Below are 110684 nucleotides of genomic sequence, written 5' to 3'. Positions count from 1 at the left end.
CGGGTCACCACGCCGTGGCTGTACGTCCCGATCGCGGTCGGCACGTGGGTCGCCGTGCACGCGGCGGGCGTCCACGCCACCATCGCGGGCGTCGCGCTGGCGCTGCTGACCCGCGTGCGCAAGGACCCCTACGAGCAGCACGCGCCCGCACTGCGCCTGGAGCACCGCCTCCAGCCGTGGTCGGCCGGGGTCGCGGTCCCGGTGTTCGCCCTGTTCGCGGCCGGTGTGCCGGTGAGCGGCGACGCCCTCGGCGCGCTGTTCCGGGACAAGATCGCGCTCGGCATCATCCTCGGGCTCGTGGTGGGCAAGGTGGTCGGCATCGTCGGCGCGTCCGCGCTCGCCGTGCTGTTCCGGGCGGCGGTGTGGCCGAGGGGCGCGGGACCGCGCGACATCGTCGCGGTCGCCATGCTCGGCGGGGTCGGCTTCACGGTCAGCCTGCTCATCTCCGACCTCGCGCTGGACGGCCCGGCCGCCGAGCAGGCCAAAGCCGCCGTGCTGCTGGCGTCGCTGGCGGCGTCGCTGCTCGCGGCCGTGCTGCTGGTGCGGCGCAGCCGGGTGCACCGACGCGCCGACGATGACGCCTGATCCGCCGGTCGAGGGGCCCCGCGATCTCGTCCGTGGCACGATGAGCGGCGTGACCAGCGCTCGGGAGAACACCAACGGCAGCGCACTGCCCCCAGTCCCGTCGATCCCGTTGACCGCGGAGAGCGCGGCCGGGATCGCGCAGGAGACGTCCATCGGCGGCTTGGTCCGCGATGCCACCTCGCACCTGTCCACCCTGGTCAGGGCCGAGGTCGAGCTCGCCAAGTCGGAGATCACCGGCGAGGTGAAGAAGGGGCTCAAGGGCAGCGTCTACTTCATCGTCGCGCTGACGATCCTGCTGTTCAGCTCGTTCTTCTTCTTCTTCTTCGCCGCCGAGCTGCTGGCGGAGTGGCTGCCGCGCTGGGCGTCGTTCCTGATCGTGTTCGGCGTGATGCTGCTGGGCGTGGGCGCGTTCGCGTTCCTCGGCTACCGCAAGCTGAAGAAGCTGCGCGCGCCCACCCGGACCATCGAGTCGGCCAAGGACACCGTCGCGGCGCTCACCCACCGCGGCGACGAGTCCTGAGCAGCGCCGTGCGGTTGCCGCCGGACCCGTCGACGGTCCGGGTCCCCGGGCCCTGGGCGCACCGGGACGTGTCCGCGAACGGCATCCGGCTGCACGTCGCCGAACTGGGTGACGGCCCGCTCGTGCTGATGCTGCACGGGTTCCCGGAGTTCTGGTGGTCGTGGCGGCACCAGCTCCCGGCGCTGGCCGAGGCCGGCTACCGGGCGGTGGCGGTCGACCTGCGCGGCTACGGCGACTCGGACAAGCCACCGCGCGGCTACGACGGCTTCACGCTCGCCGGCGACGTCGCGGGCCTGGTCAAGGCGCTCGGCGCGGCCAAGGCGCACCTCGTCGGCCACGCGTGGGGCGGCCTGCTCGCGTGGACGGTCGCCGCCATGCACCCCCGGCTGGTCCACTCGGTCACCGCGATCGCCGCACCGCACCCGCTGGCGCTGCGCCGCGCGATCCGCCGCCACCCGCGCCGGCAGGGCCGGGCGAGCGCGCACGTCTTCCGCTACCAGGTCCCGCTGCACCCCGAGCGCAAGCTGACCCGGGACGGCGGCGCGGAGGTCGCCCGGCTGCTCTCCGCGTGGGCGGGTCCCAAGTGGACGGTGTCGCCGGAGTACGACGAGGTGGTCCGGCGCAACAGCGAGGCCCTGCGGGTGCCCGGCGCGGCGCACTGCGCGCTGGAGTACTACCGGTGGGCGGTGCGCTCGCAACTGCGGGGCGACGGCCGCCGGTTCGCCGAGGCCGTGGACCGCAGGCTGTCCATGCCCGTGCTCCAGGTGCACGGCGCGGACGACCCGGTGATGCTGGCGACCACCGCCGCCGACTCGGGCCAGTGGGTGGGCCCGAACTCCCGCTTCCAGAGCCTGCCCGAGGTGGGGCACTTCCCGCACCAGGAAGCGCCCAACACCACGAGCAGGCTGATCACCGAGTTCCTGCGCGGGGCCGCAGCACCGCGCTGAACAGCACGAACGTCGCCAGGAACGGCCTGGTGCCGAGGTCGTGCAGCCACCGCTCGGCCTCCGCCCGCGCGAGCCCGCCCCCGCGCACGGCCCGCTGCGCGGTGCGCCGCAGCCCCAGGATCTCGTCGGCGTCCCGGAAGTCCCGGATCACCGGCGCGGTCACCCGCAGGTCCACCTCGAAGCCGGCCTGGCCGGCCAGCCGCGCCACCCGGCGGCCCACCGTCGCGCCCGGCACCACGTGGTCGCACAGGAACTCCCGCACGGCCCGGTTCACCCGCACGTCGCCCGGGTCGACCGTGATCGTGTCCCAGTCCGGCTGCGCCACCACGGCGATCCCGTCCGGCCGCAGCACCCGGTGCAGCTCGACCAGCACCGCCTCCGGCGACGCCACCTGGTGCAGCACCCGGTCCAGCCGGGCCCGGTCGACCGTCGAGTCGGCCAGCGGCAGCGCGGCGGCGTCGCCCAGGTGCACGTCGACCGCCGGGTACTCCCCGGTGCGCTCGCGCGCCGCCGCCACCATCCCCGGGTCGGCGTCGACGCCGATCACCCACTCCGCGCCGGTCGCGGCGAGGTCGACCAGGTCCGTGCCCGGACCGCAGCCGACGTCCAGCACGGTGTGCCGCCGCCACACGTCCAGCTCGCCCAGCAGCCGCTGCTTGTAGGCCCGCGCGGTGTCGTGCCGCGCCACCGCGTCCAAGTACCCGATCGCGTCCACCCCGCCAGCCAAGCAGCGGGTTGTGGAGATCCGGTGATCAGGAGGCGCAGGTTTGCGTGGAAGCGCGCCGGACCTGCGCGGGCGCTTCGGCGACCTCCTTGGCCACCTCCTGCGCGGTGAGCACGAACCCGGTCTCCTGGTCGTCCACGGCCGCGCCGAACACCACGCCCATCACCCGCCCCTGCGTGTCGACCAGCGGGCCGCCGGAGTTGCCGCTGCGGACCTTCGCGCGGACCGTGTACACGTCCCGCGTGACGGTCGCCGCGTCGTAGATGTCCGGGCCGCGCAGCATCGGGATGCGCTCGCGGACCCGCGCCTCGGACGCCGTGTACGGCCCGTCCAGCGGGTAGCCCAGGACGATCCCGTCCTCGCCCTGCTCGATCTCGTCGGTGCGGAACACCAGCGGCTCGGCCTCCAGGTCCGGCACGGCCAGGATCGCCACGTCGGTCTGCGGGTCGTAGTGCACGACGGTCGCGTCGAACTGGCCGCGCCCGACCTCCACGGTGACCTCGCTGGTGCCGGCCACGACGTGCGCGTTGGTCATCACCCGCTCCGGCGAGATGACGAAGCCGGTGCCCTCCAACGCCCGCGAGCACGACGGCGCGCGCCCGCGCACTTTGAGCACGCTGGGCCGCAGCTTCTGCACGACCGGGTTGGCCAAGAGCGCCGGGTCGGGCGGGCCGACCTCCTTGAGCGGCGTCCGGTTGAACGGGTCCATCGCCGCCGGGAAGCCCGACACGTCGAACAGGTTCTGCAGGTCCTCGGACAGCGTCCGCGCGGCCTGCGGCATGGTGCCGTCCACCGTGGAGAGGATCACCGACTGGTTGAGCGCCTTGGCCAGCGACGGCAGGCCGGCGACCATGGTCAGCGGCAGCGCGATCATCCACGCCACGACGAACACCACCGCGCCCTGCACGATCGCGCCCAGCGCGTTGTCCGCGCCGCGCAGCGGGGTGGAGTTGACCTTGGGCTTGATGGTCCGGCCGACGTACACGCCCAGCGTCTCGCCCAGCGCGACCAGCAGCACCACGATCCCGACCGCGAAGACGACCTTGGTGACGACGTTCTCGAACTGGGCGACCACCAGCGGCGCGAGCTGCGTGCCGAGGACCAGGCCGATCAGCACCCCGACGAACGCGGGCAGCGCGACGACCATGCCCTGCCGGGCGCCCGAGACCGCGGCGAAGGCGGCCAGCGCCAGGACAAGCAGGTCAACCCAGTTCACGCAGCCCAACCTCCGTCACGTAGCGCGCAACGCTAGCTCAAGGTCGCGCACGTCGGTCCTGTCCCACGGTCGTTCCCAGCCGCCCAGGGCGAGCAAACCGTCGACCAGCCCGGCGGTGAACCCCCACACCAACATGCCAGGCGCGGAGAACGCGGGGCCGGTGTAGCCGGACGAGTGGGCGACGCGGAACCGGTTCGCCGGGTCGGCGAGGTGCGCGACCGGCACCCTGGCCACGGCGGCGGTCTCGTTGAAGTCGACCGGCGCGACCGGCGACGGCTCGTCCCAGTGCGCGAGCACCGGGGTCACCACGAAGTCCGACACCGGCACGTACAGCTCCGGGAGCCGGGCGACCGGGCGCACGCCGGAGCGCAGCACGCCGGTCTCCTCGAACGCCTCGCGCAGCGCCGTGTCCACCGGGCCGTCGTCGGTCGGGTCGGCCGCGCCGCCGGGGAAGGCCACCTGGCCGGGGTGCGAGCCGAGGGTGTCCGCGCGGCGCAGCAGCAGCACGTCCGGGCCGTCCGGGCCCTCGCCGAACAGCATGAGCACGGCCGCCGCGCGCGCCGCGCCGCCCGGCGGCGGCGACAGCCGGGAGAACGCGCGGGCGTCCACCTCGGCCGTGGCCTTGACCAGCCCGCTCATCCACTCGGGGACGTCGTCCGGGCTCACCAGGGCGCTCACCCGACCACCTCGCGCACCTGCTCGACGCTGGTCAGCACCGGGTACTTGGTGACCTCGGCGAGCACGCCGTCCGCGCCCACCACGTAGGTCACCGGCATACCGGGGCGGGGGCGCACGGCCGCGCGGACCGCGTCCGGCTCGCTGAACACGGCGGGCAGGCGCACGCCGAGCTTGGCCAGCAGCTCCAGGCCGTCCCCCTCCTTGCTCTCCACCAGCACGGTCAGCACCGGTACCGCGCCCGGCTCCCGCGCGTAGGCGTCGAGCACCTTCAGCTCCCCCTGGCAGGGACCGCACCAGGTCGCCCAGAAGTTCACCACCGCGCGCCCCGGCAGGGCGGTGGCCACGTCGATCGCGGAGCCGTCGCCCAGGCACGTGGCGGTCACGCCGCGCAGCACCCCGGGCCCGTCCCCGCCCCGGGGGCAGGGGTCCAGCGCGGCCCGCTCGCGCAGGTGCGCCAGGTCCTGGACCGGTCGGCCGGACGCGGCCGGGCGGCCGTCGGGCGGGGCGGCGTCGGGCGGTGCGGCGTCGGGCGTGCGCGGCCACAGGGCCACCACCCCGGCCACCGCGAGCACCAGGGCGACGGCGGCCCACCGGGCAGTGCGGCTCACGCCAGCCTCTCCCCCGCCCGGACCCGTTCGGCGAGCGCGATCAGGTGCGGTGCCTCCTCGCCCTTGACCAGCTTCTCGGCCTTGGCCGGGTCGACCTGCCCGGTGCCGTAGGAGGGGCACAGCGGGGCCAGCAGGCACGCGCCGCAGGCGGGCGTGCGGGCGTGGCAGACGCGCCGGCCGTGGAAGATCGTCCGGTGCGAGAGCAGCGTCCAGTCCTTGCGCTCGACCAGCGCGCCGACGGCGTGCTCGACCTTGACCGGGTCCTCCTCCTGCGTCCAGCCCCAGCGGCGGACCAGCCGGCCGAAGTGCGTGTCGACGGTGATCCCCGGCACGCCGAACGCGTCGCCGAGGACCACGTTCGCGGTCTTGCGGCCGACGCCGGGCAGCGTGACCAGCTCGGCCAGCGTGCCGGGCACCTCGCCGCCGAACCGCTCCACCAGCGCGGAGCCCAGGCCGATCAACGAGGTGGCCTTGTTGCGGTAGAAGCCGGTGGAGCGGATCAGCTCCTCCAGCTCGGTGCGGTCGGCCGAGGCGTAGTCGGCGGCCTTCCGGTAGCGCCGGAACAGCGCCGGGGTGACCATGTTCACCCGGACGTCCGTGGTCTGCGCGGAGAGGACCACGGCGACCAGCAGTTCCAACGGGGTCGTGAAGTCGAGTTCGCAGTGCGCGTCGGGGTACCCGAGGTGCAGGACGCGGACCATCCGGCGAGCGCGCCGGGTGAGGCCCAGCGGGGTCTCCGGCTTCTTGACCGTGCTGCGAGCCATGGTTGAAGGCTACTGCCACCGACCGACACGCCCGGTCGGACCAGCGGGTCGCGGCGACCCGCGACCCCGGCGCAACCGGCGGGCGAGGTGCGCGTCCACTCATACAAGACGAGCTCGATGCGGAACAGAGACCCCCTCGGATGCGCGTCGACAAGGGATGCGCAAGGATCGGAGCCATCATGACTGCCTGGTTCGTCATCGCCGTTCCGATCGTGATCATGTTCTTCGCGCTCTTCATGGAGCGCGTTGAAGCTCGTCTGCGCCACGTCGCCGTCCAGGAGGACGAGGTCGAGGAGTTCCTGGAGTCGGCACGCCCCGACGAGGTCAGGGCCCTCTACGGGCACGGCATCGGCCGCGCGCTGGAGCTGTTCCGGCTGCGCAGGCTGGGCGGTCGTGCCAGGAACCTGCGTCAGCGGCGCACCCGCCGCTAGCGGGGCAAGAACCGGCGAGGCCCGCGGGGTCACCCCCGGTGGGCCTTTTCGGGCTGTCCGGGGGCTGTGCGGCGGCGTGCCGAAAGGCGATCCACCCCACAGCGCTTAGACTGCACTCAGTGATCGACGGCAGGCGCTGATCCGCCAGAAGGCGGAACGCGCTCGACCAGCCGTCGCGTCTCGACAGGAGGGACGAGGTGGACGAGACCCTGGCCCGCGCGGGCATTTTCCAGGGGGTTGAACCGGCTGCAGCGGAGGCACTGGCGCAGACGCTGGAGTCCGTTGAATTCCCGCGTGGCCACGTGATCTTCGCGGAAGGCGAGCCGGGCGACCGGCTCTACATCATCCAGTCCGGGAAGGTGAAGATCGGCCGCAAGTCGCCGGACGGTCGGGAGAACCTGTTGGGGATCTTCGGGCCCTCCGACATGTTCGGCGAGCTGTCGATCTTCGACCCCGGTCCGCGCACGTCCACCGCCACCACCGTGACCGAGGTGCGCGCGGTGAGCATGGACCGACCGGCGCTGCGGCAGTGGATCACCAACCGGCCGGAGATCGCCGAGCAGCTCCTGCGGGCGCTGGCCCGGAGGCTGCGCCGGACGAACTCGATGCTGGCCGACCTGATCTTCACCGACGTGCCCGGTCGCGTCGCCAAGGCGCTGTTGCAGCTCGCGCAGCGCTTCGGCAGCCAGGAGGCCGGCCTGCTGCGGGTCACCCACGACCTGACGCAGGAGGAGATCGCCCAGTTCGTCGGCGCGTCGCGGGAAACGGTGAACAAGGCCCTGGCCGACTTCGCCCACCGGGGCTGGCTGCGACTGGAGGGCAAGAGCGTGCTGATCCTCGACCCGGAGCGACTGGCCCGACGGGCCCGCTAGGGCGAGGTCCGACAGCTCATACGACGACAAGACCGGGCGCCGCCCCCGACGCGGCGCACCGGTCTTGTCGTGTTGCGCGGCCCATCCCCCGACAGACCGCGCTCCTCCACACCTCCGACGCCGCAGGCCCCGACCCTCTGGCGCCGGAAGGAGGTCTGGTTACCACCGATGACCTCGGGGTAAACCGGCCGGCGGTGGTACGCCAACGATCGCACGGCACCCACCACCGAACTCAAGCCCGTTCACCCTCAAGGACACCCTGAACAGCGCTTTCGTTGCGTGGTTTCACCCGGTCATCCCACAGTTGTAACCGAATTGCAACACACGGTCGTGGTGACCGACCTAACCGGGAAAACACTGGTACGGTCGTACCAATTGCGGCATCCTGGTACGCATGTCCCAGTCTGCCCGCCTCGCCGACTACCGCACCGCCCTGACCACCCCCGGGATGCGCGGCCCGGTCATCGCGTCGCTGCTCGCCCGGCTGCCCATCGCCATGGTCGGCCTCTCCATGCTGCTCTACGTCAAGCTGGAGACGGGCTCGTTCGCCGCGGCGGGCCTGGTCTCGGCGGCGTCGCTGATCGGCGTGGCGGTCGGCTCGATCGTCCAGGGCCGGCTGATGGACCGGTTCGGCCCGACCCGGCCGCTGCTCGGCGCGGTGACGCTGTTCGTCGTGTTCGTGACGCTCGCCGTGATCGCCGTGGAGACCCGGGCCCCGCTCGGGCTGCTGGTGCCGGTGGCGTTCGCGGTCGGGTTCAACGAGCCGATGGTCGGCTCCGCCTCCCGTGCCCTGTGGGCGCACATGGTGCCCGCCGGCTCGGTCCGGCTCGCCGGGTACGCCTACGAGGCGATCAGCATGGAGGTGTTCTTCATCCTCGGCCCCGGCCTGGCCGGGCTGCTGGTCACGGCTCCTTGGGCGGGCACCGGCGTGGTGATCGGCGCGGGTTCGATGGTGGTCGGCGCGCTCTGGTTCGCGCTCAACCCCACGGTCCGGGCCGTGCAGCCGGACAAGACCGCCCGCAGCCTGCTGGGCGCGCTCGCCTCCCCCGGGATGCGCACGGTGGCGCTGGCCGCGCTCGGCTTCGGCGTGACCATCGGGTTCATCGAGGTCGCCGTCCCGGCGGCGGCCGAGGAGGCGGGCCACTTCGGGCTGGGCGGCCTGCTGCTGAGCCTGTGGTCGGTCAGCTCGGTGCTGTTCGGCGTCCTCTACGCGATGAAGCCGTTCCCCAAGGCGATGCACCTGCGGCTGCCGGTGCTGCTCGGCGGGTTCGCGCTGCTGTCGCTGCTGCTGGCCGTCCCGACCACGCTGATCGGCCTGGGCCTGGCCCTGCTCGTGGTCGGCACCCTGATCACGCCGCAGGCCACCACCCACTCCGCCGCCATCGAGCAGGTCGCCCCGGCGGGCACCGCCACCGAGGCGTTCGGCTGGGTGGTCACGGCGGTCACCGTGGGGCTGGCGGTCGGCCAGTTCCTCAGCGGCCAACTGGTCGAGGCGAGCGGCACGGGTGCCGCGTTCCTGGCCGCCGCTGCGGCCGGGCTGGCGATCGCCGCGCTGGTCTGGGCGTTCCGGGGCACGGTCGCCGCAGGTGTGCCGGCCCGCCAGGACGAGATGGACCTCGCCTCGCGCTGACCCCCTGCGGGCTTTCGGCGGCGGCCTCCGGGATACCGGGGGCCGCCGCCGCGCTTTCCGCCCCGACCTGCGGTGATCACGTGATTGTCGGTGCCCGTCGCTAGCGTGCGCCCATGGACCTGACCGCGACCACCGCAGACCTCGCCGCCGCCGCGACCGAGGTCGCCCGCCTCCTGCCGACCAGGGTGCTCGACCCCGTGCTGGCCGGGCTCGTGCTGCGCGCCGGCCCCGACGGGGTGGAGCTGGTCGGCAGCGACCGGGAGCACGCGGTCCGGCTCTCCCGACCGGCCACCACCCACACCGACGGGGCGGCCCTGGTGCCGGCCCGGCCGCTGGCCGACACCCTGCGCGGCCTGGAGGACGAGCAAGTCCGGTTGGTCGTCGAGGGGTCCAGGCTGGCCGTGCGCACCAGCGCCGCCCGGTTCGCCCTGCCGCTGCTCGACCTCGCCTCGCACCCCGGCGTGCCGGCGCTGCCCCCGGCGGCCGGGCGGCTGCCGTCCGCCGTGCTGGCCTCGGTGCTGGCCCCGGTGGCCGGCGCGACCTCGAAGGACGACGCGCTGCCGATCTTCACCGGGGTCCGGATGCTCGCGGTCGGCGACCGCCTGGAGCTGATCGCCACGGACCGTTACCGGATGGCGTTCGCCACCATCCCCTGGACGGCTGAAGGTTCCCTGAACGTCCTCGCTCCGGCCGCTCTAATGGCTGACGTCTCGCGTCTTCCGCAGCACACTGTCGTGACCATTCACGCGGACGAGGACCGCATCGCCCTTTCGTGGCCGGGCGGCAGCGTCAGCACCACCCTCCTGGCCGCACCGTTCCCCGACGACCGAGCCCGCAAACTGCTGGAGGCGATCATCGACAGCACTGTGGTGGTGGAGGCGGACGCCCTGGCGGGGGCGGTCCGCCGGGCGACTCCGTACTCAGGCCCGCACGGCTCCGTGACGTTGCAGGTCGAGGACAGCGAGCTGAGGGTGCGCGGCAGCGACCCGCAGACCGGCGAGTCCGAGGAGTCGGTCAAGGCCACCATCGAAGGCAACCGCGTCACGAAGACGTTCCAGGCCAGGTACCTGGCCGACGCCCTCCGGGCGTTCAGCGGCAGGCGGGTGGAGCTCCGCATCCAGGACGGCCTGCGCTCGACCGTGCTCACCTCGCAACCAGGAGAGGACGGTGTCGAGCTGAAGTACCTGGTGGTCCCCCTGCGCACGGTCGCCTGACCCGGCACCTCCGCAGCCGACCAGGCCCGGGAACGCACCGCACGGCCCACTCCGCAGGGCCCGCACGCTCCCACCCCGGTCACGCCCCGCGCCACGGGACCACCCGCAACCGGACCGCGCGCAGGACCGACCCGGCACCGGGCCGGTCCTGCGCGGGTCGCTCCACGCCGGGCAGAGTCGGCACTGGGCGGGGTCGGCACCGCGCAGGCCCGACGACAGCCCGCCCGGTGGCGGGTCGGCGCTGGGCGGGTCCGGTGGCGGGTTCGCTCGCCGGCCGGTCAGGCGGGGTCGGTGCTCGTGCCCGCGTCGGTGCTCGCGCCCGCGTCGGCCAGGTACTCCAGCTGCGCCCGCACGGACCACTCGGCGGCCGGCCACAGCGAGCGGTCGACGTCCGCGTAGACCAGTTCCACCACCTGGCGGGCCGTGGGCGAGCCGCCGAGTTCCGCGACGGCCGCGCGCACCTGCGCGAGCCGCTGCTCGCGGTGGGCCAGGTACTGCCGCGCGACCGGGACGATGTCCGCGATCTCCGGCCCGTGGCCGGGCAGACCGGTCGTGCCCGGCGGCAGGTCGGCGAGCAGCGCGAGCGAGGCCAGGTAGTCCCGGAGGCTGCCGTCGAGCACGGTGGTCCCCCGGCCCAGCACGGTGTCACCGGTCAGCACCGCGTCCTCCACCAGGAAGCACAGCGAGTCGTCGGTGTGCCCCGGCGTGGCCAGCACCCGGATCTCCAGCCCGCCCGCCCCGATCACCTCACCGCCGACCAGCCGCCCCCCGCGTGCACCCGCCGGCCCGGCGGTCGAGAGCTGCGGGTCCAGGGCGCGGACCGGCGCACCCACCAGCGCGCCGAACTCGGCCGCGCCTTCCGAGTGGTCGTGGTGGCCGTGGGTGAGCAGCACGACGTCCACCGGCCCGAGCGCGGCGACCCGCTCCAGGTGGCCCCGGTCCAGCGGCCCGGGGTCGACCACCGCGCACGACGCCGACCCCGGCGCGCGCAGCAGCCAGGTGTTCGTGCCCTCCAACGTCATCACCGACGGGTTCTCCGCGAGCACGACCGACGCGAACGGCGTCACCTCGCGCAACCGCCCGTACTCCGGGCTCCCGGGACGATCCGGGCTCACGGGACGATCACCCGGACCGCGTCCCCGTCCCGCACCAGCTTGGGCACGATCTTCTCCACCGCGCGCGGCGCGCTCAGCACGTCCGACACCCCCGCGTACTCGGCCAGCTCCGTCAACGTCACCCACGTCGGCGGCATGAGCATCCGCCGTCCCCCCTGCCAGTCCGCCAGCGCGGCCCTCGGCGTCTGCCAGACCGCGTCCGCCGCCTCGGTGGTCCACCCGTCGGCCCGCTGGCCCTGCGGCAGCACGGCCACGAAGAACCGCGTGTCGTAGCGCCGGGGCTCCTCGACGGGCGTGACCCAGTTCGTCCACGGTCGCAGCAGGTCCGCCCGCAGCACCAGCCCCTCGGCCTGGAGGAACCCGGCGAAGGACAGCTCCCGCGCCACCAGCGCCCGGCGGGCGTCGCGGTACCGCGCGGTGTCCGCCACGACCGAGTCGCCGGACGCCCCGGCGAGCAGCACGCCGGACTCCTCGAACGTCTCCCGCACCGCCGCGCAGACCAGCGCGCGGGCCAGCTCGGCGGTCACCGCGAACCGGGTCGCCCACCACTCCGGCGGCGGCCCGCTCCACGCGACCGACGCGTCCCCGTCGCGCGGGTCGACCCCGCCGCCGGGGAAGACCGTCATCCCGCCCGCGAACGCCATGCCCCGGACCCGGCGCTGGAGGAACACCTCCAAGCCGGCCTCGCCGTCGCGCAGCAGCATGACGGTGGCGGCGTCCCGGGGGGTCACCGGGACCGCCGGGACGACGTCGGGCACCATGCCGGGCGGCAGAACCAGTTCCTCGGGAAGCTCGCGCACGGTCCCGAGCCTACGACGAGGATCGTTGCCCGTGGACACCACGACCAAGGGGTGCCTGGCCAAGGTGCTGCTGTTCGTCCTGGGCGCGGTGCTCGGGACCGGGATGACGGTCGTGCTGGCCGTGGTGGCGCTCCTGCCGTCCACCGAGACCGTCGGCGCGGACCAGGGCACGCCGGGCGTGTGGGTGAAGAAGCGGGAGAGCCTGCTGGGCAGCCCCGACTACGAGGTGTGGCTGGGGCGCAGCGAGGACCGGGGGCACGTGGTGGAGGTCCCCGGCGGTTGGGGCCACACCCCGGAGGTGGTGCGCGGCGAGGCCGGTGTGGAACTCCGGTTCGACAACGGCGGGCGGATCTTCGTCCCCGCTTCGGCGTACTCCGGCGGCCGGTGACGGTGTGGCGGACGTGACAGCATGGGCGGCGTGGACGAGCAGCTGCGCGTAGGACTTGTCGGGGCCGGACCGTGGGCGCACCGGGTGCACGCGCCCGGCCTGGCCGACCACCCCGGCACGAGGCTGACCTCGGTGTGGGCCCGCCGTCCCGGGGCCGCTTCGGAACTGGCCGAGACCTACGGCGCGGAGGTCGCCGGCTCACCCGACGAGCTGCTGTCCGCTGTGGACGCCGTCGCGTTCGCCGTGCCGCCGGCCGTCCAGGCCGAGATCGCCACCGAGGCGGCCGGGCGGGGCAAGCACGTCATCCTGGAGAAGCCGATCGCGTCCACCGTGGACGAGGCGGAGCGGTTGGCGGACACCGTGTCGGGAGCCGGCGTGGCGTCGCTGGTGGTGCTGACCCGGCGGTTCGCCCCGGAGACCGAGGAGCAGCTGTCCCAGTTGCGCGCGGCGGGCGGGTGGGCCGGCGGGAACGCGCGGTGGCTGACCGGCGCGCTGTTGGAGGGCCCGTACTCGAACTCGCCGTGGCGGCACGAGCGCGGACCGCTGGACGACATCGGCCCGCACGCGTTCGACCTGCTCGACGCCGCCCTGGGCACGATCACCGACGTCATCGCCGCGCACCGGTCCGACGCCGGCCTGTGGCAGTTCGTGTTCGCGCACGAGGGCGGCGCGACCAGCAGTGCCACGCTGACCATGACCGTGCCGCTCAACCCCGCCATCGCCGAGGTGAGCGTCTTCGGGGACCACGGGTACCGGGTGCTCGCGGATCGCGGCACGACGGCGCAGCAGTGCTACACGAACCTGCTGGACGACTTCGTGGCGATGGTCCACAGCGGCACGACGACCCACCGGTGCGACGTGCGCCGGGGTCTGCACCTCCAACGGGTCATCGACCAGGCGAGGCGGAAGGCCGAGGCGTAGTGGACTCCCCGGCACTGGCCTACCACGTGGACCCGTTGACGCTGAAGGAGATCCCCGCTGACGAAGCCGCGTTGCAGCGCGTCCTCGCCGATCCCCGCCCCCGGACCCACCGCGCGTGGACCGAACGCGGCCTGGCCGCGCGCCTGCTGGGGCGGTTGGACGTGGCGGAGCAGGCGCTGCTCACGGCCCTGACCCTGGAACCCGGCCCGGCGGCGCACCTGCGGCTGGCGCACGTGTGGCAGTGGCAGGGGAGGTACGCGGAGGCCGACGCCGAGTACGCCCGGTGGTTCGACGGCCCGGTGGCGGACTTCGCGCACCAGCACGCCGGCAAGTCCCGCTACGACCAGGGCGACTGGCGCGGGGCCCAGGAGCACTTCCGGCAGGCCCTGGACGCGCGCGAGGACGAGGACCTGAGGGCGTCCAGCGCGCTGGCCCTGGACGCCGCTGACGCCTGCGCGACGGCGGCCGAGGTCGCCGGGGAGCTGCACCGCCTGGCGGTCCCGGATCGCGGTCCCGCGCTGCCGGCGGTCGACGGCGCCGTGGACGAGCTGCTGTCGAGGGCGAAGTCCGGTACCACGGCGACGGACGGGCTGGTCGGGTTGCTGCGGGCCCTGCGCGACCACAGGGCCGAAGCCCACGACGCCGCCCGGAAGGCGGAGGGCCTGACGGCCCAGGACTCGGCGACGGACGCGATGCCGTCCGACGACCCGGTCCGCCGCCGGGTCGTCACCGCGACCGACCGCGCCGCTTCCGTCCCCTACCGCGCGCTGCGACCCGAGGACCGGGCCACCCTCCTCGACGCCCTCAGAGGGCTCGAACCGGCAGATCTTTCAGGTAAGCTCCCTGAAAGTTAGCCGGTCGAGAACACCCCGCCGCTCCCGGGTCGGGGACGGCGGGGTGCGGGGTGTCAGCCGGGGAACTTGCCGTTGTTCGGCTTGCGCACGCCGTTGACGTACTCGGGGCCGGCGGGCCAGGACTGCTGCTCGCGCTGGGCCAGCTCCTCGTGGAGCTGCTGGAGCAGCGCCCGCTCCCGGTCGCTGAGCTTCGCGTCCACGGTCGGCGGCAACTGCACCGCCGCCGGGGCCTGCCCCTCGGCCAGCGCCGCCTGCAACGCAGCCAGGTCGTCCGGGCCCAGCTCGGTCGTCACCTCGGCCCGCGACAGCGGCGGCTCCTCGGTGCGCGGCTCGCCGTTGCGCGGGCGCGGGTAGTCCGCGTGGACGTCGTGCGAATCCGGGCGTGCGCCGTTAACCGGCTCCGACTCGACGTGCGAACCGTTCGCCTGCTCGACGTGGACACCGTTCATCGGCTCGACGTGCGAACCGTTCATCGGCTCGACGTGGACACCGTTCGCCGGCATGACGCGCGGGTCGGCCGGCGCGTCGACGTCGACCAGCGCAGGGCCGGCGAAGTCGGGACCGGTGGTCCGGTCGGCCTCGACCTGCGGGTCCTCCCGCACCGGCTCCGGGCCGTCGACCGGCTCGTCGGCCGGGGCGTGCGCCTGCTCGTGGTCGCCCGCCGCGTCCCGCACCGGCAGCCGCTTCACGGGCTTGGGCGGGAACGGCTGGGAACCCTCGAACGGGTCAACGCGGGCACGTCGGGGCGTGGAGCCGGCTTCGGGTTCCGAGGGCACCGGTTCCGGCTCGACCACCGGTGCCTCATCCCGGACCTCGCCGTCGAACCAGGTCGCGGAGTCCGCCGGTGGCGCGGGCGGCGTCGCGGTCTGGAAGAACACCTCGCGGGCCGTCGTCGTGGCCGCCGCGTGGTACTCGCCCAGCGGCACCCCGACGGTCAACACCTCGACCACCGCCCGGATGCCGGCCTGGCGCAGCACCGTGTCCACCCGGTACGCCGTCGCCGGCGCGAACCCCGAGGGGCCGATGTCCACGAGCACCACGCGCTGCGGCAGGGGGCCGGGTGTCGCCCCCGCCGGGCTGGACCGCCAGGTCGCGCGCACCGAGCGCACGTCCGGCAGCACCGACGCGGTCTTGCCGATCACCTCGGCCAGCCCGTCCGCCGGATCGGACTCGACGGTGAAGCGGTGCCGGGCCTGCGGAACCTGCTCGACCGCGAACAACCGGTCCGCCAGGCCGGGGTCCGACCGGACCTCGCCGAGCAGCCACCCGATCTCGCGCCGTTCGTCCACCGACACCGGGATGCGCCCGGCCAGCAGCACGCCCACCGCCAGCTCGACCGCGCGGTCCAGCTCGGCGACGGCCAGCAGCTCCCGGGCCTGGGTCAGCGCGTCGTCGTCAACGCGTCCGGCCAGCGCCAACAGGAGGTCGTGTAAACGGACGGGCAGTCCCACTCCGTCGTTCGTCACGCCTGCTCTCCTTCCGGCCCGCGCGGCAGCGACGAGCTCTACACGGGCACCAGGTGCCCGTCGGCCTCGGCGCCGGCGCAAACCAGCTCCGAAGCCGCCAACGCCGCCCGGTGGTAGGGCGGCAGGTCGTGCCCGGTGGGCAGGACCTCGACGCAGGGGTCGTGCTCACCGAGCGCCCGCAGCACCCGCTGGAGTTCGCCTGCCAGCCGGGCGTGCTCGGTCGTGGCCGCGACCAGGATGAGCCTCCTGGTCATGCCCCCGCCCCGCCGCCACGTGGACCGGACTTCGCCGACCCCGAGGCGACCGCGCAGGGTCGCGCCGAGCACCACGGTCGCGGAATCTCCCATCAGCACCCGTTCGGGTGATTCCGGGGTGAATGTGTAACCGGGATCGGGCTCCTCGTCCAGTCCCTTGACCGAACTGATGGCGGAAAGATCCGCCCCGTGCGGCACCAAGGCGTCCGCGAGCAGGCGCTGCTCGTGGTCGGTCAGCCCGATCCGGTCGTGCAGCAGGGTCCGGGGCAGCGCCCGCGCGAGCACCGCCACGGCGTCCGTGGCCGCCCAATCGCGGAAACGCCACAGCACGTCGTCCGGCAGCCGGCCGGCCAGCCGCAGCAGCAGCTCGTGCAGGGTGTCGGACATCTCACTCCCCGATTTCGACGATCAGGTCCACCTCGACCGGCGCACCCAGCGGCAGCTCGGCCACGCCGACCGCCGCGCGCGCGTGCTTGCCCGCGTCGCCGAAGACCTCGCCCAGCAGCTCGGAGGCCCCGTTGACGACGGCCGGCTGCCCGGTGAACCCCTCGGCGGAGGCCACGTACCCGGTCAGCTTCACGACCCGGACCACCGAGTCGAGCCCGACCAGGGCGTCGATCGCGGCCAGCGCGTTGAGCGCGCACGTCCGGGCGTGGTCCTTGGCCTCCTCGGGGCTGACGTCCGCGCCGACCTTGCCGGTGGCGGCCAGCGTCCCGGCCACGAACGGGAGCTGGCCGGAGGTGTACACCAGCGACCCGGAGCGGACGGCGGGCACGTACGCCGCGACGGGCGCCGCGACCTCGGGCAGGCGCACGCCCAGCTCCGCCAGGCGGGACGTCCAGCTCATGCCTTCGGCCGCTTCAGGTAGGCCACGTGCTGCTCACCGCTCGGGTTGGGCAGGACGGTCACGAGCTCCCAGCCGTCATCGCCCCACTGGTCCAGGATCGCCTTGGTGGCGTGGATCAGCAGCGGGACGGTGGCGTACTCCCACTTGGTCATGGGGCGCAGCCTAGCCGCACCCCGGGCGGGGGCACCCGCCGATCTGCCCGCGGGGCCGCGCGGCGGTCGGGGCGCCCCCGCGAGGACGCCCCGCCACCGCTCACCGCGCCGACTTGACCTCGGCCAGGAAGGCCCGGAAGGCCCGCGCCCGGAAGATCAACGTCCCGCCGTCGCGGTTCTTCGTGTCCCGCACACCGGTCACCGCGTCCGTCACGGCCAGCTCGACGCACTGCGCCGCTGACGCGCTCCTGCGGCTCTTGCGCCAGCTCTGCTCGATCATCGGTCTCCTAGTGAGTCGCGTACCGCTTTGATGAACTCGACGGACTCCGCCGGCGACAGGGCTGCCGCAGCGGCGTCCCGCCAGATGCCGTCCAGCGGTTCCACCTCTTCCTGCTCCTCCAGCATCGCAAGACCCGAGATCTCTTCGGTATAGGCCGCGCAGGGCGCGTCCTCCTCCTGGAAGTCCAGCAGGAGGAGCAACGCGGTCGGCTGCGGCCCGTACGCGCCGAGGTCGAACGGCAGCACCTGGACGGTGACGTTCGGACGCGCCGCCGACTCGACCAGGAAGTCCATCTGCTCCCGCATGACCTCGGCACCGCCGACCACCCGGCGCAGCGCGGCCTCGTCGACCAGCGCGTGGAACTCGAACGGCTCCTCGCGGTCGAGCAGGTGCCGACGGGTCGCCCGCTCGGCCGCCGCCGTCCGGTCCCAGTCCTCGCCGATGACCAGGCGGTGCGAGGCGCGCGCGATGGCCTCCGCGTAGGCCGGGGTCTGGAGCATCCCCGGCACGTGCGTGACGTCCAGCGTGCGTTCGCGGTACGCCTCCAGCTCGTCCATGCGGAACCGGCGGTACTTGATCGGGAGGGCGGCGGCGTACTCGACGGTCGCGTTGTCGACGTCGGCGACCTCCCACATCTGGAGCAGGAACGTCTTCTGCTCCGGTGTCGCCTCCAGCACGTCGAGGATCACGGAGAGGGACGGCCACCTCGCCAGGTGCGTTCCGGCGAGCAATCGGGTGACCGTCGGACGGGACACGCGGATCTGCTTGGCGATCTCTTCGGGGGTCAGACCGGACTTCTCCTGGAGCTCCCGCACGAATCGGGCCAGCCTGCGCTTGCCACGGGTAGTGCCGTCCGCCATTCACTTATTCCAATCACTGAGGGCAATAATCCGCTACCAGACTTCACCCGGCTGAACTCCACGGCTGTGAACAGTACAGATGTTAGGCTCGTCTCATTCGAGGGGCAATTCGGGGACGGGGCGGATGGATCGCGACGAGCTTGAGATGGCGGCCGGGGCCGGGCGCGCGCTGGACGAGTGCAAGCGGTTCATCGCGAGGGTCCTGGACGAGACCGGGGGCCGCAGCACGACCGACTACACCGAGTCGATCGAGCAGTGGGCGCGCAACCTCGGGGTCGTGCTGCTCGACGTCGGCTGGCAGGCGGTGCGGTGGGCCGAGGCACGGGGGCACGTCGTCGTGGAGGGCCGGGTCCACCACCCCACCGAGGACCAGGACGGGGACCAGGACGAGGACCGGCGCGGGGACCGGCGGGCGGGGGGCCGGGCCGAGGTGGACCGCACCGGGGAGGACGAGGGATGACCGGGATCGACGTGGCGCGGCTCGCGCCGGCCCTGTTCGCCGTCGTCCAGCAGGACGACGAGGAGGACTGGGTGGCCGCGTGGGGGATGGCGTTCGAGGACCACGCGGAGGTCACCTCGACCTGCGGCGACCTGAGGATGCTCACCGCCACCGCCGAGGGCGCGCTGCGGTACTTCGAAGAAGGAGCGCGGGTGCGTACCACGATCGTGTGGGTGACCCCTGCGCAACCCCGGGCTTCGGCGCTACGTTGATCACGTGGAGACGTGGCGGATCGTCGCGGCGGGCTCGTTCGTGCTGGGCGGGCTGATCATGGTGCTGGTCGGCATGGCGCAGGCCCGCGACCGCAAGAACGCGCGGGGTGCCGACGTGTGGCGGGCGGGGCTGGTCGGGCTGGCCGTCGTGGCGGTGGTGGCCGTGCTCATCGCGTACGTGCTGCCGTCGGTCGCGGCGTGGGGGATCGTCGCGGCGACGGCCATCGCGGTGGTCTTCGTCACGATGATGGACTGACGGTGGCCTGCGGGTCCCGGGCAGGCGCACTTAGGCTGACCTGGTGAACGGCTGGACCGACGAACTGACCCGCGCCCGGCTGCACGTCGTCACCGGGAAGGGCGGCACCGGCAAGACGACGGTGGCCGCCGCGCTGGCACTCGCGCTCGCCACCGGCGGGCGGCGGGTGCTGCTGGTCGAGGTCGAGAACCGGCAGGGCATCGCGCAGCTGTTCGACCACGCGCCGCTGCCCTACTCCGAGGAGCGCATCGCGTCCGCGCCCGGCGGCGGCGAGGTGCGCGCGCTGGCCGTCGACCCGGAGGCGGCGCTGCTGGAGTACCTGGACATGTTCTACAACCTGGGCTTCGCCGGGCGGACCCTGCGCCGGATGGGCGCCATCGAGTTCGCCACCACGCTGGCACCGGGCCTGCGGGACGTGCTGCTCACCGGCAAGGTCAAGGAGTGCGTGCGCCGCGCCGGCCGGACCGGGCGGCACGAGTACGACGCGGTGGTGCTGGACGCGCCCCCCACCGGCCGGGTGGTCCGGTTCCTGGACGTGACCCGGGCGATGGCCGACCTGGCGAAGGTCGGGCCGATCAAGGGGCAGAGCGACGGCGTGGTGACGCTGCTGCACTCCGGCGACACGGCGGTGCACCTGGTGGCGCTGCTGGAGGAGATGCCGGTCCGCGAGACGCTGGACGCCGTGGCCGACCTGGACGCCGCCGACCTGCGGCCCGGCGCGGTGTTCGTGAACCGGGTCCGCACGCCCCGCCTGCCGGCCCGCTCGCTGCCGTCGGCGGCGGACGGGCGGGTGGATGCGGCCCGGCTGCGGGCCGGGCTCGCGGCGGGCGGCCTGGACGTGGACGACGAGGTGCTGGCAGGCCTGGTGGACGAGACCGTGGAGCACGCCGTGCGGGTGCGGATGGAGCAGGACGCCAAGGAGCTGCTGGCCGAGGCCGACCTGCCCACCGTCGAGCTGCCCGAGCTGACCGACGGCGTGGACGTGGCGGCGCTCTACGAGCTGGCCGAGGTGCTGGTCGGGCGAGGTGTGCGGTGAACCGGCTGGACGTGGACGGGCTGCTGGACAACCCGGCGACCAGGGTGCTGGTGTGCTGCGGCTCGGGCGGGGTCGGCAAGACCACGACGGCCGCCGCGCTCGCGGTGCGGGCCGCCGAGCGCGGGCGGCGCGCGGTCGTGCTCACCATCGACCCGGCGCGGCGGCTGGCCCAGTCGCTGGGCCTTCGGGAGCTGGACAACCACCCGCGCCCGGTGCGGATCGACGGGTTCGAGCCCGAGGGCGAGCTGCACGCGATGATGCTGGACATGCGCCGGACGTTCGACGACATGGTCTGGCAGCACGCCGGCCGGGAGCGGGCCGAGCAGATCCTCCAGAACCCCTTCTACCAGACGATCTCCACGTCGTTCTCCGGCACGCAGGAGTACATGGCGATGGAGAAGCTGGGCCAGCTCGTGGCCCGGGACGAGTGGGACCTGATCGTCGTGGACACCCCGCCCAGCCGCAGCGCCCTGGACTTCCTGGACGCGCCGCAGCGGCTGTCGACGGTGCTCGACGGCAAGCTGATCCGGATGCTGTCCGCGCCCGCGCGGGCGGGCGGCCGGGGCATCCGCAAGATCGTCGGCGCCGGGTTCGGCATGTTCACCAAGGCCGTGTCCACGATCATCGGCGGCCAGCTCCTCCAGGACGCGTCGACGTTCGTGCAGGCGTTCGACAGCATGTTCGGCGGCTTCCGGCAGCGCGCGCAGGCCACCTACGAGCTGCTGCGCTCACCCGGCACGGGCTTCCTGGTGATCGCCGCCGCCGAACCGGACGCGCTGCGCGAGGCCAGCTACTTCGTGGAGCGGCTCTCGGCCGAGGACATGCCGATCAACGGCCTGGTCGCCAACCGGACGCACCCGGTGCTGGCCTCCCTGCCCGCACCGGGCGCGCTCGCGGCTGCCGACCGCCTGGAGCGCTCCGGGGAGGCTCCGCTGGCCGCTGCCGTGCTCCGCGTGCACGCGGACCGCGTGGCCGTCGCCGATCGTGAGAAGCGACTGCTCGCGCGGTTCACCCGCGCGCACCCGGGTGTCCCTCTCGTGGGCGTGCCCGCGCTGCCGGCCGACGTGCACGACCTGGGCGGTCTGCACGAGATCGGCCGGCGGCTCGCGGGCGAGTGACTACCCGACCTTCTCCTCGGTGTGCTCCTGGCGCGCGGTGTCCAGGAGTTCGTGCCAGGACGTGACGTCGGGGCGGCGGCGCAGGAGCGCTCGACGCTCCCGCTCCGTCATGCCGCCCCAGACGCCGAACTCGATCCGGTTGTCGAGCGCCTCGGCGAGGCACTCGGTGCGCACCGGGCACCCCAGGCACACCACCTTGGCCTTGCGCTGCTCCGCACCTCGGACGAAGAGCTGGTCCGGCTCCTCGTCCCGGCACGAGGCGTTGATGCGCCAATCCCCCTGCTGCTGCATAACCCCCACCTCAGTTCACACAGTGCCCAGACTCTTTTAAATCCGCCACACCCCTGCCGCGGATGCCGTAGGCTCCCCACATCGAGTGGTCGTGCCGTCGGCTGCTGTCTTGGACAGTGACGGACTGTAGAGCCTTCCGGTTCCACCTCCAACCCTGGGTTGCCCACCTGTTACCTGTCTTGAGTACGAGTACTCATCCTGGGTAATGAAGGTTGCGCGATGCTGATCACCCGTTCAGGTCCCCGCTACGCTCAAGTCCATGCGAGCCAGGAACGGCGTGCTGAAACTGCTCGGACTGTGTCTGCTGGCGGGCGTGTTGCTGGCAGGCATGATGTTCCCCGTCGTGGGCTCGCTGGGGTTGGTCTCGAACAGAGCCAGCGACACGGTGGACAGCATCTCCGCAGATCTCGTGACCACCGACCCGCCGCTGATCTCCACGATCACGGACAAGGACGGGGCACCGATCGCGTACCTGTACGACCAGTACCGGGTGCTGGTCCCACCGGACAAGATCGCCGCGTCGATGAAGGCCGCCCTCGTGTCGGTCGAAGATCGACGTTTCTACGAACACGAGGGCGTCGACTGGCGGGGCACGATCCGGGCCGGGCTGACCAACCAGTTCAGCGGGGCCGTCACGCAGGGTGCCTCCACGCTCACTCAGCAATACGTGAAGAACTACCTCGTGCACGTGGTTGCACGGAACAACCAGGTCGAGCAACAGAAAGCACAAGAGCAGACAATTGCGCGCAAGGCCCGTGAAGCGCGCATCGCGTTGCAGCTCGAACGCAAACTCGGCAAGGACGAAATCCTGGCCCGCTACCTCAACGTGGTGCCGTTCGGCTCGACCATCTACGGCATCGCCGCCGCGTCCCAGGCGTACTTCAACACCACGCCCGACGCGCTGACCGTGCCGCAGGCCGCCGTGCTGGCCGGCATGGTCAACAGCCCGTCCGCGCTCAACCCGGAGGTCTTCCCGGAGAAGGCGCTGGAGCGGCGCAACCAGGTGATCGACAAGATGGTCGAGAACGACAAGCTGTCCCGCGACGCCGCCGAGGCCGCCAAGAAGGAGCCGCTCGGCCTGGCCGAACCGGTCCGCACCCCGCCCAACGGCTGCGTCGGCGCGGGCCCGGAGAACGGGTTCTTCTGCTCCTACGTCGTGACCTACCTGGAGCGCAACGGCTTCAGCCTGGAGCAGCTCAAGAACGGCGGCTACACGATCCAGACCACGCTGGACCGCACGATCACCAAGCAGGCCAAGGAGTCCGCCGAGGGCCAGGTCGCCAAGGACACCGAGGGGATCGCCAACGCGATGGCGATCGTCCGGCCGGGCCGGGACAAGCACGAGGTGGTGGCGCTGGTCGCCAACCGCGACTACGGCCTGAAGGCCGACCAGTTCCAGACCACCTACGACCTGCCGTCCGGTGTGGAGAACAAGTTCGGCGCGGGCAGCGTCTACAAGGTGTTCACGGCGGCGGCGGCGCTGGAGAAGGGCATGGGCATCGAGAACACCATGTCCACGCCGAACTCGCACGTGTCGCGGGTGTTCAAGGGCGGCGGCGAGCGGTGCCCGTCCACCGGCGAACCCGGCACCCGGTGGTACTGCCTGGGCAACGCGACCTCCAACTACCCGCCGCAGATGACGTTGCAGACCGCGCTCCAGACCTCGCCCAACACCGGGTTCGTGATCCTGGAGGAGCAGCTGGGCATGGACCCGGTGGTGGACATGGCGTCCCGGCTGGGGATGCGCGAGACCATGGCCACCAACATCGCCGGCACCCGGCCCGACCCGAAGGCCAAGGACAAGCAGCTGCGGATCTCGCAGACCGAGTTCTACAAGTCCAACGGCGGCAACGCCTCCTTCACCCTCAGCCCCGCGCCGGTGAGCACGCTGGAGCTGGCGAACGTGGCCGCGACCATCATGAGCGGCGGGGTGTGGTGCCCGCCGACGCCGATCATGGCGGTGCTCGACCGCAACGGCAAAGCCGTCCCGGTCAACGAGGCACCGTGCGAGCAGGTGGTGGCCGAGGGTCTGGCGAACGGCCTGGCGACCGGGATGAGCAAGGACGACCAGGGCTCGGGCACGGCGGCCGTGGCCGCGCGCAACGCCAAGTGGAGCCGGCCGATGCTCGGCAAGACCGGCACCACGGAGGACTACAAGTCGGCGGCGTTCATCGGGGCCACCCCGGACTACGCGGGTTCCGTGCAGACGTTCAACGACGGCACCACCCCGCGCGGCATCTGCGTCAACGGCGGGCCGCCGAGGCTGTGCGGGGAGGGCGACATCTACGGCGGCACCGTGCCCGCGAGGACGTGGTTCGACACCATGGTGAAGGTCCACGAGCCCCTGCCGCCGCGCGACCTGCCGCCCGTCGAGGACCGCTACCGCAAGGGCGGCAAGGAGATCCAGATCCCCGAGGTGGTGGGCAGGCAGGTCAACGACGCCACCCGCATCCTGGAGGAGGCCGGGTACAAGGTCACCACGGCGAACCGGAACTCCGAGCAGCCCAAGGGGACCGTGGTCAGCCAGACCCCGCGCGGCAGCGCGCTGCGCGGCACGATCGTGACCCTGCTCGTGTCGACGGGGTACGTCCCGCCGCCGCAGCCCGCCGACCCGACCACCCCGCCGCCACCGGTCGAACCGCCACCCGGCGGCCGGCCGGGCGACCCGCCGCAGATCACCATCCCGACCGACCCACCGCCCCGGTGACGACGGCCTGGGCCGTGGTCGTGGCCGGCTTGGCGCGCTCCCTCGTCGCGTCGCCGGCGGGTGGGTGCGCTCAGGCCAGGCGGGACTTCACGGCGGCGGCCACCGTGCCGCCCTCGGCCCGTCCGGCGACCTTCGCGTTGACCAGCTTCATGACCTGGCCCATCTGCCGCTGGCCGGGCTGCTCGCCGAGCGCGGCGGCGACCTCCGCGACGGCGGCGTCCACGATCGCGGTCAGCTCGGCGTCGTCCAGCCGGGCGGGCAGGTAGCCCTCCAGCACCGCGGACTCGGCCTGCTCCAGCTCGGCCTGCTCGGTGCGGCCCGCGCCGGCGAACGCCTCGGCGGCCTCGCGGCGCTTCTTCACCTCGCGGGTGATCACCCGCAGCACCTCGTCGTCGCCGAGTTCGCGCGCGGTCTTGCCGGAGACCTCTTCGGTGGTGATCGCGGCCAGCGCCATGCGCAGCGCACCCGCCCGGACCGTCTCCCGCCCCTTGATCGCCGTCGTCAGATCGGCCTGCAACCGCGCCTTCAGCTCCGCCATGTGGGCAAACGTTACCGGGCACCACGCTGCGACCCGAATCGGTCAACCCCCTACCCTCGCAACCGTGAACACGTTCGGCCGCGCCCTCCTCGCCACGACCGCCCTCGGTACCGCCACCGTCGCGTACGCGGCCGGGATCGAGCGGAGGCACTGGACGCTGCGCCGGGCCACGGTCCCGGTGCTGGCGCCGGGTTCCGCGCCGCTGCGCGTGCTGCACATCTCCGACCTGCACATGCTGCCCGGCCAGAAGTCCAAGCAGCGGTGGGTGGCGGCGCTGGACGAGCTGGAGCCGGACCTGGTCGTGAACACGGGCGACAACCTGGCGCACAAGCAGGCCGTGCCGGCCGTCATCCGCGCGCTGGGCCCGCTGCTCAACCGGCCGGGCGTGTTCGTGTTCGGCAGCAACGACTACTTCGCGCCGCGTCCCAAGAACCCGGTCCGGTACCTGCTGCCGTCGTCCAAGACGAAGCGGATCCACGGGATCTCCCTGCCGTGGCGCGACCTGCGCGCGGCGATGGTCGAACACGGCTGGCTGGACCTGACGCACACCCGCGAGGCGTTCACGGTCGGGGGCCAGTCCGTCTTCGCAGCAGGCCTCGACGACCCGCACCTCAAACGCGACCGCTACGAGGACATCGCGGGCCCGGTCCCCCAGGCCGCGCTGCGGTTGGGCGTGACCCACTCCCCGGAACCCCGCGTCCTGGACCCGTTCGCGGCGGACGGCTACGACCTGGTGCTGGCCGGCCACACCCACGGCGGCCAACTGCGCATCCCGGGCTACGGAGCCCTGGTGACCAACTGCGACCTGGACCGCTCCCGCGCGCGAGGCGTGTCGAGGTGGGGCGCGCACATGTGGCTGAACGTCTCGGCGGGTCTCGGCACGTCCCCGTACGCCCCGGTCCGCTTCGCGTGCCCACCCGAGGCCAGCCTGCTGACCCTCGTGGCGAGGACCGAAGTCGCAGGTCAGACGGGGTCTGGGACGGAAAGGGATACCCGGTTCGGAGTCGGTGGGAACGTCAGGTAGAGTTCTCCTCGTTCGAGAGCAAGACCGGGGTGTGGCGCAGTTTGGTAGCGCGCTTCGTTCGGGACGAAGAGGTCGCAGGTTCAAATCCTGTCACCCCGACCAGATCAGGCCCGGTATGTCGCAAGACATACCGGGCCTGACGTGTATCTGCGTGACTAACTGCGTGACTGAGCCTCGGCGACCGGGAGATCTGGTTCACGGCGGTCGCGCCGTCTTGGATCATCGGCCGGGCACGGTGACGGTCCACCGCCTCCGTGACCGACGTGCCGCTGTGCCCCGCGAGGCGCGAGCTCCAGTCGACGGCCTTCGGCTGTTGCCGGCGGGGTTCCACACCACGCTGCCCCGAGGAGCAGATGCCCGGCCGTGGGCTTACCCATGCGCTGCCTAACGAGGTCGCCGGGGACTTGCGCGGCGACGACTTCATCGAAGCAGACGCGTTCAGGAATCAGGTGCTGACCGACGCGGGCAAGGAATGCCAGGATCTCGCCCTCGACGCGGTCGTACGGTTCCAGTGCCGGCCGTGTGGCGGACGTTCGTCGCCGCAAGCAGCAACCGCCCGCCTCGCATGTTTGGTAAGGAGTTCGCTGGTCATGGACCGGTTGCGGGGAAGGCGGGACGTCTCCAGCATCTGGCAATGGGATTGGTACCCGACCAGAGGTCGCCTCGTCTACGAGGGGAGACACCTCGTAGACGGCACGACTATCGGGTTATAGCTGGCGATCGGGCGGTAACACTCCACTCCTGCTCGGCGACGCACTTGGCATGATGCGAACGGCGGTACCGGTGATCTGTGGGGTGCTCGCACTGGTAGGAGGCTGTGGCAGCACAGGGGGCGGAGCAGCGCCCACATCCAGCGTGATCGCACCGTCGAGCGACGCGGCGGCGATGTCCTCGGCGCCCGCGGCGGCCGGCATCCCACCGGAGCCGGATGCAGGCACAAAAGCGGCCTACCTGGACGAGTTGCGGGCGATCGATCCGCGTCTCGTGGACGAGGACAACCTCGATAAGGCCGTCAACCGGGGCCGCAACCAGTGCAGTTCAGTAAGGGAACACCCTGGCGACCAGGCGAGGCTGGTCGACTTGACGAACCGCAGGTTCATCGCGCCAGACGCCAGCAACGGATTCGGGCTGGAGGTTGCCGAGCGGGTACTCGCGGTCGTGCGCAAGCACCTGTGCCCTACGTACTAGTGAACTACGCATTGAGGTCAGTACCCGCGTTCAAGTGCACCCGTAAGGTGCTGGACAGCGCTTACGGTGCTTCTGAACTCCGTGTCCGATTGGGTAGGGCTTATCGATCCTTCTGGCGCTGGCGTCGTCCTGTGAGCGCGGCCGGGTCGAAGGTAATCGTGGCTCCGCCTGGAATGTCAACGGTGCCAGCCGTGCCCGCCCGGAGTGTGGTGGTTTCCACGTAGGCACCCTGGTCCAGGCGGTAGCAGTAGATCACCGGCTGGGTTTCGTCGCTGATCTCCACCCGCCAGAACGCGGGTACGCCGGCGGCGGCGTACGCGGCCGGCTTGGTGAGCCGGTCGGTCTGCCTGGTCGATGGGCTGACGACTTCGATCGCCAATGCCACCAGGACCACGTCGACATTGGTCGTATCACCAGGCAGCACCTCGGTGCACACCACCACATCGGGGATGTAGCCGACCTGTGGAGCGACGCGAACACCCACGGCGGTGACCGCTTCCATGCCGCTGTCGGTGACAGCGTCGTCCAGCAACGACTGAAGGCGATCGGCGATGCGCTGGTGGCCCACGGCGGGCGCGGCGCTCACCACGAACCGCCCGGCGTGCAGCTCGATCCGATGACCCGGTTCAGGGGTGACACTCTCCCAGTCCTCCACCGTGTAGCCGTCGAGCCGCCGTGCGCTGGTCACTGATTCTCCCCTCGGCCATCGGCGCGGTTCTGGCAGGTTCCCTTGACTGCCGAAGGAGGCGACCACCCCCGCTCGCGCGGGGAAGGCACCGGCAACCTGCGGCCTGGCCAGATTTTGACGATCACCCCCGCGTGTGCGGGGAAGAGGCGTCGCTAGCTGGAATTTTACCCGTAGACGCCCGATTCTATTCGGGCTGCGACCGCGTCAGGTGTCCCGCCTTCTCGACGGACCCCGGTTCGGCGTCGCCCGCAGGACGCGGACCAGGAACCGCCCCCGCGTGTGCGGGGAGAACACTTGCTGAGCTGGGACTCTACCCGCCGGCACCCTCATTTCGATTCGGTCTGACCCAGTCTCGGAAGAGCGACAGGGCTGCCCTAGCCTGCACCGAGAGCAGTGGACCGGCCCTGGGGTTTCGGGGGCCAGGTATCGGACCCGCTATCCGGGTTTGTCCGCACTCTGCAAGCACAGCGCCACATCGCTGCTGCCAGACTCGGTGGCATGGTCTCGGCTCGCTCCCGTCGTGTTGCCGCCCGTGCGTTGCGCCTGGCCGAGGTCGGGCACGCCCAGTGGTGGTTCGGGAACCTGTACGAGGCCCTTGCCAAGGTGCCCGACCGGATGGCTCAGCGAACCGGGAAGGTGTCACCCCTCGGAAGTGGCAGTCCGGTGCGGTACTACGCCGTGGGGGCTCCTGGGACGCTTCCTGCGGTTCTTGTCGGGGCCGTTGCGGCTTGGGGAGCGGCGCGTGGTCGGGGGTGGCTGGTCACGGCGGTGGTCGGGTCCGGGGTTGGAGTCGGGCTGACGGCTTGGCTCGTCCGCAACGTCAACCTGCCGCTGTTCTTCGTCGAGCGCGTGCCGTCCGACGCCGAGCGGGCCGCGTTGTTGCGCACCTGGCACCGGGTCAACGTCGTCCGACTCTTCATCACGGGTGGGGCGTTGGTGGCGATTCGAGTTGCCCGGGTGCGGGTGACTCGGTAGCGCGCCAACCCCGGCAGGTCCGAGATGGGACCGCCCAGAAGTCCGCTCGGATGGAGCAATGGGTGTCACTCGCTGCGTTTGCCTACTCGCCGTGGGCTAGGTCGCACGATGGAGTGAACTTTCGTCCTTGTAGCCGTATTCCGACGTAACGTGGAACGCACTACGAGCAAATGTCACTTTCTGTTACACCGAATGAGTGATGATTGACGGTTCAACTCACGCAACGTAACGACGGTCTAGATCGACGCGAAGACGAAGCATCACGTCGGTCACAGACGCTTCCACGGTAGGAGAGCCGCACATGAGCATCGTCTCCGCGATCAAGCCGACCTCCGGCAACTGGGTCCACCTCGTCGCCTGGGGCATGGTCGCCGCCGGCCTGGCCGGGGTCGTCACGGTGCTCGCCTCCCCCGTCGCCGGTGTCGTGGCCGGGCTCGTGCTCGCCCTCATCGGGCTCGCCGTGAACTCGCTCTCCCGGGCCTCGCACAAGATGGACCAGATCTTCGCCGAGGAACTCGACTAGGGACCAGTACCACGCGGTCGTCCCGGACGGCGCGGCACGATCGGCGGCATGGCTGACGACGTGACGCGCGAGGGACTCCGCCGGCTCTACGGGACAGGCGACCTCGCCGAACGGCCGGTGTTCACCGGCGGCTTCATCAACTTCGGGTACTGGGCGGGCATCCCGCTCGGCGGCACGCTCACCGTCGACCAGCGCACCGCTTCCCAACGCGCCCTCTACGACCTCGTCCTGGACCACCTCGCCCTCACCCCGGACCACCGCGTCCTGGAGGTCGGCTGCGGTCGGGGTCGGGGCGCGCGCGAGGTGCTGCTGCGCAACCCCCGCAGCCTGCACGGCCTCGACCTGGTCCCGCAGCAGGTCGCCCGCGCCCGGGAGAACACGCCGGGGGCCACCTTCACCGCCGGCTCCGCGTCGGACATCCCCTTGCCCGACAACGCTTTCGACCGGCTGCTCTCGGTCGAGGCCGCGCAGCACTTCGAGGACCTGACCGGTTTCGCCCGCGAGGCCGCGCGGGTGCTCGTGCCCGGCGGGCGGCTGGCCGTCACCACGTTCTTCGCCTGCCATGAGGGTCTCGGGCCGCAGCTCGCCGCGCTCCTGGAGACCTTCGCCACCGGCCTCGACCTGGCCCACCCGGTGGGCCGGTTCGCCGCCGACCTGCGCGCCGCCGGGTTCGTGGACGTGCGCGCGGACAGCATCGGCGAGCACGTCTGGACCGGGCTGGACCGGTGGCTCGCGCTCGGCGACCAGCCGGACCGGTGGGACCGCAACTACGCCCGCGCCGCCGGGCGCGGGCTGCTGGACTACTACCTGGTCACCGCGAACCTGGGCACGGCTCGCCAGCCGGCAGGATCGGGGGTGTGACGACGCACCCGACCGCCGCTGTCCCCGACCCGCTGTTCGACGACACCGAAGCCGAAACCCGCTGGCGGGACCGGTTCACCGCGCCGAGGGTCAGCCTGCCCGGGTGGGCGGACGACGCCCCGGACCGCAGCCTCTACCTGTCGAACTCCAGCGGGGTCTGGGAGATCTACGCCTGGGATCGCGGCGCGGACACCCACCGCAAGGTCACCGACCGCCCGAACGGCACCTCGCACGCCGCGCTCAGCCCGGACGGCGAGACGATCTGGTGGTTCGCCGACAGCGACGGCGACGAGTTCGGCGTGTGGGTCAGCGAGCCGTTCGACGCCGGCGAAGACGCCCGGCCGGCCGTCGAGGGCGTGCCGGCGGGCTACCCGGCGGGCCTGGAGATCGGGCACGGGCTGGTCGCCGTCGGCACCTCCACCGACGACGGCACGACGGTCTACGTGGCGCGCGACGGCGGCCCGGCCGAGGTGGTCTACGCGCACGAGAACGACGGCGGTGTCGCCGCGCTGTCCAAGGACGAGACGCTGCTCGCGCTGGCGCACTCCGAGCACGGTGACAACCGGCACACGGCGCTGCGCGTCATCACGCCGACCGGCGAGGCGGTCGCCGAGAAGTGGGACGGTCCGGGCAAGGGCCTGGACGCCATCGCGTTCAGCCCGCTGCCCGGCGACAACCGGCTGCTGGTGCTGCACGAGCGCCGGGGCCGCGAGGAGCTGCTGATCTGGGACGTCGCGGCCGACACCGAGACCGAGGTCCCGATCGACCTGCCCGGCGAGATCAGCGCCGACTGGTTCGAGGACGCGAAGGCGCTGCTGGTCGTGCACACCTTCCAGGCGCGCAACACGCTGCACCGCTACGACCTGGGCACCGGGGTGCTGACCGCGCTGGACACCCCGCACGGCACGGTCGGGTCGGCGTCCGCGCGGCCGGACGGCGCGGTCGAGTTCTCCTGGTCGTCGGGCGCGCAGCCGGGTGTGGTGCGGGTGCTGGACGTGGACGGCGACGAGCGCGTGCTGCTCGCGCCGCAGGGGCACCGGGCGGCTCCCTCCGTCGAGCTTCAGGACGTGTTCGTCGGTGACGTGCACGCGCTGGTGGCACGTCCGGGGGGTGCGCCGGACGGTCCGCTGCCGACGGTGTTCAGCCTGCACGGCGGCCCGCACTCGGCGGACGAGGACCGGTTCTCGGCCTACCGCGCGGTGTGGCTGGACGCCGGGTACGCGGTGGTGCACGTCAACTACCGGGGCTCGACCGGCTACGGCTCGGCGTGGCGGGACGCGATCGAGGGCCGGCCGGGCCTGACCGAGCTGGAGGACGTGGCGGCGGTGCACGACTGGGCCGTGTCGTCGGGGTTCGCGGACCCGGCGGGGTGCGTGGTCAACGGCGCGTCGTGGGGCGGGTACCTGACCCTGCTGGCGCTGGGCACCCAGCCGGAGCGGTGGGCGGCGGGCGTCGCGGGCGTGCCGGTGGCGGACTACCTGGCCGCCTACGAGGACGAGATGGAGCCGCTGCGCGCGTTCGACCGGGCGTTGTTCGGCGGGTCGCCGGAGGACGTTCCCGACCGGTACCGCGAGTGCTCGCCGCTGACCTACGTGGACGCGGTGCGCGCGCCGGTGCTGGTGCTGGCGGGTGAGAACGACCCGCGCTGCCCGATCCGGCAGATCGACAACTACCTGGAGCGCCTGGCGGCGCGCGGCGCGGCGTACGAGGTGTACCGGTACGACGCCGGGCACGGGTCGCTCGTGGTCGCGGAGACGATCCGGCAGACGGCGGCGGAGGTCGCGTTCGTCCGGAAGGTCGTCCGGCCGCAGTAGGACGGGCCGGCCGGGGTCCGCGGTGGGCGCGGACCCCGGGGGCCGGTCACGCCTGCTGGGCCTGCCACATCCAGTGGGCCTGCTCGAGCTGCTTGGTGATCTCGATGAGCAGGTCCTGGGTCACCAGGTCGGACTTGTCGGTCTCGTCGATCCGGCCGCGCAGGCGCTCGATCAGCTTGGCCAGGGCGGTGACGACGGCGGCCACGACGTCGTCCTCCTTGAGCCAGCCGTCCGGGAAGTCCGGCACGCCCGAGGACGCGGCCACCGTCTTCGCCTTGCCGTTGGGCGAGATGCCCAGCGCGGAGGCCCGCTCGGCGACCTCGTCGGTGTAGGTGCGCGCCGTGGTGACCAGCTCGTCGAGCTGGAGGTGGACGCTGCGGAAGTTCTTGCCGACCACGTTCCAGTGCGCCTGCTTCGCCACCAGGGACAGGTCGATCAGGTCGACCAGGGTCGCCTGGAGCACGGTCCCGACGGACTTCTTGTCGGCGTCGGACAGCGGGCTGGAGATCGGGGACTTGGTCGGGGACTTGGCCATGGTGCTAGCGCCTCCTTCACACGGTGGCGGGGTGGGCCACCTCGATCTTCAGACGGTGGCGGTCAGCGCCACCTCGATGTTGCCGCGCGTGGCGTTGGAGTACGGGCAGATCCGGTGGGCCTGGGCGACCAGGTCGTCGGCCTCCGGCTGCCCCAGTCCGGGCAGGTGCGCGCGCAGGTCCACGGCGAGCTGGAAGCCGCCGTCGCCGTCCCGGCCGAGGCCCACCCTCGCGGTGACCTCGGTCCCGCTCAGCGGCACCTTGGACCGGCGGGCGGCGACGCCCAGCGCGCTGTGGAAGCACGCCGCGTACCCGGCCGCGAACAGCTGCTCCGGGTTCGTCCGGTCGCCACCGGCGCCGCCCAGCTCCACGGGGGTGACGAGCTGCTCGTCCAGCACGCCGTCCGAGGAGCGGACCTCGCCGTCGCGGCCGTCGCCGACCGCCGTGGCCTCCGCCGTGTAGAGCACCTGCATGAACGCTCCCCTTCGAGCTGGTGGCCCGGGTTCCTGTCCCCCTCACCACCCGGTTCGCACCGGACCGCGCCGCGAGGCGCGGCAGCTCACGCCGAGGAAGACTTACCCGCCCAGTACAGCCGTCAACCGGTCTGTGACACGGCGAACTCCGCCACCTGTCGCCCGATCGTGCGCAAAGTGGCCGCGACCGTGGGATCCGAACAGCCCCCTTCGAGGTCGAACTCGACCTCGCGGGAGTTGATCGCGGACCCGAGCGGGGTGGGCCAGCCGCGCAGCGCGTGCACGATGGAGCGCAGCGCGGTCAGCGTGGTCACCGACGCCTGCCAGCCGCGCGCGGCGGCCACGCAGCCGACCGCGCGGCCGTCCAGGTAGGGGCGGTCGTCCTCGCGCAGGTCCTCGACGTAGTCCAGGGCGTTCTTGACCAGGCCGGACACCGTGCCGTGGTAGCCGGGCGAGACGAGCACGACGCCGTCGGCCCGGCGCAGCGCCTCGACCAGGCGGTGGGCGTTGTCCGGGCGGTCGGCGACGGCGGGGTCGTAGAACGGCAGCACCAGGTCCGGCCCGCAGACCTCGATGACCTTGGCACCCGCGTCCGCCGCGCCGGACAGCGCGATCCGCAGGGCGCGCTCGGACTGCGAGTTCGGGCGCAGCGAACCGCCGACCCCCACCACCGTGACCGTCATGGTCCCGATCCTGCCACCTCCACCTAGCTGGAGGTCCAATTGTGGCCGGGCTGCCTACCCGCTAGTAACGTGCGTCTCATGTCGAAGATCGCCGAGTCGCTGCCCCCCGGCGTCCTGTCCGGTGCCCTGCGCTTCGCGTTCGGCCTGCCCCGGCCGCTGCGGAGGCTGATCACCGGACCGCCGATCACGTTGGACGGCCAGCGACTGCACCCCGACGCGCACCTGCTGCTGCGGCTCCAGCAGCTCAGCGGCGAGGACTGGGCGACCACCACGCCGGCGGCCAACCGCACGGCGATGGCCCGGAGCAACGCCCTGGTGACCGGTCCGGTGGTGTCGGGCGTGAGCGTCCGACCCGTGTCGATGGACGGCGTCGGCGGCCGGTTCTACACCCCGCGCGGCCTGGCGGGCGGGTCGCCGCTGCTGGTCTTCTACCACGGCGGCGGCTGGGTGGCCGGCGACCTGGACAGCCACGACAACCTGTGCCGGTACCTGGCGGTCGAGGCGGGCGTGCGGGTGCTGTCCGCCGACTACCGGCTGGCCCCGGAGCACCCCTTCCCGGCGGCGGCCGACGACGCGGCCACCGCGTTCGGGTGGGCCGTGGCGAACGCTTCGGAACTGCGCATCGACCCCCGGCGGATCGCGGTCGGCGGGGACAGCGCGGGCGGCAACCTCGCGGCCGTGACGGCGCTGGGCGCCGAAGCGGTGAAACCGGTGTTCCTGCTGCTGTTCTACCCGGCGGTGGACGCGACCAGGCGACGGCGGTCGCGCGAGCTGTTCGGCAACGGCTTCTTCCTCACCGACCAGAAGATGGACTGGTTCCTGGACCACTACGCGCCGTCCCGCGACGCGCACGCCGACCCGAGGCTGTCGGTGCTGCTGGCGGAGGACCTGAGCGGCCTGCCGCCCACCTACCTGGCGACGGCCGGCTTCGACCCGCTGCGCGACGAGGGCGAGGCGTTCGCGGAGAAGCTGGCCGAGCAGGGCGTGCCGGTGGTGCTGCGGCGGCACGAGGGCCTGTTCCACGGGTACGCGAACATCCTCGGCGTGGGCGGGGTGTTCCGCGAGGCCGTGGCCGAGGCGGTCGGCGCGCTGCGCACCGGCCTGGCCCTGGCCAACGCCCGCCAGGACGTGAGCGAGACGGCATGACGGCGACGGCGTGAGGGCGACCGAGTAGGCGGGACGGTGACCGGTGGGGAGGGGCCGGAGCCCCTCCCCACCGGCGGAACGCGCTTGGACGGCGTTACTTGCCGAAGGCGGCGGCGATCTTGTCGCCGGTCTCCTTGTCGATGCTGCGCCAGTACGCGAACACGCGCTCCAGCACCGGGGCGGACACGCCGTTGCCGGCGTGGCTGATCACCGTGTGCACCAGGCGCTCGCGCTGGGCCTCGTCCATCACCTCGCGGATCAGGGTGCCGGCCTGGCCGAAGTCGTCGTCCTCCGCGTGCAGGTGGTACGCCGAGCGCACGACCTGGTCCTCCACGCCGTACGCCGAGGTGGTCTCCCCGGCCGCCGCCGCGCTCGCGTGCGGGCCGCCGTAGGAGTTCGGGGCGTACACCGGGTCGGACGTGTTGGTGTAGCGCATCGCGCCGTCCCGGGAGTACGAGTTCACCGGGGACTTCGGGCGGTTGACCGGGAGCTGCGCGTAGTTCGCGCCGATCCGGTACCGGTGGGCGTCCGGGTAGGAGAAGATGCGGCCGATCAGCATCTTGTCCGGGGACGTGCCGATGCCGGGCACCAGGTTGGTCGGCTCGAACGCGGCCTGCTCGATCTCGGCGAAGTAGTCCGCCGGGTTCCGGTCGAGGACCAGCTTGCCGACGGTGATCAGCGGGTAGTCCGCGTGCGGCCACACCTTGGTCAGGTCGAACGGGTTGAAGCGGTAGTCCTTGGCGTCCTCGTACGGCATGACCTGGACCTTGAGCGTCCACGACGGGAACTCGCCGCGCTCGATGGCGTGCCACAGGTCGGCGCGGTGCGCGTCGGCGTCCTCGCCGGCGATCCGGGCCGCCTCCTCCGAGGTCAGGGTCTCGATGCCCTGGTCGGTCTTGAAGTGGTACTTCACCCAGAACTTCTCGCCGGCCGCGTTCTCCCACAGGTAGGTGTGCGAGCCGTAGCCGTTCTGGTGCCGCCAGGTCTTCGGGATGCCCCGGTCGCCCATCAGCCACGTCACCTGGTGCGCGGTCTGGGGCTGCAACGTCCAGAAGTCCCACTGCATGTCGTGGTCGCGCCGGCCGGTGTCGGCGCGGCGCTTCTGGGAGCGGATGAAGTCCGGGAACTTGATCGGGTCGCGCAGGAAGAACACCGGCGTGTTGTTGCCGACGAGGTCGTAGTTGCCCTCGGAGGTGTAGAACTTCAGCGCGAAGCCGCGCGGGTCGCGCCACGTGTCGGGCGATCCCAGCTCACCGGCCACGGTCGAGAAGCGCAGCAGGGTCTCGGTCTTCGCGCCCGGCTGGAACAGCGCGGCCTTGGTGAAGCGGCTGACGTCCTCGGTGGTCTCGAAGTGGCCGAAGGCGCCGCCGCCCTTCGCGTGCACGACCCGCTCGGGCACGCGCTCGCGGTTGAACTGGGCGTTCTTCTCGATCAGGTAGTGGTCCTGGAGCAGGATCGGGCCGTTCGCCCCCAGGGTCAGCGAGTGGTCGTCGCTGGCCACCGGGATGCCGGCGTTGTTCGTCGTGTGACGCGCTTCGGTCACGCTGAAGCTCCTTCTGTGGGTGCGGCAGTCAGGTGGCCGGACGGCAGTCCGGACACAGACCCCAGAACAGGACCTCCGCCTCGTCCACGGCGAAGCCGCTCGCGTGCGAGGGCTCCAGGCAGGGGGCCGCGCCGTGGACGCAGTCGACGTCCTCGGTCCGGCCGCAGCTCCTGCACACGAGGTGGTGGTGGTTGTCACCGATCCGCGTCTCGTAGCGGGCCGGGTGACCGGCGGGCTCGATCCGGCGCAGCAGGCCGGTGCGCGCGCACGCGTTGAGCACGTCGTAGACGGCCTGCGTCGAGACGGTCCCCAGCCTGGCGCGCACCCCGTCCGCCACCTGATCGGCAGTGGCGTGCGGGTGGTCGGCGAGCCAGCCGAGGACCGCGAGCCGGGGCGCGGTGATGCGCAGCCCGGCGTCCTTGAGCAGTTCGCGTGGTCCTGGGGTCATGGCTCCACCACTCCACCATGCTTTCTGGAATCAGTCAAGAAAACGAGTGGTTAAACCTCTTGCCCGCAGGAGTGAAGATGAGCTGGTGAACCTCGCCCCCTACCTCGCCGTCCTGCGCACGCCTCGGCTGCCGTCCCTGATGCTGCTGATGCTCGTCGCCCGGGTGCCGGCGACGGCGGCGGGCATGACGATCACCATGCACGTGCTGCTCAGCCTGGAGCGCGGCTACGGCGCGGCGGGCCTGGTCGGCGCCATGGCCACGATCGGCATCGCGGTCGGCGCACCGCTGATGGGCCGGCTCACCGACCGGCGCGGGCTGCGCGCGATGCTCGCGCTGTCGATGCTGTCCGAGGCGGTGTTCTGGTTCGTCGCGCCGTTCCTGCCGTTCGAGGTGCTGCTCGTCACGTGCTTCGTGTCCGGCATCGCGGTGATGCCGGTCATGCAGATCGGCCGGCAGATCACCACCGCGCTGGTCGCCGAGGAGGGCAGGCGCACCGCGCTGGCGATGGACTCCATGGCCGTCGAGGTGGCGTTCATGGCGGGCCCGGCGCTGGGCGTCTTCCTCACCACGCACTGGCACAGCCGGGTGGCGATGTGGGCGGTCGGCGCGTCGATGGTGGTGTTCGGGCTGGTCCTCTACGCGGTGAACCCGCCCGTGCGGGACGACGTCGACCACGGCGTGCCCGTGCCGCGCGCCGAGTGGCTGACCGGACGGCTGGTCGGCGTGCTGATCAGCGCGGGCGGTGCGACCTTCGTGCTGTCCGGGGTCGAGGTCGCGGTGGTCGCCAGTATGCGCGGCATGGACCTGACCGACTGGACGGGCGCGCTGATCGCGGTCATGTGCGTGGCGTCGCTGGTCGGCGGGTTCGTCTACGGCGGGCTGGACCGGGTGCCGCCGATCTGGGTGATGATGGGCGTGATGGGTGTCCTCGCGGTGCCGATCGGCCTGTTCGGCGGGTCGCCGTGGCTGCTGGCGCTGGCGCTGGTCCCGACGAACTTCCTGTGCGCGCCGACCATCGCCGGCACGGGCGAGGCGATCACCCGGATGACGCCGGGCTCGGCGCGCGGCGAGGCGATGGGCCTCCAGGGGTCGGCGTTCACGCTGGGCGCGGCGCTGGGAGCCCCGTTCACCGGGTTCGTGATCGACCACTCGTCACCCGGGTGGGGGTTCTTCGTGGCGGGTCTGGGCGCGGTGGCGATCGCCGCCGGGTCGATGGTGCTGACGACCAGGAGCCGCGACTCCCGCGCGCCCCTGCCCCGCTGACCGCCTGCGGGGAGCCACCGCCCGCACGACAGCCCTACGGGAGCCGATCCAGGCTGTGCAGGGCCTCGTGGAGCTGTTCCACGATCGGCCGGTGCTCGGCGTAGTAGCGCTGCGCGGCGGCGTCCGGGTGGATCACGGCGGTCGGCTTGATCAGGGTCGCCGCCGCGCGGAGGTCCGGCAGCTCGCCCAGCGCGTGCCACGCCAGCAGGGCCGCGCCGACGCCGGAGCCCTCGCTGTCCTCCGCCAGCTCCAGGTCCAGGCCCAGCGCGGACGCCAGCACCGACGCCCACAGCGCGCTGCGGAACGCGCCGCCGGTCACCCGCACGGCGTGCACGTCCGCCACCGAGCGCACCGCGTCCAGCACCAGCGCCACCTGCTGCGCCACGCCCTCCACCAGCGCCCGGGTGATCTCCGCGCGCCCGTGCTCCCGGCGCACCCCGATCAGCGCCGACCGCGCGTCCGGGTCCCACCACGGGGCCCGTTCGCCCAGCAGGTACGGCAGCGCCACGACACCCGACGCGCCCGGCGGCACGTCCTCGGCCTCGCGCAGCAGCGTCGGGACGTCGACGCCGAACGCCTCGGCGGCCCACTGCGCCACGACGCCGCCGTTGCTGACCGCGCCGCCCAGCACCCACAGGCCGTCGGCGACGGCGTAGCAGAACACCCGCCCCCGCTGGTCCACGGCGGGCTGGTCGCGCACCACCCGCAGCGCGCCGCTGGTCCCCAGCGACACCGCCGCCACACCGGGTGCCACGGCACCGACGCCGAGGTTCGCCATCGGCCCGTCACCGCCGCCCAGCACCACCGGCACGCCCCGCAGGACGCCGGGCACGTCGAGGGTGAGCGGGAAGGTGGCGGTCGGCGGCAGGAGTTCGGGCAGCGACTCCGCCCGCACGCCGGCGAACTCCAGCGCGCCGGGGTGCCAGGCCAGCGCCCGCAGGTCCATCAGCCCGCTGCCCGACGCCGACGAGTGCTCGGTGACCAGTCGCCCGGTCAGGCGCAGCGCGACGTAGTCCTTCAACCCGCACCACGAGTGCGCGGTGATCCCGCGCGCGCTGAACCAGGCCAGCTTCACCAGCGGGGACATGGTGTGCACGGGGGTCCCGGTCGCGCGGTGCAGCATGAGCCCCTCGGGCGTGCCGCGCAGGCCCGACGCCTCGGCCACCGCCCGGTTGTCCGCCCAGCTCAACGACGGGGTGACCGGCACGCCCCCGGCGTCGAGGCCCAGCACGGTGTGCATCGCGCCGGTCAGCACCAGGGCGCGCACGTCGTGCCCCTGCGCGGCGACCTCGGTCAACGCCCGCAGCGCGGCCCGGAAGACCTCCTCCGGGTCGTGCGTCGCCTCGCCCGAGGGCGTGGTGCGCATCGGGTAGCCGTGCTCGGCCGACCCGACCACCACCGCGTCCCGGTCGACCGCGATGACCTTGGTGGCCGTCGTGCCGAGGTCGATCGCCAGCACTGCCTCCGCCATGTGGCGAACCTACCGGCCCACCGCCACGAACGGGCGATGCAGTCGAACGCGCGCACCCCCGGACGCAGCGACCCCGCCGGATCCCGAAGGTCCGGCGGGGTCGGTGGGTGCGCGTCCTAGAGGCGGCCGACCAGCTCTTCGGCGATCTCGTAGGTGTTGAGGGCCGCGCCCTTGCGCAGGTTGTCACCGCACACGAAGAAGTCCAGCGTGTTCGGGAAGTCCAGCGCTTGGCGCACCCGGCCGACGTAGGTCGGGTCCTCGCCGACGACGTCGACCGGCGTCGGGAACTCCTTCGCCGCCGGGTCGTCGACCAGGACGATCGTCGGCTGCGCGGCGAGGATCTTGTGCGCCTGCTCGACGGTCACCTCCCGGGCGAACGTCGCGTGCACGGCCAGCGAGTGCGTGGTCACGACCGGCACCCGGACGCACGTCGCCGAGACCTTCAGGTCCGGGATGCCGAGGATCTTGCGGGACTCGTTGCGGACCTTCAGCTCCTCGCTGGTCCAGCCCTCGTCCTTGAGCGACCCGGCCCACGGCACCACGTTCAGCGCCAGCGGCGCGGGGAACGGGGAGTCCGAGACCGGCAGGCCCGCCGCCTCCAGCACCTCCCGCACGTCACCGGCCCGGACGCCGACCTCCTTGCCCGCCAACGCCTCCAGCTCGCCGTAGAGCCGGTCGATCGCGGACTGGCCGCCGCCGGACGCCGCCTGGTACGACGCCACGACCAGCTCGCGCAGCCCGAACTCGCGGTGCAGCGCGCCGAGCGCGGCCATCATGGACAGCGTCGTGCAGTTCGGGTTGGCGATGATCCCCTTGGGGCGCGCGGAGATCGCGTCCGCGTTCACCTCGGGCACCACCAGCGGCACGTCCGGGTCCATCCGGAACGCGCCGGAGTTGTCCACCGCCACCGCGCCGCGCTCGGCCGCGACCGGGGCCCACTGCGCGGACACCTCGTCGGGCACGTCGAACATGGCGACGTCGACGCCGTCGAACGCCTCCGGCGACAGCGCGACGACGGTCAGCTCCTCGCCGCGCACGGTGATCTTCTTGCCCGCCGACCGGGGCGAGGCGATCAGCCTGATCTCGCCCCACGGCACCGACGGCCGGCCGTTGATGATGTCGATCATGACGGTGCCCACGGCACCGGTCGCGCCCACCAGGGCCAGCGTCGGGCTCATCGTCCACTCCCCGCGTACACCACGGCCTCTTCGTCCCCGCCCAGCTCGAACGCGTCGTGCAGCGCGCGGACGGCGTCGTCCAGCTGCGTGTCGCGGCAGATGACCGAGATCCGGATCTCCGAGGTCGAGATGATCTCGATGTTGACCCCGGCAGTCGCCAGGGCCTCGCAGAAGGTCGCCGTGACGCCGGGGTGCGAGCGCATCCCCGCGCCGATCAGCGACACCTTGCCGACGTGGTCGTCGTAGAGGACGGCCTCGAAGCCGATCTCCCCGCGCACCTTCTCCAGCGCCGCCACCGCGCGCGGGCCGTCGTCCTTCGACAGCGTGAAGGTCACGTCGGTGCGGCCGGACACGGCCTGGGAGACGTTCTGCACGACCATGTCGATGTCGAGCTCCGCCTCGGCCACGACCCGGAAGATCCGGGCCGCGACGCCGGGCAGGTCGGGGACCGCCGTCACGGTCACCTTGGCCTCGGACCGGTCGTGCGCGACGCCGGTGATCATCGCCTGTTCCACGGGAAGGTCCTCCACTGACCCGGACACGATGGTCCCGGGCTTGTTGCTGAACGAAGATCGGACGTGCACCGGGACGCCGTAGCGGCGGGCGTACTCGACGCAGCGGAGCATGAGCACCTTGGCCCCGCACGCGGCCATCTCGAGCATCTCCTCGTAGGTGATGGTCTCCAGCCGGCGGGCGTTGGGCACGATGCGCGGGTCGGCGGTGAACACGCCGTCCACATCGGTGTAGATCTCGCACACGTCGGCGTGCAGGGCCGCCGCCAACGCCACCGCGGTGGTGTCGGTGCCGCCCCGGCCGAGCGTGGTGATCTCCTTGCTGTCCTGGCTGACGCCCTGGAAGCCCGCGACGATCGCGATGGCGCCGTCGGCGAGCGCGTCCTGGATGCGGCTGGGCGTCACGTCGATGATGCGCGCCTTGCCGTGCACGGACGTGGTCAGCACGCCGGCCTGCGAGCCGGTGTACGAGCGCGCCTGCGCGCCCAGCGAGTGGATCGCCATCGCCAGCAGCGACATGGAGATGCGCTCACCGGCGGTGAGCAGCATGTCCATCTCGCGGGCGGGCGGCACCGGGGACACCTGGCGGGCGAGGTCGAGCAGCTCGTCGGTCGTGTCGCCCATCGCGGACACCGCCACCACGACGTCGTTGCCCGCTTTGCGGGTCGCCACGATGCGCTCGGCCACGCGTTTGATCCGCTCGGCGTCCCCGACCGAGGAACCGCCGTACTTCTGGACGACGAGCGCCACAGATCCTCTCCCTCCGAGCCGCAGCCTGAGCGGGGAAACCCCAGCTCGACGGGCAGACTACCCGTCCCGCGTGGTGGACAGCGGGGACCGTGACGGGCACTACCCTCGTCGTCGTGCCCACCCTGGAGGTCGTCCACGTCGAGCCGGAGGGCGCACCGCTGCCGGTGCGCGAGCGGCTGGCGCGCGCGGCCAGACACCGGGTGACCTTGGCGCTCGCGCCCGCCGTGCTGTTCCTGGCGGTGCGCGAGGCGGGCCTGCTGGCGCTGCGGCTGATGACCGAGCGCTGGAACAAGGACGTCGCCGGGGTTCTCACCTCGTGGGACGGGCAGTGGTTCCTGGGCATCGCCGAGGGCGGCTACGCGCACGTGGACCCGGGGCTGGTCGACGCGTTCTCGCGGCGCACCGACGAGACGCCGCTCGCGTTCTTCCCCGGCTACCCGGCGCTGGTCCGCTGGGTGGACGGGCTGCCCGGCGTGCCGGTGGTCGGCGCGGCGCTCGCGGTCTCGCTGGTGAGCGGGCTGTTCTGCGCCTACGGGCTGCACCGGCTGGGCAGCCGGGTGTCCGGCGGCTCGTACCGGGCCGGGCTGGTGCTGGTGGTGCTGTTCGCGGCGTCGCCGATGGCGGTCGTGCTGACGATGGCGTACTCGGAGGCCACGTTCTGCGCGCTCGCGGCGTGGTCGCTGGTCGGCGTGGTGGAACGGCGGTGGGTGCTCGCGGGCGCGTGCTGCGCGGCGGCCGGGCTCGTGCGGCCGACGGCGGCGGCGCTGGTCGTCGCGGTGTGCGCGGCGGCGGTCGTCGCGGTGGTCACCCGGCGGGGTGATCTCCGGGCGTGGGTCGGCGGTGTCGTCGCGCCGCTGGGGCTGCTCGGCTACCTCGGGTACGTGGCGCTGCGCACCGGGCAGTGGGACGGCTGGTTCGCCGTCCAGCGGGAGGGCTGGGACTCCCGGTTCGACGGCGGCGCGGCCACCTGGAAGTTCGCGCTGGTGGTGCTGGGCGACCCGCGCTCGGTGCTGGAACTGGCCACGGTGTGGTTCCTGGTGGCGGCGGTCGCGCTGGTGGCGCTGTGCGTGCGGCGCGGGCTGGAGTGGCCGCTGGTGGTGTACGCGGTGGGGGTGCTGGCGATGGACCTGGGGTCGAACGGGCTGATGAACTCCAAGGCGCGGCTGCTGGTGCCCGCGTTCACGCTGCTCGTCCCGGTGGCGCTGGCGCTGGTCCGGCGGCGGCCGTCCACGGCGGTGGCCGTGCTGGTGGGCGCGGTGGCGTTCAGCGCCTGGTTCGGTGCGTACGCCGTCACGGCTTGGCAGTATGCGATCTGATGGAACTCAACCCGATCATCGCCGACCGCTGGAGCCCCCGGGCCTTCGACGCGGAGGCGACCCTGCGCCCGGCCGACCTGACCCTGCTGCTGGAGGCCGCCCGCTGGGCTCCCTCGCACGGCAACACCCAGCCCGCGCGGTTCGTCGTGGGGCAGCGGGGGGACGACACCTTCCGCCGGATCTTCGACGTGCTGCGGCCCGGCAACCAGCTGTGGGCCGGGCGGGCGTCGGTGCTGCTGCTCGGCGCGCGGGCGACGGCCGACGAGCGCGGCCCGGTGCCGAACAGCGAGTACGGGCTGGGGCTGGCGGTGCAGAACCTGGCGTTGCAGGCCGTGGATTTGGGCCTGGTGACCCACCAGATGGGCGGTTTCGACCACGAGGCGGCGGCTCGGGCGTTTGCCCTGCCGGAAGATGTCGTGCCGGTAGTCGTGGTGGCCATCGGAAAACTCGGCGACGTGGGCATCCTGCCGGAGGAATTGCAGGCGCGGGAGAAGCGACCGCGTGAGCGCAAACCGCTGTCCGAGACGGTGTTCACCAGCACGTGGGGCACGCCGTGGACCCCTGGGGCGGATGCGTGAGGACGGCGTTCCCACGACGACCGGGACCCGCGCGGGTGCGGAGCGCACCGTCGGCTGCGGGTCCCGGTCGTGGTGGGAGCGGGGTTGCGGCTACCGGGCTACGACACGGGCCAGGAGGCCGGTGACGACCAGCCAGAACACGGCTGCCAGACCGTAGTTGACGATGACGTCGAGGTTGGCGTTGCCGAGCTGGAACAGACCGGGGAAGAACAGGGCCAGCGGCTCTGCGAGCTGCTGGATGAAGCGGAAGAACGCGTTGGCCTGGTTCGCCCCGAAGAGGATCATGAGGATGTAGAGCACCTCGATGAGCGCGAACACAGCGCCAACACCGCTGATCACCCGGGCAGCGGTGAAGCCGCCGCTGCGCGTTGAGGTTCGCCATCTGGACATGTCAGAGAAGTGCCCCAGCCACGATCGAGTGAAACTCGGACGGGTGAAGTTCCACCATCTGGGCGGCCGGTTCCACGTTCGCGCGGATTCTGGTTAACCTGTGCGACGTGGCACGTGCCCTCCTGCTTCGCCGCCGTGACGGGGTCTGACCAGACCGGCCCCCCGTCGCGGGTTCGAGCGTTGCCGCCGGTCGTCCTCCCCCCAGGCCCGGCAGGAGCCCCTCAGCCATGACGACCTCACCCGACGCGTACACCTCCGGCGTCAGCCGCATCCGGCCCCCAGCGCGACCCGCCCCGGCGGACCAGCCCGCGTGGAACCCGCAGCGCGGCACCTCGATGCCGGTCCACCGCTACCGGCCCTTCCACGAGCTGGTCGAGGTGGTCGACGTACCCGACCGCACCTGGCCGGCCAAGCGCATCGAGCAGGCACCCCTGTGGTGCGCGGTCGACCTGCGCGACGGCAACCAGGCGCTGATCGACCCCATGTCCCCCGCCCGCAAGCGCAAGATGTTCGACCTGCTGGTGCGCATGGGCTACAAGGAGATCGAGGTCGGCTTCCCGGCCGCCTCGCAGACCGACTTCGACTTCGTCCGGGAGATCATCGAGGACGGCGCGATCCCGCCGGACGTGACTATCCAGGTGCTGACCCAGTGCCGCGCCGAGCTGATCGCGCGCACCTTCGAGGCGCTGCGCGGCGCGGGCAAGGCGATCGTCCACTTCTACAACTCGACGTCGGTCCTGCAACGCCGGGTCGTGTTCAAGTCCGACCGCGAGGGCATCAAGAAGATCGCCACCGACGCGGCCCGCTTCGCGCTGGAAGAGGCGAAGAAGTACCCGGAGACCGAGTTCCGCTACGAGTACTCGCCCGAGTCCTACACCGGCACCGAGCTGTCGTACGCGCTGGAGGTGTGCGACGCCGTCTCCGAGGTCGTGCAGCCCACGCCGGACCGGCCGCTGATCATCAACCTGCCGGCGACCGTCGAGATGGCCACGCCGAACGTCTACGCCGACTCGATCGAGTGGATGTCGCGCAACCTGGCCCGCCGCGACTCGATCATCCTGTCCCTGCACCCGCACAACGACCGGGGCACCGGCGTGGCCGCCGCCGAGCTGGGCTACCTGGCGGGCGCGGACCGGATCGAGGGCTGCCTGTTCGGCAACGGCGAGCGGACCGGCAACGTCTGCCTGGTCACGCTGGCGATGAACATGTTCGGCCAGGGCGTCGACCCGCAGATCGACTTCTCCGACATCGACGAGATCCGCCGCACGGTCGAGTACTGCAACCAGCTGCCCGTCGCCGAGCGCCACCCGTACGGCGGCGACCTGGTGTTCACCGCGTTCTCCGGCTCGCACCAGGACGCGATCAAGAAGGGCCTGGAAGCCCTGGAGGACGCCGCCAAGTCCGCCGGGCAGCACGTGGACGAGTACCCGTGGGAGGTCCCGTACCTGCCGATCGACCCGAAGGACGTGGGCCGCAGCTACGAGGCCGTCATCCGGGTCAACTCGCAGTCCGGCAAGGGCGGCGTGGCGTACCTGATGAAGACCGAGCACCACCTGGACCTGCCGCGCCGGCTCCAGGTCGAGTTCTCCCGGGTGATCCAGGAGGTCACCGACACGCACGGCGGCGAGATCTCGCCGAAGGACATGTGGGACTCGTTCTCCACCGAGTACCTGGACGGGTCCGTGCCGCTGAAGCTGGTGCGGCAGAAGGTGACCGGCGACGGCAGCGGCCACGAGAAGATCAAGGCCGTGCTGGTCGTGGACGGGGAGACCCAGGAGGTCACCGGCACCGGCAACGGCCCGATCGCCGCGTTCGTGGACGCGCTGGCCACCGTCGGCTACGACGTGCGGGTGCTGGACTACTCGGAGCACGCCATGTCGGCGGGCGACGACGCCCGCGCCGCCGCGTACCTGGAGTGCGCGGTGGGCGACCGCGTGCTGTGGGGCGTGGGCATCGACAGCTCCACGGTGTCCGCGTCGCTGCGCGCGGTCGTCTCGGCCCTGAACCGGGCCCACCGCTGAGGTCGGTCAGCCCCGGCTGACGGCGAGGAAGGCGGCCCACCGCGCGGTGGGGAAACCGAGCACGGGGCCGTCGGCGTTCTTGGAGTCGCGCACCCCGGTCACGGCCGGGGTCGCGCGGACTTCGACGCAGTTGCCGTTGTTGGCCGAGTACGTGGACTTGATCCAGCGGGGGGCGGGGACGGTCATGGCTATCTCCGGTTGCTACAGATCCTTGAGCCGCGAGGCGATCAGGGATCGGGACTCTCGGCGCGACAGCGCCGCTTCGCGAAGATTCTTCGCGGACATGCTATAGGCACGGACCTGCGCGGGGTCCTGCACGTTGAGCGCCCCTTCCTGGAGTTCGACGTACACGGCGTCGCGGAAGTTGTCGAAGCCGAGCAGCACGAAGGGGCCCGTGTCGGCCGAATGCACGCCGACGCTCGTCCGGATCACCTGGATCTCCACAGTGGACCGCTCGCCCAGTTCGAGCAGGTGTGCCAACTGGCCGCGCATGGTGCCGTCGTCGCCGACCGGCCGGTGCAGCGCGGACTCCTCGATGATCGCGTGCAGCTCCAGCGGGCGCGCGGGCTCGGTCAGCCGCCGCTGGCGCTCCATCCGGAAGTGGACGACGCGGTCGCCCCGGTCGGGCCGGACCCGCCGCGAGAAGGCCGTCACGGCGGTGGCGTACGCCTCCGTCTGGAGGAGGGCCGGCAGCACGATCGGCTCGTAGGTGAACTCGGTCGACGCGAGCCGTTCGAGCCCGACGAACGTCCGGAACCAGTCCGGGACCACGTCGGTCCAGGCACCCCACCAGGTGCTCTCGTCGTCCTGGCTCGCCAACGCCACGACGCGGTCGATGTCGGCCCGGTCCGCGCCGTAGAACCCGAGCAGCAGGGCGACCTCGTCGGGGCGCTGGCGGTACATGCCCGCCTCGATCTGGCTGATCTTGCCCGAGGTGCACCCGATGACCTTGGCCGCCTCGGTGCCCTTCTTGCGCGCCCGATCACGGTGTTCGCGCAGTTCGTTGCCGATCAGCCAGCTCAACGCCGAGGCTTCAGCCACGCGCCCCTCCTTCGTGTCGGGGCAAGTCTGCCCGGTGGCCGCCCCGGCCCGGCAGTCACCCGATCGAGGAATTCCTAAAAACTTAGGTAACTCTATAGCTTAGGGTTCCGACACAGGCCCGAGCCGCCGGGAGGCGCGATGTCCGACGAACCGGTTGCCCGGCCGCGTGGCCGGTCCGACGCCGTCCCGCGCTCGGCCACGCACGATGACGACCGGGCGCTGCTGAGCCTGCTGTGCCGCACGGCCGAGCGGATCGACGTCCTGTCCCCGACCGGAGCACTCGAGCTGGACGGGCTCGACGCCGCCCGGTGCACCGTCTACGTCTCCGAAGGCGCCACCGTCGACCGGGCCGACGTCACGCTCCGGGTCATCCCGTGGCAGGTGGGGGCGTACCCCGGGATCGGGCACGTGTTCACGCTCTTCCGGCTGCCCGGAGGCCGTTCGGTCGTCCACCACCCCTGCCCGCACGGCGCGGTTTTCACGGAGGACGCCGCCGAGTGCCGCGCGGCGCGCGAGGTGTTCGACCGCCTTCCCGCCTTCAGCGCTGAACGTCCGCTGAAGAGTCCGACCGGCCGGGGATGATCGGGGCGTGGGTGGCGTTGCCGGATCATGACCGCTCTGCTGGTGCTCTTCGTGGTGGCCGCCGTGCCCTTGCTGCCCACGGAGGCCGCGCTGATCGGCAGTGGTGTGCTCGCCGCGTCCGGGGAGCTGCCGCTGCCGGCGGTGATCGCCGTGGCGGCGGTCGGGTGCTTCGTGGCCGACCTGGTCAACTACTCGGTCGGGCGGTTCGCCGGGGCGCGGGCGGTGCGGCGGTTCCGGCGGCCCGGGGCGCGGGCAGTGGTCGGGTGGACCGCCGACCGGCTCGCCGCGCGCGGGGAGGTGGCGCTCGTCGCGGTGCGGTGGGTGCCCGGGGGCGGTGTCGTGGGCGCGCTGGTCGCCGGGTCGCTGCGGTGGCCGGTGCGGCGGTTCGCGCCGGTCGCGTTCGTCGGGTCGGTGCTGTGGTGCGCTTACACGGGGCTGCTCGGGTACGTCGGCGGCCGGGTCGTGGAGGAGCCGCTGGTCGCGCTGGCGCTGTCGTGGGGGGTGGCGCTGCTGGCCGGCGTGCCGGTGGGGGTGGCGGTGCGAGCCGCGCGGCGCGGGCCGGTCACGCCTGCCGGGTAGCGCGGTCCAGGGCCCGGCGGACGGCGGTGCGGGCGCGGGCGTAGGCGTCGGTGTCGCCGTGCAGCACGGACCGGGCGTTGGCCAGGTCGAGGTACGCGACCACCTCGAAGGCGAGCTGCGCCGGGTCGCCGACGAGTCCGGGCACGTCCGCCGCGGCGGTCCGGACCAGCTCGGCCCAGCTCCGGTCGAACTCGGCGATCGAGTCGCGCACCCGTCCGGGGCGGGCGTCGAACTCGGCCTGGACCGAGTAGAAGAAGCAGCCGCCGGGGAACGTGCGGCGCTGCGAGTAGGCGAGCCAGCCGTCCAGCAGGCGTTCCAGCCGGGCGAGGCCCGTCGCGCCGCCCGCCGGGGTGACCACCTCGTCGACGAAGATCTTCGCCGCCGCCCGGACGGTGGCGAGCTGCAACTCCTCCTTCGACCCGAAGTGGGCGAACACGCCGCTCTTGCTGACCCCCAGCTCGGTCGCCAGCCGCCCGATGGACAGCCCCTCCAGGCCCTCCACCGACGCGATCTCGGCGGCCCGCCGCAGGATCTGCCGCCGGGTCTGCTCGCCGCGCTCCACCCGTCCGTCGACCTTCACACCGCCCACGCTAGCCCCCTTGACCGCTCGCAAACTAATTGTACGATCGTTCGTACAACTTTTGAGGGGGTTTCGTGGACCTGCTGGAGCTCGACCGCACCGCCATCGACCGCAACACCGCGCTGCTCGCAGCGCTCGAACCGGAGCAGCTCGACCTGCCGAGCCCGTGCGCGGGCTGGACCGTCCGCGACGTCGCGCGGCACCTGGTCGACATGTCGATCCAGTTCGACGTCGGCGCGCACGGCGGCAAACCCCGCACGGGGATCTCCGACGACCTGGTCGCGTCCTACGCCACGGCGAGCGACCTGGTCACCGAGTCGTTCCGGGCCGACGGCTTCCTGGACCGGCGCGCGGTCCTGCCGGGTTTCGGCGAGCACCCCGGCCGCAACCTGATCGGCGCCCACTTCGTGGACACGGTGGTGCACTGGTGGGACATCAAGCGCGCGCTCGGCGGCGACAGCGCGCTGGACGACGACCTCGCGCTGGTCGCCTACAAGGTGGCCCGCCGCTACCCGGACACGCCCGGGATGAGGGGTCCGGGGGCGGCGTTCGGGCCGGCGCTGGACGTCGCCGAGGACGCCCCGGTCACCGACAAGCTGGTCGCGCTGCTCGGCCGCTCGCCCGACTGGCGGGCCTGACCGCTGGCGGGACGGCCGTGCGGGGTGCCGTCCAGGGGGAGGCACCCCGCACGGGCGTCACGGGTTGAGCGCCTCGGTCACCGACGCCGGGCCGACCAGCGGGACGTCCGGCGAGAGGCCGTCCCCCTCCTCGACCAGCACGGCCTCGACCTCGTGCGGCCGGATCCGGCCGGAGCGGATGTCCTCCGCCCAGTGGCACGCGACCTTGTGGCCCGGCAGCACCTCGCGCAACTGCGGCCGGTCGGTCGAGCACTTCGTCGCCTGCTTCCACGGGCACCGGGTGTGGAACCGGCAGCCGTTCGGCGGGTTCGCCGGCGACGGCAGGTCGCCCTTGAGCAGGATCCGCTCGCGGCGGTCCTCCACCAGCGGGTCCGGCACCGGGATCGCCGACAGCAGCGCCCGGGTGTAGGGGTGCAGCGGCTCGGCGTAGAGGTCGTCCGAGGTCGCCTCCTCCACCAGGCCGCCCAGGTACATCACGCCGACCCGGTCGGAGATGTGCCGCACCACGGCCAGGTCGTGCGCGATCACCAGGTAGGTGAGCCCGAACTGCTCCTGGAGCTCCTCCAGCAGGTTCACCACCTGCGCCTGCACCGACACGTCGAGCGCGGAGACCGGCTCGTCGGCGATGATCAGGTCCGGTTCCACGGCCAGCGCGCGGGCGATGCCGATGCGCTGGCGCTGACCGCCGGAGAACTCGTGCGGGTACTTGCGCAGCGACTTGGTCGGCAGGCCGACCGCGCCCAGCAGGTCCCGCAGCCGCTTGCCGGTGGCCTCCTTGCCCTTGTCCAGGTCGTGCGCCCGCAGGCCCTCGACCAGGATGGACTCCACGGACTGCCGGGGGTCCAGCGAGGACATGGGGTCCTGGAAGACCATCTGCATCCGCCGCCGCATGGTGCGCAGCGACTCGCCCTTGAGCGTGGTGAGGTCCGTGCCGTCGAACACCACCCGGCCGGCGGTCGGCTCGGTCAGCCGCAGGATCGCCCGCCCGAGGGTGGACTTGCCGCAGCCGGACTCGCCGACCAGGCCGTAGGTCTCCCCGCGCCGGACGCTGAGGTCCACCCCGTCCACGGCGTACACGTACCCGACCGTCCGGTCCAGCACGATCCCCCGCTTGATCGGGAAGTGCACCTTGATGCCCTGCACGGACATCAGCTCGTCCGCCGTGGACGCACCCGGCGCCCCGGCCGCGTCCGGGGCCGACCGCGCCGGGGAGGCCCCGGTGGAGCCCACCGGCCCGCCGGGCACCGCCGCCGCTTCGCTCTGCGAACTCATGCCGACACCTCCTCGGGCACCGTGGGCCGGACCGGGTTGTGGCAGCGCAGCAGCCTGCCCGCGCCCAGGTCCTCCTGCTCGGGCGTCCGCTCGACGCACACGTCCAGCGCGTTCGGGCAGCGCGGCGCGAAGGCGCAGCCGTGGTCCCACGGGATGTTGTCGGCCACCGAACCCCTGATGGGGTGCAGCTTCTCGCCGCGCGGCGCGTCCAGCCTCGGGATCGAGGCCAGCAGGCCGTGCGTGTACGGGTGGCGCGGCTGCGCGAACAGCTCGTGCCGCTGCGCCTTCTCCACGACCCGCCCGCCGTACAGGACGTTGACCTCGTCGCACAGCCCGGCCACGACGCCCAGGTCGTGCGTGATCATCACCAGCGCGGTGCCCAGGTCCTGCACGAGTTCCTTGAGCAGGGCCAGGATCTGCGCCTGGATGGTCACGTCCAGCGCGGTGGTCGGCTCGTCCGCGATGAGCAGCCGGGGCCGGCACGCCAGCGCGATCGCGATCAGCGCGCGCTGCCGCATCCCGCCGGAGAGCTGGTGCGGGTACTCCGAGAGCCGCCGGTTCGGGTCCGGGATGCCGACCTTGTCTAGCAGGTCCGCCGCCTCGACCATGGCCTTCTTGCGCGGCATGTCCCGGTGCCGCTCCAGCACCTCGGTCACCTGCACGCCGATCGGGATGACCGGGTTGAGCGAGGACAGCGGGTCCTGGAACACCATGCCCAGGTCGCGGCCACGCCGGTCGCGCATCTCCTTGTCCGACAGGGACAGCAGGTTCACGCCCTCGTAGGACACGGTCCCGCTGACCCGCGCGCCGCGCTTGGGCAGCAGCCCCATCACGGCCAGCGAGGTGACCGACTTGCCGCACCCCGACTCGCCGACCAGGCCCACGGTCTGGCCCGGTTCCACGTCGAAGCTCACGTGGTCGACGGCGGTGAAGGGCTGCTCCCCCTTGCGCTCGAAAACCACGGTGAGGTCACGCACTTCCAGCAACGCCATGACTCACCGCCTGCTCTTGGGGTCGAGGGCTTCGCGCAGGGTCTCGCCCATGAGCGTGAACCCCAGCGCCACCACGATGATGCAACCCGCCGGCCAGGCCGCCAGGTGCGGGTGCGTGTCGAACACGTTCTGCACGTCGCCCAGCATCTGCCCCCACTCCGGGATGCGGTCGTCGGGGTTGCCCAGGCCGAGGAAAGACAGCGCCGCCGCGTCGATGATGGCCGTGGCCAGCACCAGCGTGGACTGCACGATCACCGGGCCGAGCGAGTTGGGCAGCATGTGCCGGAACACGATCGCCCCCGGCTTCACGCCCAGCGCGGTGGCCGCCAGGACGTGGTCGCTGTGCCGCTGCGCGAGCATGGAGCCGCGCAGCAGCCGGGCGAAGACCGGGATCTGCACCACCGCCACCGCGACGATGACGGTGTACTGGTTGGGGCGGGCGAACAGCGCGCTGATGCTGAACGCCAGCAGCAGGCTGGGCAGCGACAGCATGACGTCGACCAGCCGCATGACGACCGAGTCGACCCAGCCGCCGAACGCGCCGGCCAGCGTGCCCAGCGTCAACCCGCCGGCCAGCCCGATCAGGGTGGCCAGCACGCCGACGATCAGCGTCTGCTGCGAGCCGACCAGCACCCGGGAGAAGAAGTCCCGGCCCTGGAGGTCCCCGCCCAGCGGGTGGCCGTCCTGGGGCTGCGGGATCTCGTTGCGGGCCTTCACGACCTGGTCGATGAGCATCGGGTCGGACGGGTCCTGCGGCGCCAGCCACGGCGCGAGCAGGGAGATCAGCACGAACAGGCCGATGATGACCGCGCCGGTGAGGAACACCGGGCTGCGGCGCAGCGTCCGCCACGCGCTCGCGGCCAGGCTGACCCCGGCGTCGGGCTCGGCGCTCGACGCGGCCAGCGCGTCGATCCTGTCCTTCTTCCTGGTGGGAGTGACCATCGCGGCTACCTCGTCCTGATCCGAGGGTCGATGAACGCGTACGAGAGGTCCACCAGCAGGTTGACCACCACGTAGACGATCGTGGCCATGATGATCAGCAGCAGCAGCACCGGGTAGTCCCGTCGCTCGAACCCGATCGCCAGCGCCTGGCCGACCCCGGGCAGGGAGAACACCTTCTCGGTCAGCACCGCGCCGGCGAGCAGCGCACCGGTCTGGAGACCGATCGTGGTGACGACGGGCAGCATCGCGTTGCGCAGGACGTGCCGCTGCCGGATGGTCGGGGCGGTGAGGCCCTTGGACTCGGCGGTGCGGACGTAGTCCTCGTCGAGGACGTCGAGCACGGCCGCCCGGGTGATGCGGAAGACCACCGCGAACGGGATGGTGGACAGCGCGATCGCGGGCAGGATCAGGTGCTCGATCGCGTTCCAGGCCGCGTCCCACTCCTGGGTGATCACGCCGTCGAACACGAAGAACCCGGTGACCCGGGTGGCGTCGATGGCGTCCTGGCGGCCCTCGGTGGGCAGGCCCAGCACCGAGGACAGGCTGTCCTTGAGCACGTAGGCCAGGAAGAACACCGGGACGGCGACGCCGATCAGCGAGCCGCCGACGCTGAGGTTGTCGAACCAGCTCCCGCGCCGCTTCGCCGCCATGTACCCGAGCGGGATGCCGAACGCGATGGCGATCACGATCGCCAGGAAGCTCAGCTCGATGGTGGCGGGGAACCGCTGGAGGAAGATCTCCATGGCCGAGTCGCCGGGCTGGACACCGGTCGAGGTGCCGAAGTCGCCGGACAGGGCGCGGCCGAGGAACTTGAAGTACTGGGTGACGATCGGCTGGTCCAAGCCGAGCTGTCGGGTGAGGGCTTCCCGCGACTCGGGCGTGGCGCGCTCCCCCAGGAGGGCCGAGACCGGCCCACCCGGGAGAGCGCGCAACCACGCGAAGAGCAGCAGGGACAGCACCAGCACCACGCCGACCAGCTGGATGAGCCGTCGGATCGTGTAGCGGAGCATTGAGCTACCCCGTCATCTCTGTCGGTCCGTCAGCCCTTGCTGGCCGAGCCGAACTTCTCGTCGGTCAGCGGGCTGGGCGTGACGCCCTGGATCTCCTTCTTGAACACGATCGCGGGCGGGGAGTGCGAGATGGCGATGGCGGGCAGGTACTCCTCCATCAGCTTCTTGTTCAGCTCCTCGTACTGCTTGGTGCGCTTGGCGGCGTCCGGCTCGGCGTTGGCCGCGGCCAGGGCGTCGGCCAGCGGCTTGCCCCACGGCGACTTGCCGGTGTTGAACCGGTTGTCGGTGCGGCCGAAGAACGTGCCCACCCAGTTGTGCGCGGTGCCGTTGTCACCGGTCCAGCCCAGCAGGAACAGGTCCGGGGCGCCGTTGTCGACGTCGGTCAGGTAGCCGCCGTTCCACGGCTTGCTGGTGGTCTCGATCTTGATGCCGGCCTTCTGGAGGTCGCCGGCGATCGCGCCGTAGAGGTCCTTCGGGCTGGGCATGTACGGCCGGGTGACCTCGGTCGGCCAGTAGAACTTCAGCGTCAGGTCGGACGCGCCCGCCTCGGCGAGCAGCGCCTTGGCCTTGTCCAGGTCGTACGGCACGGCCTTGAGCGACTTGTCGTAGCCGTCCACCGCCGGCGGCATGAACTGGGTGGCCACCGCCGCGCCCTCGGGCAGCTGCGACTTGACCAGCTGCTCGCGGTTGATCGCGTACTGGAGCGCCTGGCGGACCTTGAGGTCCTGGAGCTTCGGGTTGTTGAGCTGGTTGATGCCCAGGTACAGCACGTTGAACGGCGGGCGCACCTTGACGTCGAAGCCGTCGCTCTTCAGCCCGGCCCAGTCGGCCGCGTTGGGCAGGTCGTAGCCGTCGATGTCGCCGGCCTTGAGCGCCTGCTTGCGGGCGGTCTCGTCCGGGATGATCTTGAAGACGACCTTGTCCAGCTTGGCCTTGGTGCCGTGGTAGTCGTCGTTGCGGACGATCTCCACCACGTTGTTGGCCTTGTCGAACTTGCCGAACTTGAACGGGCCGGTGCCGGTCGGGTGCTCGTTGGCGTAGGCCGGGTAGGTGAACGCGTCACCGGCCGCCACGACGTTGTCGGCGTCGTACTTCTTGAGCGCCTCAGGGCTCGACATGGAGAACGAGGGGAACGCCAGCAGCGACGGGAACTGCGACGTCGACGTGGTCAGCTCGACGACCGCGGTCTTCGCGTCCTTGGCCGCGCACGACTTGAACAGCGACGGCTTGTCCGGGGTGTCCGCGAAGCCGCCGAAGTTGTCCAGCCAGTACTGCGAAACGGCCTCGCTCTGCGCGACGCCCTTCTGGTTGTACCAGCGGTCGAAGTTCGCGCACACGGCTTCGGCGTTGAACGCCGTGCCGTCGTGGAATTTCACATTTTCTTTGAGTGTGAACGTCCACGTCTTGCCATCCGTGGAGTGATCCCACTTCTCCGCGAGAGCGGGTTCGACGTCGGCGGTGCCCGGCTTGAAGCCGACCAGGCCCTCGAACATCTGCCGGGCGACGCGGAAGGTCTCGCCGTCGGTGGCGTAGAACGGGTCGAACAGCTTGGGAGCACCGGCCGCGCCGAAGGTGAGGGTGCCACCCGTCTTGCCGGACCCCGATTCGTCACCGCGGTCGGATTGGGCGCAAGCGGACAGTGCGAGCGCGGCGACGCCGGTCAGGCCGATCGCGGCCGTCCAGCGGCGCCGGGCCGTTCGGGAATGAGCCATCAAACACCCCTTGTGGAAATCCGGGATCACACGGTGTGGTCAGCGACCCTAACCGGTCACCACAACCCTTCAGAGGTAACACAGGTCACGATCCGGCCACGTGGAACGGCATTCTCGTACTTCTGGCGCATGTTCGCTGACCCAACGTGACGACGACGCGTCGGGCAAACGCTCTCCTACGCTGTACAACGGACAACAGAAAGCCGCACGCACGCGGAGGGGAGGTCGGGGATGGGCCCACAGGTCGAGTTCCGCGTCCTCGGGCCGTTGCAGGTGCTGGTCGACGGCGAGCAGGTGGCGGTCCGCGCAGGTCGTCAGCGGTCGCTGCTGGTCTCGCTGCTCATGCGGGCCGGTTCCAGCGTGTCGGTGGACGAGCTCGCGGAGCACATCTGGGGCGCGGAACCGCCCGCGCGGGCGCGCGGCACGCTGCAGACCTACGTGATGAGACTTCGGCAGGTCCTCGGCCCGGCCGTGCCGATCAGGACCGTGCCGGACGCCTACCTGATCGACGTCGACGAGCGCACCATCGACGTCGTCCGCTTCGAGCAGCTCGTCGAGGAGGGCGAGCAGGAGCGGGCGGCGGGCCGGCTGGAGTCGGCGTCCGCGATCTTCACCGCCGCCCTCGGCCTGTGGCGCGGCCCGGCGATGGTGGACGTGCCGTCCGAGGTGCTGCACCGCGACGAGGTGGCCCGGCTGGGCGAGCGGCGGCTGCACGCCGAGGAGCGCCGCGTCGAGGTCGACCTGGAGCTGGGCCGGCACGCCGAGCTGGTGCCCGAGCTGTACCGGCTGACCGGCGAGCACCCGCTGCGCGAGCGGCTGTGGTCCCAGCTCATGGTGGCGCTGTACCGGTCCGGCAGGCAGGCCGACGCGCTCAACGCCTACCGCAGGGTCGGCGGGCTGCTCGCGGAGGAGCTGGGCATCGACCCCGGCGACGAGCTGCGCCGCGTCCACCAGCAGGTGCTGGCCGGTGCGCCCGCGCTGGACCTCGGGTCGGCCGCGCCCGCGCAGCGCGAGCGCGTGGTGCCCTCGCAGCTGCCCGCCGACATCGGCGACTTCGTCGGGCGCGAGCAGGCCGTGCAGCTCATCGAGGCGCTGCTGCGCACCGCCCAGGGCGTGCCGGTGGTGACGCTGGCCGGGCCGCCCGGCGTCGGCAAGACCGCGCTGGCCGTGCACGCGGCGCACCGGATGCGGCAGCACTTCCCCGACGGCCAGCTCTACGTGAACCTGCGCGGCTACGCCCAGGGCCCGCCGCTCAACGCGGTGGACGTGCTGCCCCGGTTCCTGCGCGCGCAGGGCGTGCCGCCGGAGGCCGTGCCGCTCGACCAGGACGAGCAGGAGGCGATGTTCCGCTCCCGGCTCACCGACCAGCAGGTGCTGCTGGTGCTGGACAACGCGGCCAACGCCGAGCAGATCCGGCCGCTGCTGCCCGGCTCGCCCGGCTGCGCCGTGCTGGTGACCAGCCGGGACACCCTGCGCGGCCTGGCGGTCAGCCACGCCGCGTCCAACGTGCGGCTCGACGTGCTCGACCGGCAGGAGACCCACGCCCTGCTGGCGGGGATGCTCGGCGAGGACGTGGTGGCCCGGCAGTCCGAGGCGGCCGACGAGCTGGCCGAGCTGTGCGCGCACCTGCCGCTCGCGCTGCGGATCGCGGCGGCGAACCTGCTGTCCCGGCCGGAGACCACCATCGCGTCGTACGTGGAGGAGCTGCGGGCGGGCAACCGGCTCGCCGCGCTGGCCGTGGAGGGGGACGAGCGGGCCGCCGTGCACGCCGCGTTCGACCTGTCCTACACCGCGCTCAAACCCGAGCTGGCCACCCTGTTCCGGCTGCTCAGCCTGGCACCGGGCGACATCACGCCGGACGTCGCCGCCGCGCTGGGCGGGCTGACCACCCAGGACGCCCGGCGCAGGCTGGACCGGCTGGCCACGGCCAACCTGGTGGACAACCACGCGCCCGGCCGCTACCAGTTCCACGACCTGCTGCGGGACTACGCGGCGGAGCGGCTGGCCACCGACGACGGCCCGGCCGAGACCGACCTCGCCCACCGCCGCCTGCTGGACTGGTCGATCCGGTCGGTGGACAACGCGACCGAGGCGGTCAAGTCGAGCATGACGCGGCTGCCGCGCGAGTCGGCGGTGACCGGCGTGACCCCCCGGCTGTTCTCCACCCCCGCCGAGGCGCTGGCCTGGCTGGACACCGAGCGGGCCAACCTCGTCGCGCTGGTGCTGCACGCCTCCGACCGGCAGCCCGACACCGACTGCTGGCAGCTCGCGGACGCGCTGCGCCGCTACTTCTACTCGCAGGGCCTGCCGGTGGAGTGGCTGGCGACGGCCAAGGCGGGCCTCGCGGTCGCGCAGGCCATCGGCGACCCGGTCGGCGAGGTGGCGATGCTGGCGTCGCTGGGCACCCTGTACTGGGTGATCGGCCAGCACCGGGTCGCCGTGGACTACTTCCGCCGCGCCATCCCGATCCAGCGGCGCACCGGGGCCGCGCCGCTGGCCGAGGCCGGGGTGCTGATCAACCTCGGCGGCGTCTACGTCGACCTGGGCGAGCTGGAGACGGCGGCGGACTGCCTGGAGCGGGCGCTGGTGATCACCCGCGAGATCGGGGCCCTGCAGCAGGAGGGCATCGCGCACATCAACCTCGGCGGCGTCTACCTCCAGCTCAGCCAGCTCGACCGGGCGATGAGCTCGTTCGAGCAGTCGCTGGAGGTCGGCAACCGGCTCGGCGTGTGGATCACCCAGGCCGACAGCTACCGGTCGCTGGCCGAGGTGCACCTGTTCCAGGGCCAGCCGGAGCGGGCGGCGGAGCTGTTCGAGCGGGCGGGCGAGCTGTACGAGCGGGTCGGCGCGCGCGGCTTCGCGCACATCCCGCACGAGGGGCTGGCGAACACCTACGTGATGCGCGGCCGGTACGCGGACGCGATCTCCGAGGCGTCGCGGGCGCTGGCGATGGCGGAGGAGCTGGGCAACTTCAAAGGTGTGTGCGACGCCAAGAACGCGCTCGGCGCGGCGCTGCACGGCATCGGCCGCACCGAGGAGTCCGTGCAGCGGCACACCGAGGCGCTGGAGATCGCCGAGAAGACCGGGTACTCGTGGGGCCTGTGCGCGGCCCGCCAGGGCCTGGCCCAGGCGCACCGCGCGGCGGGCCGGCTGGACGAGGCCAGGTACTCGGCGCACCAGGCCCTCGACAGCGCCGTGCGGTACCGGCTGCGGCTGGCCGAGGTGGGCACGCTGGCCCTGGCCGGCCGGGTCTGGCTGGACCTGGGCGACGTGGTCCAGGCCGTGGACCACGCGAAGCGCTCGCTCGACCTGAGCCGGCGCACCGGGCAGCGGTTCGTGCAGGCGCGGGCCGAGCACCTGGCCGGCGACGCCGCGGCGGCCACCGGCGACCGGGAGTCCGCGCGCGAGCACTGGACCTCGGCGCTGGAGTGGTTCACCGCCATCGGCTCACCGGAGGCCGACCAGGTCCGCGCGTCCCTCGACGGCCTCAGCCGACCGTGACCACCCGGTCGGCGCGGGCGCGGGTGCCGTCCACGGCGAACCAGCCCCGTTCGAACGCCTGCCAGCGGACCAGGTGGGCGCGGCTGCGCTCGCCGTCGCGGGCCACGGCCCGCTCCAGGCGTCGCGCCGGGTCGGGGTGCTCGACCCAGATCGCCTCGTCCAGCCGGTGCGCGATCGACCGGCGGGCCGCCGACACCCCTTCCAGCACCAGGGTGCCCGGCACGTCGAAGCACACCTCGTCGCCCGGTCGCGGCCACCCCGCCGACCAGTCCACCCGCCGGTAGCGCGCGGGACGGCCCGCCCACAGCGGTGCGAGCACGCCGGAGACCAGGCGCGGCCACCACGACACCGGGTCGTCCCAGGTGGCGAAGTGGTCGGTCGGCACCAGCACCGCGCCCAGGTCGGCGGCCAGGCCCGCCGCGAAGGTCGACTTGCCCGAGCCGGACGGCCCGTCGACCGCGACCAGCCTCACATGCTGCGCCGGCCGGACAGCGCCCGGCCGAGGGTCAGCTCGTCCGCGAACTCCAGGTCGCCGCCCATCGGCAGCCCGGACGCGAGCCGCGTCACGGTCAGGCCGGGGAAGTCGCGCAGCATCCGCACCAGGTAGGTCGCGGTCGCCTCGCCCTCGGTGTTCGGGTCGGTGGCGATGATGATCTCGTCGACGTCGGTGCCGATCCGGGTCAGGAGCTGCCGGATGCGCAACTGGTCGGGGCCCACCCCGGACAGCGGGTCCAGCGCGCCGCCCAGCACGTGGTAGCGCCCCTTGAACTCGCGGGTCCGCTCGACCGCCAGCACGTCCTTCGGCTCCTCGACCACGCAGATCAGGGTCAGGTCGCGGCGCGGGTCGCGGCAGATGCGGCAGGTCGCCTCGGCCGAGACGTTGCCGCAGACGTCGCAGAACACCACGCCGTCCTTCACCTTCTGCAAGGCGTCCTGGAGCCGGCCGATGTCGGCCGGGTCCGCCGCCAGCAGGTGGAAGGCGATGCGCTGGGCGCTCTTGGGACCGACGCCCGGCAGCCTGCCGAGCTCGTCGATCAAGTCCTGGACGGGCCCCTCGTACATCAGCCGAACAGCTTGCCGAGGTCGCCCATGTCGTCCAGGCCACCCATGCCGGACGCGAGCGGGCCCATCTTCTGCGCGGCGAGCTCCTGCGCGGCGCGGTTCGCGTCCCGCACGGCCGCCACGACCAGGTCGGACAGCGTCTCGACGTCGTCCGGGTCGACCGCCTTCGGGTCGATCTCCAGGCTCTTCAGCTCGCCGTTGCCGGACACCACGGCGGTCACCAGGCCGCCACCCGAGGTGCCGGCCACCTCGGCGTCGGCCAGCTCCTGCTGGGCGGTGGCGAGTTGCTGCTGCATCTTCTGCGCCTGCTGGAGGATCTGCTGCATGTTCGGCCCACCGGGTTGCACCGCGGGTTCCTCTCCGTCGGGGGTAGGCCACCAGGGTAGCCGCGTGGATCAGCCCTTCAGCGGCCGAGCACCCAGGTGGTCCGCGAGCAGCTTGAGCACGACGGCCTCCGGGTCGAGGCGCTCGCCCCCGTCGTCGGCCCCCGGCCGGGCGGCCTCAGCCAGCATCTCCTCCTCGTCCACCGGTTCCGGCGGGAGGGGTTCGTCGGGCTCCGGCGGCTCGGGCGGCGGCGGCACGTCGTCGGCCCCCGACCGCCCCGGTGAGGGCCGGGGGGGTTCCGGCGCGCGGGTCGCCTGGCTGGGCCGGGTCGGCGCGGGCCGCTGCTGGCGGGCCTGCTGCGGCGGGCGGGCGGGCGCGGGCGCGGCGTCGCCGTGCACGCACGAGACCTGCCACGTGCCGCCGAAGACCTGGCCGAACGCGGCGGCGATGGCGTCGACGTTGCGCTGCTCGGCGAGCCGCCGGGCCAGCGGCGCGGACTTGTGGCTGATCGTGGCGGACGTGCCGGCCACCTCGCCGACCGTGGCGCTGGTGAGCAGCGCCCCGGCGCTGGGCCCGGCGATCCCGCGCACGATGCCGCACAGCTCGGGCCACCGCCGCCGGATCTCCGCCGCGTCCACGCCGCTCGCGGCCACCTCGCCGGCCGCCACCTCGGGCGCCTCGGGCCCGGCGACCGCCTGCGCGGGCTCGCGCGGCGCGACCTCGTCGGGGGCGGGCGCGCTCGGGGCCGGTGCCGTCCGACCGGGCGCGGTCTGGGGCGGTGCCGTCTGGGGGGGTGCCGTCTGGGGGGGTGCCGTCTGGGCCGGTGCCGTCTGGGCCGGTGCCGTCGTCGGCGTGCTCCGGGTCGGCGTGCCGGGCGGCGGTGCGGTCTGACCGGGTGCGGGCTGGGGCGACGCGGGGTGCGACGCGGGCTGGGGCGACGCGGGGTGCGACGCGGGCTGGGGCGGCGCGCTCCGGGTGGGTGCGGCCTGCGGCGGGCTCGTCGCGGGCTCCTCGGCGGGAGCGGGCGGGCGCTGCGACGGCCGCTGGAAGGTCCGCCCGCTCTCCGGCGCACCGCCGGCAGCCGCGCCACCGACCGGGCCACCCGCAGCCGGGCCGGCGACCTGGCCGCCCGCAGCCGGAGCTGCGGCCGGGGCGCTCGCGGCGGGCCTCGACGGGGCCGCGCCGGCGGGCGGGCCGTGCTGCTCCAACTGCTCGACCCGCTGCAGCAGCGCCGCCTCGGCGTCGCTCGCCGAGGGCAGCAGCATCCGGGCCGTGACCAGCTCCAGCAGCAGCCGGGGCGCGGTCGACCCGCGCATCTCCGTCAACCCCTGGTGCAGCACCTCGGCCCACCGGGTGACCGTCGCGGGCCGGGTCGCCTCGCGCTGCGCGACCATCTTGGCCAGCACGTCGTCCGGCGCGGACACCAGGCCCCGGTCTGCGGCGTCCGGCACGGCGTGCAGCAGCACCAGGTCGCGCAGCCGGTCCAGCAGGTCGGAGGCGAACCGGCGCGGGTCGTGCCCGGCGTCGACCAGGCGGTCGATGGTGCCGAACACCGCCGACCCGTCCCGGGCCGACAGGCCGTCCACCACGTCGTCGATCAGCGCCACGTCGGTCACGCCGAGCAGCGAGATCGCCCGGTCGTAGGTGACGCCCCCGGCACCCGCGCCGGACAGCAGCTGGTCCATCACCGACTGGGTGTCCCGCGCCGACCCGCCGCCCGCCCGGATGACCAGCGGGAACACCGACGGCTCCACGGCCACGCCCTCGGCGGCGCAGTTGCGCTCCAGCAGCGCGCGCATCGACGACGGCGGGATCAGCCGGAACGGGTAGTGGTGCGTGCGCGACCGGATCGTCGGCAGCACCTTGTCCGGCTCGGTGGTGGCGAAGATGAAGATCAGGTGCTCCGGCGGCTCCTCCACGATCTTGAGCAGGGCGTTGAAGCCCTGCGTCGTGACCATGTGTGCCTCGTCGATGATGAACACCCGGTAGCGGGACTCGGCCGGCGCGTAGAACGCCTTGTCGCGCAGCTCGCGCGCGTCGTCCACGCCGCCGTGCGACGCGGCGTCGAGCTCCACCACGTCGACGCTGCCCACGCCGTTGGGCGCGAGGCCGATGCACGAGTTGCACTCGCCGCACGGATCGGGCGTCGGCCCGTTCACGCAGTTCAGCGAGCGCGCCAGGATCCGGGCGGAGGACGTCTTGCCACACCCGCGCGGCCCCGAGAACAGGTACGCGTGGTTGACCCGCCCCGCCCCGAGCGCCGTGCGCAGCGGGTCGGTGACGTGCTCCTGCCCGACCACCTCCGCGAAGGTGGCCGGCCGGTACTTGCGGTAGAGGGCGAGCGCCACGGCGGAGACCCTACCGAAGGGGTCCGACACAGAAAGGGGACCCCGTGCACCCACCAGAGCCCGCTTATCCTTGCTGCCTTCCGGCCCTGGGGAGGTTCGCGAGATGTGTGCCGCACGAGGTCCGCGACCAGTGTAGCCGGTGCCGGGCGCGGGCCGGCGGCGGGCCCGGCGCAGCGGTGCGGGCGGCTCAGGCCAGGACGTCGTTCCACGCCTCGATCAGCTCGTCGACCGCGTGGACGTCCAGCAGCACCGGGTCGCGCGGCTCCCCCGTGCGCCAGTAGGTGATGCAGCCGTCTTGGAGGCCGTAGACGAGCGCGGTCCGCTGTCGACTGTCCACTTCGGTGACGACCACGCAGCGGAGCTGGTCGGTGGTGACCCGCTCGTGCAGCATCCGGCGCAGGTCGGTCCACAGCGCCAGCAGCCGGTCGGACTCCTCGCGGGTCAGCTCGACCGCCGGCAGGTCGCTCTCCTCCAGCCACGCCCAGACGCCGCCGGCGGCCAGGGACCTCAACCACAGGTGCAGGCGCTCACCGGACGCCGACGAGCAGACGTAGCACTCCGCATCAGGGGGCGGCACTGCTTCCCTCCAGCCGTGACTCGGGCGCGGCGTTCAGCCCCGGTGCCGTGCACCGAACCGGCGCGCTATCTCCGTCAGCAGGTCCTCGTCGGACACCGCGGACAGGTCCAATGGTCGCGCCCGGCGGCCGGGCGCGCTCGGGTCGTCGGTGACGATCCCGACCAGGCGCAGGGCTTCCACGACGTCCGCGCCGACGGCGCGCGCGACCCGCTCGACCGTGGTCTTGGTGGTGCCGACCGCGTAGCGGGCGCCGTCGCGGACGGCGTACCCGCGTTCGAGCTGGCGCACCTTCGCGTGGCTGACCTCCGCCAGGCGGGCGACCTCGGCCACGGACAGCCCGGCCACCCGGCGGGCCTCGCGGAGGTAGGGACCCAGGGGCCAGTCCGGCAGTCGGTCCGGTCCGTCCTCCGGGTGGGTCATAGATCAAGTCTCCCGAATGCGGGCGCGTGCCGACAACCCCGGTGCGGGGTGCGCGAGAACGGCCCCCTGCGCGGGCGCAACGCCGGCCACCTGCACGAACTCCGGCGGACGGCTTCATTTTGTTTGTTAGTTTGTCTACAGTTTGTTCCATGACAGGGTTATCCACCCACCGCGCCCACGTCGCCGCGCTGCTGGCCGCCGCCGCAGCCGTCGACCCGGCGTTCCCGGTCCTGGACGACGCGGGCCTGGCGACCTGGACCGCGCAGCTCGCCGACGTGCCGCTGACCTCGGCCGTCGAGGCGCTCCAGGCCCACTACCGGCACCACACCCGGTCGATCGTCCCGGCCGACATCGTCGCCCACTGGCAGGCGACCCTCCCGCACCCGCCCGACCGGCGCGGCACCGTGCTCGTGCTGCCGAACGCGCGCCTGCCCACCGACCCGCGCGACCGGGTGCGGGCGCTCGCCGACCTGCGCGGCGCGACCGCCGCCCTGGCCCGCGTCACCGGCGTCCCACCGCAGGGCCCGTGCGCGCTGCGCCTGCGGTGGACCGTCCCCGACGGCCACCGCCGCGACCCCGACCACGTCACGGCGACCGCGATGGCGTGCGCCGACGGACTGGCCGACGCGGGCGTCATCGACGACCTGGTCGACCACGAGGCGCACTGGGAGCGCGGCGACGCGCCCACCCTCGTCATCGAACTCCGACCCGTGCCCTGACCAGCCGTTTTGGTCGGTCATCACCCCGTTGGGTAGGCTTCTCCACGGAGGATTCGCATAGCGGCCTAGTGCGCACGACTGGAAATCGTGTTGGGTTAACCCCCTCACGGGTTCAAATCCCGTATCCTCCGCAGTCCAGGACCCCGGCACCGTCAGGTGACCGGGGTCCTGTCGTCGGTGGCGCGGACGGGAAGGCCCCGCCCGGACGTGCCGGACGGGGCCTCCTCACGCGTCGACCGGTCACGGCCTGGGCGCGCACTCCAGCAGGTCCTCCAGCAGGAAGACCAGCTTGTCGAGCTGCGGGTTGCCGGTGCTCGGGCGCAGCTTGACGACCTGCGGGTCGTGGTCGCTGGCCTGGTCGGCGAACTCCGCGTTGACGTGCACCACGTCGTACCGGTACCGCTTGATGTTCGCGCTGATCAGGATGTGGTCGAGGGTCTGCGAGTTGCCGTCGAACACGTAGCTGTAGCGCTCGGCGGGCGGCAGCGTCGAGATCAGGTCCACGACCGCGCCGCCGGCGGTGAGCGTGGCGATCGCCGGCGAGAACTGGAAGTCGTTGATGTCACCCGCCAGGACGACGTTCGCGCCCCGGTCGACGGCCTTCACCTGGTCCACGAACGCCCGCAGCGCGGTGGCCTGCGCCGCGCGCTGCACCTCCGACGACCGCACCGGCTCCTGGTAGCGGCCGTGCAGCGCCTGGTCGCCGCCCTTCGAGTTGAAGTGGTTGGCGACCACGAACACCGTGCGGCCCCGGAACGTGAACTCGCCCGCCAGCGGCTTGCGGCTGCTGCTCCACGCGGGGTTCGCCGGGTCGACGCGGGCCGGCGACGCGGACAGCGCCGCGCGGCCGTTGCGCTGCACCACGGACACCGGGGTCGTCGCGTCGCCGCCGGGGCGGTCCACGAAGGACACCCGCGCCGGGTTGAACAGGAACGCCACCCGGATGTTGCCGCCCGGCTCACCGCCGTCGGCCTTGTTCTGCGGGTCGACCTGCCGCCACTGGTAGCGCGGGCCGCCGGCGGCGACGATCGCGTCCACGAACTTCGCGAAGGTGGCGTCGGCGGCCACCGTGCCGTCGTCGGTCGCGCCGTTGTTGTCCTGGATCTCCTCCAGCACGACGACGTCCGGCGACGCCAGGTTCTGCACCACGGCTGCGGCCAGGCGGTCGAACTTGGCCTGGGCGTTGGTCGCGGCCAGGTTCTCCACGTTGTAGGTGGCGACGGCCAGTTCGTGCGAGCGGGCCGCGTCCGTCTTCTCCGGTGTGATGCCACCGGACGCGTAGGTGCCCACGGACTTCGTGGCCAGCGTGTAGCCGCCGAAGTTCGTGTACTCGACGTTGCCCACGGTCGCGCCGCGCCACACGTCGCCCACGTTGCTCGCCTGCGGGGTGGCGCTGCCGGCCTTGACCTTGATCCGGCCGCTGTTGGGCTGGTCGTAGCCGAGGTAGTTCGTGCCGCCGCGCACGGTCGGGTTCTGCGTCGGCTTGGTGGTGATCCACGTCTCTCCGAAGCTGTTCGTGGGGCCGACCACGCGCGCGTCGTCCACCTGCACGTACATGCCTTCGAGGGACTCGTAGTAGTCCTGCCCGTAGGTGGCGGGGTCCAACTCCAGCGCCTCGATGCTGCCGCCGCCCGCAGTCGGGACGAACCCGTCCGGCGGGGACAGCACGACGGGCGCGGGGAGCGCGTTGCCCCGGGACAGCACGGTGACGGTGGCGTTGGTGATCTCGGTGAGCGTCAGGTTGGAGTTGCCCGCCGTGTCACCGCCCGGCCGGTACTCGGCGACCGTGCCGCTCACCAGGACGGAGTCGCCCGGCTGCGTGGTCGGCTCCAGGCCCGCCGTGTAGACGAAGAGGCCCTCGCTGGTGCGCGGGTCGGCGTCCGGGGCGGTGTCCTGGATCCAGAAGCCCCGGTCGCCGGTGGCGCGGGTCGCCGTGACGACGCCGGGGACGCCCGCGACCTTCGCGCCGAGCAGCGGCGAGACCCGGGTGGTGCCCTGGACGTCGCGGATCCGCTTGTCGCCCGGTTCCGGCTCGGGCTCCTCGTCGCCGGGGCCCTGGCCCCGTGAGTTGACCGGGGACGGCGTGCCCACCGCGAAGTCGGCGGCGTTGTCGTCGGTGTCCTCCGGCGCCGGGCGCGCGGCGGACGTGGTGTTGGACAGGTTCGCGGTCGGCGTGCCCTCGCGGACGACGGTCGACGTGCCGTAGCCGACCAGGTCGCGGATCCGGGCGTCGGCAGCGCAGTCGGCGGTGGTCTTGCAGGTCAGCGCGGTGGTGGCGTTGACCAGGGCGACCGTGCCGCCGGTGGCGGACATGGCGGTCGAGCCGGTGGCGTCGGGCGCGGGCAGCGCGACCGTGCCGCCCGAGCCCTTGGCCTCGGCGACCAGGAACCGCTTGCCCGGCTCGACCGAGCCGGACAGCGGCGTGACCTGCCACTGACTGGCCGCGCTCGCGCCGGCGGGCAGGTACTGGACGCTCCACCCGGCCAGCGGCACGGGCGCGGAGCCCCGGTTGGCCAGCTCGACGAAGTCCTGGGTGAGCGAGGCGCCGGAGTTGCCCCCGCCGCCGTAGACCTCGGCGATCAGGGCGTCCGGGCTGGGCGCGGCGGACGCGGGCACCACCAGGGCGAGTGACACGGCCGAGGCGGCGGCAGCCGCTAATCCGACGCGGAGCGGAGTGGGTCTCAACGAATCCTCCGGGAGTTGGCGGGGTCCGCGAATCCTCCCCGGAACGAGTGAACTCCGAAAGAAGCCGTCACTAACTGTTGACCAGGCGTAGGGGTGAGTCACGCACACTGCGGACCGGGCGTCCGACACGTCCGGGGTTCCCCACCATCACTCGAACGTGTGTTCGACCATAAGGTAGGGTCTACACGTGCCCGGCCGGTGGCCCTCCCAGCGCCGGAAACGGGCACAGCGCACATGACGGAGGCGTCGGCGGTCTGACGAGGCAGCCGACGCCTCCGGCGGTCTTCCCTTGCCGCCGCTACTCGGACTTCCGGAAGAGGAAGAGGTAGTAGCCGAGGTGGTCGCGGGTGTAGGCGCACATCAGCTTGATCACCGGGCTCATCCGGTCGAAGAACTCCGCGCCGTAGCGGGCCGTGATCTCCTCGCGCCGCTGGGTGTAGAGCAGTTCCATCAGGTCACCGGAGAACGACAGGTTCTGCGTCTGGTTCTCGACCGTGATCGCCTCCAGACCTGCGGCGTCCGCCATCGCCAGGTTCCTCGCGGGCGTGGTCGGGAGGCCGCACAACCACGTCTGGCGGAACGCGGCCACCTGCTCGGCGGGCGCGGTCCCGCGTGCGGTGAAGTCGCTCATCAGGAAGTGCCCGCCGGGCCGCAGCACGCGGGCGGCCTCCCGGAACGCCTGCTGCCGGTCGTCGATGTGGGGGAACACCTCGATCGACAGGGCGGCGTCGAAGGAGTCGTCGGCGAAGTCGAGCCCCAGGGCGTTGCCGTGGCGGAAGGACACCCGATCGGCCACCCCGGCGGCTTCGGCCGCGTCGGTCCCCAAGGTCACCTGGCTGTGGCTGACGGTGACCCCGGTGACCCGGGCCCCGCTGCGCTGCGCGATGCGGACGGCGGGCCGACCGTTGCCGCACCCGAGGTCGAGCAGGTGGTCCCCGGACGTGAGGCCGAGGATGTCCAGGTGGTGGTCGGTCTGCCGCTCCTGCGCCCGGTTGGCCAGGTCGGTGAGCGTGGCGGCCGGCCGGGTTTCGCCGGGCGGCGACCACAACCCGATGTGCAGCCCGACGTCCCCGATGGTCATGGCGTAGAGGTCGCCGAACTCGTCGTACGCGGCCCCGACCTCGTCAGGACGGGGAGCGTCTTGGGAATCGGTCACTGTCATCTGCAACCCCTCAAGCACTGTGCGTCACGTGACCCACATCACCGTACTGGCGTGAGCGGTCCCTGAACGCCGCCGACGAGGTGGCTCGCACGACCGGTCGGCGGCAGATCAACTCGCTGACTGCTCCCAATGCCACGCGGGGTGTACCAACTGCGGTCAAGGTGGGGACGGCGACGGCGGGGCAGCACGCTGACGTCCGTGACGAAGGGCAGCAGCCCTGGAACAGGATTATGGAATGGCGGCCCGCCGCGACTGGCACGAACTACCGATAGGGGTGCGACGGGCCGTCGAGCACCACACCGGGCCGGTATCGGACGTGAGTCCACCTCACGGTGGCCGGAACTCGGAAATCGCCGTCACGTTGACCACGCCGTCCGGGCCGGTGTTCTGCAAAGGCACCACGACGGGTTCGCCATCGGCCGCCATGCATTGCAACGAACTCGCCATCAGCCCGCACCTGCCAGCCGATCTCGCCCCGACCCTGCTGTGGCACGTTGACGCGGACGGGTGGCTGCTCCTCGGGTTCGAGCACCTCGCCGGCCACCACGCCGATCTCTCCCCCGACTCCGCCGACCTCCCCGCCGTCGCTGATGCAGTGACCAGGATCCACCGCACCCCACCACCGCAGACACCGCGACGCCCCATGGCGGACCAGTGGACCAAGGCCCTGGAGATCGAACTCGCCGCGCCACCGCCGAACGCCGACCCGTGGTCCGCGTCGAACGCCGGACTGATCACCGAATGGGCCGCAGGAGCGCCTGCCCACATGCACGGCGATCACCTGGTGCACTCCGACCTCAACGCGGCTAATTTCCTGATCGCCGACACCGCGAAGGTGGTCGACTGGGCCTGGTGGCGAACCGGGGCCGCGTGGATCGACCCCGCGCTGCTGGTGATCCGCCTCATCGCCGCCGACCACCGGCCCGAAGCGGCGGAGAAGTGGATGGCACACCGGTCGCCGGATCTCGCCACGGCACCACCCGAAGCCCCCACCGCGTTCGCCGCGTCGGTAGTCCGACTCTGGGAACGCCGATTCCCGCACACACCGGCCACCGCCGCCGCACGCACGTGGGCCCGGCACCGGATGAGCTGAGCGACTGGGACTAGCTCCGCCCCAGAACGGGAGCCATCCGCTGGAGCAGGTGCCCGCCGCACCACCGGCTCTCGCTGTCCTTGACGTCAACGGCCTCCTTGGCCAGTTGCTTGGCGAGCTTCCTGGGGCTCGGAGCCGTGGTGGGGTCGTCCGCGATCCGCAGGGCGGACTCCCAGTCGCATCGAGTGAGTCGGGACACCTCGGACGCCAGGCACAACCGGCGAACCTTCGCGTCGGTCTCCAACACCCTCGCCACCACTTCAGCGTTCTCCCGCCCTGGCAGGAACCCCAGGATGCTCACCGCGTTGGCCCGAAGGGTGGAAGTCTTTCCTTCCTGCGCCCAGGTGCGGAAGTGCTTCACCCCGTCCGGCCCCACCAGCGGGGCAACGGCCGCGTCGATCGAACTGGACGTGGGCCCCTGTCCGAAGATGTGCGGGTCGCCTGCCTCGACAGCGGCGCGGACTTCCGCGAGTTGCCGCCTGTCCCGGATCTTGACGAGCCGGGGATGCCGAATGTCCTTGCGCCACATGTCGTCTCCAAGAACCCGTTCGTAGGCGTCGACCAGGTCAAGGGTAACCGGCCGAACGCCTGTCTCGACCTGACTCAGGTATGGCTTTGTGTAGTGCGTTGCCTGAGCCATCGGGGTTAGGGATAGTCCTTTGTACTCACGGGCCGACCGCAGAGCGTCACCAGATGCGGACTCGGCCGACGGCGGCATGTGCACCCTCCTCGATCAGCTAACCCCTGCTAACTCTTGCCGACCCCACAAGCAGCATAAACACCGGGTCGAGCCGGTAGAAACCACGTAGGCCATTGCGCCCTGACTTCCCCGGCCGGAGCCGGTTCCGAACGTCCCATGATTGCACAGCCGCAGGAGGACCAGTACCACATGAGAATGATTCGCAGCCCATTCGCGCCCAAACCTCCGGTGCAAGCGGGCAACACCGCTTCACCGTTGAAAGCAGAGGACTCCTCGAAGCAGAAGACGAGATGACCAACGTAACTGGTGACGACTATCTGTCCACCGCGAAAGCAGCGATGATGGTTGGCGCGGTGGATGATGCCGCCAAACTGCTGAACCACCTCTGGCGCAAATACGCAGCCATCGACGCGGTGGAGTACGACGGACTCTGGGCCATCACCATCGAACTTGCCGACCGGTTTCCTCTTGCACGCTCCACGTCCGACCTTCTGCACCGCACCGCCGTCACCCTCGCAGCCCGAGGGGATCTTCGTGCAGCCACCGAGGCAGCCGCGCGGATGCTTTCCGTATGGCGAGCACGCTGTCAGCAGGACCGTTCGACCGATTCGCTGTTCGGGCACGCACACGCTTCGGACGTGCTCGCCGGCATCTACAGGGCGCGAGGAATGGTGGACGAGGTTGTCGGGCTGCTGGTCGAACTGGCCGAGTGGCACTTCACCACCGAGAACGACCTCGGATTCGCCTGGGCACTGCGCGAGCTGGGCGCAATAGCGCTTCTGCGCGGCGACCTGGACAACGCGGCCGGCAAGTTCGCGCGAGCTGACGAGATCTACGGGAGTGACAGTTCCGATAGCGCCGTGGCCGAGGAGCGGGCGGAGTGTCGTGTTCTGCGCGGCCGAGTGGCTCACGCCCGGGGTGATCACCGGGATGCCGAGCGCTGGTTCGCGCTCGCGTCACAGCACCTGACGGGCGAGGCGGGCTCGGAAGCCGGACTCCTGCTGGCAGCAACCGTCGACGGGAGTCCGCTTCCCGCAACGCGGGTCCTCACCGTGAGCACGTTCGGCGTCCGGGCCTGCTGCCCGCCATACCGGCACAGGCCCGGGAACTAGAACGGGGTGTGACCTGCTCTCGCAGGTCACACCCCGTGCAGCGGTGGCGGTGGGATTTGAACCCACGGAGGCTTTCACCTCACACGCTTTCGAGGCGTGCTCCTTCGGCCGCTCGGACACGCCACCGCCGAGAACAATACAAGACCGCCGCACCCGGTTTCCACCGGGGTCAGCGCCAGACCTTCATCGCCTCCGCCAGGCGCACGCGGGCACGGGCCAGGCGGCCTCGGACGGACTCCTCGCTCGCCCCCACCACGCCCGCGATCTCCGCGTACGACAAGCCGTCCACCTCGGCCAACAGCCACACCGCGCGTTGCGGCTCGGGCAGTCCGCGCAACGCCGACCTCAGGGCCGCCACCGCCGCCACCGTCTCCGCCACCGACGACGGGTCCCTCGGACCCTGGCCGAGGCCCACGGGTGTCGCGCCCCGGTCGGGCAGCTCGCCCACCGGCTCCGTCCGCGACCTCCGCAGCACTCCCAGGCACTGCCGGTACGCCACGCGGAACAGCCACGTGCGGACGGCAGCCGGTTCGGTCAGGGAGTCGAGCCTCCGCCACGCGGTGGCGAACACCTCCTGGGTGACGTCCTCGGCTTCCGCGCGGTCGCCGAGGACCCGGTACGCGAGGCCGAACACCCGGCCGGAGTAGCGGCGCACCAGCACCTCGAACGCGGCCAAGTCTCCCTTGGCGACGCCGCCTGCCAGCGCGGCGTCCGCGATCTCGACGGACACCAGACGATCGTCGCAGCGGGCCGAGCGCCGCGCAGATCAGCGGGTTCCCCCGCATGGGCTATTTCCGGAACGGCCGGCAACGGCGTGATCCGGACGCCGAGAAGCGCCCCTTCGCGTTCAGCGACGGGGCGCTCGTCATGGCGTGCACCGGAGGGCGCGGCCGGGGTCGGTGCCTGCGGATGGCACCGACCCCCGGCCCGCTGCTACCTGTTGAACTTGTCCTTCGCGTCCTGCACGGCTCCGGCCGTCTTGTCCCGCAGGTCGTGGCCGGTCTCCTTGACCTCGCCCACGGTCTGGTCCTTCTTGCCGGACGCCTCGAGGTCCTCGTTGCCGGTCTTCTGACCGAGCTTCTCCTTGGCCTCGCCGATCAGCTGCTCGGCCTTGTCCTTGGCCTGGTCGAAAACGCCCATGGCGGCTTTCCCCTTCCCGACAAGTGGTCCTTCCCCCTCTGGGATGCCTCCTCCGAACGGCCCATAACGCAGAAGTGACCGGCATCACATTCCAGCGAAGAAGATTTCCAGCAGCTCCGCGCACTCGTCGGCCAGCACACCACCCACGACCTCGGGCCGGTGGTTGAGCCTGCGGTCGCGCACGACGTCCCACAGCGACCCCACCGCGCCGGTCTTGGGCTCCCACGCCCCGAACACCACCCGGTCGACCCTCGCCAGCACCAGCGCGCCGGCGCACATCGTGCACGGTTCGACGGTCACCGCGAGCGTGCAGCCGCTCAGCCGCCACCCGTCGCCGTGCACGGCCGCCGCAGCCCTGAGCGCCAGCACCTCGGCGTGCGCGGTCGGGTCGCCGGACGCCTCGCGCGCGTTGCACGCCCGCGCCAGCTCCGCGCCGTCCGGGCCGAACACGACCGCGCCGATCGGGACGTCCCCGGTCGCCGGCGCGAGCCGGGCCACCTCGATCGCCGCCCGGACCAGCTCCCGGTCCGCCACCCCGTGCGCGCGTGGACCGGTCACGCCTGGATGGTGTCCAGCAGCTCGGTGAACTCCTCGCCGAAGCCGCAGCGCTGCGCGATCATCTGGAGCTGCTCGTCCGGGTACAGGTCGACCTCGTCCACGATCACCTGCAACTCGTGCTGCGGCATCCCGAGGTCGGCGAGGACGGCCAGGTCACCCTCCGGCCACAGCTCCTCGTCCTCCTCGTCGGGCGGGTCGACGCGCAGCAGGTCGAGCACGTCCGCCGCGATGTCGTAGTCGAGCGCGGCAGCCGCGTCGGACAGCAGCAGCGCCACCCCGCCGGGCACCGGTCGCAGGACGATGAAGAACTCGTCGTCCACCGCGAGCAGCCCGAAGACGGCACCCGTGGAGCGGAGCCGGCGCAGTTCCGTGATCGCCGCGTCGAGCTCGGACAGTGCCGAGCTGTCCATCCTGCTGCACCGCCAGCGGCCGTCTTCCCGAACCACCGCGACAGCGAAGCCGTTGACCGGCTCCTGGTGTGCCATGTGCACACCGTAGGGCCACCGGACCGCACCCGGTAGCACGGGGGGCTCGGCCGGAGGCAGCAGGGACTCTCCGATGCCACTATCGAGGGATGAGCACAACTCTGCCGAACGCACAGACGAGCGCACCCGAGCCCCGGTTCACCGGGTTGGTGGAGGCGGCACGTGCCCTGCAGCCCAGGACGGTCGCCCTGCGCCGGCAGATCCACCGCCACCCGGAGCAGGGCCTGGACCTGCCCGCGACGCAGGCGGCGATCCAGCACTCGCTGGCGGGTCTGCCGCTGGAGATCACCACCGGCAAGTCCAGCACGTCGCTGGTGGCCGTGCTGCGCGGCGGCAAGCCCGGACCGACGGTCCTGCTGCGGGGCGACATGGACGCGCTGCCGCTCCAGGAGGAGACGGGGCTGGAGTACGCCTCGGAGACCCCCGGCTCGATGCACGCGTGCGGCCACGACACCCACGTGGCGATGCTCGCGTCGGCCGCCCGGCTGCTGTCGTCGCGGCGCGAGGCGCTGTCCGGCCAGGTCGTGTTCATGTTCCAGCCGGGCGAGGAGGGGATGCACGGCGCGAAGCACATGCTCGACGAGGGCCTGCTCGACGCCGCCGGCACGCCGGTGGAGAAGGCGTTCGCCCTGCACATCACCTCGACGCTGCAATCGGGCGTCGTGGTCTCCCGCCCCGGCCCGACGATGGCGTCGGCGGACACCTTCCACGTCACCGTCACCGGTCGCGGTGGTCACGGGGCCATGCCGCACGACGCCGTCGACCCGATCCCACCGGCCGCCGCGCTGGTCGGCGCGCTGCAGACGATGGTCGCCCGCCGGGTGAGCGTGCACCAGCCCGCCGTCGTGTCGGTGACCAACATCAAGGCGGGCACCACCACCAACATCATCCCGGAGACGGCGCTGGTGGAGGGCACCATCCGGACGTTGAGCGAGGACACCCGGGCGCTGGTGCACAAGGAGCTGCCGCAGGTCTGCGAGCACGTCGCCGCCGCGCACGGCTGCACCGCGCGGGTGCAGATCATCCCCGGCTACCCGGTGACGGTGAACGACGCCGAGGTCGGCCCGCACGTCCTGGACATCACCGCCGCCGCCCTGGGCCGGCGCTGGGCGGTCCCGATGGACGACCCGCTGATGGGCGCGGAGGACTTCTCCTACGTGCTGCAACGGGTCCCGGGCGCGATGTCGTTCCTCGGCGCGTGCCCGCGCGGCGTCGACCTGGCCCAGGCCGAGCCCAACCACTCCAACCGGGTGCTGTTCGACGAGGCGGCGATGGAGCACGGCGTGGTCGTGTACTCGGCGTTCGCGCTGGACGCCCTGCGCTGACGCGGGGACCGGGGGGCGCGGCGGACCCACGGGCCGCGCCCCCGGCTCGCGGGAGGCGGACCACTCGGCGGGAGTTCGACCGTGCCCCCCGGACGCGCGGGATAAGGGCCGGGGGCCGCTCAGGGCAGGTCGGGGCCGCTCAGGGCAGGTCGGCGAAGAAGGCCGATTTCGAGCGGGTGTAGTCGTCGTAGTCCTGGCCGCCCCCGTGCTCGCGCGCGGACCGCTCCTTCAGCTCCTGGTACGCCCGCCGCACGTCCGGGTCGGCGCGCAGCAGGTCCCGGAACCGCACGGTGTCCGCCCACCACGGCGCACCGAGCAGCCGGACGTGCAGGATCGCCGGGCAGGCCGGGTCCGCCCGCACGTACAGCCGCTTCCGGTACGCCCCCGGCGGGGCGAGGCCGGGTTGCCGCTCGTAGTCGCGGTGCACGCCCGGCGCGTCCGGCCGCACGCCGGTCGGCGGCCGGAACCCGGCGCGGGCGAGCACGGCGTCCACCGCTGAACCCCCGGCGGGCAGCGCCGACACCCCCACTTGCAGGTCCACGAGCGGTTTGGCGCGCAGGCCCGGAACCGCCGTCGAACCGATGTGGTCGTAGCTCCACCCGTCGTCGTGCTCCCGCAGCCCGGCGCGCAGCCGGTCGAGCAGCCGCCGTGCGGCGAGCGGCAGGGCCGGGTCGTGGTCGTGCAGCACGGGCGGGCCCGGCGGGGCGTGCCGCAGCCCGGCCCACCACCGGGCGAACGGCTCCACCCGCCGCGCCCACAGCCGCCGCACGGCCGGTCCATCCGGCGCGACCACCGCGTCCGCTGCCGGGTCCGGCCGGGTCCCGACCACGAGAGCCGGCGCTCCGGGCCGGGACACCTCGGTCACGTGCACCAGCCCGGCCCCGAATCCGCTCAGCAGCCGGACCACCTGCGCCGCTCCCGGCCCGGAGAGCACCTCGACGTCCACGTGGTCGAGGACGTCCGACTCCCGCCACCGGTTGCCGCCCGGCTCGGGCGGCGGGGTCGGGCGGGGCCGCCGGCAGGATGTCCCCGTGCGTGACGTGTGCGTGGTCGGACTCGGGTTGATCGGCGGCTCGCTGCTGCGGGCGGCAGCGGCGGCGGGGCGGGTGGTGTGGGGTGCCACGGCGTCCGAGCAGGACGCGGGGGCCGCGCGCGCGGACGGGTTCGCCGTGACGAGGCTCGCCGAGGCGCTGGACCGGGCGCAGGAGCAGGACGCGCTGGTCGTCGTGGCCGTGCCGCTGCCCCACGTCGAGGAGGTCCTGCGCGCCGTCCCGGCCGGGGTGCGGCTGACCGACGTGGTGAGCGTGAAGGGCCCGGTGCGGGACCTCGTCGCGCGGGTCGCGCCGGGTGCCCGGTACGTCGGCGGCCACCCGATGGCGGGCACCTCGGCGTCCGGCTGGGCGGCCGGGCGGCCGGACCTGTTCCGGGACGCGGCGTGGGTGGTGTCCGCCGAGGACGGCACCGACGCGGACGTGCTCGCCGACGTGATCGCGCTCGCGCTGGCCACCGGGGCGCACGTCGTCCCCGCCACCGCCGACGAGCACGACGCGGCGGTCGCCCGCATCTCGCACCTGCCGCACGTGCTGGCCGCCGTGCTGGCCAGCGTCGGCGCGGACGGCGGGCCGCTCGCGCTGGCCCTGGCCGCCGGGTCGTTCGGCGACGGCACGCGGGTCGCGGGCAGCCGGCCCGAGCTGGTCCGGGCGATGTGCGAGGGCAACCGCTCGGCGCTGCTGGACGCCGTGGACGACGCGCTGGGCAGGCTCGGCGCGGCCCGGGGGTCGCTGGCGTCGACCGGCGGGCTGGCCAAGACGATCGACGCCGGGCACCAGGCGCGGCTGGCCCTGGTCGAGCGGCAGGGGGCGGACGGCACCCCGCTCACCATCGACCTGACCTCGCCGCAGGCCCCGGCGGCGCTGCGGGCGTTGGGTGCGCGTGGCGGGCGGGTCGTTGGGCTGAACGGCAGCACCGCGCTCGCGCGCACCTCTTAAAGTCGACCGGGTGGAGCGCGGCAAGCTCGTCGCCTGGATCGCCGGCCTCGCGGTGGTCGCCGGCGCGGTGGTGGTGCTGCGCGACGAGTCCGCGCCGCCCGCGCCGGTCGAGCTGACCCGCTTCCTGGACGACCGGGTCGAGTACGTCGCCGACAGCGGACCGGTCCGCGAGCCGACCGAGCTGCGGCTCACCGCCCCGGACCGGACGAGCCTGCGGGCGAACTGGACGGCCACCGGCGGCGTCGCGCACGGCGGGTTCGAGGTGCGGTGGCCCGGCGGCACCCGGCTGGTGCAGGCGACCGAGACCGAGCTGACCGGCCTGGACGCCGACGCGGACGTCGCGGTCGAGGTGCGGGCGGTCGACGGCCTGGGGCGGCGCTCCTCGCCCGCGACCGCGCACGGGGTGCCCCGGCTGCTGCACGACGGGTCGTGGGCCGAGGGGCTCGGGCAGCCGCTCGACGTGCTCGACGGCCCGGCGGCGCTGAGCCCGCGCCGCTGGCGGGTGTTCGACGGCGGCAACGCCGACTGCCTGGGCCTGCGCCCGCTCAACGGCGAGCGCCTCGACGTGGGCTGCGACGTGCTCGACCTCCAGTCCAACGTGCCGCTGCGGCTCACCGCGCCGCAGCCCGACGGCGCGGTCGGGCGGGTCGTGCTCACCACGGACGGCCCCGACTCGGCCCAGTCCGGCGACGCCGAGCTGGTGCTCGCGCTGCTGCCCGAACCGCTGCACGACATCGGCCGGCTGAGCCGGCCGTACCCGCCGGGCGCGCTGGCCCTGCGGATCACCCCCTACGGCGCGGACTTCGAGGTCGGCCCCGGCTTCCCCGCCACCTCCCGGGTGGTGCCGGTCGCCGGCACGTCGCGACCGCCCACGCCGGGCGTGCGGCACCGCTGGGAGCTGCGGGTCCTGCCCGACGCCGTGGTGGCCCTGCGCGACGGCGAGGCGATGGCCGCCGCGCCGGTTGCGGTGCCGTGGCAGGTCGCCCGGCCACGACTGGCGTTCCGCAACGCCAAGCACACCCAGGTCGACGTGTTCGGCGTCGGCGGCGCGCGCGAGGAACCGGTGCCGTCGTCGGTGGTGCCGCTCGGGCTGGGCACCGTGCGGAACGGCGCGGTGGTCCTCGGCACGGCACCCGCGCCCCGGCTCGCGGGCGGCACGTCGGCGCGGGTGACCGCGTCGGTCATCGCGGTCGACAGCGACGTGCGGGACGAGCCGATCACCGTCGAGTTCGGCGGGCAGAGCGCGCCGGCGGTCTTCATGGCGTCCGGCGGGTCGGACAAGTCGGCCGTCCTGTACGCGGACTTCCCGCTCAGCGGACCGGCGGCGGACGTCGAGGTGCGGTTGCGCGGCGCGCGGCACTTCCTGGTCAACGACTCGCACGTGCTGGTGTCCGACGGGCCGGACGCCCGGCGCCCGCTGCCCCGGCTCACCGGGCGCGAACCGCCCGACGTGCGGGCGGCCCCGGCGAACCTGGTCGTCGTGCACGACACCGGGCCCACCGACGTGTTCCCGCGCGGCGGCCGGGCGCGGCTGGTCGTCGAGCTGCTCGCGGGCCCGGTCCGCGAGGTCGCCGCGATCAGGGGTGTCGAGGTCGACCTCGACGGCGGCCGGATCGTCACCCTGCCGACCGGCGGCGCGGTCGGCGGGCGGCACGAGTTCCTGCTGGACCTGACCGATCTGCCGAGTGGCCGACACCGGGTGGCGGTGCGCGTGCTCCCGGTGGACGAGCGCGGCGGCGTCCGGTCCGCCGACCGGTCCTTCGAGATCGGCGCGGGGTAGGTCTCGGGTCCGCAACGTCTGGTGACCCCGGTCACCCGGACGCATAGCTTGACGCCATGGACCGTCGCCGGATCGCCGCCGCAGCCGCCGGCCTGGTGCTGTTCGGCGGGGTGGTGGCGGTGCTGCGCACCACCGCCACGGGCGACCCGGTGGCCCGGACGAGCACGTCCGCGCCGCCGCCGACCTCGCTCGCGCCGTTCGCCGCCGAAGGCGTGCTGGTGCCCGCGCCGGGTGCGCCGCCGAAGCCGCCGGACGGGCTGCGAGTGCTGCCCGGACCCGGCCGCGTCCAGGTGCTGTGGACCGGGGACGCCCCCGGCTACGAGATCGGCTGGGGCCGTGACGGGCAGGTCGGGCACCACCGGCTGGTCGCCCAGACCGCGACCCAGCTCGACGGGCTGGACGACGGCGCGGAGTACCGGGTCGAGGTGCGCGCGGTCGACGCCCACGGGCAGCGGTCCGAACCGGTGCGCGGGCAGGCCACACCCGGCTCGACCCGCACCGGCGAGTACGCCCTGCTGGACCTGTTCGACCAGCCCGACGCACCCGACCCGGCGCGCTGGCGGCTCGCCGTCCGGCCCAACTGCGCCCGCGCCACCCCCGGCCGGGGCGAGGACGGCCGGCGGCTGGTGATCAGCAGCAACTGCGCGTCGGCACCCGCCGTGCTGCGCTCACGCACCCCGTTCGTGCTGCGCGACGCCGACGACCTGGGCCGGTTCTTCGTGGAGACCGACGCGCCCGGCCCGGACGGTGAACTCGCGCTCGACCTCGTGCCCGGTCCGGTGACCACGGTCAGCGGCGACGGCCTCCCGCCCGGCGCGATCCGGCTGCGGGTGGCGTCCGGCAACGGCACGACCACCGCCGAGGTGCTGACCGCCGACGGCCTGCAGACCACCTCGGTGCGCGCGGTGCCGACCCTCCACCCGGGCCTCACCCACCGCTGGGAGCTGGCGCTGCGGCGGGACGGGGCGCGCGTGCTGTTCGACGGCGAGGTGGTCGCGTCCAGCCCGGCGGTGCCCACGTGGACCGAGGCGACCGCGCTGGTGTCGGTGTCCGGGCCGACCGGGCAGCGGGTCAACCTCAGCCTGGCCGCGTTCGACGCCGCACCCGCCACCGCGCCGCCGCGCGCCACCACGCCGGAGGTGCGGGTCGTCGTGGCGCCGGAACCGGTCGCGGCCAAGACGACACCGATCCCCGGCGTGACCGGCGGGCAGTTGCGGATGACGCTCCTGCACACCGACCCGTCGCCCACCGCGCCGGAGTTCACCCTGGCCATCGGCGACCAGCGGGTGCCGCTGCGCCCGGCGCTGCCGGGCGTGCCGTGGCGGGCGGGCGTCGGCTACCCGGTGGTGGCGGACCTGCCGCCGGCCGCGCTGGTCCGCGAGGGGGACCACGTGGCGGTGACCGTGGTGACGGCGCTGCGCGTGCAGGCCACCCACGTCGACCTGGAGCTGACCAGCGCGCCCGGCTCGCCGGCGACCGCGACGAGCGTCGAGACGACCCCGTTGAACGGCCTGGAGGAGGTCCTGGCGCGGGTCGACGGGACCGTCCTGGACGCGGCCGGGCGGCCGGTGGCGGAAGGGGCGCCGATCCAGCGCGGGCGGGTGGTGTTCGACCTGGTGCTGGACGGGCGGTCCGGACAGCGCGGGACGGGCCTGGCCGGCCTGGCGGGCTTCGTCGTCCGCCTGGACGGGGAGCGGGTGGCGGCCGTGCCGACGAACCTGGGCGGTCCGGGCGTCGCCGGCAGCTACCGGCTGGCGCTCGACACCGGTGACCTGTCCTCCGGACCGCACATGCTGGAGGTGAAGCTCTACGGCACGAACCCGGAGACCCGACCCACGTCGGCCTTCGTCTCGTTCTCGGTGGACTAGGCATCGCCCGGGCCAGTCCCCCCTCGTCCGCCGGCCCTTCAGCCGAGCCCCTGCCGGCCCCTCCCGCCGGTTCTCCTGCCGGCACCGCCGGTCTCTCCGCACGTTGGTTCCGCACGTCGGTTCCGCACGTTGGTTCCGCACGTCGGTTCCGCACGTCGGTTCCGCACGCTGCCGGCGGTGGCAAAGGTCCGGACATCCGGCAGCGGGTCGCGGTGTGCGTTTCCGGCCACGTGGCCGGGGCCGACCGGCTCTTCCGGTGTCAAGATGAGGCCATGCACCGCCCCCTGATCCTCGACGCCGCCCGCACCCCGTTCGGCCGCTACCGCGGCGGGCTGGCCGGGGTGCGCGTGGACGACCTGGCCGCGTTGCCGATCGTCGAACTGCTGCGCAGACACCGGGTCGACCCGGCGCGGGTGGACGACGTGCTGTACGGCAACACCAACGGCGCGGGCGAGGAGAACCGCAACATCGGCCGGATGGCGGCGCTGCTCGCGGGCCTGCCGCCGACCGTGCCGGGGGTCGCGGTGAACCGGCTGTGCGCGTCCGGCGGCGAGGCCATCGTGCAGGCCGGTCGCGCGCTGGCGATGGGCGACGCGGACCTGCTCGTCGCCGGCGGTGTGGAGGGCATGACGCGGGCACCGTTCGTCGTGCCGCGCGCGGACAAGGCGTTCGCGGACCGGATGGAGTCGGTGTCCACCGCGCTGGGCTGGCGGTTGGTCAACCCCCGGATGCGTGCCGAGTGGACGGTGCCGCTGGGCCGGGCCGCCGAGGACGTGGCGGTGGCGCTGGGCATCACCCGTGAGCAGATGGACATGTACGCGCTGCGCTCGCACCGGCGCGCGTCGGCGGCGTGGGACGCGGGCGTGCACGACGGCTTCGCGTTCCCCGTGCAGTTGCGCGACGGCTCGGCGGTCCGCCGCGACGAGTCGGTGCGCCCGGAGACCTCGCTGGAGAGGTTGGGCAAGCTGGCGTCGGCGTTCTCCGAGTCGGGCCCGGTCACGGCGGGCAACTCGTCACCGCTCAACGACGGCGCGACGGCGCTGCTGATGGGCACCGAGCAGATCGCCGCCGACCTGGGCCTCACCCCGCTGGGCGAGGTGCTCGGCAGCGCGGTGACCGCCGACGAACCCCACCGCTTCACCCTCGCCCCGGTCGCCGCGATCCGGAAGCTGCTGACCCGCCTGCGGATCTCCGGCGCGGACGTGACCCTGTGGGAGATCAACGAAGCCTTCGCCGCGATGGCCCTGTCGGTCCTCCACCACCTCCCGGACGTGGACCGCGAGAAGGTGAACGTGCACGGCGGAGCGATCGCCTACGGCCACCCGCTGGGGGCGTCGATGCCCCGGGTCGTGGCGGACCTGTGCCGCCACCTCCGCGCTCGGGGCGGGGGCCTGGGCATCGCGGCGGCGTGCGTGGGTGTCGGCCAGGGGATGGCGATCGCCGTCCGGGTCTGAGCGCAGACCCGATTTCCGCCCGGTTCCCGCTCGACGCCGGTCTTTCGCTCGCCGCCCCTGGGGGCGGGTCGGGCGATGGGTCGAGCGGCGTGCGGACGTCCGGTGGGGTCGGGCGGGGGCAGGCGCGCGGGCGACCGGCGGGCCGCCGCGATGGCCGGGCGGGGGTGCCGCGCGCAGGTGCCCGCTTGGGCCGGGCGAGGGGCCGCTACGCGAGCCGAGCGAGGGACGCCGCGATGGTCGAATCCAGGGGGTGCCGCGCAGGCTGGGCGGCGGCGGGCCGGCAGGCGAACGACCGGCGGGTGCCGCGCCGGCCGAGCGATGGTGCCGAGCGGGCCGGGCCGCAGGCGTCGAGCGGGCCGGGAGCGCCGAGCGGGAGCGCCAGGCTGGCCGGGCGGCGGCGGAGGCTGGCCGGGCGGCGGCGGAGGTGGGCCGGCGGTCGGGGCGGAGCGGGCGTGGCTCGTCGGGGTTGAGGGGGCTGGGGCGATCGTCCGTGGCGGGTGGGTCCGTGGCGGGTGGGTCAGGGGCGGGTGGGTCAGGGGCGGGTGGTTCGGGTGACCTCGTTTACTTCACCGAGTTGCGGTAACGGTGTTTCCGTACCTTTTCCCCGATCTGTCACCCGCTTGTGCGACGTCTGCGCAGCCACAACGGCACGGTGGCGGCGGGCCGTGCCAGTGCGGGGTGGCTCGTCGGGGTGGGCCGGTGGTCAGATCCGGTGCGCGACTCGGGGGTAGTCGAGGACCAGGCCGGTCTTGTCGACCGTGATGTCCTGCTGGAAGTCGCCGCTCTCGAACGACACCACGGACCGCTCGTCCCCCACCGACACCGTCCGGTACGTCTGGCGGACCAGTTTCACCGACAGGTCCGGCAGCGTTACGTACACGACCGGCAGCTCCTGCTCGCCCGCCTCGTTCTGCAGGCCCAGCCGGCGGATCGGGATCGCGTTGAACAGGACGGCGAACTGCACGTCCACGTCCACCGCGCCGTCGAAGTCGGCCCGTTCCGCCCCCTGGCCCGCGTCCACCAGCCAGACGCCCTCGGACGACCGGGACACCGAGATCTGCCGCTCCTCGGACACCGTCGCGGTGCGCAGCAGCAGCCTGGTGACCGCGCCGGTCTCACCGACGGACACCTCGAACGACCCGCTGAACTGCTCGCTCGGCCCGGCCGACACCAGCCGGCCGGAGGCTCGCAGCCTGCGTTCGGACAGCAGGAACCGGACCTGCTCCAGTCGGGCCACGTCGTAGCCCTGCCAGGTCACGATCTGCGCGGAAGGCGAGCGGGTGTCCCCCTGGGGAACGGCCCGCTCAGCCGTGTTGAACGAATTCACTCTCCACCCGGAAGGATGTCCTTGGCCTTCTCGGCCACGTTCTTGACCTGCTCCTCGTGACCGAACTTGTCGGCGATGAAGCCGGCGGCGGCATCGATGCCCTGGTCCACCTTCTCGTGGTTCTCCTCGGCAAGCTGAAGCGCCTTGTTCTTGATCTCGTCGAAGTTCATCGTGCTCCCTCGCACTCCTGACGCAGGCTACCCGAACCGACCTCGCGTCCCCAGCGCCAAACGCTACCTCCGGCACGGGACGCCGGCCCAGCCGCCGCCCGGTGCGGCACGTCGGCGGCACCCGCGACCAGGACCGACCGCCGCACGTCACGGCTCTCGGGCCGGTGGGCACCGATCCCCGTCACAGGCGCGTCACGGGACCGGCAGCACTCACCGGCAGACCGGTTCGGCGTCGATGCCGCCGTTGCTTCGGGGTCGGGCGCGGAGCACGACCCCTCACGACGGAACGGCCCCCTCCGGCTGGAGGGGGCCGTTCACCGCGAGCTCAGGTGGCCTCGCGGACCTGCCGGGGCAGGTCGGGTACTACGCGGTCTTCTTGCGGCGCACGATGATCAGCGCGGCGGCACCGGCGCCGAGCAGGCCGAGGCCGATCAGCAGCGGCACGAAGATGGACGCACCGGTCGACGCCAGGTCGTCCTCGTTGCCGGGGCCGGCCGGGGCGTTCGTCGTGGTGGTGGTGCTCGGCGCGACCGTCGTGGTGGTCGTCGTCTCGGTGGTGGTGGCCGGCGTGGTGGTCGTGGTCGTCTCGGTGGTGCCCTCGGTCCACTTGACCTTCGCCGAGTCCTTCGCGTCGACCTTGGTCGTCTCGGCGATCACCAGGGACTGGGTCTTCTGGCGGCGGTCGCTGGCCACGAACAGCCGGCCGTGGTGCAGGTCGGTGGTGGCGCTCACGGTGAACTCGACGGCACCGGGCTCGACGCCCTGGTCGACCTTCACGAACACCTCGCCGACCTTGACGGTGGCCTCGGCGTTGACATCGGCCTTGTTCACGACGGCGAGCGGCTTGCCGTCCTTGTCGGTGAAGGTGACGCCCTTGGGCACCTCGGCCGAGATGACGACCTGGTCCGCCGAGGTCTTGACGGTGAACGGCCCGATCAGCGTGCCGGCCTTGCCCTCGAGCTCCTTGGGGTCGATGGACAGGGTCGGGGTGGGCTCCGCGCCGATGCCGACGTTGTCCGGACCGGTGAGCTTCTTGTACAGCGCCAGCACGTCGGCGTCGACCTTGTCGTCGGCGTCGCCCGTGGAGTTGTCCTCGCGGAGGGTGACCTCGTCGGTGAAGTGCCAGATCGCGGCCTGGGTGGCGGCGATCACCGAACTCTTGCCGATGTCGGGGACGCCGAACGCCTCGCCGACCTTGGCGTGGTCCTCGACCGTCGGGTAGCTGTGGTGCAGGATCCAGTTGACCTTGGCCGCGTTCTCCTTGAACTTCGACTTCGGGTTCGGGTGCTCGCCCCAGGGCGCCTCTTCGAGCGGGGTGTTGTCCTCAAGCGGCGTGGGCAGCTCGACGCAGTACGCGGTGGCGAACTGCTCCTCACCGTCCTTGACGATCTTGAGGCCGATCAGCTCGGCGTGCGTGCCCTCCTTGCGGACGAGCTTGCCCTCCTTGTCCAGGAGGAAGACGCCCATCCCCTTCTCGTCCTTGTCGGGGTACGGCGTCACCTTGACCGCGTCGGCGGCGGCCGGCAGGGCGGAGAGGAGCAGGAGCGAGGCGCCGAGGACCGCAGCCCCCATGCGCTTCAGGGTCAACCGGGGTGCCATGTGTCTCCTTGAGGCTCGCTGAAAGCCCGTGGTGTCGTTCAAGGCGGCGGTCCTGGCCGGGTCCGGCGGGCTGCGCAGGTACAGGGCGCGCGCCGACACCGGATCGTCAGGAATGGCCGGAACACTATCCGATCGAGTTACCCCCGAACGGGGAAGGGAGGCACTGTGCGTAGCACCGGTCCCGATCAGCCGAAATGGACCTCAACCGTCCACAGTGGATGATCGAAGAGGTGGTCGGACCAGTCCGGACAGGCCGCCGAACGGCCGTTTCGACTGCTGTCGAATGGCCTGCACCACTCCGTCGTGAAATGAATCACCGCAGGTCAATCCAAGTATGAACCATGCTGTGTCGCACCCGGCCAGCCGAACCGACGCAACACCGTTGCGGAAAAGAGATCTACGCTACCAGCTCGGCCGCGCCCGCCGGTCGGACGTCGCCGACGCGCAGCGAGGTCCCGGGGAGGCACAGGTCCTTCGCCACCGGCGGCCGGCCGGTGAGGATCCAGTGGCACAGGGCGGCGAGCTGGAAGGACACCAACGGGGGTACGGCGTCGCCCAGGTGCCGGTACGCGTTGCCGATGATCGACACGTCGAAGCGGAACTTGCGCGGGAAGCCCTGGAGCAGCGCCATCTCCCGCACCGTGCACAGCCGGTCCTGCTCCGGGTGGGCGTAGCGGCCGTTGCCGACGTGGCCGCACTCGCGCTTGATCGTGCGGGCCGGCTCGTCCCACCACATGCGCCCGTAGACGTCCGGGTGGGAGCCCCACTTCCCGTCCTCGATGATCTTGTGCTGGGCGGGGTTGAGGAGCTGCTCGGCCGGCGAGCCGACCAGGTCGCCCCACGAGCCGCCGTCCGCCGGGATGGCCTTCATCCGGTCCAGGGACCGGCCGCGCCGGAACGACGGCGACACGTGCATCGGGTCCTCGGGGTCGGCGTCGCCCGCCGCCACGAACGGCAGCTTGCCGATCGCCCGCCGCACCGTCACCGCCGCCGGGCGCACCTCCCAGCCCGCCCACAGGTCGTCCATGGTGCGCAGCGGGACGCCCCGGTCCACCGCGACCACCACGGCCCGCTCGCGCAACTGGGGCAGCCCGAACCGGGACAGCATGTGCGACGAGGCGTTCACCTCGTAGCCGATCTCCAGGAGCTGGTCGACCAGGCCGTCGAGGTGGTGGCGCTGCTTGCCCTTGACCAGCTCGCGGGCGTTCTCCAGCAGCATGACCCGGGGGCGCAGCTCGGCCACGTACGCCGCGACCCGCCCGACCAGCGAGTTGCGCGGGTCGTCGCGCAGGTGGTTCGCGGCGGTGATCCGGGTGAAGCCCGAGCACGGCGGGCACGCCACCAGCACGTCCAGCTCGCCGCGCCGCAGCCCCCACACCTCGCGCAGCACCGCCGGGTCCAGCCGGCCGAGGTCGACCTGCAACGGGTCGACGCCGATGTTGTCGCGGTAGGTCCCGTTGCACCGCAACGATCCCAGCCGCGAGGACGGCTTCCCGATCTGGGCGTCCGCCGCGCCGACGACGGTGAAGTCCCGGTGCGCTTGGAACCCCAGGCTCATGCCGCCGGCGCCGGAGAACAGGTCGACAACCTTGTAGGAGGGTCCGCGCACGCCGATGATCGTACGACCTCGCCGGAACGGTCCGTACCCGCGCCGTTGCGCCGTTCGGCCGGATCGATCCGTTAGCTTCCCGCACATGGAGCTGCCACCTGCCTGGCAACGACCGGATCCGTTGCGCGGCTTGGAGAAGACCCGGTGGGCCGACCTGGCCCACGGCGCGGGCGTGGACGACTTCCTGCGCCGCGCGGCGCAGGGCGACCAGGAGGCGTGCGGGGAGCTGGAGAGACGCCTGTTGGACGACGACACGGTGTCCGAGGCGAGCGTGCGCGCGGTGCCGTTCCTGGTGGAGCTCGGCGCGAGCTACAAGGTCCCCGGCGCGTCCCGCGACCGGGTGATCTTCCTGCTGGCGGCGATGGCGCTGGCGGGTGCCGGCTTCACCTGGGACGGCAAGCGCACCCGCCGCCGCTGGAACCCGCTGCGCCGCGAGCTGCCCCGCGTCGCACCGGACTGGATCACCCAGGCGAGGTACGCCGTGGCGAAGGGTGCGCCGAAGGTGTTCGACGCGCTGGGCGGCGCGGAGGTGGCGTGCTCGATGGCGCTGGCCATCGCGGTGCCCGAGGTGGCCCCGAAGCACGTCGTGGACGTCGCCCAGGGCATCGCGTTCGCGGGCACCCACCCGCAGGCGCTGGTGGAGGCCGCGTGCGTGGCCCTGCACCTGCTGCTGGACGAGGCCACCGACGACGCGTGGGCGCACGGCATCGCCCAGGGCGACCCGGAACTGGTGCACGCCTACGAGAACGGGGGCTTCCCGGCCCACCAGCCGGCGGTGGTCACCGCGCAGCTGATGGGCTACCGCTACGCCTTCCAGGCCGCGTACGGCCGCCCTGGGGCCGGGTGAACGGCAGGGCGGCCGGCACGCGGTCGGAGGCGGCCAGGCGGGGTCGGAGGCACCAGGCGGATCGGGGACGGCCGGGTGGATCGGGGACGGCGGGGCGGGCCGGTCAGGCGGTGACGGCGTCCAGCCCCACCACGGCGGCCACGGCCTCGTCCTCGATCGGCACGGCCGGTTCCAGCGGGCCCATCGCGGTCTGCCACTCCTGGTCGGCCAGGGCGAACGCGGCCACGGTCAGCGCCACCACCGGGCGGCCCGGGGGGAGCTGGTCGGCGACGAAGTCCAGCTCCAGGCGCGCGCCCAGCGGCGAGGGGCGCAGCCGCAGCGTGCCGTGCGGGACCTCGTCGGGGTGCGCGAACCGGCACGACCACTCGGTGAACACGATCGGCCGTTCCACCGCCTCGGTCGGGTTGACCGCGCGGACGTTCGCGCCGACCGTGCCCTGCCGGAACTCGTCGGCCGCGTCGACCAGCAGCTCCTCGAACTCGATCGAGGAGACGCCGAGGTCGTGCCCGGCGACCAGGGCGACCTGCACCAGGGCCAGCGGGAGCTGCGGGAGGGCGTCCTCGAAGCACGTCATCGCGCCGCCGTAGCGGGTGTTGATCTCGGTGGGCAGGAAGCCCTCGGCGGTGGCGATGCCGTCCAGGGTGAACGTGCCCCGGTAGTCGACGGTCTCGCGCAGCCGCTCGCCGACCCGGCGGGCCAGGTTGCGCATCTCCTCTCGGATGCGGGCCGGCGGGTCGTAGTACGACGCGCAGCCCGCGTACAGGAACCGGGCCTGGCCGGCGCGGCGCGGGACGACCATCTCGACCGGGCGCAGCACGGCGGTGCCGTCCGGGAAGACGATCCCGTGCACGCTGACCGGGATGCCCTCCAGGAACGGCATCACCCGGACGAAGTCGCACTTGGGCTCCAGCACGGCGAACGCGTCCAGCGCCTCCTGCCGGTCGCGGACCCGGCGCACGAAGTTCGCGCCGCCGTTGATCGCCGGCCCGTCGCCGGACCACACCGCGCCCGCGCCCCGGTCGAGCCGGAGCGTGGCCTCCCAGAGGCCCTCGAAGTCCAGGTCCAGCACCACGGCCGGGGCGCGCGGGGCGGACAGCTCGTCCCACAGCGCGTCGATCGTGGTCTTGTTCTCCAGCTCCACCCATTCGGGGCGGCGCGCGTTGAGCACCGGCCGGCCCGCGAACTCGGGGGTGTGCCCGTAGGGCGTGCTGATCACCAGCGCCTCGCCGGCCGGGTCGAAGTCCTCCAGGACCTCCCGGATGCGGCGGTTGGGCGAGGTCAGCAGCCTGGTCAGCCGGTTCTGCTCGACGGCGACGAAGCCGCCGGCGATGCCCAGCGACACCCAGCGCGCCACCTCGGGGTCGTGCAGCGGCGCGTGGTCGTCCGTCGACAGCACGAGCGTGTGGCGGGCTCCGAGCTGGTGCAGCTCACCGGCGCGCGTACTCAGCCGGGTACCGCCCGCGAGCACGACCAGGCGGTCGCCGAACAGGGTGCCGAGGCGCTCTTGGAGCGCGGAAAGGACATGATCCATCGCCGAGAACTCGCTTTATGAGAAGCAGACGAGACAGCCGGCGAGCGCCGGGTGCCACGAACTGTAGAGGCAGGCGAGCGGGACGGCCCAGCACGGTCCGGCAACGACCGCATGAAACTTGCCGATGGCGACGGGGGGTGCCGCGCGAGATCATCGAGCGGCGTGGCGAAGCACCTGGTCAGCCCGGTTCAGGAAGGCGCGGCGGGAGTTCCCCTTGAGGGACGGGAGGGTGAGGCCGAACAGCGCGTCGTCCGCTGACGGCGGCGCGGCGGCGACGATCGCCGCCGCGGTCTCCAGGAAGCGGCGGCGCTTGGCCTCCTGGACGGCGTAGTCCGCGAGCACGCCCTCGATGCTGGTGTGCATGGCTGGATGCGGGTAACTCACTTGGGTTGTATCGGCCGGTCGTGACAACACCTTTAGGGTCAATTTTCCCCGGACCGCCGACCACCGTCCGGGTGGTGCCGTGCTGGGATGGCCACCATGCGCGTTCTGGTCACCGGGAGCCGCGGCTACCTGGGGCGAAGCATTGTTGAACAACTCATCAACGCCGGTCACGAGGTGATCCCGTTCACCGGCGACATCCGCACGGCGGACATCCCGTCGTCCGACGGATTGATCCACTTGGCGGCACTGGCCCGGGTGCGGGAATCGTTCGACGACCCCCTGTCGTACTACGACGTCAACGTGACCGGAACACTCCGTTTGCTCCATTCCAGGCCGCCGAGGTTCGTACTGGCGTCCACGGCCGGCGTCTACGGCACGCCGCGTGGCCGCGTGCTCACCGAGGAGCACCCGCGCGTGCCGACAAACCCTTACGCCGCCAGCAAAGCCGCCGCCGAGGACGCCCTCGCGTGGACGGCCCGGACCGGCGCGCTGTCCGCCGTGACGCTGCGCCTGTTCAACCTCGCCGGCGGTGGCGACCGCGACGACGCCCGCGTGGTGACCAGGGCGTGCGCGGTGGCGGCCGGGCGGCTGCCGTCGATGGAGGTCTACGGGGACGGGTCGGCGGTGCGGGACTTCGTGCACGTCGCGGACGCGGCGCGGGCCTTCGTGCTGGCGCTGGAGACGTGCGCGCCGGGGCACGAGGCGTACAACGTGGGCGCGACCCCGGCGAGCGTCGCGGACGTGCTGGCGGCGGTGCACCGGGTGACCGGCCGGGCGGTGACCGTGGAGCGCAGGCCCGCGCACCCCGGCGAGACCAGGGAGCTGCGCGCCGACACGGCGAAGCTGCGCGCCCTGGGCTGGCGGCCGGTCGAGTCGGACCTGGACTCCCTGGTCCGCTCGCAGTGGGAGGCGGCCGGTCCACACCGGACGGCGTGACCGCCCGCCCCCGGTCGGTGCGGTCGTGCGACGGCGGCTTCGGGTGTCGGCGGCGGTTCGGGTGACGGCGGCGGGTCTCGGTGTCGGCGGCGGTTCGGGTGACGGCGGCGGGTTCAGGTGTTGGTGGTGCGGCGCTTGGGCACCGGCACGCGGTCGAGGTCGGCGGCCACCACGACCTCCCCGGAGAACACCTCGGCGGCCTCCGCGTGGAACAGCGACATGTCGGAGTAGCGCTGCGAGAAGTGCGTCAGCACCAGCTTGCGGACCCCGCACTCGGCCGCCACCCGCGCGGCCTGGGCCGCCGTCAGGTGCCCGTGCTCGGTGGCCAGGCGCTCGTCGACGTGGAGGTATGTCGACTCGATGACCAGCAGGTCGGCCCCGTCCGCCAGCTCGAACACCCCGTCGCACAGCCGGGTGTCCATGACGAACGCGAACCGCTGCCCCGGCCGGTGCGCGCTGACCTCGGCGAGCTGCTCCGGCGTGAGGTCGCGGACGGCCCGACCCCGGATGCCCCGCGCGGCGAGGCGGTCCGGCAGCAGGCGCCGGCCGTCCGGCTCGACCAGGCGGTAGCCGTAGGTCTCCAGCGAGTGGTCCAGCCGGCGGGCCTCCAGCACGCCGAACGGGCCGGACGCGATCGGGCCCGGCCCGGTGACCGGCAGCTCGCGCAGGTCGAGCGTGTCGTAGAACGAGCTGGCGTGCCGGAGCCGCTCGAAGAAGTGCGCGCCGGACGCCGGGTAGTGCGCGTGCACCGGGTGCGCCGCGCGGTCCAGCGACAGCCGCTGGACGATGCCCGGCACGCCCAGGCAGTGGTCGCCGTGGAAGTGGGTGAGGCAGATCCGGGTGATGTCCCGCGCGGGCACGCCGGCCAGCAGCATCTGCCGCTGCGCCCCGTCGCCGGGGTCGAACAGGAACCCCTCGTCGTCCCAGCGCAGCAGGTAGCCGTTGTGGTTGCGGGTGCGGGTGGGCACCTGGCTCGCGGTGCCGAGCACGACCAGCTCACGTGGGGACACGTGGCAGAGTCTGCGGCATGGAGAGTCTGCGCGTGGTGTCCGAGTGGCCGGTGGAGCACGCGGCGGTGGCCGTGGTCGACGCGCGGGGGCGGGTGCTCGGCTCGACCGGCCCGCTGGAGCGCCGGTTCCCGCTGGCCTCGGTGACCAAGCTGCTCACCTCGTACGCGGTGCTGGTCGCGGTGGAGGAGGGCGCGGTCGAGTGGGACCGGCCCGCCGGTCCCGAAGGCGCGACGCTGCGGCACCTGATCGCGCACACGTCCGGGCTGGCGTTCGACTCGGCCGACGTGCAGGCCGCGCCGGGCACCCGGCGGATCTACTCCAACACCGGGTTCGAGGTGCTGGCCGACGAGGTCGCGCGGGCGTCGGGCATCCCGTTCGGCGACTACCTCGCGGAGGCGGTGTTCGCCCCGCTCGGCATGGCGTCCTCGTCGCTGGACGGCTCGCCCGCCGCCGGGGTCACCTCCACCGCCGCCGACCTGGCCCGCTTCGCGGCCGAGGTGCAGGACCCGAAGCTGGTGTCGGCGGCGCTGGTGGCGGAGGCGACCACCGTGGTGTTCCCCGGCCTGCGCGGCGTGCTGCCCGGCTACGGCTCGCAGCGCGAGAACGACTGGGGGCTGGGGTTCGAGATCAGGGCGGCCAAGTCGCCGCACTGGACCGGCGCGACGAGCTCGCCCCGGACGTTCGGCCACTTCGGGCAGAGCGGCACGTTCCTGTGGTGCGACCCGGACGCGGGCGTGGCGTGCGTGGCGCTGACCGACCGCCGGTTCGGCGAGTGGGCGGTGTCGGCGTGGCCGCCGTTCACCGACGGGGTGCTGGCGGAGCTGCGGTAGCCGCCGGGCGGGCGCGGGTTCCGGCTGCCGCGCGGGCTAGATGGTCACGACGGCCTGGCCGCGCACCTTGCCGGCCCGCACGTCCTCGATGGCCTCGGCCACCCGGTCGAGCTCGTAGAGCTGCCCGACGACCGGCGTGACCGCGCCGGACTCGATGAACTCGCGCATGGTCACCAGGTCGTCGCGGCGGTCCTCGTGCACCAGGGCCCGGACGTCGAACCGGAGGAAGGGCGCGGCGATCAGGCCGCGCAGCCAGCGGTCGGTGCCCATGAACAGCCGCCCGCCCGTGCCGCCGACGAACACCAGCGTCCCGCCGGGCCTGAGGACCGCGCCGCACTCGCGCAGCGACGGGTTGCCGTAGATGTCGACCAGCACGTCGAACCGCTCGCCGATGTCCGGCAGCCGCTGCTCCCGGTGGTCCACGACCCGTTCCGCGCCCAGTGAGCGCACCAGGTCCGCCTTGTCCGCGCCGCAGATGCCGGTGACCCGCGCGCCCAGCGCCTTGGCGATCTGCACGGCGTAGGTGCCGACGCAGCCGGACGCCCCGGAGATCAGCACCTCCTGGCCGGCCGTGACCTTGCCCAGGTCGCGCACGGCCTGCAAGGCGGTGAAGGACGCGATGGGCACGGCCGCCGCGTGCGCTGCGGACAGGTTGCGCGGCTTGTGGGTCAACTGCTCGGCGGGCACGGAGATGTACTCGGCGAACGTCCCGCCGTGCCACCCGAACACCTCGTCGCCGACCTGGACGTCGTGCACGCCCGCGCCGACCGCCGTGACGGTGCCGGCGAACTCAAGCCCGAACACCGGGTTGGACGGCTTCCGCAGCCCGACCACGAACCGCGCGGCGTAGGGCAGCCCGAGCACCAGGTGCCAGTCCGTGCCGGAGACCGGCGACGCCGCGACCCGCACCAGCACCTCCCCCGCGCCGACCTCGGGCGCGGGGATGTCCCGCAACCGCAACACCTCCGACGGCACCCCGTACCGCTCCTGCGTCACCGCTCTCACAACTCCTCCTCCGGGTACTGGAACACTTCGACCAGCGGGACGCCGAACACCCGGGCGATCTGGAACGCCATCTCCAGCGTCGGCGAGTACTTGCCCTGCTCGATGGCGTTGATCGTCTGCCGGGTGACGTCGACCCGGGCGGCCAGCTCGGCCTGCGTCATGCCGCCGTGCGCGAACCGCAGCGCGCGGATGGTGTTGGTGACCTTCGTGGGCTTGCCCAAGGCGTCAGAACCCCCGCCGGTAGGCGTGCAGCTTGATCAGCGACCCGACCACCGCGCCGAGCGTGAACACCGCGTACATGGCGTTGGCGATCCAGAAGTGCCGCGCCTCGGCGAGGGCGAGCCCGAACGGCAGCACCATGCCGACGCCGACCAGCAGCCCGCCGAAGTACTCGCCGCGCCGGTCGATCTCCTTGTCCCGCACGTCACCCCGGTGCCGGTCGCTGGGCTTGACGACCTCCAGGACCACCCGCCCGACGACAGCGGACACGACCGACACCCCGACCGCCCACAACAACGCCGCCGTGTACGGGGTGTCGACCAGATCGCGCCCGGTGGACAGGTCGAACAGCCTGATCAGGTAGGCGACGTAGGCAACCAGGCTGACCACCAGGTAGACCCACGTCCCCTTCTCCTCGTACGACACTGCCCCTCCACCGTGTAAAGCAAGCTTGACATCATCAGTGTCAAGCAGAAGCGACACCGTGTCAAGCTTGCTTTACATGGCTGCCCCGCTTGCAGCGCGCCGGGTGCTGTTTACTGATCACATGGCGCGTGACCCGGTCCGCGTCACGCGCGGCGCTGTCGGCCCAAGTCAACGAACAGGATCGGCGCTCACACGTGCACATCGAATTCGACGGCGTCCACTTCCGCTACGGCCGGCGGCAGGTGCTGTCCGGGGTGGACTGGACGGTCGGCCCGGGGGTCACCGGGTTGCTCGGCCCGAACGGCGCGGGCAAGACCACGCTGCTCAACCTGCTGGTCGGGTTGGAGAAACCGCACTCCGGCGCGCTCCGCTTCACCGGGGGCGCCTCCGGCACGATCGGGTTCGTGCCGCAGCACTTCTCGCTCGTCGGCGGGATGCGGGTGGTGGACACCGTCGCCTACGCCGCCTGGGTCAACGGCGTCGACCGGCGCGCGTGTGCCGCCGCCGCGTCCAGGGCGCTCGAAGCGGTCCGCCTGGAAGACCTGGTGACGGCGCGGGTGCGGACCTTGTCCGGTGGTCAGCGGCAGCGGCTGGGTGTCGCGGCGGCGCTCGCCCACGAGCCGGACGTGCTGGTGCTCGACGAGCCGACCGTGGGCCTCGACCCCGCGCAGCGGATGCGGTTGCGGGAGGTCGTCGCCGACATCGGGCGCACCCGCACGGTGCTGCTGTCCACGCACCTGATCGAGGACATCTCCCACCTGTGCCACCGGGTCGGCGTGCTCGCCGACGGCAGGCTGGTGTTCGACGGGACGGAGGAGGAGTTGACCGAACTGGTCGACAGCGCGCCCGCCTCCGGTGTGCTCGGCTCGCCGTTCGAGCGGGCCTACCAGGCGCTGGTCGCCAGGTTGGGGGCCGACCGTGACTGACCTCGACACCGCCGATGTGGTGCAGCACGGGGAACGGCTCCGCGCGCCCAAGGTCCGGTTGCGGTCGCCGCTCGGCGTCTGGCCGGTCGCGCTACCGGCTGCCGCGATCGCCGCCGTGGTGGTCGCCACGACAGCGGCCATGCGGTCCTGGCCGTACCAGGAGTGGGTGCGGACCTCCGCCGAGTTCCACCAGCAGAACACGTTCACCGCGCCGATCGCCGCAGCGGCGGCCACGTACGTCGCCGGCCGGCTGCTGCCGCCGTCCCGGATCTTCGCGCTGCCCGTCGCCGCGCGCGCCGGCCTGCGGACCGTCCTGCCGCAGCTGGGCCTGCTCCTCGCCGCCTTCGTGGGCGCGTACCTCCTCGGGTTCGTGCCGCTGCTCGTCGTCACGGTGCGCGGCGCCGAGCACGGCGGGCCGGACGTCCCGGTCGTGCTGACCGGGGTGCTCGGGCTGGTCCTGGCGACGGCCGTCGGGTACCTGATCGGCGTGGTGACGCGCACTCCCCTGACGGCACCGATCTCCGCCGTGCTGCTGTTCGGCACCGCAGTGCTGGGCAGCACCGGCGACACGTTCTCCGCGCTGATGCCGGTCCTCTACGTCAAACCGCTGCTCGGCAGCGTGCAGTCCACCCCGTTCGTCGTCTACCGGTTGGCCTTCCTGACGGTCTCGACGGTCGCGGTGGTGTGGGCCGCCGCCCGGCTGCTGCGGCGGCACCGGGCCGACGGCGGTCGGGTGCGCGGCCTCACCGCGCTGCTGCCCCTGCTGCTGCCCGTCGTGATGGCCGTGCCGCCGCTGGTCTCCAAGCCGGCGCTCTTCGCCTACGAGACCGAACCACCGCGCGTGTGCCGGACGAGCGGCACGGTCGAGTACTGCGTGCACGAGGGCCACCGCTCCAGGCTCGACGTCGTGGTGGCTGCCACGGACGCCGTCCTGGAGCGCCACGGCGGTCCCGCGCCGTTCACCCGGATCTACGACGAGGCGCTGCGCGGACACCCGGTCGACGGGACGCCGGTGTGGCGCCCAGACCGGCGCGACACCGTGCTGTGGGTGCCGATCCAGCCCGCGAGCCCGACGGAGACCCGACCGGTCCAGGCCCTGGACGTGCTGTCCGGGCTGGCCGGCTGCTTCCGGCTGCGGGTGCCCGCCGACTCGCCGTCGGTCGAGATCGCCCAGCAGCTCGGCCGCCGGCTGGAGGGGATGTCCACGGCGGGCAACCCGTTCTCCGGCCTGCCCGATCCCGCCGTGCGCGACTGGATCGCCTCGCACGGCGACCGGATCACCGGGTGCGCCCTCACCGAGGAGGACCTGCCCCGCCGATGATCCGCCTCGTCCTGGCTTCGAGGTCGTCCCACCTGCTCGTGCTCGCGGTCGTCGCGCTGAGCGTGCTGAGCGGGCTGCTGGGCGACCGCGCCGTCGTGATCCACCTGTCGGCGGCCCACCCGCAGAACCGCCTGCCGTTCCCGGAGCTGTGCGCGGTGGTGGGCGTCGTCGTCGCGGCGGCCCTGGCACGGCCCCGGTTCTGGGAGTGGGACCGGCTGGGCACCCACCGAGCGACGGCAATCTCCGTCGCGTACGCCCTGGCGGGGATGCTGCTGCCGCTGACCGTGCTCGTCCTCGGGTCGGCGCGGTTGCCCGCCGAGGTGCCGTGGGCCTGGCAGGTCTCCAACTACCTGGTGTTCGCTGGCGTCGCGTTCTGCCTCGGCCCCCTGGTCGGGCCGGCCCTGGCCGGCGGTGCCACGCTGGTCCTCTACTTCGGTGCCGGGGTGGTGAACCACCTGCTCCCCCGTGGGCGGGGTTTTCTGCCGGTGACGGGCTACCCGGGGCCGGCGACGCACTGGGCTTTCGCGGTGTCGGTGGTGCTGCTGGCCCTGGTGGTGCACGGTCTGACCCGTGGGGCCACCCGGTGGTCGCGGCGGGCTGCGGGATGACCGCGTCGGTGGCGGGCCCGGTCATTCCGGAACCCGCCACCGGACGGTCGGCGGGGCGGTGGGTCAGCGGCCGTCGCCGCAGAGGGCCGTGGTGGCCAGCTTGCGGTGCGCGGCATCGAACTTCTCGCGGGACGCCTGGTCGCCGCCGTCCAGCACGCCGTGGTTGATCGAGAACTCGACCCGGCGGCTGCGGTCGGGCGAGCTGAACATGTAGGAGGTCACGCTCTGCGTGCCGCCGGTGTGGCCGAGCACCTTGCAGTCCGGCGTGAGCCGGTACTCGAACAGGCCGAGGCCGATGTGGTCGTCGCCGGTGGCCGGCACCGTCTTGCGCATCTCGGCGGTGAGCTTCGGGGACAGCAGCTTCCCGCCGACGAGCGCGCTGATGAACTTGTCGAGGTCCTCGGTGCTGGAGATGATCTCGCCCGCCGCACCCGCCCACGACGGGTTCATCCTGGTGCCGTCCACGACCTTCAGCGTCCCGTTGTGCTGGTAGGCCAGGTAGCTGTGCGCGTTCGGGCCGGGGATCTCCGTCCTGGTGCCCGGCAGGCTGGTGCCGCGCAGGCCGAGGCGCTTGATGATGCGGCGCTCGACCTGGGTCGCGTAGTCGGTCCTGGTCACCTTCTCGATGAGCAGGCCGGCGAGCGCGTAGTTGGTGTTGGAGTAGGCGTGGCGGGCTCCGGGCTCGAACCGCGCGGGCTTGGCCAGCGCCTGCTTGACCAGGTCCTCGGTCTTGTAGGTGCGGAACATGTTGTCGACGTAGTCCTGGCCCCACATCGGGATGCCCGGGTCCGGCGTGCCGTCGGCCTTGGCGTCACCGGTGTAGTTGTAGATCCCGCTGGTGTGCTGGAGCAGCATCCGGACCGTGATGCGGCGGTCGAGCCCGTAGTCGGGCAGGTAGCGCGCGGCGGACTCGTCCAGCTTCACCTTGCCCTCGTCCACGAGCTGGAGCACGACCGTCGCCACGAACACCTTGGTGATGCTGCCCGCGCGGAAGCTCCAGTCGGTGCCGGGCTTCCCCGGCTTGCCCAGCTCCGCCACGCCGGCGCTGCCCGCCCAGTCGCCGCGCTTGTCGTGCACCCGCAGGACGACACCGGCCCCGCCCGCTGCCACCACGTCGTCCATGGCGCGCTTGAGGTCCCCGCGCCGGTTGAGGGTCTCGGCCTGGGAGCCGTCCTGGGCGGTGGGACCGTCCTGGGCGGCGGCGTTCGCGGACTGCCCGACCGTCCCGGTCACCAACGCCGCGAGCACCACGGCGGCACCGACCCGTCGCAAACCTGTCTTCATGCGTGATCCCCTTCGTGCGCCCCGGATATCCGGGGAAGCCCGTACACGTGGTCTTGGCGAGCGCTCGCTGCGTTCCACGCTACGAACGGGCAGGGGACGGCCGGAAGCTCGCCTGCACCCCTTCCGGGTAGTGCCGACACCACCCCGCAGGGACGACCGGACCAGGTCTGTGGTTCAGACCACAGAACGGTGGGAGAATCACCGAGGAACGAGCGCCCGGTCCGTCGCAATCGTTCCCGCGATTCACCGCGTGCGTGCACGCCATCCCCGGGAAGCGCAACCCGGCCGTCTTAATACGTATGCTCCTCACCTGGGCAAACATTCTCAACAACGTTGCCGGGAACCCACTCCGCACTATTGCGGTATCTTTTTTGATCTTCACCCCATCAGGCTAATTGGCCACGCGAATTCCCCCTTACGGCACCACGATGTACGGTGTCACCCTCACCGCAGCAATACGACCGGAACCAATGGCGCGCGCTCATCCGGCGTGCCGGACGTCATCCGATGCGGAACCGGTCGCCGGGCGGATCGCCCCGGGAAAGTCTTGACGCACAGCGGACGGGAGACCGCGTTGTCCAAGGCGTTGCAGTCGGGCAGGTGGCTGCCCGGCACGTTCCTCGCGCGGCTCGACCCGGCCGTGCGCGAAGGGCTCCTCGGCCTGGGTGGCCACCGCACCCTGCGCAGCGGTGAACCGCTGACGCGCCAAGGGGACCGGGGGACCGACGTCTTCCTGCTCAAGGGCACCGCGACCGGCGGCGCGTGCGCGAAGGTGACCCGGCTGGTGCCCAACGGGTCGGAGAGCCTGCTGGGCATCCGGGTCGTCGGCGACGTGATCGGCGAGGGTGCCGCGCTGCGCGACGACCGGACCCGCTCGGCGACCGTCACCGCGTGCGCCGACCTCGTCGCCCAGGTCGTCGAGCGCCGGCGGTTCCTCCAGTACCTCGACCGGAACCCGGCCGCCTGGCGGGCTTTGTGCGCGTTGATCTCCGAACGGCTCGACTGGGCCAACCGCCGGCGCCTCGACTTCGCCGCGTACGAGGTCCGCACCCGGCTGGTCCGGGTCGTGCTCGAACTGGTCGAGGCGCACGGCGTGCGCGGACCGCTCGGCGTGGAACTCGGGGTCGAGGTGTCGCAACAGGAACTGGGCCGGCTCATCGGGGCCAAGCCCGACACCGTCGGCACCGCGCTGCGCGCGCTCAAGGCCGAGGGCCTGATCACCGCCCGCTACCGGGGTCTGTTCATCCGCGACCTGGACGCGCTGCGCCGCGTGGCCGACGAGGGCTGACCGCCCCGGATTCCGGATTATGCCGGGGTTCGCGCGACCCGCCGGCCGCAGAATCACCGCACACCACCGAGATTCGGAGGAATCCTCCATGGACGACGACTTCAGCCGCCGGGTCCTGCTCGTGCTGGACGTGGAGGACTACAGCGCGCGAACGGACGTCGACCAGCACGAGGTGCAGCGGGCGCTGGCCGCCGTGCTGGAGGACGCCGCCGCGCGCGCCGGCCTCGACCGGACGCGCTGGAGCGTGCAGCAGGCCGGCGACGGCGAACTGGCCGTGCTGCCCGCCGACGTCCCGGAGAAGCGGGTCGTGGACGACCTGCCCGTCGCCCTGCGCGAGGCGCTGTCCGCCCACAACGGCAGCGCACGGCCGGAAATCCGGCTGCGCCTGCGCGCGGCCGTCCACCAGGGACTGGTGCGCAAGGCGGCGAACGGCTACGCGGGCACGGGCGTCGTCACGACCGCCCGCACGGTCGACAGCGCTGCGGCGCGGCAGGCCCTGGTCGCCTGCCCGCGCGCGGACGTGGTGTTCCTGCTGACCCCGATCCTGTACGCGGACCTGGTGCTCCAGCGGCACACCCGGCTGTCCCCCGAGGACTTCCGCGAAGTCCCCGTGCACACCAAGAAGTTCGTCGGCACGGCCTGGCTGCACGTGCCCGGTCACGACCCGCACGCGCTCCGGCTCGACCTCCGCGCCGCCGCACCGCAGGCCGGGCCGGACGGGTCCGACGAGCCCGCCGGGTCCGGCCCCGGGCGTGCGGCGAGCGGCCACCACACCGTCGTGCACGGCGGGGTGCGCGGCGACAACGTCGTGATCGGGGTCCAGAACCGGTTCGGGCGGTGACCGCCCCGCAGGCCGAGGAGACCGCGGCCCCGGCGGCACCCGACGCCGAGCAGCCGCCGGCCGAGCGGCCCGCGTCGGCGTTCAACCGCGAGATGGTCAACGACGTCCAGGTCAACCTCTTCGGCGCCCGGATCGAGAACGCCCTGCTCGGCGCCCAGACCGTGACCGGAGGGCCCCGGACCACCCTGACCAGGGCGACCGGCCTGGTGGACGACGACGACGTGCGCGCCGCGCTGGCGCGGTTCGTCGCCCCGGAGGGGTTCGCGGGCAGCGAGGTGCGCCTCGGCAACGAGCGGCTGCTCGTGCTGTGCGGACCGCCCGGCACGGGCAAGAGGCTGTCCGCGCTGGCCCTGCTGCGCGCGGTGACCGGCGAAACGCTCTACATGCTCTCGCCGAACACCTCGCCGGCCGACCTGGCCGACTACGAGTACGAGCGCGGCTGCGGCTACCTGGTCGTGGACCGCGTGGTGGACAAGGGAAGCCGGGAGTCCGACTTCGAGTGGCGCCTCGTGCGCGACCGGGTCGTGGACCACGGGTGCTACCTGGTGATCACCCAGCCGGCCGCCGACGTGCCCGACTCGTCCTGCCACGTCGCCTGGTCGCCGCCCGCTGCGGAGCGGCTGCTGCGCGCCTACTGGACCGGGCGGCTCCCGGCGGCTCAGCAGCAGGTGCTGGCCGAGGTGCTGGGCACCGTCGACAGCGTGCGCGACGTGGTCGGGCTGGCCCGGCAGCTCGACGGCGGCCGGTCGCTGGAGGAGGCGCTGGAGCACCTGGACAGCAGGGTGCGCGCGGAGGTCGAGCACTGGTTCGACCAGGCGCCGGCCCGGCGCGAAGTGGTCGAGGTGACCACCCTGGCGTTCGCGGCCGGCGTGGACGAGCGCACGTTCGAGGCCGCGCTCCGGGCGCTGCGCCGCGCGTTGGGCCGGCACGTGCCGGAACCGCCCACGGCGGAGGACGTCGACCAGCGCGACCAGCTCCCGCAGCTGCGCCGGCGGCTGCTGGCCAACGAGCTGGTCGGCACCGAGACCCTGCACACCGAGCTGGGCACGCGCGGCGCGCTGAAGTTCGCCAAGCCGGAGCACCACCGGCACGTGCTGGCGCAGCTCTGGCAGCGGATGGACGTCGCGTTCTGGGACGCCGTGGCCGACTGGCTGGACGAGATCGTCACCGAGCCGCGCTACGAGGTGTCCGTCGCCCTGGGCATCGCCGAGCTGACCCCCATCGCGCTGGACGAGGTCGTGCCGATCCTGAGCCGCTGGGCGCGCGGCTCCCGGCACGCCGCCGGCCAGCGCGCCGTCGTCTACGCGCTGCACCTGATGGCCTACGACGACTCCCTCGCGCCGACCGCGCTCCAGGTCGCCACCGGGTGGATCACCCGGGGCAACCCGTCGCAGCGCTGGGTGGCGGCCATGTCGTTCATCGGCGGGCTGGGCGTCCGGTACCCGCACGACGCCCGCCGCCGGCTGTGGCAGGTGTGCGTGCAGTCGCACACCGTGGACGGCGACGTGGAGCAGGTGTTCGGCGAGCTGTTCGCCACCCTCGTGCAGGAGACCGGCAACGCGCACCTGGTGCTGGACTTCCTGGCCGCCAAGGTGGACCGGTTCACCGCGCCCGGTGCCCGGCCGGCCGGGCGGGCCGTGGCGATGCGCACCGCGCTGGCCGTCCTGGAGTCCCGGCAACCGGGCTCGAAGAGGTCCGCCGTGCTGGTCCACCTCGACCGGTTCCCGCAGCACGCCAGGCAGGTCGGCCACCTGCTGTCCAGCGTCCTGGTCTACCGGCCGATGCGCCTGCGGGCGATCGGCGTGCTGCGGTGGCTGCTGGAGGACATGGCCCGCAACGACAGCAGCGCGCGCCGCAGCGCGCGGCTGCTGGGCACCGCGCTGCGCACCAGGCTGCACCCCGACGAGCAGGACCCGCTGGAACAGGACTTCCGGATCGTGGTGGAGCGCCGCAAGGACACCGACATCAAGTCCCTCGTGGACGCGGTGCTCGACGCCATCAAAGGCCGCTTCGACTAGCCCGCTCAGCCGGCCACGCACCCCCTGACACACCCCCTGGCACACCCCCAGAGCAGGAGAACTGGATGGACGAACAGCCGTACCCGGTGGTCGCCGAGCGCGTCCTCACCCCCCTGCCGCCCAAGCGCCTCTTCAGCCGGACCCGGGGCCGTGACCCGGAAGAGGTGCCGGCGGTGCGGGTGGGCCACCGGCTGGTCTACCGCGCGCACAACCAGTACGTGCTGGACGCCTCGGACCTGACGCTGGACTCGCCGACGGTCGTCGAGGCGTCGCACGTGGCGCTGGTGGACGTGACGGTCGACGCGGGCGTGGTGGTCGAGCTGGTCATCCCCTCGCGGGACGCCTCGAACTTCACCACGCGCGTCACGTTCCTGTGCACGGTGGACGACCCGGTCGCGGTGGTGAGCACCGGCGGCCACGACGCGCGCGCGATGCTCGCCGGCTACCTCAAGGGGCACCAGCGGATCTTCGAGCTGGGACTGGACTTCGGGCTGGAGGAGATCAACGACGTCAGGCGCAAGCTCAACGCCCAGATCCGCGCCTACGCCACCCTGAACCCGCCGGAGTTCGCGGGCATGAGGGCGACGCTGGCCGGCGTGGAGGTGCTCACGCCCGACCAGGTCGCCAAGCTGGAAGACGCCCTGCGCGAGGCGAAGCAGAGCCACGTCGTCAAGACCGCGCAGCTCGCCAACGAGCAGCGCCTCGGCGACCTGGAGCACATCCACCGCCGGACGCGGGAGGTGCAGGACGGCGAGCACACCCGCTCGCTCGACCACGCGCAGCGCCACTACGCCCGGGAGGAGCTCAAGCGCTCGTCGGAGGCCGTGGCGGCGAACCCCATCGCGGCGCTGCACCTCGCCTACTCGGCGGGCGAGCTGACCACCCGGGAGCTGGCGGACGAGCTGCGCCGGGTGCGCGAGCAGGAGGTCCAGCAGGACCGCGAGGACCTGCGGGCGGCCATCGAGTACGAGCGCGAGCAGCAGCGCCTGCGGTGGGCGGCCGAGCGCGACGACGCCTCCCAGCAGCGGAAGGCGGACCTGCGCCGCGAGGTGTGGGCCCGCGAGGACCGCCGGCACCAGCGCGAGGTGGAGACCCGGCACGCCGAGGCGCGGCGCGTGGACGGCGTGCGGCGCGCGGAGTGGGAGCGGCAGGACAGGCAGCTCGAACGCGAGTCCGCCGCCAAGGAGATGGAGGCGAAGCTGGAGGTGATCCGCGAGCTGGCCAAGCACGGCCACCTCGACACGCTGAACCTGCGGCTGGACAGGTTCGTCAACGACATGCTCGGCGACCGGGGCACGCCGGCGCTGGACCGGGCCGAGACCGTCGACCGGGTCGCCATCGCCAAGCCCGAGGACGAGCCGCGCCCGGCCGACGAGGACGTCGACCCGGGTGACGCCGAACTGCTCGACGACGACCGCAACACGAGGGTGGAGGCATGACCGCGCTGGACGACCGCCCGTCGGTCGGCACCCGCCGTCCCCCGGACGAGCGCACCATCCCGAACCTGCGCGCGGTCGAACGCCCCGTGCGGGCGTCGCTGCCGAACGACGTCGCGGTCGGCGCGCTGCGGCCCGTGATGCCGCAGCGGGGGCTGCCCCGGCTGCTGCGCCGGCTGATCGGCGTGAACGAGGACGTCCTCGACTGGGTGCCGGAGGAACGCCCCCGGTACACGCGGCTGGGCCTGATCGTGGTGAACACCGGCCTGCTGGCCGCCGTGTCGATGCACATGGCGCTGGCGAGCGTGGTGGGCGACCAGTGGTGGCTGCCGTTCGCCGACCTGGTGTGGGCGGTCATCATCATCACGGCGGACAGCTGGCTGATCTCCAGCACCCACGGCGCGCCGCGCACGTCGCTGCTCGGCACGTACCTGCCGAGGCTCCTGCTGTCGGTCCTCCTCGGCGCGGTCATCGCGGAACCGCTCGTGCTGGCGGTCTTCCACCAGTCGATCGACAACGAGATCAGCGAGCACCGCAAGAGCGAGGTGGACGGTTACGAGAGCACCCTCAAGCGGTGCAACCCGCCGTCCGGGGACGTGGTGGCGGACGTGTCGTGCGCGGGGTTCCTGGTGACGATCAGCGAACGCCCGCAGGCCGCGAAGGACGAGCTCGCGCGGGCCACCGCCAACCGCGACGGGTTGAAGACCAAGGTGGACGAGGCGGACTCGCGGCTCGCGGAACTGGAGAGGCTGGCGCGCGACGAGTGCGCGGGCCGGGGCGGACCGGGCCTGACCGCCGTCCCCGGCGAAGGCCCGGAGTGCACCCGCAACCGCGAGAAGGCCGACCAGTTCCGCCGTGACAACCAGCTCGACCGCCTGCACGCCGACCTGGCGGCGGCAGACCAGGCGGTGGCCGGCCTGAACCGCACGGTCGCCGACGCGAGCGGCAAGACCGAGCGCGACGTGAACACGGCCATCACGGCGGCGGTGGCGGAGAAGCGCGCGAACCTGACCGAACGCGGCCTGTTGGACGAGTTCGACGCCCTGGGCCGGCTGTCCGCGAAGAGCGCGGTGATCCTGATGGCCCACGTGCTGCTGGCACTGCTGCTGATCGCACTGGACTGCCTGCCGGTGCTGAGCAAGCTGATGAGCGCCACCACGGAGTACGACGCCCGCCTGCGTCGGCAACTCGACGTCTCAGGCCGGCTGCACGACCTCCAGCTCAAGGCGAGCGAGAAGCGCGACTCGGTGGACTTCGAACTCCAGGAACGCCGCTTCACCCAACGCCTGCGGGCGGGCATCGAGGACATCGGAGGCGAAGACCGAACGGCGAAGGAACGCCGCAAGATCGAGATGGACGCCCAGATCGACCGCCTGGCCGCCGCTCTGGAGAAGCGCTCGTGACGTGACCGACCTTCCGACGGCCGTAAGCGGCCTTCCGAAACCCGTTGTTCCACACCGACCGCTCCGTGACACCACGGGAAGATTGCAAGTCCTGACGAGAAGAAAGAGCCCCGGCGGAACGTTCCGCCGGGGTCGGACTTCGTTGGGCAACCTTCGTGATCCGTGGCCAGCACTACCAGGTCAAAAGACCTGGACCCAGACCCAGCTACCCGCCTCCCAGATCAACTGCCAGAGACCCAGTGCGCCCATGAGAAGCATTGCCGCCTCCTGTTCTCCCGTTGCCGGTCGACCGGGGTATACCCTGGTGGAATCCGAGCGAAACCGCGAGCCTGCAACTATCCGATACCGGAGGACCGCCGTGTACCCACGTGACGTGTTCATATCGCACGCCTCTGCGGACAAGGAGAAGTACGCCCGACCGCTGGACCGGGAACTGCAAAAGCGCGGTGTGAGCACGTGGCTGGATGAGGTGCAGCTGGGCGACGGGGAGAACTTCGTGCAGAGCATCGCCTGGGGCCTGGAAAGAGCTGAATTAGTGGCGTGTCTGATAACTCCACGTTTCCTGGACCGTCGGTGGACCGCCAAGGAACTCTCCGTCGCCCTCAGCGGAGAGATATCCTCGGGCACCACCCGGGTGATACCAGTATTCGACGTGGATAACGAAGAATCCGTATTCTCCACTTTTCCGCTCCTACGGGACAAGACTTACGTCGACTGGAAAATCGGCCCCGACCGGATCGCGCACAGATTGGCCACGCGCTTCCGGAGGCGCCCTGCGGAGTGGCACGTGTTCTGGCACGAGCAGGCCTGCGTCGGGCCGATCTGGATGCGCATCCTGCCCACAGAGGAAAACCAGGGCAGCCTGCACCGAGTACGCGTCCTCTGGGGGCCTTACACCTACTCCACAGAAGTCCGGAGTCCGGTGCGCGGTCCTCTCAGTCTCACTCACCACAAACTCGAGTGCGACTCATTGCCGATGTACGTGGCGACCCACCCGGCCGCTGTAGTGACCATCGGCCAGGGCAGCGCGCCGGACGAGGAAAGTTCCGCGATCGACGAGGGCTGGGTTCGGCTCAGAGGGATCGGCGACCACAGCAACGGGTAGCCGAGTCCGATCGAACCTTGACAACCGGAAGTTTGAGGCACTGTCGGTGAGCGCAAGCGTTCGTGCGACCCGCGTGCCCACCCGAGTGGTCGAGATCATCACCTGACATGCGGCCATCCGGAGGAGCGCACCGTTCGGGCGGAGATGCCGACAGGTGAACCGCACCACGAATAGGACCGGAGGCCCTGTGGAACGTTCTCCACAGGGCCTCCGGGCTTGCGCGCTCGGCAGGATTCGAACCTGCAACCTTCTGATCCGTAGGAACCGGTCAACACGCTGACCAGGCGTTCCTCTACGTCTGCCACTGGTGCAGACGGTGCACAAGTAGCCCTCGATGGCATCCCGTTGCGGTCACAACTGCGGTCGGCCTCGGGCTACGTTCAGCCGGTGTCCGGTGGCCAGCCATGGCCGTCGAGCGCATGACGCTCCTCCTCCGGTACCACCACTTCGATGGCAAGGCGGCGAAGCCGTCGCGGCAGCCGATCGCCGTGCCCAGCCCGATCAACTCAGGGGTCTCGCGATCGTCACGGCCTGGAGCGGCCGGAAGCAGCTCGCAATCGGTCGCCCCGAGCCAGCGCGCCGCCTCCCGGCCACGTGCACCGACTCCGCGCGCGGCCGACGGGCGGAGCGAAGCGGGAGCCCGGCGCGCCGCGATGCGGGGAGTCGGTGCCAACGTGAGCCGGACCTGACCGCGCGCCGCCGCAGGCGGCGCGCCTTGATCCCATAGAGCCAAGTTCGGCAGTGGCAGGCGATAATGCCTGGATGAGCACATGGCAAGAGTATCAAGAAGCCGCTGCAATATTCTTCCGAAGTATTGGCTTGATAGCCGATACAGATGTGACGTTGCAGGGCGTTAGAACCAAACATGACATTGACGTGGTGGTGCGGGCGCGCCATGTTGGTTTTGACCTTCTTTGGGTGGTCGAGTGCAAATACTGGGCGAGACCTGTTTCAAAGTTGCATGTTCTGGCGCTGAGGGAAATTGTTTCGGATCTTGGAGCGGACCGGGGAATTATTTTGTCGGAAAGTGGATATCAGAGTGGGGCGGAAGAGGCTGCTGGGCTGACCAATGTTCAGTTGACTTCGCTTGAGAAGTTGGAAAACAGCGCAAGCTATGAAGTCGGCAAAGCTCGCTTGCGAGATCTTCAAGAACGTGCAGAACAATGTGAAAGACGTTATTGGGAGATAGGTAAAGAGGTGCGAATCGATCACGGTCTGCGTCCGCCTGTGGGTTTCCCTGGTTACTCTGCGCGCAGGGAGATCGAAGCGGTCAAGACCGTGTTGTCGTTTGCATTTCGGGATGTGTTCCCAATCAGGATCGAAGGCATGGGCTTGGTGGGCAGAATTAACGAGCTTTGTTTCGAGGCAGAGGTCGACGGCGTGGGCAGTCCATTGGATCTGGCCAGTATTCTTGAACCGGTTATCCTGAAGGTGGAGAGCCTGTTGGACGGTGTCAATCTGGGGAATGCAGATTGACATACATCCTGTCGTGGCGTTGGGGATCTTCGGTGCCCGCCTATGGTGATTCTTGATCGTCAATCCCTGAGACGACGTACGCCAAACGCCAAGCTTCTCTGCGGGCAATGGCAACGTCAATGCTCAAGCTGCCCAGGTTGACAACGTATCCATCAGATGAGCGCTCGAAGTGTGCGGATTGGAATGGAGAGTCGGTTGAAATTGCGCCAGTTCGTTGCTGCCGCCCCGCCCCCATGCTGTAGTCGTCGAAGTGTTCGAGGACGTCACGAATCGCGACGGCATTGGGCAAGGCAACGTTGAAGTTGGCGAGAGCAGTGCTGATCCGCTCCCTGAGACCGGGGTCTCTTGTCCTGGACTGCGCGAACTTAGCCGCGCGTATGACATTGCGCAAGGCTAGTATTAGGAGATTTGCATCGTTCTGTTGTATTGATATCTGACTCGGCGTGGTGTTATCTTGGATTCTCCTTGCCTGCTGCTCAACTGTTGCGGCCCACTGCAACGTATGCTGTACGGCATCGTTGAAGTAGCCCGCATATTTTGAAATGGTCGTCATTTCAGTGGTGATGAAGTCCGCGCCTGCCACTGTGAGCGATTCAGCCTTTCCGGGCTTGTTTGCGAACCCGATTGACTTGACGTTGGCAGAGATGGCAGCTTGAATATCGGAGACGGAGTCCCCGACGAAAACAGTGTTGTTCGATGTGCCTCCCAGTTCGGCAATTGCGTGGCAGACAGGGTGAGGGTCTGGCTTGAGCAGGCCGGAGTTGGAATCGTCGCGGCCGACAATCGTTGTCACATGAGTGTCCAATTGATGGATCGCGAGGTAGACTTTCACGGATTCTGCTGAATTGTTGGTCACGATAGCAACCCGGCCGACACTCTCTGCCCAGATGGACAGCGCCCGGTGCGCCCCTAGGTTTGGAAGCGCTGACGTGGCGGCCTCGATTTCATGTGCCCGCATGGCATTTGCAATATAATGGAACTGATCGGCGTCCAATTTTGCAGCAAATCTGTAGATCTCAAATGGATCTTCGGTTTTGTCTAGTTCTGCAGGGAGCGGGCCGCACTGGCTGTCTGAAAGTATCGTTCTTAGTTGGTCGGCCACATGGTGGGCCTGAATTCCGAAAAAGAGGGTACATATTGGCCCATCGAAGTCTAGAAGAAGATTTTCGGTTTCGTCAAGAAGGGTTTGGAGCGTATTGGCGCGGGCTGCCATTGGGTTAACCTCTCATCGTCTGTCGCTCGTACTCCGTGGCGATGGTGCTCCAGAGGCTGTCGAACCATGTTCGGGCTTGGTCGACGTATTGGCTGCCGGTGCTGGTGTCGTCGTCGGTGGTGCTGTGGTGGAAGAGGATGGCGTCTTTGCCCATGAGGTCGTAGATGGCTTGGGGTTGGCCGCCTAGTGAGAGGACGTGTTCGCGGACGGGGTAGAAGCCGAAGAAGGCTTCGTTGTTGTTGATGAGGTAGAGCTTGAAGAGTGGGGCGGCGGGGTGGACTCGGATTTCTGCGGTGGCGTCCTTGACCAGGCCGAGTGCGCCCAGCTCGGTGACGTTGTCGAGGATGGCGAGGGTGTGGCGGCGCATGATCTCGGCTGCGCGTTCGCGGAAGGCGGGGCTGTCGGCTCGGTCTTCGACGGTGCAGGGGACCGTCCACGGGACGGTGGGGTCCGGGACCAGGATTCGGACGTGGAGTGCCTGCGGGGTGAGGCGTCCGATGCGGATCTTGTCCAGTGGTTCCTGTAGGACGCCGTGGAGGGTTTCGCCGGAGAAGCCGGCGAAGTCGATCGTGACGTGGTCCTGCTCGAAGGCCCGTTCGATGTGGGGGCGCAGGCCGATGGGGCGCTCTGTTCGTTCTCTGACGAAGACGCCGCTGCCTTGCCTGGACACGATCAGGCCCTCGTCGCGCAGCTCGCGTAGGGCGTTCTGCACGGTCATGGGGGCTACGTCGTACTTCTTGGCCAGCTCGGCGCGTGAGGGGAGCTTGTCCCCGGCCTTGAAGACCTTGGTCAGGATGGCGGCCCGTAGAGCATTCGCCACCTGCACGTAGGGCGGTCGCGGGTCGTCCGGGTCCAAGGCCATCGCTACTCCTGTGGGCTAGCTTGCACGCAAGCTAGTTGCTTGCATGGGTGCAAGTGTTGCGCGTGCGCACGCACCGTTGAATGCGTCCATCCATGGTTGCAGCGCCAGGTCCAACCTGTCTAGCTCGCCTAGAGAGCTAGCTCACCTGCGGAAACGTCACGACGCCACCATGCCGCTTGACTTGTCTAGCCAGGCTGACTTACTTTGTGACCTGTCTAGCTCGTACAGGCGGGCTAGCCAGGTAGCGGAGGTGGTTGGGCATGGCGGTTCCGTACGGAACTCGGTTCGAAGCTTCGTTTGACCAGGTGTTTCCCGTGGGGCGCTGATGGTCGGCGAGGTCGCGCCGGACATGGAGTACATGAGCGCTGAGGACAAGGGGCGCGGCAAGCAGGCCAAGCAGCGCGTTGACGAGCGCACGGGCAAGCGTCAGTGGAAGGTCGTGGTGACCGACCCGTCCGCCGAGAAGGAGCGCGACGCGTCGGTGACGGTGGTTGTCCTGGCGGACGTGCAGCCGGTGCCGCCGCAGGCCGTGCAGGTGATGCCTGGTCTTGAGGTGCGGCCGGTGGCGTTCGAGGGGCTGACCGTGGAGCCGCGCGTCATGGGCGAGCGGTACAAGTACCAAGGGTTCACGTTTCGGGCTACGGGGATCACGTCGCCGTCGACCGGTGCGGCTGCTCCTCGGCGGTCGGGCGAGAAGCCCTCGCAGGGTGAGCAGAAGGCGGCGTGACCGGGGCGCGGCCGTCGCGTGAGGCGGTCGCCCGTTGGAATCTCGCGTACGCGGCGCAGACCGAAGCCATGTTCGCGGCGTCCACCTCGGGTGAGGCGGCGACGGTGCATCGGTTGGCTGAGGGGTACGCGGCGGTGGCGGTGGCGTGGCGGATCTTGGCTGCTGATCTGGCGGTGCCCTTGTGGGCTCGTCACGCCTGCTCCGTTGCTGCGGAGGAGTTCGATCGGCGGGCTCAGATGGAGCTGCGCCGGGTGAATCCGACCGAGCCGGACAAGGGCACGGGATGAACAAGGCGAAGAGCAGGAAGTCCGAACTGTGGGCAGCGGCCATGGCTGCGGGAACCCTGGGAGAAGCGCACGCGGAGGTGGGCAAGTTGGTGCCCGCACCCGATGCCGCTCCGTCCGAGTGGAAGGCGTTCTACGAGCAGAGCGTGAAGGTCTACGAGCGGATCGCGGAGGTTGATCGGGCTCAC

At 72.1% G+C, this 110684-nt stretch carries 114 protein-coding genes, 3 tRNA genes, 1 other RNA gene and 2 pseudogenes (2 of these 120 only partly in view); 57 read left to right on the top strand and 63 right to left on the bottom strand.

Annotation, left to right across the window (positions count from 1 at the left end; translation table 11 throughout):
• The 3 genes in view from nhaA to AB0I60_RS12260 are tightly spaced (at most 40 nt apart) and all read left to right on the top strand, a layout consistent with a single transcriptional unit that may run on beyond the window.
• Positions 1 to 585 carry the 3' end of a Na+/H+ antiporter NhaA gene (gene nhaA / locus AB0I60_RS12270; RefSeq protein ID WP_360728343.1) on the top strand. 612 nt of this gene lie to the left of the window's left edge, so the window shows 585 of its 1197 coding nt (coding positions 613–1197); its start codon lies beyond the left edge, outside the window; it ends in the stop codon at positions 583 to 585.
• Between the two features lie 40 nt (positions 586 to 625).
• Entirely contained in the window at positions 626 to 1105 is a 480-nt protein-coding gene (locus tag AB0I60_RS12265) for a phage holin family protein (protein WP_360728340.1), read from the top strand.
• 8 nt (positions 1106 to 1113) lie between these two features.
• Positions 1114 to 2052, top strand: a complete 939-nt coding sequence (locus AB0I60_RS12260) for an alpha/beta hydrolase (protein WP_360728337.1) — start codon at positions 1114 to 1116, stop codon at positions 2050 to 2052.
• Here AB0I60_RS12260 and AB0I60_RS12255 read toward each other — a convergent pair.
• From AB0I60_RS12255 to nth, 5 genes are read right to left on the bottom strand one after another with little or no spacing between them, the layout of a single operon-like run.
• Positions 2015 to 2767 (bottom strand): methyltransferase domain-containing protein, encoded by a 753-nt coding sequence (locus AB0I60_RS12255; protein WP_360728335.1) that lies wholly within the window; start codon positions 2765 to 2767, stop codon positions 2015 to 2017. The genes AB0I60_RS12260 and AB0I60_RS12255 overlap by 38 nt on opposite strands.
• Positions 2768 to 2804: 37 nt before the next feature.
• A complete protein-coding gene (locus AB0I60_RS12250) occupies positions 2805 to 3992 on the bottom strand; it encodes a MarP family serine protease (RefSeq protein ID WP_360728332.1) in 1188 nt (395 codons plus the stop codon).
• A gap of 15 nt (positions 3993 to 4007) precedes the next feature.
• Entirely contained in the window at positions 4008 to 4631 is a 624-nt protein-coding gene (locus AB0I60_RS12245; RefSeq protein WP_360728562.1) for a CoA pyrophosphatase, read from the bottom strand.
• Between the two features lie 35 nt (positions 4632 to 4666).
• On the bottom strand, positions 4667 to 5278 hold the full coding sequence (locus tag AB0I60_RS12240) for a TlpA disulfide reductase family protein (RefSeq protein WP_360728329.1): 612 nt from the start codon (positions 5276 to 5278) through the stop codon (positions 4667 to 4669).
• Positions 5275 to 6042, bottom strand: a complete 768-nt coding sequence (gene nth, locus AB0I60_RS12235; RefSeq protein ID WP_360728327.1) for an endonuclease III — start codon at positions 6040 to 6042, stop codon at positions 5275 to 5277. Before nth ends, AB0I60_RS12240 begins: the two co-directional genes overlap by 4 nt.
• A 179-nt stretch (positions 6043 to 6221) precedes the next feature.
• Between nth and AB0I60_RS12230 the strand changes: the two genes are divergently transcribed.
• The 4 genes from AB0I60_RS12230 (at position 6222) to dnaN (ending at position 10189) form a co-directional block, all read left to right on the top strand.
• A complete protein-coding gene (locus tag AB0I60_RS12230; RefSeq protein ID WP_015097743.1) occupies positions 6222 to 6473 on the top strand; it encodes a hypothetical protein in 252 nt (83 codons plus the stop codon).
• A 197-nt stretch (positions 6474 to 6670) separates the two neighbouring features.
• Positions 6671 to 7345 (top strand): Crp/Fnr family transcriptional regulator, encoded by a 675-nt coding sequence (locus tag AB0I60_RS12225; RefSeq protein ID WP_015097742.1) that lies wholly within the window; start codon positions 6671 to 6673, stop codon positions 7343 to 7345.
• Between the two features lie 394 nt (positions 7346 to 7739).
• The gene (locus AB0I60_RS12220; protein WP_360728325.1) at positions 7740 to 8975 is read left to right on the top strand and encodes an MFS transporter; all 1236 of its coding nucleotides are present in this window, start codon (positions 7740 to 7742) and stop codon (positions 8973 to 8975) included.
• A gap of 113 nt (positions 8976 to 9088) precedes the next feature.
• Positions 9089 to 10189, top strand: a complete 1101-nt coding sequence (gene dnaN, locus AB0I60_RS12215; RefSeq protein WP_360728322.1) for a DNA polymerase III subunit beta — start codon at positions 9089 to 9091, stop codon at positions 10187 to 10189.
• A 278-nt stretch (positions 10190 to 10467) separates the two neighbouring features.
• Here the strand turns inward: dnaN and AB0I60_RS12210 are convergent, their stop codons facing one another.
• Both AB0I60_RS12210 and AB0I60_RS12205 read right to left on the bottom strand, forming a co-directional pair.
• Positions 10468 to 11304, bottom strand: coding sequence for an MBL fold metallo-hydrolase (locus AB0I60_RS12210; RefSeq protein WP_360728319.1), 837 nt, complete (start codon positions 11302 to 11304; stop codon positions 10468 to 10470).
• Complete coding sequence (locus AB0I60_RS12205) at positions 11301 to 12065, bottom strand: NUDIX hydrolase (RefSeq protein ID WP_360728559.1); 765 nt, start codon at positions 12063 to 12065, stop codon at positions 11301 to 11303. Before AB0I60_RS12205 ends, AB0I60_RS12210 begins: the two co-directional genes overlap by 4 nt.
• Positions 12066 to 12135: 70 nt before the next feature.
• Here AB0I60_RS12205 and AB0I60_RS12200 point away from each other — a divergent pair, with 70 nt between their 5' ends.
• Genes AB0I60_RS12200 through AB0I60_RS12190 form a run of 3 tightly spaced genes read left to right on the top strand, consistent with a single transcriptional unit; the run spans position 12136 to position 14267 of the window.
• Positions 12136 to 12492: a hypothetical protein gene (locus AB0I60_RS12200; RefSeq protein WP_360728316.1), complete on the top strand. Its 357-nt coding sequence runs from the start codon at positions 12136 to 12138 to the stop codon at positions 12490 to 12492.
• 21 nt (positions 12493 to 12513) lie between these two features.
• Positions 12514 to 13413, top strand: a complete 900-nt coding sequence (locus AB0I60_RS12195; protein WP_360728313.1) for a Gfo/Idh/MocA family oxidoreductase — start codon at positions 12514 to 12516, stop codon at positions 13411 to 13413.
• The gene (locus tag AB0I60_RS12190) at positions 13413 to 14267 is read left to right on the top strand and encodes a hypothetical protein (protein ID WP_360728311.1); all 855 of its coding nucleotides are present in this window, start codon (positions 13413 to 13415) and stop codon (positions 14265 to 14267) included. The genes AB0I60_RS12195 and AB0I60_RS12190 overlap by 1 nt, the downstream gene beginning before the upstream one ends.
• A gap of 53 nt (positions 14268 to 14320) precedes the next feature.
• On the opposite strand, the gene AB0I60_RS12185 is transcribed toward AB0I60_RS12190, so the two are convergent.
• From AB0I60_RS12185 to AB0I60_RS12160, 6 genes are all read right to left on the bottom strand, one after another.
• Positions 14321 to 15733, bottom strand: a complete 1413-nt coding sequence (locus AB0I60_RS12185; protein WP_360728308.1) for a hypothetical protein — start codon at positions 15731 to 15733, stop codon at positions 14321 to 14323.
• A gap of 38 nt (positions 15734 to 15771) precedes the next feature.
• A complete protein-coding gene (locus AB0I60_RS12180) occupies positions 15772 to 16374 on the bottom strand; it encodes a hypothetical protein (RefSeq protein ID WP_360728306.1) in 603 nt (200 codons plus the stop codon).
• Position 16375: 1 nt separating this feature from the next.
• Positions 16376 to 16834, bottom strand: a complete 459-nt coding sequence (locus tag AB0I60_RS12175; RefSeq protein WP_360728303.1) for a RidA family protein — start codon at positions 16832 to 16834, stop codon at positions 16376 to 16378.
• Positions 16831 to 16986 (bottom strand): hypothetical protein, encoded by a 156-nt coding sequence (locus tag AB0I60_RS12170; RefSeq protein WP_204842736.1) that lies wholly within the window; start codon positions 16984 to 16986, stop codon positions 16831 to 16833. The genes AB0I60_RS12175 and AB0I60_RS12170 overlap by 4 nt, the downstream gene beginning before the upstream one ends.
• 100 nt (positions 16987 to 17086) lie before the next feature.
• A complete protein-coding gene (locus AB0I60_RS12165) occupies positions 17087 to 17266 on the bottom strand; it encodes a DUF397 domain-containing protein (protein WP_360728300.1) in 180 nt (59 codons plus the stop codon).
• Positions 17263 to 18126, bottom strand: a complete 864-nt coding sequence (locus AB0I60_RS12160) for a helix-turn-helix transcriptional regulator (RefSeq protein WP_360728297.1) — start codon at positions 18124 to 18126, stop codon at positions 17263 to 17265. Before AB0I60_RS12160 ends, AB0I60_RS12165 begins: the two co-directional genes overlap by 4 nt.
• 124 nt (positions 18127 to 18250) lie before the next feature.
• On the opposite strand from AB0I60_RS12160, the gene AB0I60_RS12155 reads away from it, so the two are divergent.
• From AB0I60_RS12155 to AB0I60_RS12135, 5 genes are read left to right on the top strand one after another with little or no spacing between them, the layout of a single operon-like run.
• Positions 18251 to 18586: a hypothetical protein gene (locus AB0I60_RS12155; protein WP_360728295.1), complete on the top strand. Its 336-nt coding sequence runs from the start codon at positions 18251 to 18253 to the stop codon at positions 18584 to 18586.
• Positions 18583 to 18837, top strand: coding sequence for a hypothetical protein (locus AB0I60_RS12150; protein WP_360728292.1), 255 nt, complete (start codon positions 18583 to 18585; stop codon positions 18835 to 18837). Before AB0I60_RS12155 ends, AB0I60_RS12150 begins: the two co-directional genes overlap by 4 nt.
• Positions 18838 to 18841: 4 nt before the next feature.
• Positions 18842 to 19093: a hypothetical protein gene (locus AB0I60_RS12145; RefSeq protein ID WP_360728290.1), complete on the top strand. Its 252-nt coding sequence runs from the start codon at positions 18842 to 18844 to the stop codon at positions 19091 to 19093.
• A gap of 43 nt (positions 19094 to 19136) precedes the next feature.
• A complete protein-coding gene (locus AB0I60_RS12140) occupies positions 19137 to 20129 on the top strand; it encodes an ArsA-related P-loop ATPase (protein ID WP_360728287.1) in 993 nt (330 codons plus the stop codon).
• Positions 20126 to 21247, top strand: a complete 1122-nt coding sequence (locus AB0I60_RS12135; protein ID WP_360728285.1) for an ArsA-related P-loop ATPase — start codon at positions 20126 to 20128, stop codon at positions 21245 to 21247. Before AB0I60_RS12140 ends, AB0I60_RS12135 begins: the two co-directional genes overlap by 4 nt.
• Here the strand turns inward: AB0I60_RS12135 and AB0I60_RS12130 are convergent, their stop codons facing one another.
• Complete coding sequence (locus AB0I60_RS12130) at positions 21248 to 21538, bottom strand: WhiB family transcriptional regulator (RefSeq protein ID WP_360728282.1); 291 nt, start codon at positions 21536 to 21538, stop codon at positions 21248 to 21250.
• A 259-nt stretch (positions 21539 to 21797) separates the two neighbouring features.
• Between AB0I60_RS12130 and AB0I60_RS12125 the strand changes: the two genes are divergently transcribed.
• Positions 21798 to 24245: a transglycosylase domain-containing protein gene (locus AB0I60_RS12125; RefSeq protein ID WP_360728280.1), complete on the top strand. Its 2448-nt coding sequence runs from the start codon at positions 21798 to 21800 to the stop codon at positions 24243 to 24245.
• Positions 24246 to 24315: 70 nt separating this feature from the next.
• On the opposite strand, the gene AB0I60_RS12120 is transcribed toward AB0I60_RS12125, so the two are convergent.
• On the bottom strand, positions 24316 to 24783 hold the full coding sequence (locus AB0I60_RS12120; RefSeq protein WP_360728277.1) for a GatB/YqeY domain-containing protein: 468 nt from the start codon (positions 24781 to 24783) through the stop codon (positions 24316 to 24318).
• Positions 24784 to 24847: 64 nt separating this feature from the next.
• On the opposite strand from AB0I60_RS12120, the gene AB0I60_RS12115 reads away from it, so the two are divergent.
• From AB0I60_RS12115 to AB0I60_RS12105, 3 genes are all read left to right on the top strand, one after another.
• Entirely contained in the window at positions 24848 to 25807 is a 960-nt protein-coding gene (locus AB0I60_RS12115) for a metallophosphoesterase (RefSeq protein WP_360728274.1), read from the top strand.
• A 25-nt stretch (positions 25808 to 25832) separates the two neighbouring features.
• Positions 25833 to 25909: transfer RNA gene (locus AB0I60_RS12110), tRNA-Pro, on the top strand.
• A gap of 753 nt (positions 25910 to 26662) precedes the next feature.
• Positions 26663 to 26995, top strand: coding sequence for a hypothetical protein (locus AB0I60_RS12105; RefSeq protein WP_360728272.1), 333 nt, complete (start codon positions 26663 to 26665; stop codon positions 26993 to 26995).
• Between the two features lie 100 nt (positions 26996 to 27095).
• On the opposite strand, the gene AB0I60_RS12100 is transcribed toward AB0I60_RS12105, so the two are convergent.
• A complete protein-coding gene (locus tag AB0I60_RS12100; protein WP_360728270.1) occupies positions 27096 to 27683 on the bottom strand; it encodes a Uma2 family endonuclease in 588 nt (195 codons plus the stop codon).
• Between the two features lie 768 nt (positions 27684 to 28451).
• Between AB0I60_RS12100 and AB0I60_RS12095 the strand changes: the two genes are divergently transcribed.
• The 4 genes from AB0I60_RS12095 (at position 28452) to AB0I60_RS12080 (ending at position 31856) form a co-directional block, all read left to right on the top strand.
• Positions 28452 to 28658 carry a hypothetical protein gene (locus AB0I60_RS12095; protein WP_360728268.1) on the top strand — a complete coding sequence of 69 codons (207 nt, stop codon included), beginning with the start codon at positions 28452 to 28454 and terminating at the stop codon, positions 28656 to 28658.
• A 301-nt stretch (positions 28659 to 28959) separates the two neighbouring features.
• Complete coding sequence (locus AB0I60_RS12090; RefSeq protein WP_360728265.1) at positions 28960 to 29181, top strand: hypothetical protein; 222 nt, start codon at positions 28960 to 28962, stop codon at positions 29179 to 29181.
• Positions 29182 to 29229: 48 nt separating this feature from the next.
• The gene (locus AB0I60_RS12085) at positions 29230 to 30042 is read left to right on the top strand and encodes a methyltransferase domain-containing protein (protein ID WP_360728264.1); all 813 of its coding nucleotides are present in this window, start codon (positions 29230 to 29232) and stop codon (positions 30040 to 30042) included.
• A complete protein-coding gene (locus AB0I60_RS12080; protein ID WP_360728261.1) occupies positions 30039 to 31856 on the top strand; it encodes a prolyl oligopeptidase family serine peptidase in 1818 nt (605 codons plus the stop codon). Before AB0I60_RS12085 ends, AB0I60_RS12080 begins: the two co-directional genes overlap by 4 nt.
• Before the next feature lie 46 nt (positions 31857 to 31902).
• On the opposite strand, the gene AB0I60_RS12075 is transcribed toward AB0I60_RS12080, so the two are convergent.
• The 3 genes from AB0I60_RS12075 to AB0I60_RS12065 all read right to left on the bottom strand — a co-directional run bounded on the left by AB0I60_RS12075 (position 31903) and on the right by AB0I60_RS12065 (position 33545).
• Complete coding sequence (locus AB0I60_RS12075; protein WP_360728258.1) at positions 31903 to 32391, bottom strand: DNA starvation/stationary phase protection protein; 489 nt, start codon at positions 32389 to 32391, stop codon at positions 31903 to 31905.
• Positions 32392 to 32439: 48 nt separating this feature from the next.
• Positions 32440 to 32862, bottom strand: a complete 423-nt coding sequence (locus AB0I60_RS12070) for an organic hydroperoxide resistance protein (RefSeq protein ID WP_360728255.1) — start codon at positions 32860 to 32862, stop codon at positions 32440 to 32442.
• Between the two features lie 122 nt (positions 32863 to 32984).
• Complete coding sequence (locus AB0I60_RS12065) at positions 32985 to 33545, bottom strand: NAD(P)H-dependent oxidoreductase (RefSeq protein WP_360728252.1); 561 nt, start codon at positions 33543 to 33545, stop codon at positions 32985 to 32987.
• Positions 33546 to 33623: 78 nt separating this feature from the next.
• Between AB0I60_RS12065 and AB0I60_RS12060 the strand changes: the two genes are divergently transcribed.
• A complete protein-coding gene (locus AB0I60_RS12060) occupies positions 33624 to 34691 on the top strand; it encodes an alpha/beta hydrolase (RefSeq protein ID WP_360728250.1) in 1068 nt (355 codons plus the stop codon).
• 94 nt (positions 34692 to 34785) lie between these two features.
• On the opposite strand, the gene AB0I60_RS12055 is transcribed toward AB0I60_RS12060, so the two are convergent.
• Complete coding sequence (locus AB0I60_RS12055) at positions 34786 to 36234, bottom strand: catalase (RefSeq protein WP_360728248.1); 1449 nt, start codon at positions 36232 to 36234, stop codon at positions 34786 to 34788.
• 28 nt (positions 36235 to 36262) lie between these two features.
• Entirely contained in the window at positions 36263 to 36682 is a 420-nt protein-coding gene (locus AB0I60_RS12050) for a Fur family transcriptional regulator (RefSeq protein ID WP_360728245.1), read from the bottom strand.
• Between the two features lie 85 nt (positions 36683 to 36767).
• Between AB0I60_RS12050 and AB0I60_RS12045 the strand changes: the two genes are divergently transcribed.
• Positions 36768 to 37946, top strand: a complete 1179-nt coding sequence (locus AB0I60_RS12045) for an MFS transporter (RefSeq protein WP_360728242.1) — start codon at positions 36768 to 36770, stop codon at positions 37944 to 37946.
• Positions 37947 to 37980: 34 nt separating this feature from the next.
• Here AB0I60_RS12045 and AB0I60_RS12040 read toward each other — a convergent pair whose 3' ends face one another.
• The 3 genes from AB0I60_RS12040 to AB0I60_RS12030 all read right to left on the bottom strand — a co-directional run bounded on the left by AB0I60_RS12040 (position 37981) and on the right by AB0I60_RS12030 (position 41857).
• A complete protein-coding gene (locus tag AB0I60_RS12040; RefSeq protein WP_360728239.1) occupies positions 37981 to 39417 on the bottom strand; it encodes a gluconokinase in 1437 nt (478 codons plus the stop codon).
• A 116-nt stretch (positions 39418 to 39533) separates the two neighbouring features.
• Positions 39534 to 40595 carry an aspartate-semialdehyde dehydrogenase gene (locus AB0I60_RS12035; RefSeq protein ID WP_360728236.1) on the bottom strand — a complete coding sequence of 354 codons (1062 nt, stop codon included), beginning with the start codon at positions 40593 to 40595 and terminating at the stop codon, positions 39534 to 39536.
• On the bottom strand, positions 40592 to 41857 hold the full coding sequence (locus tag AB0I60_RS12030) for an aspartate kinase (RefSeq protein WP_360728234.1): 1266 nt from the start codon (positions 41855 to 41857) through the stop codon (positions 40592 to 40594). Before AB0I60_RS12030 ends, AB0I60_RS12035 begins: the two co-directional genes overlap by 4 nt.
• Before the next feature lie 113 nt (positions 41858 to 41970).
• Here AB0I60_RS12030 and AB0I60_RS12025 point away from each other — a divergent pair, with 113 nt between their 5' ends.
• Positions 41971 to 43173, top strand: a complete 1203-nt coding sequence (locus AB0I60_RS12025; RefSeq protein ID WP_360728231.1) for a hypothetical protein — start codon at positions 41971 to 41973, stop codon at positions 43171 to 43173.
• Positions 43173 to 43751: a nitroreductase family protein gene (locus tag AB0I60_RS12020; protein ID WP_360728229.1), complete on the top strand. Its 579-nt coding sequence runs from the start codon at positions 43173 to 43175 to the stop codon at positions 43749 to 43751. The genes AB0I60_RS12025 and AB0I60_RS12020 overlap by 1 nt, the downstream gene beginning before the upstream one ends.
• A 90-nt stretch (positions 43752 to 43841) precedes the next feature.
• Here AB0I60_RS12020 and AB0I60_RS12015 read toward each other — a convergent pair whose 3' ends face one another.
• On the bottom strand, positions 43842 to 44141 hold the full coding sequence (locus AB0I60_RS12015; RefSeq protein WP_015097698.1) for a hypothetical protein: 300 nt from the start codon (positions 44139 to 44141) through the stop codon (positions 43842 to 43844).
• Positions 44142 to 44368: 227 nt separating this feature from the next.
• Between AB0I60_RS12015 and leuA the strand changes: the two genes are divergently transcribed.
• Complete coding sequence (leuA, locus tag AB0I60_RS12010; RefSeq protein ID WP_360728226.1) at positions 44369 to 46162, top strand: 2-isopropylmalate synthase; 1794 nt, start codon at positions 44369 to 44371, stop codon at positions 46160 to 46162.
• Between the two features lie 6 nt (positions 46163 to 46168).
• On the opposite strand, the gene AB0I60_RS12005 is transcribed toward leuA, so the two are convergent.
• Positions 46169 to 46348, bottom strand: coding sequence for a DUF397 domain-containing protein (locus tag AB0I60_RS12005; RefSeq protein WP_360728223.1), 180 nt, complete (start codon positions 46346 to 46348; stop codon positions 46169 to 46171).
• A gap of 15 nt (positions 46349 to 46363) precedes the next feature.
• The gene (locus tag AB0I60_RS12000; protein WP_360728221.1) at positions 46364 to 47203 is read right to left on the bottom strand and encodes a helix-turn-helix transcriptional regulator; all 840 of its coding nucleotides are present in this window, start codon (positions 47201 to 47203) and stop codon (positions 46364 to 46366) included.
• A gap of 138 nt (positions 47204 to 47341) precedes the next feature.
• Between AB0I60_RS12000 and AB0I60_RS11995 the strand changes: the two genes are divergently transcribed.
• The gene (locus AB0I60_RS11995) at positions 47342 to 47785 is read left to right on the top strand and encodes a Scr1 family TA system antitoxin-like transcriptional regulator (RefSeq protein ID WP_360728219.1); all 444 of its coding nucleotides are present in this window, start codon (positions 47342 to 47344) and stop codon (positions 47783 to 47785) included.
• Positions 47786 to 47812: 27 nt separating this feature from the next.
• The gene (locus AB0I60_RS11990; RefSeq protein WP_360728216.1) at positions 47813 to 48364 is read left to right on the top strand and encodes a DedA family protein; all 552 of its coding nucleotides are present in this window, start codon (positions 47813 to 47815) and stop codon (positions 48362 to 48364) included.
• Here AB0I60_RS11990 and AB0I60_RS11985 read toward each other — a convergent pair.
• Positions 48348 to 48944 carry a TetR/AcrR family transcriptional regulator gene (locus tag AB0I60_RS11985; protein ID WP_360728213.1) on the bottom strand — a complete coding sequence of 199 codons (597 nt, stop codon included), beginning with the start codon at positions 48942 to 48944 and terminating at the stop codon, positions 48348 to 48350. The two genes, AB0I60_RS11990 and AB0I60_RS11985, sit on opposite strands and share 17 nt — an antisense overlap.
• Positions 48945 to 49018: 74 nt before the next feature.
• Between AB0I60_RS11985 and AB0I60_RS11980 the strand changes: the two genes are divergently transcribed.
• Complete coding sequence (locus AB0I60_RS11980; protein ID WP_360728211.1) at positions 49019 to 49582, top strand: TIGR03086 family metal-binding protein; 564 nt, start codon at positions 49019 to 49021, stop codon at positions 49580 to 49582.
• Between the two features lie 57 nt (positions 49583 to 49639).
• Here the strand turns inward: AB0I60_RS11980 and AB0I60_RS11975 are convergent, their stop codons facing one another.
• The 5 genes from AB0I60_RS11975 to AB0I60_RS11955 all read right to left on the bottom strand — a co-directional run bounded on the left by AB0I60_RS11975 (position 49640) and on the right by AB0I60_RS11955 (position 55510).
• Entirely contained in the window at positions 49640 to 50731 is a 1092-nt protein-coding gene (locus AB0I60_RS11975) for an ABC transporter ATP-binding protein (protein ID WP_360728556.1), read from the bottom strand.
• A gap of 119 nt (positions 50732 to 50850) precedes the next feature.
• On the bottom strand, positions 50851 to 51846 hold the full coding sequence (locus tag AB0I60_RS11970) for an ABC transporter ATP-binding protein (protein WP_360728208.1): 996 nt from the start codon (positions 51844 to 51846) through the stop codon (positions 50851 to 50853).
• 3 nt (positions 51847 to 51849) lie between these two features.
• Complete coding sequence (locus AB0I60_RS11965) at positions 51850 to 52788, bottom strand: ABC transporter permease (RefSeq protein ID WP_360728206.1); 939 nt, start codon at positions 52786 to 52788, stop codon at positions 51850 to 51852.
• Between the two features lie 5 nt (positions 52789 to 52793).
• The gene (locus AB0I60_RS11960; protein ID WP_360728203.1) at positions 52794 to 53798 is read right to left on the bottom strand and encodes an ABC transporter permease; all 1005 of its coding nucleotides are present in this window, start codon (positions 53796 to 53798) and stop codon (positions 52794 to 52796) included.
• A gap of 29 nt (positions 53799 to 53827) precedes the next feature.
• The gene (locus AB0I60_RS11955; RefSeq protein ID WP_360728201.1) at positions 53828 to 55510 is read right to left on the bottom strand and encodes an ABC transporter substrate-binding protein; all 1683 of its coding nucleotides are present in this window, start codon (positions 55508 to 55510) and stop codon (positions 53828 to 53830) included.
• A 231-nt stretch (positions 55511 to 55741) separates the two neighbouring features.
• On the opposite strand from AB0I60_RS11955, the gene AB0I60_RS11950 reads away from it, so the two are divergent.
• A complete protein-coding gene (locus tag AB0I60_RS11950; protein WP_360728199.1) occupies positions 55742 to 59011 on the top strand; it encodes a BTAD domain-containing putative transcriptional regulator in 3270 nt (1089 codons plus the stop codon).
• On the opposite strand, the gene AB0I60_RS11945 is transcribed toward AB0I60_RS11950, so the two are convergent.
• The 7 genes from AB0I60_RS11945 to AB0I60_RS11915 all read right to left on the bottom strand — a co-directional run bounded on the left by AB0I60_RS11945 (position 58998) and on the right by AB0I60_RS11915 (position 63742).
• Complete coding sequence (locus tag AB0I60_RS11945) at positions 58998 to 59483, bottom strand: hypothetical protein (protein WP_360728197.1); 486 nt, start codon at positions 59481 to 59483, stop codon at positions 58998 to 59000. The genes AB0I60_RS11950 and AB0I60_RS11945 overlap by 14 nt on opposite strands.
• On the bottom strand, positions 59480 to 60073 hold the full coding sequence (recR, locus tag AB0I60_RS11940) for a recombination mediator RecR (protein ID WP_360728195.1): 594 nt from the start codon (positions 60071 to 60073) through the stop codon (positions 59480 to 59482). Before recR ends, AB0I60_RS11945 begins: the two co-directional genes overlap by 4 nt.
• A complete protein-coding gene (locus tag AB0I60_RS11935) occupies positions 60073 to 60399 on the bottom strand; it encodes a YbaB/EbfC family nucleoid-associated protein (protein WP_360728554.1) in 327 nt (108 codons plus the stop codon). Before AB0I60_RS11935 ends, recR begins: the two co-directional genes overlap by 1 nt.
• Positions 60400 to 60468: 69 nt before the next feature.
• Positions 60469 to 62745, bottom strand: coding sequence for a DNA polymerase III subunit gamma and tau (locus AB0I60_RS11930; RefSeq protein ID WP_360728192.1), 2277 nt, complete (start codon positions 62743 to 62745; stop codon positions 60469 to 60471).
• 31 nt (positions 62746 to 62776) lie between these two features.
• An RNA gene (ffs, locus tag AB0I60_RS11925) (signal recognition particle sRNA small type) lies at positions 62777 to 62871 on the bottom strand.
• A 61-nt stretch (positions 62872 to 62932) separates the two neighbouring features.
• Entirely contained in the window at positions 62933 to 63322 is a 390-nt protein-coding gene (locus AB0I60_RS11920; protein WP_360728189.1) for a hypothetical protein, read from the bottom strand.
• A gap of 33 nt (positions 63323 to 63355) precedes the next feature.
• Positions 63356 to 63742 carry a helix-turn-helix transcriptional regulator gene (locus AB0I60_RS11915; protein WP_360728186.1) on the bottom strand — a complete coding sequence of 129 codons (387 nt, stop codon included), beginning with the start codon at positions 63740 to 63742 and terminating at the stop codon, positions 63356 to 63358.
• Between the two features lie 149 nt (positions 63743 to 63891).
• Here AB0I60_RS11915 and AB0I60_RS11910 point away from each other — a divergent pair, with 149 nt between their 5' ends.
• Both AB0I60_RS11910 and AB0I60_RS11905 read left to right on the top strand, forming a co-directional pair.
• Positions 63892 to 64461: a hypothetical protein gene (locus tag AB0I60_RS11910; RefSeq protein WP_360728184.1), complete on the top strand. Its 570-nt coding sequence runs from the start codon at positions 63892 to 63894 to the stop codon at positions 64459 to 64461.
• A gap of 46 nt (positions 64462 to 64507) precedes the next feature.
• A tRNA-Ser gene (locus AB0I60_RS11905) sits at positions 64508 to 64592 on the top strand.
• A gap of 109 nt (positions 64593 to 64701) precedes the next feature.
• Here AB0I60_RS11905 and AB0I60_RS11900 read toward each other — a convergent pair.
• Both AB0I60_RS11900 and AB0I60_RS11895 read right to left on the bottom strand, forming a co-directional pair.
• Entirely contained in the window at positions 64702 to 67095 is a 2394-nt protein-coding gene (locus AB0I60_RS11900; protein ID WP_360728181.1) for an endonuclease/exonuclease/phosphatase family protein, read from the bottom strand.
• 349 nt (positions 67096 to 67444) lie between these two features.
• Positions 67445 to 68308 carry a methyltransferase domain-containing protein gene (locus AB0I60_RS11895; protein WP_360728178.1) on the bottom strand — a complete coding sequence of 288 codons (864 nt, stop codon included), beginning with the start codon at positions 68306 to 68308 and terminating at the stop codon, positions 67445 to 67447.
• Positions 68309 to 68732: 424 nt separating this feature from the next.
• Here AB0I60_RS11895 and AB0I60_RS11890 point away from each other — a divergent pair, with 424 nt between their 5' ends.
• Entirely contained in the window at positions 68733 to 69401 is a 669-nt protein-coding gene (locus tag AB0I60_RS11890; protein ID WP_360728175.1) for a hypothetical protein, read from the top strand.
• A 10-nt stretch (positions 69402 to 69411) separates the two neighbouring features.
• On the opposite strand, the gene AB0I60_RS11885 is transcribed toward AB0I60_RS11890, so the two are convergent.
• Positions 69412 to 69930 (bottom strand): XRE family transcriptional regulator, encoded by a 519-nt coding sequence (locus AB0I60_RS11885; RefSeq protein ID WP_360728583.1) that lies wholly within the window; start codon positions 69928 to 69930, stop codon positions 69412 to 69414.
• A gap of 18 nt (positions 69931 to 69948) precedes the next feature.
• Positions 69949 to 70119 (bottom strand): annotated as a pseudogene (locus tag AB0I60_RS11880) (helix-turn-helix transcriptional regulator); the annotation flags it as partial.
• 272 nt (positions 70120 to 70391) lie between these two features.
• On the opposite strand from AB0I60_RS11880, the gene AB0I60_RS11875 reads away from it, so the two are divergent.
• Complete coding sequence (locus AB0I60_RS11875; protein WP_360728172.1) at positions 70392 to 71213, top strand: hypothetical protein; 822 nt, start codon at positions 70392 to 70394, stop codon at positions 71211 to 71213.
• Between the two features lie 41 nt (positions 71214 to 71254).
• On the opposite strand, the gene AB0I60_RS11870 is transcribed toward AB0I60_RS11875, so the two are convergent.
• The 5 genes from AB0I60_RS11870 to AB0I60_RS11850 form a co-directional block, all read right to left on the bottom strand.
• Positions 71255 to 71339: transfer RNA gene (locus tag AB0I60_RS11870), tRNA-Ser, on the bottom strand.
• 43 nt (positions 71340 to 71382) lie between these two features.
• The gene (locus AB0I60_RS11865; protein WP_360728169.1) at positions 71383 to 71943 is read right to left on the bottom strand and encodes an RNA polymerase sigma factor; all 561 of its coding nucleotides are present in this window, start codon (positions 71941 to 71943) and stop codon (positions 71383 to 71385) included.
• A gap of 203 nt (positions 71944 to 72146) precedes the next feature.
• Complete coding sequence (locus AB0I60_RS11860; RefSeq protein WP_360728166.1) at positions 72147 to 72353, bottom strand: CsbD family protein; 207 nt, start codon at positions 72351 to 72353, stop codon at positions 72147 to 72149.
• An 84-nt stretch (positions 72354 to 72437) separates the two neighbouring features.
• Positions 72438 to 72911: a nucleoside deaminase gene (locus AB0I60_RS11855; RefSeq protein ID WP_360728163.1), complete on the bottom strand. Its 474-nt coding sequence runs from the start codon at positions 72909 to 72911 to the stop codon at positions 72438 to 72440.
• On the bottom strand, positions 72908 to 73396 hold the full coding sequence (locus AB0I60_RS11850; RefSeq protein ID WP_360728160.1) for a tRNA adenosine deaminase-associated protein: 489 nt from the start codon (positions 73394 to 73396) through the stop codon (positions 72908 to 72910). The genes AB0I60_RS11855 and AB0I60_RS11850 overlap by 4 nt, the downstream gene beginning before the upstream one ends.
• Positions 73397 to 73485: 89 nt before the next feature.
• Between AB0I60_RS11850 and AB0I60_RS11845 the strand changes: the two genes are divergently transcribed.
• Positions 73486 to 74721: a M20 family metallopeptidase gene (locus tag AB0I60_RS11845; RefSeq protein ID WP_360728157.1), complete on the top strand. Its 1236-nt coding sequence runs from the start codon at positions 73486 to 73488 to the stop codon at positions 74719 to 74721.
• Between the two features lie 139 nt (positions 74722 to 74860).
• Here AB0I60_RS11845 and AB0I60_RS11840 read toward each other — a convergent pair whose 3' ends face one another.
• Positions 74861 to 75667, bottom strand: a complete 807-nt coding sequence (locus tag AB0I60_RS11840) for a GrpB family protein (RefSeq protein WP_360728155.1) — start codon at positions 75665 to 75667, stop codon at positions 74861 to 74863.
• Between the two features lie 85 nt (positions 75668 to 75752).
• Here AB0I60_RS11840 and AB0I60_RS11835 point away from each other — a divergent pair, with 85 nt between their 5' ends.
• From AB0I60_RS11835 to AB0I60_RS11820, 4 genes are all read left to right on the top strand, one after another.
• Positions 75753 to 76709, top strand: a complete 957-nt coding sequence (locus tag AB0I60_RS11835) for a prephenate dehydrogenase (protein WP_360728152.1) — start codon at positions 75753 to 75755, stop codon at positions 76707 to 76709.
• Positions 76710 to 76719: 10 nt separating this feature from the next.
• Positions 76720 to 78489 (top strand): hypothetical protein, encoded by a 1770-nt coding sequence (locus tag AB0I60_RS11830; RefSeq protein ID WP_360728149.1) that lies wholly within the window; start codon positions 76720 to 76722, stop codon positions 78487 to 78489.
• A 56-nt stretch (positions 78490 to 78545) separates the two neighbouring features.
• Positions 78546 to 80357, top strand: a complete 1812-nt coding sequence (locus tag AB0I60_RS11825; protein WP_360728146.1) for a hypothetical protein — start codon at positions 78546 to 78548, stop codon at positions 80355 to 80357.
• A 272-nt stretch (positions 80358 to 80629) separates the two neighbouring features.
• Positions 80630 to 81811 carry a thiolase family protein gene (locus AB0I60_RS11820; RefSeq protein ID WP_360728143.1) on the top strand — a complete coding sequence of 394 codons (1182 nt, stop codon included), beginning with the start codon at positions 80630 to 80632 and terminating at the stop codon, positions 81809 to 81811.
• Between the two features lie 703 nt (positions 81812 to 82514).
• Here AB0I60_RS11820 and AB0I60_RS11815 read toward each other — a convergent pair.
• The 4 genes from AB0I60_RS11815 to AB0I60_RS11800 form a co-directional block, all read right to left on the bottom strand.
• Entirely contained in the window at positions 82515 to 83138 is a 624-nt protein-coding gene (locus tag AB0I60_RS11815) for a putative glycolipid-binding domain-containing protein (RefSeq protein WP_360728140.1), read from the bottom strand.
• The gene (locus AB0I60_RS11810) at positions 83135 to 83308 is read right to left on the bottom strand and encodes an antitoxin (protein WP_360728137.1); all 174 of its coding nucleotides are present in this window, start codon (positions 83306 to 83308) and stop codon (positions 83135 to 83137) included. Before AB0I60_RS11810 ends, AB0I60_RS11815 begins: the two co-directional genes overlap by 4 nt.
• Positions 83309 to 83671: 363 nt before the next feature.
• Positions 83672 to 84880 (bottom strand): thioester domain-containing protein, encoded by a 1209-nt coding sequence (locus AB0I60_RS11805; protein ID WP_360728134.1) that lies wholly within the window; start codon positions 84878 to 84880, stop codon positions 83672 to 83674.
• Between the two features lie 424 nt (positions 84881 to 85304).
• Complete coding sequence (locus AB0I60_RS11800) at positions 85305 to 86516, bottom strand: DNA cytosine methyltransferase (RefSeq protein WP_360728131.1); 1212 nt, start codon at positions 86514 to 86516, stop codon at positions 85305 to 85307.
• Between the two features lie 85 nt (positions 86517 to 86601).
• Here AB0I60_RS11800 and AB0I60_RS11795 point away from each other — a divergent pair, with 85 nt between their 5' ends.
• Complete coding sequence (locus AB0I60_RS11795) at positions 86602 to 87363, top strand: hypothetical protein (RefSeq protein ID WP_360728129.1); 762 nt, start codon at positions 86602 to 86604, stop codon at positions 87361 to 87363.
• A 103-nt stretch (positions 87364 to 87466) separates the two neighbouring features.
• Here the strand turns inward: AB0I60_RS11795 and AB0I60_RS11790 are convergent, their stop codons facing one another.
• Positions 87467 to 88894, bottom strand: a complete 1428-nt coding sequence (locus tag AB0I60_RS11790) for a hypothetical protein (protein ID WP_360728127.1) — start codon at positions 88892 to 88894, stop codon at positions 87467 to 87469.
• 150 nt (positions 88895 to 89044) lie between these two features.
• A complete protein-coding gene (locus AB0I60_RS11785; protein WP_360728125.1) occupies positions 89045 to 89257 on the bottom strand; it encodes a hypothetical protein in 213 nt (70 codons plus the stop codon).
• Between the two features lie 117 nt (positions 89258 to 89374).
• On the opposite strand from AB0I60_RS11785, the gene AB0I60_RS11780 reads away from it, so the two are divergent.
• Positions 89375 to 90214 (top strand): NAD-dependent epimerase/dehydratase family protein, encoded by an 840-nt coding sequence (locus AB0I60_RS11780; RefSeq protein WP_360728122.1) that lies wholly within the window; start codon positions 89375 to 89377, stop codon positions 90212 to 90214.
• Between the two features lie 113 nt (positions 90215 to 90327).
• Here AB0I60_RS11780 and AB0I60_RS11775 read toward each other — a convergent pair whose 3' ends face one another.
• A complete protein-coding gene (locus AB0I60_RS11775; RefSeq protein WP_360728119.1) occupies positions 90328 to 91224 on the bottom strand; it encodes a ribonuclease Z in 897 nt (298 codons plus the stop codon).
• Between the two features lie 17 nt (positions 91225 to 91241).
• On the opposite strand from AB0I60_RS11775, the gene AB0I60_RS11770 reads away from it, so the two are divergent.
• Positions 91242 to 92054, top strand: a complete 813-nt coding sequence (locus AB0I60_RS11770; RefSeq protein ID WP_360728116.1) for a serine hydrolase domain-containing protein — start codon at positions 91242 to 91244, stop codon at positions 92052 to 92054.
• A gap of 36 nt (positions 92055 to 92090) precedes the next feature.
• Here the strand turns inward: AB0I60_RS11770 and AB0I60_RS11765 are convergent, their stop codons facing one another.
• Genes AB0I60_RS11765 through AB0I60_RS11755 form a run of 3 tightly spaced genes read right to left on the bottom strand, consistent with a single transcriptional unit; the run spans position 92091 to position 93704 of the window.
• Positions 92091 to 93059 carry an NAD(P)-dependent alcohol dehydrogenase gene (locus AB0I60_RS11765; protein ID WP_360728114.1) on the bottom strand — a complete coding sequence of 323 codons (969 nt, stop codon included), beginning with the start codon at positions 93057 to 93059 and terminating at the stop codon, positions 92091 to 92093.
• On the bottom strand, positions 93056 to 93280 hold the full coding sequence (locus AB0I60_RS11760) for a helix-turn-helix transcriptional regulator (RefSeq protein WP_360728111.1): 225 nt from the start codon (positions 93278 to 93280) through the stop codon (positions 93056 to 93058). Before AB0I60_RS11760 ends, AB0I60_RS11765 begins: the two co-directional genes overlap by 4 nt.
• 4 nt (positions 93281 to 93284) lie before the next feature.
• Positions 93285 to 93704, bottom strand: coding sequence for a hypothetical protein (locus AB0I60_RS11755; RefSeq protein WP_360728108.1), 420 nt, complete (start codon positions 93702 to 93704; stop codon positions 93285 to 93287).
• A gap of 194 nt (positions 93705 to 93898) precedes the next feature.
• Here AB0I60_RS11755 and AB0I60_RS11750 point away from each other — a divergent pair, with 194 nt between their 5' ends.
• Genes AB0I60_RS11750 through AB0I60_RS11740 form a run of 3 tightly spaced genes read left to right on the top strand, consistent with a single transcriptional unit; the run spans position 93899 to position 96559 of the window.
• A complete protein-coding gene (locus AB0I60_RS11750) occupies positions 93899 to 94630 on the top strand; it encodes an ATP-binding cassette domain-containing protein (protein ID WP_360728105.1) in 732 nt (243 codons plus the stop codon).
• A complete protein-coding gene (locus tag AB0I60_RS11745) occupies positions 94623 to 95951 on the top strand; it encodes a hypothetical protein (RefSeq protein WP_360728102.1) in 1329 nt (442 codons plus the stop codon). The genes AB0I60_RS11750 and AB0I60_RS11745 overlap by 8 nt, the downstream gene beginning before the upstream one ends.
• Positions 95948 to 96559, top strand: coding sequence for a hypothetical protein (locus AB0I60_RS11740; protein ID WP_360728099.1), 612 nt, complete (start codon positions 95948 to 95950; stop codon positions 96557 to 96559). The genes AB0I60_RS11745 and AB0I60_RS11740 overlap by 4 nt, the downstream gene beginning before the upstream one ends.
• 63 nt (positions 96560 to 96622) lie before the next feature.
• Here the strand turns inward: AB0I60_RS11740 and AB0I60_RS11735 are convergent, their stop codons facing one another.
• On the bottom strand, positions 96623 to 97843 hold the full coding sequence (locus tag AB0I60_RS11735) for a serine hydrolase domain-containing protein (protein WP_360728096.1): 1221 nt from the start codon (positions 97841 to 97843) through the stop codon (positions 96623 to 96625).
• Between the two features lie 547 nt (positions 97844 to 98390).
• Between AB0I60_RS11735 and AB0I60_RS11730 the strand changes: the two genes are divergently transcribed.
• The 7 genes from AB0I60_RS11730 (at position 98391) to AB0I60_RS11700 (ending at position 107410) form a co-directional block, all read left to right on the top strand.
• The gene (locus AB0I60_RS11730; RefSeq protein WP_360728093.1) at positions 98391 to 99131 is read left to right on the top strand and encodes a Crp/Fnr family transcriptional regulator; all 741 of its coding nucleotides are present in this window, start codon (positions 98391 to 98393) and stop codon (positions 99129 to 99131) included.
• 88 nt (positions 99132 to 99219) lie between these two features.
• Entirely contained in the window at positions 99220 to 99972 is a 753-nt protein-coding gene (locus AB0I60_RS11725; RefSeq protein ID WP_360728091.1) for a hypothetical protein, read from the top strand.
• Positions 99969 to 101990 (top strand): hypothetical protein, encoded by a 2022-nt coding sequence (locus AB0I60_RS11720; protein WP_360728088.1) that lies wholly within the window; start codon positions 99969 to 99971, stop codon positions 101988 to 101990. The genes AB0I60_RS11725 and AB0I60_RS11720 overlap by 4 nt, the downstream gene beginning before the upstream one ends.
• 65 nt (positions 101991 to 102055) lie before the next feature.
• Positions 102056 to 103429, top strand: a complete 1374-nt coding sequence (locus tag AB0I60_RS11715; protein WP_360728086.1) for a hypothetical protein — start codon at positions 102056 to 102058, stop codon at positions 103427 to 103429.
• Positions 103426 to 104829 (top strand): DUF4407 domain-containing protein, encoded by a 1404-nt coding sequence (locus tag AB0I60_RS11710; RefSeq protein WP_360728083.1) that lies wholly within the window; start codon positions 103426 to 103428, stop codon positions 104827 to 104829. The genes AB0I60_RS11715 and AB0I60_RS11710 overlap by 4 nt, the downstream gene beginning before the upstream one ends.
• Before the next feature lie 304 nt (positions 104830 to 105133).
• Entirely contained in the window at positions 105134 to 105934 is an 801-nt protein-coding gene (locus tag AB0I60_RS11705; protein ID WP_360728080.1) for a toll/interleukin-1 receptor domain-containing protein, read from the top strand.
• 762 nt (positions 105935 to 106696) lie between these two features.
• A complete protein-coding gene (locus tag AB0I60_RS11700) occupies positions 106697 to 107410 on the top strand; it encodes a restriction endonuclease (RefSeq protein WP_360728077.1) in 714 nt (237 codons plus the stop codon).
• Positions 107411 to 107450: 40 nt separating this feature from the next.
• On the opposite strand, the gene AB0I60_RS11695 is transcribed toward AB0I60_RS11700, so the two are convergent.
• Together AB0I60_RS11695 and AB0I60_RS11690 are read right to left on the bottom strand one after the other, a co-directional pair.
• Entirely contained in the window at positions 107451 to 108623 is a 1173-nt protein-coding gene (locus AB0I60_RS11695) for an HAD-IA family hydrolase (protein ID WP_360728074.1), read from the bottom strand.
• A gap of 4 nt (positions 108624 to 108627) precedes the next feature.
• On the bottom strand, positions 108628 to 109485 hold the full coding sequence (locus AB0I60_RS11690) for a winged helix-turn-helix domain-containing protein (RefSeq protein ID WP_360728071.1): 858 nt from the start codon (positions 109483 to 109485) through the stop codon (positions 108628 to 108630).
• A 260-nt stretch (positions 109486 to 109745) separates the two neighbouring features.
• On the opposite strand from AB0I60_RS11690, the pseudogene AB0I60_RS11685 reads away from it, so the two are divergent.
• From AB0I60_RS11685 to AB0I60_RS11675, 3 genes and pseudogenes are all read left to right on the top strand, one after another.
• A pseudogene (locus AB0I60_RS11685) lies at positions 109746 to 110212 on the top strand (hypothetical protein).
• Positions 110209 to 110499: a hypothetical protein gene (locus AB0I60_RS11680; protein ID WP_360728068.1), complete on the top strand. Its 291-nt coding sequence runs from the start codon at positions 110209 to 110211 to the stop codon at positions 110497 to 110499. The pseudogene AB0I60_RS11685 and the gene AB0I60_RS11680 overlap by 4 nt, the downstream one beginning before the upstream one ends.
• Positions 110496 to 110684: the 5' portion of an AMED_5909 family protein gene (locus tag AB0I60_RS11675; RefSeq protein WP_360728065.1), read on the top strand. The gene runs 138 nt beyond the window's last position; 189 of the gene's 327 nt are visible here — the first part of the coding sequence; its start codon is at positions 110496 to 110498; the stop codon falls past the right edge of the window. Before AB0I60_RS11680 ends, AB0I60_RS11675 begins: the two co-directional genes overlap by 4 nt.

This window comes from Actinosynnema sp. NPDC050436 (assembly GCF_040655415.1).
Lineage (GTDB): Bacteria > Actinomycetota > Actinomycetes > Mycobacteriales > Pseudonocardiaceae > Actinosynnema.
The sequence above is the reverse complement of the archived record's forward strand: the minus strand, read 5'-3'. Positions and strand labels throughout refer to the sequence as shown.

Bases quoted from the DNA above. Each gene is read 5' to 3' on its own strand.
- AB0I60_RS12125 (WP_360728280.1), top strand. From the start codon at position 21,798: ATGCGAGCCAGGAACGGCGTGCTGAAACTGCTCGGACTGTGTCTGCTG.
- AB0I60_RS11845 (WP_360728157.1), top strand. From the start codon at position 73,486: ATGAGCACAACTCTGCCGAACGCACAGACGAGCGCACCCGAGCCCCGG.
- AB0I60_RS11890 (WP_360728175.1), top strand. From the start codon at position 68,733: ATGCATTGCAACGAACTCGCCATCAGCCCGCACCTGCCAGCCGATCTC.
- AB0I60_RS12195 (WP_360728313.1), top strand. From the start codon at position 12,514: ATGGGCGGCGTGGACGAGCAGCTGCGCGTAGGACTTGTCGGGGCCGGA.
- AB0I60_RS11695 (WP_360728074.1), bottom strand. From the start codon at position 108,623: ATGGCAGCCCGCGCCAATACGCTCCAAACCCTTCTTGACGAAACCGAA.
- dnaN (WP_360728322.1), top strand. From the start codon at position 9,089: ATGGACCTGACCGCGACCACCGCAGACCTCGCCGCCGCCGCGACCGAG.
- AB0I60_RS11910 (WP_360728184.1), top strand. From the start codon at position 63,892: ATGACAGGGTTATCCACCCACCGCGCCCACGTCGCCGCGCTGCTGGCC.
- AB0I60_RS12090 (WP_360728265.1), top strand. From the start codon at position 28,960: ATGAGCATCGTCTCCGCGATCAAGCCGACCTCCGGCAACTGGGTCCAC.
- AB0I60_RS12070 (WP_360728255.1), bottom strand. From the start codon at position 32,862: ATGCAGGTGCTCTACACGGCGGAGGCCACGGCGGTCGGCGACGGCCGC.
- AB0I60_RS11725 (WP_360728091.1), top strand. From the start codon at position 99,220: ATGGACGACGACTTCAGCCGCCGGGTCCTGCTCGTGCTGGACGTGGAG.
- AB0I60_RS12015 (WP_015097698.1), bottom strand. From the start codon at position 44,141: ATGTCCAGATGGCGAACCTCAACGCGCAGCGGCGGCTTCACCGCTGCC.
- AB0I60_RS12170 (WP_204842736.1), bottom strand. From the start codon at position 16,986: ATGACCAAGTGGGAGTACGCCACCGTCCCGCTGCTGATCCACGCCACC.
- AB0I60_RS12150 (WP_360728292.1), top strand. From the start codon at position 18,583: ATGACCGGGATCGACGTGGCGCGGCTCGCGCCGGCCCTGTTCGCCGTC.
- AB0I60_RS11960 (WP_360728203.1), bottom strand. From the start codon at position 53,798: ATGCTCCGCTACACGATCCGACGGCTCATCCAGCTGGTCGGCGTGGTG.
- AB0I60_RS12220 (WP_360728325.1), top strand. From the start codon at position 7,740: ATGTCCCAGTCTGCCCGCCTCGCCGACTACCGCACCGCCCTGACCACC.
- AB0I60_RS12075 (WP_360728258.1), bottom strand. From the start codon at position 32,391: ATGGCCAAGTCCCCGACCAAGTCCCCGATCTCCAGCCCGCTGTCCGAC.
- AB0I60_RS11795 (WP_360728129.1), top strand. From the start codon at position 86,602: ATGGAGCTGCCACCTGCCTGGCAACGACCGGATCCGTTGCGCGGCTTG.
- AB0I60_RS12035 (WP_360728236.1), bottom strand. From the start codon at position 40,595: ATGAGCCCGACGCTGGCCCTGGTGGGCGCGACCGGTGCCGTGGGCACC.
- AB0I60_RS11975 (WP_360728556.1), bottom strand. From the start codon at position 50,731: ATGTCCGTGCAGGGCATCAAGGTGCACTTCCCGATCAAGCGGGGGATC.
- AB0I60_RS11735 (WP_360728096.1), bottom strand. From the start codon at position 97,843: ATGAAGACAGGTTTGCGACGGGTCGGTGCCGCCGTGGTGCTCGCGGCG.
- AB0I60_RS11690 (WP_360728071.1), bottom strand. From the start codon at position 109,485: ATGGCCTTGGACCCGGACGACCCGCGACCGCCCTACGTGCAGGTGGCG.
- AB0I60_RS12245 (WP_360728562.1), bottom strand. From the start codon at position 4,631: ATGAGCGGGCTGGTCAAGGCCACGGCCGAGGTGGACGCCCGCGCGTTC.
- AB0I60_RS11805 (WP_360728134.1), bottom strand. From the start codon at position 84,880: ATGGGGGCTGCGGTCCTCGGCGCCTCGCTCCTGCTCCTCTCCGCCCTG.
- AB0I60_RS11825 (WP_360728146.1), top strand. From the start codon at position 78,546: ATGGACCGTCGCCGGATCGCCGCCGCAGCCGCCGGCCTGGTGCTGTTC.
- AB0I60_RS11860 (WP_360728166.1), bottom strand. From the start codon at position 72,353: ATGGGCGTTTTCGACCAGGCCAAGGACAAGGCCGAGCAGCTGATCGGC.
- AB0I60_RS12180 (WP_360728306.1), bottom strand. From the start codon at position 16,374: ATGTCCGACACCCTGCACGAGCTGCTGCTGCGGCTGGCCGGCCGGCTG.
- AB0I60_RS11895 (WP_360728178.1), bottom strand. From the start codon at position 68,308: ATGACAGTGACCGATTCCCAAGACGCTCCCCGTCCTGACGAGGTCGGG.
- AB0I60_RS11935 (WP_360728554.1), bottom strand. From the start codon at position 60,399: ATGCAGCAGATCCTCCAGCAGGCGCAGAAGATGCAGCAGCAACTCGCC.
- recR (WP_360728195.1), bottom strand. From the start codon at position 60,073: ATGTACGAGGGGCCCGTCCAGGACTTGATCGACGAGCTCGGCAGGCTG.
- AB0I60_RS11700 (WP_360728077.1), top strand. From the start codon at position 106,697: ATGAGCACATGGCAAGAGTATCAAGAAGCCGCTGCAATATTCTTCCGA.
- AB0I60_RS12050 (WP_360728245.1), bottom strand. From the start codon at position 36,682: ATGACCCCAGGACCACGCGAACTGCTCAAGGACGCCGGGCTGCGCATC.
- AB0I60_RS12120 (WP_360728277.1), bottom strand. From the start codon at position 24,783: ATGGCGGAGCTGAAGGCGCGGTTGCAGGCCGATCTGACGACGGCGATC.
- AB0I60_RS11780 (WP_360728122.1), top strand. From the start codon at position 89,375: ATGCGCGTTCTGGTCACCGGGAGCCGCGGCTACCTGGGGCGAAGCATT.
- AB0I60_RS11955 (WP_360728201.1), bottom strand. From the start codon at position 55,510: ATGGCTCATTCCCGAACGGCCCGGCGCCGCTGGACGGCCGCGATCGGC.
- AB0I60_RS12175 (WP_360728303.1), bottom strand. From the start codon at position 16,834: ATGAGCTGGACGTCCCGCCTGGCGGAGCTGGGCGTGCGCCTGCCCGAG.
- AB0I60_RS11885 (WP_360728583.1), bottom strand. From the start codon at position 69,930: ATGTGGCGCAAGGACATTCGGCATCCCCGGCTCGTCAAGATCCGGGAC.
- AB0I60_RS12165 (WP_360728300.1), bottom strand. From the start codon at position 17,266: ATGATCGAGCAGAGCTGGCGCAAGAGCCGCAGGAGCGCGTCAGCGGCG.
- AB0I60_RS11790 (WP_360728127.1), bottom strand. From the start codon at position 88,894: ATGGATCATGTCCTTTCCGCGCTCCAAGAGCGCCTCGGCACCCTGTTC.
- nth (WP_360728327.1), bottom strand. From the start codon at position 6,042: ATGGCTCGCAGCACGGTCAAGAAGCCGGAGACCCCGCTGGGCCTCACC.
- AB0I60_RS12020 (WP_360728229.1), top strand. From the start codon at position 43,173: ATGGAACTCAACCCGATCATCGCCGACCGCTGGAGCCCCCGGGCCTTC.
- AB0I60_RS11850 (WP_360728160.1), bottom strand. From the start codon at position 73,396: ATGGCACACCAGGAGCCGGTCAACGGCTTCGCTGTCGCGGTGGTTCGG.
- AB0I60_RS11785 (WP_360728125.1), bottom strand. From the start codon at position 89,257: ATGCACACCAGCATCGAGGGCGTGCTCGCGGACTACGCCGTCCAGGAG.
- AB0I60_RS11995 (WP_360728219.1), top strand. From the start codon at position 47,342: ATGTCCGACGAACCGGTTGCCCGGCCGCGTGGCCGGTCCGACGCCGTC.
- AB0I60_RS12085 (WP_360728264.1), top strand. From the start codon at position 29,230: ATGGCTGACGACGTGACGCGCGAGGGACTCCGCCGGCTCTACGGGACA.
- AB0I60_RS12040 (WP_360728239.1), bottom strand. From the start codon at position 39,417: ATGGCGGAGGCAGTGCTGGCGATCGACCTCGGCACGACGGCCACCAAG.
- AB0I60_RS11710 (WP_360728083.1), top strand. From the start codon at position 103,426: ATGACCGCGCTGGACGACCGCCCGTCGGTCGGCACCCGCCGTCCCCCG.
- AB0I60_RS11950 (WP_360728199.1), top strand. From the start codon at position 55,742: ATGGGCCCACAGGTCGAGTTCCGCGTCCTCGGGCCGTTGCAGGTGCTG.
- AB0I60_RS12160 (WP_360728297.1), bottom strand. From the start codon at position 18,126: ATGGCGGACGGCACTACCCGTGGCAAGCGCAGGCTGGCCCGATTCGTG.
- AB0I60_RS12205 (WP_360728559.1), bottom strand. From the start codon at position 12,065: ATGGTGCCCGACGTCGTCCCGGCGGTCCCGGTGACCCCCCGGGACGCC.
- AB0I60_RS11820 (WP_360728143.1), top strand. From the start codon at position 80,630: ATGCACCGCCCCCTGATCCTCGACGCCGCCCGCACCCCGTTCGGCCGC.
- AB0I60_RS12130 (WP_360728282.1), bottom strand. From the start codon at position 21,538: ATGCAGCAGCAGGGGGATTGGCGCATCAACGCCTCGTGCCGGGACGAG.
- AB0I60_RS12065 (WP_360728252.1), bottom strand. From the start codon at position 33,545: ATGACGGTCACGGTGGTGGGGGTCGGCGGTTCGCTGCGCCCGAACTCG.
- AB0I60_RS11915 (WP_360728186.1), bottom strand. From the start codon at position 63,742: ATGACCCACCCGGAGGACGGACCGGACCGACTGCCGGACTGGCCCCTG.
- AB0I60_RS12060 (WP_360728250.1), top strand. From the start codon at position 33,624: ATGTCGAAGATCGCCGAGTCGCTGCCCCCCGGCGTCCTGTCCGGTGCC.
- AB0I60_RS12265 (WP_360728340.1), top strand. From the start codon at position 626: ATGAGCGGCGTGACCAGCGCTCGGGAGAACACCAACGGCAGCGCACTG.
- AB0I60_RS12155 (WP_360728295.1), top strand. From the start codon at position 18,251: ATGGATCGCGACGAGCTTGAGATGGCGGCCGGGGCCGGGCGCGCGCTG.
- AB0I60_RS11970 (WP_360728208.1), bottom strand. From the start codon at position 51,846: ATGGCGTTGCTGGAAGTGCGTGACCTCACCGTGGTTTTCGAGCGCAAG.
- AB0I60_RS11715 (WP_360728086.1), top strand. From the start codon at position 102,056: ATGGACGAACAGCCGTACCCGGTGGTCGCCGAGCGCGTCCTCACCCCC.
- AB0I60_RS11770 (WP_360728116.1), top strand. From the start codon at position 91,242: ATGGAGAGTCTGCGCGTGGTGTCCGAGTGGCCGGTGGAGCACGCGGCG.
- leuA (WP_360728226.1), top strand. From the start codon at position 44,369: ATGACGACCTCACCCGACGCGTACACCTCCGGCGTCAGCCGCATCCGG.
- AB0I60_RS11740 (WP_360728099.1), top strand. From the start codon at position 95,948: ATGATCCGCCTCGTCCTGGCTTCGAGGTCGTCCCACCTGCTCGTGCTC.
- AB0I60_RS11875 (WP_360728172.1), top strand. From the start codon at position 70,392: ATGACCAACGTAACTGGTGACGACTATCTGTCCACCGCGAAAGCAGCG.
- AB0I60_RS11990 (WP_360728216.1), top strand. From the start codon at position 47,813: ATGACCGCTCTGCTGGTGCTCTTCGTGGTGGCCGCCGTGCCCTTGCTG.
- AB0I60_RS12005 (WP_360728223.1), bottom strand. From the start codon at position 46,348: ATGACCGTCCCCGCCCCCCGCTGGATCAAGTCCACGTACTCGGCCAAC.
- AB0I60_RS11965 (WP_360728206.1), bottom strand. From the start codon at position 52,788: ATGGTCACTCCCACCAGGAAGAAGGACAGGATCGACGCGCTGGCCGCG.
- AB0I60_RS12230 (WP_015097743.1), top strand. From the start codon at position 6,222: ATGACTGCCTGGTTCGTCATCGCCGTTCCGATCGTGATCATGTTCTTC.
- AB0I60_RS11810 (WP_360728137.1), bottom strand. From the start codon at position 83,308: ATGAACTTCGACGAGATCAAGAACAAGGCGCTTCAGCTTGCCGAGGAG.